This is a genomic window from Pseudomonas medicaginis, from assembly GCF_965119365.1.
Lineage (GTDB): Bacteria > Pseudomonadota > Gammaproteobacteria > Pseudomonadales > Pseudomonadaceae > Aquipseudomonas.
The window spans coordinates 3,491,179-3,605,148 of record NZ_OZ221631.1 but is presented as its reverse complement, the minus strand read 5'-3'; the positions used below and the strand labels follow the sequence as shown (position 1 = coordinate 3,605,148).

Genomic DNA, 113,970 nt, shown 5'->3' with positions numbered 1-113,970 from the left:
CACCGCTCTGGCGCGCAGCGATTTGCTGGCGTGCCTGTTGCAATGGGTTGAGGATCACTGGCAACTCGGGAAACGCCTGTTTCACCCGCTGGCTCATCTGCGCCTTGAGCCGTTGGCCCTGGGCGGCTTCGCGGGCGGCATAGAGGTTCAACCCGACCACCCACACCGCCAGCGCGGTCGCGCAGATCGCCACCGCCCGGCCCCAACCACCGCGCTCGACGGCGTTGCGTGCAAGACCGACATGCAATCCCCAGCCCGGTGCGGGGCCAGCCCAGCGTTGGCTTTCAGCCAAGGTGTCGAGGGAAGCTTGTGGCGGCGCGTCGCCGATCCAGTACAGCCCAGGCCCCGTCTCCAGCAGCCACTCGTCCAGCGCCTCCTCCTGCAACGGTTGCACCACCGCGTGCTGCAGGCCATGGCGCACCAGCAGATGGTCGTCCTCGATGCAGGCCACCGGCCCCGACAGCACCGGCAAGGCGTAGGCCGCCGGGTAGAGGCCACGCAATTTCATGCCGGCCTGGTGCACTAGCCGCCCCAGATAGGCGAGGGATTCACGGTCCAGCCAGGCGATCTGCACCTGCCCGTCCATGTCACGCGGGCTATGGGCCACCTGCATGTGTTCGCTGGCTCCGAGCATCAGGGCCTGGGCCGCGCAGGTCACCGCTGCGGTGATCTTGGCCGCCGGCAACAGCGGCAACTCCAGACGGGTCAACACACTGTCGCGGGGATGAAGAAAACATTCCACCGAAAGGTTTTTACCCCCCTGGCCCAACGCCCGAAGGCTGCTGCGACCTTGCTCGCGGACCTGGCCCTGGCGATCCAGCCAGGCAAACGCCAGCGGGCTGTCGAGGTCCAGGCTCTCCAGCGGCGCCAGGGCGATGCGCAAGCGCGTCATACCCCCACCCTCGACCAGATCACCTGGGGCAATCGGTCCTCGGTGCGTTGCAGCAAAGCCTCCAGTTCGACCCGCCGCTGACCACTGCGTGCCTGGCCCCGCAGGCGGAACCAGTCGCTGGTGATGCCGACCTTGACGCTGGCGGTCTCCAGCTCCGGCATGCGCAGGCGATTGACGAAATCCCCGCGGTTGATAAACCAGTGGCCGCCGTCGCGCTCCCTGACCAGAGCCTCGGCCCGTTGCAGCGACAGCCCTGGCACGTAGGCAGCCAGCACCGGGGCACTGGCGGTGTTGCCATTGAGCCAGGTATTGGTGGGCAGGATCGTCACGTAAGGCGCCAGTGTGTCCAGTAACCGCGTGGTGACGCCTTTCACGCTGCGCAAGTCTTGCAAGGTGCGCAGCATCGGGCGCGTCGGGGCCAGTGGCGTATCGTCGGCCTGGGGCGACGTTTCGCGGCCACTGTTGAACGTATTGGCCTTTGGCGCCTGGTCCACCCGCTGCGGATTCAACAGGCGCGGATAGGCCTCGACCACCCTATCGACGATACGCGTGCGAACCGTCGCGGCCACGCCCAACTGCTGGCACAGGCGTTCGAAGGCGCGCACTTGCTCCTCGTCCACGCGTTCATTGGCGACGAGGTTGCGCAGGTTGAACTTGCCTTGCTCATCTTCCAACTGGCCTTCGAACGGTGTGTCGACCTGGCCTGAACCCGGTAGCACGATGAGTCTCGCCCAGGGTTGGCCAAAGCGCGTCAGTGGATCGCGTTGGCGGGCCTCCCAGAGCAACTGGCGACTCAGTTCCAGGCCGCCCTGCAACCGCGCCGTGCCCTGGACCCGCAACTGCTCGGCCTCCAGGCTGCGAGTGAACAGGGTCTGGCGGGTCAGCATGCCGCCGGCGATGACCGCCACGACCGCGGCGATCAGCAAGGCACTGATCACCGCCATGCCGCGCTGCTTCGCCGCGAGGGGCGAATCCGTTCGCATCACGGCCCTTACAGCTGCCAGGAGCCAATGTCGGCATTCACGCCGTCACCGTCAGGCTGGCCGTCGGCCCCCAGGGAAAAGATATCGACTTCGCCGTTGGCACCGGGGTTGAGGTAGTTGTAGGGGCGGCCCCATGGGTCGTTGGGCAGGCGCTCGAGGTAGGAACGCCAGGTGCCGTTTTTCGCATCGGCCGGTTTTTCCACCAGCACCTTGAGGCCCTGGTTCATGCTCGGGTAACTGCCGTGGTCCAGGCGATACAGCTTCAAGGCTTGCATCAGGCCGCCAATGTCCTGTTTCGCCGCCGTTGCCCGCGCCTGGTCGGGACGGTCGAGGACCTTTGGCACCACCATCGCCGCCAGGATGCCGAGGATCACCACCACGACCATGATTTCGATCAGGGTGAAACCTCGCTGCCCGCGAGGGCCTGGGGAACGGGCGTTATAACGGGCGATCTGCATCTCGACGGTCCTTCGCTGGATTCGATTCGAGGCGCAGTGTTGCAAGAAAATATGTCAGTGATATTGAAATTGCTCAGGAGCTTGCGTCGTCAATCGGTCACGAACGCCGGCTATGCTTGAAGGCTGCCCTCGCACCCGAGCCCGCGCCATGCCACGCCCTGCTCCGCAAGCCGGCTTCACCCTGATCGAAGTGCTGGTGGCCCTGGCGATCATCGCCGTGGCCATGTCGGCCGCCGTGCGCGTGGCGGCGGTGATGACCCAGAGCAATGGCCTGTTGCGGGACAAATCCATCGCCCTGCTGGCCGCTCGCAGCCAACTGGCGCAGTTGCGCCTGGAAGGCCGTTTTGCCCAGGGCTCCAAAGTGTTCGAGTGCGACCAGGGACGCTTGCTGCTGCGCTGCGAACAGACCCTGCGCCCGGCGGAAAACGGCCGGCTGCTGCAGGTTGAACTGAGCGTGTCGGACCGCAGTCGCGAAGCCCCGCCGCTGGCTCGGCTGGAGACGTTGGTCAGCCGGGAAAAATAAAGGCAGCCCCCCCTGTGGCGAGGGAGCTTGCTCCCGTTGGGTCGCGAAGCGGCTCCAAAATCTTGCGGTTGCTGCGCAACCGAGCGGGAGCAAGCTCCCTCGCCACAGAGGTTCAGCGCTGATTTTCGGGGCGTGTCAGGAACGGCAAACTCACCGAATCCGGCAACCGGGCCAGGACCAGTCGGGTCTGTTCGTTGCCACGTTCGATAACCACCGCCTGTGCCTCGATCGCCACCAGCCGTACCCCCTGGGCCACGCGCTCACCCATCAGGAAACTGCGCGGCGGCCCGTCGTTGAGGCTGAGGATCGCCACGGCGGCGTGGGTACCGACCAGCACGCCGCTGACCTTGATGTCCACCGGTGCCGGCTGGTTGGAGAACCATTGCAACGCCGGGTTATCGGAACGCTCGGCCATGCGCTGCGGGGCGGCGTCCGGCGTGCGCGACTCGGCCGACGTGAGCAGCAGCGAAGACCAGGTCGCCACCCCGGCCAATGCTGCCAACAAGCCCACGACCTGGACGATTTGCGCCGGGGACACACGCTCGATGAACGCCATGGCCTGAATCTCCTTGTTTTTGATTCCAGCTTGCAGCGTACGCGTCAATTCTCTCTGTTTTATTTCACATCCTTATCATCTTCACCGTGCAGGATGACGCTCACGCAAAGGAGCGCACATGAACCTCGGCAAGCAACGCGGTTTTACCCTGATCGAATTGATGGTGGTGCTGGTGATCATCGGCATCGCCAGTGCCGCCGTGAGCCTGAGCATCAAGCCGGACCCATTGAAGTTGCTGCGCCAGGATGGCGAACGGCTGGTGCAGCTGTTGCAACTGGCCCAGACCGAAGCGCGCAGCGACGGGCGGCCGATTACCTGGCGCTGGGATGCCAAGGGCTTTGGCTTCAGTCGCCGCGCGGACCGAGGCACCGGATTCGATCGCTTCGAGGACGACACGCAGCTGCGTCGACGTCGCTGGCAGAGTCCGTCGATGGAGGTGCGCGTGGAACCCAGGCAGCGGGTCGTGTTGAATGCAGAATGGATTGGCGAACCCTTGCAGATCCATTTGTCGGACGGCCAGAACAGTCTCACTGTGCAACGCAGTGCCGCCGGGCGGGTGCAACTCCAATGAGCGCCCGGGAGAAAGGCTTCACTTTGCTGGAGGTGATGGTGGCGATCCTGCTGATGGCAGTGGTCAGCCTGATCGCCTGGCGCGGGCTGGACAGCGTGACCCGCGCCGACAGCCATTTGCAGGCCAGTACCGAGCAGACCGAAGCGCTGCTGCGGGTGTTGAACCAACTGGAGCGCGACGTGGCCCTGCGCGCCAGCATCGAGCTGAGTGAACCGGTCAAACCCGGCGTCGACGACCAGCCCTCGACCACCCCGCCCGCCCTCACCGTGCGCAGCACCGAAGGTCGGGGCTTTCGCCTGGATGTGATCCGCGTGGCGGCGGCCCAGGAAGGCGAGCTGCGACGGGTGCGCTGGTGGCTCAAGGGCGACACGCTTTACCGTGCCCAGGGCCAGGCCCGCAACCGCTACCCCCTGCCCGCACCCGGCCCGGGCGTGGCCGTGCTCAGTGACGTCAGCGACGCTGGCCTGCGCTACTGGGACACGGAAAAAGGCTGGCGCAAACTCAGCGGCAACCGCCAGGAAAACCCGACGGGCATCGAAGTCAGCCTGACTCGCCAGACACCTCAGGGGGCCGAAACCTATCGACAGGTGCTGGGGCCGCTGGATTAGCTCGCGATAGCGGTGGGTCTGTCAAGGATGATGTCGAATGTACCGGCCCCATCGCGAGCAAGCTCGCTCCCACAGAGTTACCGGGTGACCTCAAGTTTTGGGCACAACACAGGACCCCTTGTGGGAGCGAGCTTGCTCGCGATGGAGCCCGCCTGGCACCGCCGGCCTCAGCTCAGCACCACCACTCCACCCGGCAATTCGGTGCATTTTGCGCCGTAGGCATCGCGGATCAACAGCGCCACGCCCGCCAACTGGTCGAGGCGAAACCGTGCCTGGACCTTGCGCTGGCCCAGTTCGCGGTTGAGCAGCAGCAACATGCCGGGACGGTAGCGGTTGATTTCATCGATGACGCTGGCCAGGGTCGCGTCGTTGAACACCAGGACCTGCTCACGCCAGGCAATGGCGGCCGACACATCGGCACGCTTGGGCGCGCCCACCCGATGGGGCTCGTAAGTCAGTTGCATGCCCGGTTCCAGGCGAAACCGCTGGCCTTGCACCTCGACCTGCACCACGCCCTCCAGGCAGGTCGCACAGACGCTCTGGTCGGTGTAGCGGATGTTGAAGCGTGCCTGGGCGGCACTGATCCAGCCGGCGCCGGCCTGGACGCTGACCACTTGGGCACCGCGCCCCTGAACTTCAATTTCACCACTGAGCAATTCCAACCCTTGCCCGCCATCGGCCAGCGCACGGCGGCTGAGACGGGTCTGGGTGTTGAGCTCCAGGCTGACGCCCTCGACCCATTCCACTCGGCGCTGTTCGCCGACGTCAGTGACGTAGTCGGCCCTCAGCCCGGAAACACCGCCGGGCACCGTGGCGCGGATCAGCAGGAAGGCCGCCGATGCCGCGAGGGCGCCACCCAACAACGCCCGACGTCCGAAATGCCGAGGCGCCTGCAACGCTGCGGCGGCCGGTTGCAGCCCATGCCACAGCACCTTGGCCTGTTCAAAGGCCTGCGCATGTTCGGGACTTTGCCCGCACCACAGGCGCAAGGCCCGGGCATCGGCTACGGTGGCGCGCCCCGAGGTCAGCAGGATCAGCCAATCTCGGGCCTCGCTGGCCAATCGGGCCTGGGGCGTGGCGTCAGGGGACGCGATGCTGAAGATGTTCAAGCGCACACACACTCATGAAAGGGGCGGGTCTCTACTCTCAAGACGGTTTTCCCGCGCCGGGACCGAACCGCTGAATGACTTTTCTTTCCAGGCGCAGGGCGCAATGCCCCAGCGCCGCCTTGATTTCCTTCTCCACCATGCGGGTGGAAATACCGAAGCGCTGGGAGATTTCCAGGTGCGGCGCTTCCTCCAGGCGGGCGGCGATGAAAATCCTGCGACGGCGCGCCGGCAGTTCGTACAAGGCCTTGAGCAAGGTCTGCAACTCCTTCTGCCCACCGACCACCCGCGCCGGGTCCTGCGCCTCATCCGAGACCTGCAGCAATTCCTCGATTTCATCGCCCGTGAGCAAGCGCGCATCGGCCTGCCGACGGTCGGCGGCGATGTTCAGGGCCATGCGATACAGATAGGCATTGGGCTGGGCGATGTCCGGCGTGTCGATCATGCGATCGACCCGCAAGTAGGTTTCATGCAGCACGTCGTTGGCCAGCTCCTCGGAGCCCAGACGCCTGCGCAGGCGCACCCTGAAGTCCTCATAGGAGGTGAGGAACAACTTCACCAACGGGCTGCGACCGACGTCTTTCATCGCCCGGACACCCCTTCCCCTGTCATGCATTCCATGCTTTTTCCTGATGAGTCGGGTAACAAAAGCAGGGTCACCGGCTGTCGCAACGAACTGGGCGCCGGGCGGTCGATCCTGAGGTTTTGCAAACTGTTGACCAGGGCCTTGTCCCGCATCAGGTCGCCCGTGGAGCTGACTAGGCGGCTGTGCTGGACCACGCCGTCCCGGCCGATCCACATTTGCAGCACCGCCCGAAAACTGCCCGGACGGGTCAACGGTGAACGACATAAATTGCGCTGGATGACCGTCTGGATGGTTGCCGCGTAGTTGCTGTCACTCAAGCCCGGGGTGACACCGGCAGGCAGCGGCACCTCGCGGACCCGCACCGGCTGCAACGTGAACGCATCCGCCCGGGCATAATGCGCCGCCAGCCCGGTGCCGCTGAGCAACACCCGCAACCCTTCGGAGGGGGTGAACCGCCCCTGCACACCCAGCGTCTGGCGCTGGCTCGATAGCTGGTGATCCACCAGCACCGCCATGCCCGTCGCGCGACTGAATTGCTCCAGCGCCGTGGTCAGTTCCTGGGGCGCGATGTCCAGGTCCACCAGGCCAACCGCCCGGATCGGCCCGGCCAGCAGACACAGCAGCACCATCAGCCACCCCAAGGGCGCCCTGGTCAATCCATGTCCGCGTCCGCCCCCGGCTCTGCCCTGCTGCACGACTGACGTATCCGTTGAAAATCGTCATCCTGAGGGGTGTTTATGAATGTCGTATGACAACCAATACAAATCCTCCAGGCCGCACTAGACTGATGCCCTGACAACGCACCGTCCGCTGCGGCGGGCCAGGAGGTCGGAGATGAAACAGTGGATGAACATGATGGCAGGCCTCGGGCTGTTCATGACCGTGCCCTGGACCCAAGGTGAAGAAGCCCCGGCCTGTATCGAGGTGACCGTTGGCGGTTACAAGACCCCCGATTACAACTGCCTGAGTCGGCAGATGGGCAACGACCCCCAGGCCGCAAAGGCGGCGCAACAAGCCCAGGACGCCATGAATGTGCCGGTCAACGAACGCGCACCGAACAGCATCGGCCTGGCCACCCCGGCAGCCACGGGGGTGCGCATGGGCAATACATTCGGCACTTCGGTCAAGCCCCAGCGGCCGCCGACACCCGGCAATAATTAACCTTTGCCCAACATCAAACCGCGTTATCGTTCATCGCGAGCAAGCTCGCTCCCACAGTAATCCGGGAGAACACAAAACTCCCGCTCAGACCAATCCCATGTGGGAGCGAGCTTGCTCGCGATAGCGGCCTGCCAGTCGCTAAACGACTGAAAACTCACCCCCCCGGACTCTGGCGAAAACTCACCGCCAGCCTGTTCCAGCTGTTAATGGTGCTGATTGCCAGGGTCAGGTCCACCAGTTCTTCTTCACTGAAGCATGCCCGGGCCTGGGCATAGACGTCATCGGGCACCTGGCTTTCAGCCAACAGCGTCACCGCCTCGGCCCAGGCCAGGGCGGCGCGTTCGCGAGCCGTGAAGAAATCGCTGTCGCGCCATACCGCCACCGCGTAAAGCCGCCGCTCGGTCTCGCCCTGGCGTCGCGCCTCCACCGAATGCATGTCGGTGCAGAAGGCACAGCCATTGAGTTGCGAGGCGCGGATCTTGATCAGGTGCAGCAGCGCCGGTTCGATACTCAGGCGACTGGCCAGGGCTTCCAGGCCGATCATGGCGCGCATCGCCCCGGGGGATGCGGTGTAGTAATCCAGACGCGGGCTCATGGCGGGCTCCGTGGCATTCGAGAACGTCACGGTAGGCCTTGGGGCGGTGCAAGGACAGGTCCAATAAGCCGGATTTTCTCCACGCAACTTCTATGCAGTCGCACAATGCGGGTAACCTTGCGCCTTTGAGGCTGGTCGCCAGCAATCGCCCAGGAGCTTGCGGGTATGGAACTTCATGTTGTCATCAACGGCCGCAAGGACCTGTCGGGCCAGTTGTACCAACAATTGCGCAGCGCCATCGAAAGCGGCCGCCTGGCCGCCGGCACCCAACTGCCGCCCAGCCGCCTGCTGGCCGAGCAACTGGGGGTCTCGCGCAAGACCGTCTCCGACACCTACGCCCAACTGACCTACGAGAACTTCCTCACCGGCATCATCGGCAAAGGCACCTATGTCAATGCGCGGCCGGCCAAAGTCCTGCACAAGCAAAGCCATCGCGAGCTGGCCGGGGCCGACGTTGTCGAGGCCTGGCGCACCATGCCGGACCTGATGCGCCATCCCACCCTCGAAGGCGCGTTGCGTTACGACTTCATCGGCGGCGCCACCGGCAAGGGCCAGTTTCCGCTGGACGATTGGCGGCGCTGCACCGCCCACGCACTGCGCCAGATCGCCAGCGCCAAGGGCTTCTACAGCCAGCCCGAAGGCCTGCCGTCGCTGCGCAATGCCATTGCCCGGCACATCGCGTTTTCCCGCGGGGTCAATTGCCAGGACGAAGACGTCGTGGTGTGCAATGGCGCGCAGCAGGCCCTGGACCTGATCTCCCGGGTGTTGACCCGTCCCGGCAGCCTGGTGGCCATGGAAGATCCAGGTTATCCGCCGGCGCGCTTGCTGTTCGGCTCCCAGGGCGCCACGGTGGCCGGGGTGCCGGTGGACGAACAAGGCATGCGGGTGGACCTCATCCCCGACGGTACGCGGTTGATTTATGTGACGCCCTCCCACCAGTTCCCCCTGGGCATGCCCATGAGCCAGGCCCGCCGCGAGGCCTTGCTGGCGCGGGCCTATGAACTGGGGGCAATCATCATCGAAGACGACTACGACAGCGAGTTCCGCTACGAAGGCCGACCCACCGATTCGTTGCAGAGCATGGACGAGCGCGGGATCGTGGCTTACGTCGGCACCTTCTCCAAGACCTTGCTGCCGGAGCTGCGGCTCGGCTATGCGATCCTGCCGCCAGCGATTCTTGAAGCGGTGATCCTGGCCAAACGTCTCACCGACCAGCACACCTCCACGCTGCCCCAGTGGGCACTGGCCAAGTTCATCGCCGAAGGCTGCCTGCTCAAGCACATCCGCCGCTGCCACACTCTGTATGCCGGGCGCCGCGAGCGGATCCTGGCGCGCATGGCCGGGGACTTGTCACCCTGGTTCGAGGCCGTGCCCACCACCGCGGGCTTCCATATGGCGGTGTTGTGCAAGGTACCAATGGACCTGGCGCTGGTGATCGAGCTGGCGAAAAAAGCCGAGGTCGGGCTCTACCGCCTCGATGGCTTTTTCAATGATGTGCCCGTACGGCCGGGCCTGTTCTTCGGCTTCGGCGCTATCGAAACCCTGGATATAGACATCGCCCTCGACCGGTTGCGCGACATCCTGCAGCAGGTGGCCTGAAGATTGGACTGGGCATTTATCCGCCCATTGGCTGTTTGAGCCTTGCGCCACCAGGCCTATCCTGCACGGGTGTCATTGAGCGTGAGCAACCCCCGTCCGACATGATTCAGGAGCCTGAAACAATGTCTCGCCAAGTGATCAATACCGTACAGCTGCAGGCCACCGCCGGTCGCTCGGAAGAACTGGGCCGGCAATTGCAGCAAATCGTCGAGACCCTGCGCGCCCTCCCAGGCTGCGATGCCTACCTGGTCGACCGTTGCCCGGACAATGGCGACCGCTGGAACGTCAGCGCCCGCTGGCAGTCGGAAGCCGCCATGCAGGCCCACTTCAACTGCCCGGAAGTGCAAGGCTTCATCAGCCTGATCGACAACCGCCTGGCTCGAAGCGTGGACTTCAACAGTTTTCCGATTGTCTGAAACGCGCCGCTTTATTCCCGCCCGGCCAGATTGTGGTGAGGGGATTTATCCCCGCTGGGCTGCGAAGCAGACCCAAAAAGCTGGATGCAATTAGCCTGACACACCTGTGTGGCAAATTTTAGGGCTGCTTCGCAGCCCAACGGGGATAAATCCCCTCGCCACAAAGGTGCACGCCAGCTAATTGCACTGGCCAGCCCGCTGTAAATTCGTACTCACCCATTGGTCTACCCACCTTCCGAAAGATTGGACGTTTGCTTGCCCCACCCTAGGGCTTAGGGTGAGCCCATCGCCTCGACGGCGCGAAATCACTCGAAATCACCAAGGTCCATGCCCCATGAAAACCCTCTATCTGATCGCCGCCCTCAGCCTGCTGCCCCTTACCCAGGCCTTCGCCCATGAAGCCGCCCCTGAGAACGTCAAGGTGTTGCAAGAGCGAATGCTGAAAAATGTCCCCGGCAAGAAAGCCATGATGCTCACCGTCGACTACGCACCGGGCCAGTCGTCCATCGCCCACAAGCACGAGGGTACGGCGATGGCCTATGTACTCGAAGGCACCATTACCTCCCAGGTCAAAGGCGAGCCGGCGGTCACTTACAAGGCAGGCGAGTTCTGGTACGAAGCAGCAGGCTCCGAGCACCTGGTGTCGAAAAACGCCAGCACGAGCCAACCGGCGAAACTGCTGGTGTTCATGGTGATGGGAGAGGATGAAGCGGTATTGATACCGCTGAAAAACTGACAATCACAATACAAGCCATCCTGTGGGAGCGAGCTTGCTCGCGATGGCGGTGTATCAGTCAAGTTCAATGTCGCTGACCCACCGCTATCGCGAGCAAGCTCGCTCCCACAAGGGTCCACAGTGAATCCTGAAAGCAAAAAAAGCCCCGCATCTCTCGATGCGGGGCTTTTTCATTCAACGCCGGATCAGTTGGCCGTCACGACCGCCTGACCACTCAACGCCAGGTCCAGCAGTTCGCGGTTGGCGACCGCGTACATGGCGTAGTCGGTGCCGCTGGCGGCACGGATGTCCACCAGCATGGCGCGCCAGCGCTCGACCATTTCGCGATGCTGTTCGAGCCACAGCGCCAGGCGGGTTTCCACGTCCTGGGTCGCGTCGCCGTCCTGCAAGACCGAGATAGTGATCGCCCGTTGCTGCCAGTCGATGTCATCGCGGAACGCTTCACGGGCCAGTGCCTGCCAGTTGTTTTCCACCGGCAGGGCGCTGATCTGTTGCAGGTACCAGGTGATGTCCAGGGCGCTGCCCACGGCGAAGTAAGCCTTGGCCACATCGGCGGCGTTCTGGCCGGTAACGTCGGCCGCCTCGATGATCGGCAGCAAGGTGTACAGGTGCGTGGTGCCGGCAACCATGCGCGCCAGCAACTCCGGTACGCCGGCGGCCACGTAGGCCTGGTAACGGTTCTGCCAGCCTTCGCGGGTCGGACCTTCCAGCAACTCGTCGAGCTTGAGGCCCAACGCGGCCAGGTGCGGACCGAAGTGAGCGACGTCACGGGCAGCGTTCTGCTCGTTGCGACGGCTGCGCAGGAACCAGCGCGTGGCGCGACGCCCCAGGCGCATCAGCTCGTCCATCAACTCCAGTTGCACGTCGGCCGACACCTGGTGGTCCAGGGCTTCGATCTGACGGAACCAGTGTGGAAGGTGAAAGATGTCCCGCACGATCACATAGGCACCGGCCACGTTCGCCGGGCTCATGCCCGTAGACTCTTTCAACCGCTGGACGAAGGTGATGCCCATGTGGTTGACCAGGTCGTTGGCGATCTGGGTGCTGACGATCTCGCGTTTCAGGCGATGACGGCGCATGGCCTCGGAGAACTTGCTCACCAGCGTCGGCGGGAACGCGGTCTCCATGTCACGGGTCAGGTAGTCGTCGTCCGGTACCAGGGAGTTGAGCAGCGCTTCCTTGAGGTCGATCTTGCTGTAGGAGATCAGCACCGAGAGTTCGGCACGGGTCAGGCCGTGGCCCGCCGCGACACGTTCGGCCAGTTGCTCTTCAGTCGGCAGGAACTCGATGGCGCGGTCCAGCTTGCCCCGGGCTTCCAGGTCGTTCATCAGGCGCTTGTATTCGGCGATCCGCACGAAGGCGCGACGTGCCGCCAGGGACAGGGCCTGGGTCTGCTTGTAGTTGTTGCCCAACACCAGGCCACCGACTTCGTCGGTCATGCTCGCCAGCAACTGGTTGCGTTGCTTGTCGGTCATGTCGCCGGCCTGCACCACTTCGTTGAGCAGGATCTTGATGTTCACTTCGTGGTCGGAGCAGTCCACGCCGCCCGCGTTGTCGATGAAGTCGGTGTTGGAGCCGCCGCCGTTGAGGCCGAACTCGACGCGACCCAGTTGGGTCATGCCCAGGTTACCGCCCTCGCCCACGACCTTGCAGCGCAGTTCGTTGCCGTTCACGCGCAGCGCATCGTTGGCCTTGTCGCCGACATCGGCGTGGCTTTCGCTGCTGGCCTTGACGTAGGTGCCGATACCGCCGTTCCACAACAGGTCCACGGGGGCCTTGAGCAAGGCGTTGAGCAGTTCGGTCGGGGTCAGCTTGTCGGCCTTGATGTCGAAGCGTTCTTTCATCTGTGGCGAGATGGCGATGCTTTTCGCGCTACGCGAGAAGATACCTCCGCCTTCGGACATGAGGCTGGCGTCGTAGTCGGTCCAGGCCGAACGCGGCAGGTCGAACAGGCGTTTGCGCTCGGCAAAGCTGCTGGCCGGCTCCGGATTCGGGTCGATGAAGATGTGCAGGTGGTTGAAGGCCGCGACCAATTGCAGCTTGTCGGACATCAACAAGCCATTGCCGAACACGTCGCCGGCCATGTCGCCAACGCCCACCACGGTGATGCTGTCTTCCTGGACATTGATGCCGCGCTCGCGGAAATGGCGCTGCACGCCGACCCACGCGCCCTTGGCGGTGATGCCCATTTTCTTGTGGTCGTAGCCAGCCGAACCGCCGGAGGCGAACGCATCGCCCAGCCAGAAGCCATAGTCGATGGCGATGCCGTTGGCGATGTCGGAGAAGGTCGCAGTGCCCTTGTCCGCCGCTACCACCAGGTACGGGTCATCGTCGTCATGACGCACGACGTTGGCCGGCGGTACCAGCGCGCCGTCCTTCAGGTTGTCGGTGATGTCCAACAGGCCCGAGATGAAGATGCGGTAGCAGGCGATGCCCTCGGCCGCGATCTCGTCCCGGCTGCCGCCCAGCGGCAGGCGACGTGGCAGGAACCCGCCCTTGGCGCCCACGGGCACGATCACCGAGTTCTTCACTTGCTGGGCTTTTACCAGGCCCAGCACTTCGGTGCGGTAGTCTTCTTCACGGTCGGACCAGCGCAGGCCACCGCGGGCAACGTTGCCGAAGCGCAGGTGCACGCCTTCGACCCGTGGCGAGTAGACGAAGATCTCGAACTTGGGCACCGGTTTCGGCAGTTCCGGGATCAGGTGCGGGTTGAACTTGAAGCTGAAGTAGGACTTGTTCTGGCCGTTGGCGTCGGTCTGGTAGAAGTTGGTCCGCAGGGTGGCCTTGATCAGGTCCAGGTAGCGACGCAGGATGCGGTCTTCGTTGAGTACCTGGACGTCGTCCAGGGCCGAGAGGATCGCCTGTTCCAGGCGCAGCTGCTTGTCTTCCAGGTCATCGCCGCTGAGTTTGCGCGCCAGGTAGAAGCGGGTCTTGAACAACCGGGTCAATTCGCGAGCGATGTCGGTGTGGTTGTTCAGGGTGCTGGCGATATAACCCAGGTCGAAGCCCAGGCGGATCTGCTTCAGGTAACGGGCGTAGGCACGCAGCAGCGCCACGTCGCGCCATGGCAGGCCGGCGGTCAGCACCAGGCGGTTGAACGCATCATTCTCGGCATCGCCACGCACGATGTGGACGAAGGCGTCCTGCAAGGTGTCGTTGAGTTGCTGGATATCCAGGTCCAGGCCTTCGGCGGCGGTGAACGCGAAATCATGGATCCAGAACTCGCGGCCGTTGGTGTGGCGCAGGCGGTACGGGAATTCACCCAGCACGCGCAGACCGAGGTTTTCCAGGATCGGCAGCACGTCGGACAGCGCCAGCGGCGTGTCGGCGTGGTACAGCTTGCAGTGCAGCTCGCGCTGGCCAGAGACCTGGCCCAACGGCTGGTAGAAGCTCATGACCAGCGGGTTCTTTTCGTTCAGGCTCAGCAGGTGCTGCATGTCGACCACGGCCGAGTGCGCGGCAAAGCGCTCGCGGTAGCCGGCCGGGAAGCCCTTCGGGAAGTCCGACAGCACGTTGGTGCCCTGGGCTTCGCCGAAGCTCTCGATGACCAGGCTGGCGTAGTCGTCCTTCCAGCTGCGGCAGGCCTGCACGACTTCTTTTTCCAGCAGCAACGGGTCGATGTCGATGCGGTTCTTCGGGTCCACCCGCAGGATCAACTGCACACGGGCCAGTACGGACTCGGAGAAGAAGGTCCAGAACTCGCAGTCCGAGGCCTTCAGGCGATCCATCAGCACTTGCTGGATCTTCTGGCGCACTTCGGTGGAATAGATGTCACGTGGCACGTAGGCCAGGCAGTAGCAGAAACGGCCATACGGGTCTTTGCGCAAGAACACGCGAATCTTGTTGCGTTCCTGGATCTGCACGATGGACATGACGGTGCTGAACAGCTCGTCCACCGGGGTCTGGAACAGGTCGTCACGGGGCAGCACTTCGACCACCTGGGCCAGTTCCTTGCCCAGGTGCGCCTTGGCCTGGAAGCCCGAGCGACGCTCGATTTCCGCGACCTTGCGGCGGATGTACGGGATGACCCGCACGCTCTCGCCATACACCGAGGAGGTGTACAGGCCCATGAAGCGGCATTCCTTGATGACCTGGCCGTTGGCGTCGATTTCACGGATCGACACGTAGTCCGGGTAGGCCGGACGGTGTACGCGGCTCGGGTGCGCGGCCTTGGCGAACGACAGCGGCGTCGGTTCGCGCAGGTAATTGACGGCGTAGTCTTCGATGCGCAGGTCTTCGGCGGTCAGGCCGGCGCGCAGCAATTTGGTCAGCCCCAGGAACGAGTCCGGGTTGTACTCGATGTGGCCACCGTCGGCCTCGTCGCGCACCACGAACTCTTCGTAGCCCAGGAAAGTGAAGTGGTTACCCACCAGCCATTCCAGGAAGCTCTTGATCTCGCTCTTTTCATCAGCGTCGATGGCGTAGGCGCTGCTGTCCAGGCTGTCGAGGATTTCCTGGACCTTGGCTTTCATCGGTTCGAAGTCGGCCACGGCCACGCGCACTTCGCCCAGCACTTGCTCGAGTTCCTTGCTCAGGACGTTGAGTTCGGCGGCGTTGGCGCAGCGGTCGATCTCCAGGTACATCAACGACTCTTGCAGGATGTCGTCGCCCTGGGTGCCTTTTGGCAGGATTTCCAGCAACTCGCCCTTGCTGCCGCGACGCACGCTCAGCACGGTGGTTTGCAGGGTATGGATGCTGTAGCCGCGACGGTTCAGCTCGGTGCGGACCGAGTCCACCAGGAACGGCAGGTCGTGGTGCAACACTTCCACTGCCGTGTGGGTGGACTGCCAGCCGTGGCGTTCGTAATCGGGGTTGTAGACGCGCACCTGCGGTTGCGTGTGATCGAAGCGCTCAAGCAGGCGCCAGGCAGACAGGGTGCAGCCGGCGAGGTCGGACAACCGGCGTTGGGTGAGTTCATCGAGGGAAATGATGCCGAAGAATTGTTCAGCGAACAGCGCCACTTGTGGCAGTGCCTGTTCACTGATGTGCTGCGCCAGTGCCGCTTGCAGTTGGTGCTGGAAGTCGGCTTTGCTGGCTGCGGTGAAGAACGCCATCTGTGGTACTCCGCTTGGGCTTGTTATTGATTGAAGCGTCGCGTGCAACCCCGGAGGGGCTGTCGGCCATCCCGTTCCTGATTCTCGGGCAGAGGAAACAGGACGACAGGTGGGTGAAGCTGGACAGGACCGGCAGGTCACATCCTTTTCCATGTAATTTCATGCCATGGACACCTGCAAAAACCACCCCCGGGTGGACTTTGCAGGAGCACATCCGTTGCGCAGCTTAACGAGTGCGACAATGTGCCTGCTTGCAGCGCTGCGACATATTCGGTCATCGGCAAGCTAAACCGGCCCGAGTTCATCGAACAACCCTAGCAGCCTCAGGGCCAAACGACACCCTGAGGTGGTAATCCAGCAGAAAATCGTTCGGGCTGGCAGAATCCACTTTTTGCACCCGGCGGGTGCATCGAGCCAGGAGCTATCACCATGCAAATGACCACCGCCCTTCTGATCGCCAACCCGTGCGACGACGAAGAAGACAACATGGCCATGCTCTGCTGCCACAGTGCCCAGGGCGAAATGTTCCTGATGACCCGCTACCCCGACGAAGACGAACTGGAAATCGCCCTCGATGGCGAGCCTTCGACGCTGGACGGCGTCAAGGTCACCCTCAGCCCTACCCGCCTGCTGATCGAAATCGCCCCGGCGGACGCCGATGCGCTCAACGGCGACGATGTGCTGGAAATCATCCACGACACCGATGGGGCGGACCTGGCGGAAGTGGAACTGACGTTGCAGAACATCCTCAAGGGGACGGGCACCTATATAAGCCAGCTCTGAACCCTGTCGGGCTTGATCGTTCCCACTCGGAGTGTGAGGAACGATCAAGCCCGACCCTCTTGCAGGGCGAGGGATCCATGCACCGGCTGTTATTCGTCTTTCTGCACCAGATTGCCATCAGCGTCATAGACCAGGTACGCGTCGCTATCATTCGGGTCCCTCACGTAATAACGGGCCTCATTGCCGTTATCTGGCACCTCCAGGCTGGTGTAGGCACCCAGTTCCTTGATCAGTTTGTTGTTTTGACTGATCAGGACCAGGGAACCACCACCGGCCCGAATGGCTGCTGCGTACCGAGTCTGGAACGCGTTGAGCTGGCTGTACTCCAGCGGGACTCGTAAGGTGCCCGCCAGGTCGATGGCGCCATAGCTGCCATCGCGTCCGACCACCGCCATGCCGTTGGAAAACGGTTCCACCTCGTCATACGGTAACGTGATGGGCAGCCGCGTCCCCTGGCGATTGATAAAAGCAAACTTCCTGCTTTTAGCGTCTTGCACCAACAGCGGTTGCTGCCCGACCAACCGGCCTATCACGTTGTCACCCTGCAGGTTGATCCGTTTACCGTCCAGGTCGAAAACGTTCTGACGACTCCGGTCGGCAGAGCTGGCGTAGAGCAAACCCTCGCTGTGCTCGATGCCTGAGAACTGCGCCGGCAGGATTTCCTTGCCGTCCAGGGTATAGGCGCCGTAGAGGCCTTCCATGACATCGGTTCGTTTGCCGAGACGGGCAATGAACACGTTGCCAGTCACGGTGGGGTTGACGAATTTCATCGGCAATACGAAACGATGCTCCTTGGCATCGTAGAGCCCATAAGGTCCGTTGGTTTCCCGCTCCACCAACAGCAGGCCATTGCTCAACCTTTCGGTGATGTATTCGAACGGCAGGTCCACGAGCTTGTTGCTGCCGGCAGGAAAATAGGCGAGCTGGCTGTGCAATTCCTGCCAGCCCGATTCGGGGTCGCTGGATTTCTCCGGGGTCAACAACGTGTAGGTATCCGCCATCAGGCTGTCTTGCACCTGCACCCAACGGGGCTTGATCAACCACTGGCCGGCCTGGTCGATGAAGCCGTAACGCTCGGCGTTCCGGTCCAGAGCGATGTAACGCGCCTGCTCCGCCAGGACGTTGTCGACCTGGGTGAACTCAACGGTGTCGTCTTCCATCGGCTCGAGCACATGAATGACGATACGTTGCGGGGTGGCCTCGTATCGATAGTCGACCTCGGTGTTTGTCAACGGCCCCACTTGAGCGGCCAACGCCTCGGTCAAGCGCTCCAACTGCTGTTGCACCGCCCGGCCGGTCTTGAACTGCTGGAGATCGTCCCTGGTCTGCAGCAGCGCTTTGTAATAATCATGTAACGCCGCGATATCGCCGTCGGAGGGGAACGTCCGGGCGTTGTGACCGTGGCTGTAGAGGGCCCTGCCGGCGTCGTCCAGCCCCTGCACCACAAACGTCGACCCTTTCGGTGTACTCAAGCGCACAGAGGCGCTGGCATCGCCCAGTGCGGTGAGCAGGAAGGACTGGCCGTCGTCCAGGGTGACTTTCGGGTGATCCTTGTCCAGCACCACTTTCTTGAACGCTGGATAGCTGCGGTAGGCGACCGTCAAGCCGAGACTCGCCAGCGGTTTGTTCACCGACAGTGCGAAGGCATCATGGGACGCGATCATGTCGTCGGGCTCAACCTTGGGCGGCGCCTTGACCTCGGCAAAGGTGTTTTCGCTACCATCGCGAAAGCGCAACCGCTGCGGCAGGTACTGCTCGGCCGCCGGCTCATCCGGCGTGGCGGCGCGCTTCCAGAGCGGATCGAGACGGCTGGTATCGAGCCTCACTTCGGAACTATCGGCGTACAGCTTTTGGGCAAAACGCAGGTCCTGGACCGACGCCAGCGCACTTTTCAGTTGCGCTTTGGTGAACGGGACAAACAGCGGCTCGTATTGCAACGGCTGCTCGGCGGCGGACTCGGTCGTCGACAGGGTAAGGCTCAATTGCGCGTCACTGACCAGCGCAAGGGACCTGAGGGTTTCACCGGTGTCCTGAATCAAGTAATTGAGGCGTTTCTCCACTTCAGGCGGCGCGAGGGTGCCGATGTCTTCCATGCCCCCTTCATTCAGTTGCTCGACGGCGAAACCTTCATCAGCCGGCGCGCGGCTGTGGCGAAACAGGTAATAGGACGTACAGCCCACCACCAACAGGGTCACACTCAGTATCGACAGCAATCTCAAACGAGGCTGGGTAAAGTTCATGGTGGCTTCGGCAGTCAAGGGGCTGGGAAAGGCAGGCAGCTAACCACACGACCTTGGGCGCTGCAAATTGCCCGGCTGGCCCGGTTCTGCTGAAGACCTGCCGGATCGTCACCCCCTGTCCGAATGAAACGACCACCGCCGGTCGTCCCCCTGCCAAGTCATCCTTGACGACCCATTGTGTTCTGGTGTTTCCTGAAACCGGTTTCAGAGCCGCTAATAAATTCAATAAGCAGGTTTCAATCCGTGAATTTTTTTTCCACCGCCCAGCGCAACCGCGTGACCATGCTTGACGTCGCCGAACGTGCAGGGGTCTCCAAGGCCAGTGTCTCGCGTTTCATTGGCGAAGACCGCGCCCTGCTCTCCGAGGCCATTGCCCGGCGTATCGAGCAGGCCATCAGCGAGCTGGGCTACCGGCCAAACCAGATGGCCCGCGGCCTCAAGCGCGGGCGCACACGCCTGATCGGCATGCTGGTGGCCGATATCCGCAACCCCTATTCGATCGCTGTGATGCATGGCGTGGAAACCGCCTGTCGTCGCCATGGCTATAGCCTGGTGGTGTGCAACACCGACCGCGACGACGAGCAGGAGCGCCAGCACCTGGCGCTGCTGCGCGCCTACAACATCGAAGGGCTGATCGTGAACACGTTGGGTCACCACCGTGACGAATTGTTCGAACTACGCAGCGAAATGCCCCTGGTGCTGGTGGATCGCAAGGTCGATCGGCTCGACAGCGACCTGGTCGGGCTGGACAACCCAAAGGCCGTCGAAATGGCCCTCGATCACCTCGAACAACAGGGCTACCGCGAGGTGTTGCTGGTGACCGAACCGTTTGACGGCACCAGTTCGCGAATCGAACGGGTCGAGAGTTTCAAGGCTGGCATCACGCGACGCCCTGCCCTGACCGGCGCCGCGGTGGAAACCTGCGACCAATTGAGCGCGCGCATCAAGGCTTTCCTGGCCCAACCAGGCCCCGGCCTCAAGGCGTTGTTCTGTGCCAACGGCATTGCCGCGTTGGCCGCCACGACGGTGTTGCGCGAGCTGGGTTGTCACTTGTTCGACGACGTGGGCCTGATTGCCCTCGACGACCTCGATTGGTACCCCTTGGTAGGCAGCGGCATCACGGCCCTGGCCCAACCGACGGCGGAGATCGGCGCCAGTGCGTTCGAGTGTCTGCTCAAGCGTTTGCGCGGGGACAGTGGGCCGGTGCGGACGCTGGATTTTGCGGCGCGGTTGATTGAGCGTGGGTCGACGCTTGGGAATGGTCGGTGATGGTGAGGGCCCTATCGCGAGCAAGCTCGCTCCCACAGGGATCTTCAGTGCGCCACAGATCCAATGTGGGAGCGAGCTTGCTCGCGATGAGGCCCTGAAGCACACCCCTTTTTTTTGCACAAAACTGAAACCGGTTTCAGAGGTATAACAATGCACACCCCACCCGTTTCCATCAGTCTTTCCAGCTACGGCGCCGACCTGGTACGGCAACAAGGCCAAGGCAGTTTCATCGACCTGCTGGCCGCCGCCGGCGCTTCGCACATCGAATGGCGCGAAGAGTTGCTTACCACCGAGCAACCCATGGAACTGGCCAACGCCGCCCGGGCCCGGGGGCTGCACAGCATCTTCTCGTCGCCACTGGAACTGTGGCTCGCCGGCCAGTCCAGGCCCAACCCAGCCCTGGCCCCGGCCCTGCAACGGGCCGAGGCGTTCGGCTCGACCTGGTTGAAAGTCTCCCTCGGCCACTTCACCGACTCCAATGACCTGGCGGCACTGGCCCAGGTACTCGCCGCAAGCCCGGTGCAGTTACTGGTGGAAAACGACCAGACCTTGCAAGGCGGACGGATCGAACCGATGCAACGCTTCTTCAACGCAGCACAAGCGCACGCACTGCCCGTCGCCATGACCTTCGACATTGGCAACTGGCAATGGCAGGACCAGTCGGCCGCCGTGGCCGCCCGGCAGCTCGGACGGCATGTAGCGTATGTGCATTGCAAGGCCGTGGCCCGACGCGACGACGGCAGACTCGTCGCGATGCCTCCAGCCATGAGCGACCTGCACCTGTGGGAACAACTGCTCAAGCACATGGCCCCTGACGTGATGCGCGCCGCCGAATATCCGCTGCAGGGCGATGACCTGCTGCAATTGACCACCCGCCATGTCGCCGCCCTGTCCCGTCTCGGGCAATCGCGCCGGGAGCCTGTCCATGTCTGAATTCGATGTGTTGTCGTTCGGCGAAACCATGGCGATGCTGGTGGCAGACCAGCGCGGAGACCTGGCCAGCGTCGACCAGTTTCACAAACGCATTGCCGGGGCCGACAGCAACGTGGCCATCGGCCTGTCACGACTGGGCTTCAAGGTAGGGTGGCTGAGCCGGGTCGGCGCCGATTCCCTGGGACGCTTCGTGACGCAGACCCTGGAAAACGAAGGCTTGGATTGTCGCCACGTGGCGATCGATCCGGAGCACCCCACCGGCTTTCAGTTCAAGTCCCATACCGTCGATGGCAGCGATCCGCAAGTCGAGTATTTCCGGCGCAGCTCGGCGGCCAGCCATCTGTCGATCGACTCCATCGCGCCAGCGCTGCTGGACGCCCGTCACTTGCACGCCACCGGCATCGTCCCGGCGTTGTCGAACATGGCCCGCGACATGTCCTTTGAATTGATGAGCCGCATGCGCGAGACCGGCCGCAGCCTGTCGTTCGACCCCAACCTGAGGCCGAGCCTGTGGGGCAGCGAGTCGATGATGATCACTGAAATCAATCGTCTCGCCGCCCTCGCCCACTGGGTCTTGCCGGGGCTCGGCGAAGGCCGACTGCTGACCGGCTTCGACGACCCGGCCGACATCGCCGCGTTTTACCTGGACCAGGGCGCCGAAATCGTCGTGATCAAGCTTGGCGCGGACGGCGCCTATTACCGTACGCCGCAGGACCAAGGCGTCATCCCCGGCGTGCCCGTGGCCCGCGTGGTGGACACCGTGGGCGCCGGTGATGGCTTCGCCGTGGGCCTGATCAGCGCATTGCTCGAAGGCCATGCCATCACCGAGGCCGTGCGGCGCGCCAACTGGATTGGCAGCCGCGCGGTGCAGAGCCGTGGGGATATGGAGGGGCTGCCGACCCGCACCGAGTTATTGGCTGAATTTGAAACCGCCTATCGCGAGCAAGCTCGCTCCCACAGGGGATCGAGTTAACCCCTGTGGGAGCTTGCTCGCGATAGAACCACCACAAAACGCACCTGCTGCAACAAAAACAACAAGCTCAGGAGTCAACGACATGCAAACGCTCAACCTCGCCACCCGCCGCTGGTGGTACATCATGCCCATCGTGTTCATCACCTACAGCCTGGCCTACCTCGACCGGGCCAACTATGGATTCGCCGCCGCCTCGGGTATGGCCGAGGACCTGATGATCACCCCGGGGCTGTCGTCGCTGCTGGGGGCACTGTTTTTCCTCGGCTACTTTTTCTTCCAGGTCCCGGGGGCGATCTACGCACAAAAACACAGTGTGAAAAAGCTGATCTTCGTCAGCCTGATCCTCTGGGGTTCACTGGCCACCTTGACGGGTGTGGTCTCCAGCGCCTACTGGCTGATCGTGATCCGCTTCATGCTTGGAGTGGTCGAGGCGGCAGTGATGCCGGCGATGCTGGTGTACTTGTGTCATTGGTTCACCCGGGCCGAACGTTCGCGCGCCAATACCTTCCTGATCCTCGGCAACCCGGTGACCATGCTGTGGATGTCGGTGGTGTCGGGTTACCTGGTGCAGCAATTCGACTGGCGCTGGATGTTCATCATCGAAGGCCTGCCGGCGGTGCTCTGGGCTTTTATCTGGTGGCGCCTGGCCGATGATCGCCCGGCCCAGGCCAAGTGGCTCAGCGACCAGGAAAAACACGACCTGGAAAGCGTCTTGGCGGCCGAACAGGTCGGCATCAAGGCGGTGAAAAACTACGCCGAAGCCTTCCGTTCCCCCAAGGTGATCATCCTGGCGTTGCAGTTTTTCTGCTGGAGCATTGGCGTCTACGGATTTGTGCTCTGGTTGCCGTCGATCCTCAAGGCCGGCCTTCAGATGAACATGGTCGAGGCCGGGTGGCTGTCGTCCTTGCCGTACCTGGCGGCGGTGATCGGCATGCTGGTGGTGTCCTGGGCGTCGGACAAGGCGCAAAAGCGCAAGCGTTTTGTCTGGCCGCCGCTGCTGATCGCCTCCATCGCGTTCTACGCCTCCTACCTGCTGGGGGCCGAGCATTTCTGGTGGTCCTATGGCTTGCTGGTGGTCGCCGGCGCTTGCATGTATGCGCCGTATGGTCCGTTCTTCGCCATCGTTCCGGAAATCCTCCCGGCCAATGTCGCCGGCGGCGCCATGGCGCTGATCAACAGCATGGGCGCGCTGGGCTCGTTCGGCGGCTCGTACCTGGTGGGCTACCTCAACGGCACCACAGGCTCCCCTGGCATGTCCTTCCTGCTGATGAGCGGCGCGTTACTGCTGTCAGTCGTGCTAACCCTCGCCCTCAAGCCCGGCGCCAGCGACCGGACCGTCCCCCACAACGCGGCGCCACACCCGACGCCTGCCCGTTCCTGAATCGAGACCCTCCCCATGAAAAAACACGTGGTGTTGTACAAAGCGCTGTCACCTCAATTGATGGCTCGCCTGCAAGCCCAGGCCCACGTCACGCTCATCGAACACCTCGATGCCCAAGGCCTGGCGCAACTGCGCGACGCCCTCCCCACGGCCCACGGCCTGCTGGGCGCCAGCCTCAAACTGGATGCGGCGCTGCTGGACCTGGCGCCGAACCTGCAAGCCATCGCCAGCGTCTCGGTGGGGGTCGATAACTACGACATCGACTACCTGACCGAGCGCCGGATCCTGCTCAGCAATACGCCGGACGTGCTGACCGAAACCACCGCGGACACCGGTTTCGCCCTGATCCTGGCAACCGCCCGGCGCGTGGTGGAACTGGCAAACCTGGTCCGCGAAGGTGGTTGGCAACAGAGCATCGGCCCCCGGCATTTCGGCACCGATGTCCATGGCAAGACCCTGGGCATCATCGGTATGGGCCGCATCGGCGAAGCCTTGGCCCAGCGTGGGCACTTCGGTTTCGGCATGCCCGTGCTCTACCACAGTCATTCGCCCAAGCCCGCCGTCGAGCAGCGTTTCGGTGCGCGTTACTGCAGTCTCGAAACATTGTTGCAAGAGGCGGATTTCGTTTGCCTGACCTTGCCTTTGACGGCTGAAACCCAAGGGTTGATCGATGCGCAGGCGTTTGCCCGAATGCGTCCCGAGACCCTCTTCATCAATATTTCCCGAGGCAAGGTGGTGGACGAAGCGGCACTGATCGATGCCCTGCGCAACGGCCAGATCCGTGGCGCGGGGCTGGATGTGTTCGAGCGCGAGCCCTTGAGTGCGGATTCGCCGCTACTGCAGATGGACAACGTGGTGGCGACACCGCACATGGGCTCGGCCACCCACGAGACCCGGGAAGCGATGGCGCGCTGCGCGGTGGACAATCTGTTGGCGGCGTTGGCGGGTGAGCGGCCGGTGAATCTGGTGAATGCGGGGGTGTGGGTAGGCTGACGTATTGCCGCCTTCGAATATGCCATCGCAAGCAGGATCGCGATGGCAACCGTATCCATTCAGACCTGCACAAAAACAACCTTCCCGGACACACCCGCCTGAGAACACTTCTGCAAGCTTGTCGGATGGCCCTTTCGATCCGCTCTTAAAATAATATAAACATTCCAAACGACGAAAATAGTAGCGAGAAACGACAATTTCAACAAAGCAGCTACATTCCTACATCGCCCTCCTACTCAACGGCAAGAACGAACCTACGATAGCCTCGGAAGTCCCGCAATAGCCTTCACCCCACCTCAATGTTATTAATTAATCACTTGCGAACACACGCAAGTTGGGCGCTCGCGTCGCGACGCCCATTAACTACATTGGAGTAAATCAACATGGGCAGAAAACGCTCTGAAATAAATAACACCTTCTTCGGCCTGCCACAGGCATTAGGTTTTTCTAAAGGCCTACTCGAAACGGAAGCCGATTTTTTTGCATCACTGATCAATTAAACTGGTGACCGATTAAATATCGGCGAACAGATGCCGAAAGGATCTCCTTTCGGCATCCATTAACGGAGAGCCATATGCCTGAACGAGAACTAGCACCCACCGAAGCGCTATTCAATATCATGTCCACGCTTCATACACTGGGCCTCAGCGCAGTAACACGGTACACGACACCATCCAAGCTGGTAGCGACGGCAGAGCTGTTTGATGGCAACGATAATCTAGTTGAATCGGGGGCTGGCAAGGGACCAGACTCACTCATAGGCGCACTCGCAGAAAGTATTGAACACTTCAGCACCTTTCAGCCGCTTGCTGATTCTCCCCCACGGTACCGCTCCGACAAGATAGCTACTCAAAAAGCCGTTACAGAAGATGGGATTTTTACCAGCCTGCCTCACACCGAAAAATTAATTGAATGTTATAGGCTTACGTCGCTCAACAACAATGAAGAGTTATTCGCTCCTTGCGCCCTTCTATGCCCGAAAACGACGCGATCCGTCCACGAAGATTCGAATTCTGCATTGCATTTTCTATCTCGCTACTCATCAAACTCAGGAATTGCTTTTGGTTGCACAGAGAACGAAGCACTGTTACATGGTACCCACGAAATAATCGAGAGGCATATTCTGTCTCTTTTCTATATGGCTATCTGTGGTCTCGGCCCGGCAATGGAACTGTACACGCCTTCTACCGCCTTGCTTGAAACAGCGCTGAGGGACCACCCCTCTGCCTTGGCGTCAGCGAGTAAACTGCAAGTGATTATTATCAAGGATGTGCTGTCAGTTTATTTTGCTGTGGCATTTCCCAAAGCCGGCCCTGGATCTCACCATCTTTCACCCATTGGCTCCGGATGCTCGCTTGAAATCCATACTGCCATCCAAAGAGCAATTACTGAACAGTTCCAGTCCGAGAACTTATATGATGCAACTGAAGAATCTATAGATAGAGAAGCCTTTGATTTGCTATCCCAATCAAAGCACCTGAAACTTCTGATTGACTTCGCACCAATCACAAGAGTAGCACTTCCCATCATTGACAATCCTGCACACATCGACCCCGCAACAGTTTCCGCACAATTAGAAGTACTGCAAAAAAACCTTTCAAATGCAGGATTGAAAATATTCCGTCGAACCGTAGCCCGCTTTTCAAGCAACAGCCTTGTCACTCAAGTTTATATCCCAGGACTTGAGCGCTTCAATATCATTAGGAACGGTCGCTTGGTGGCGCCTCAGCACGTGTTGCGCGGTTGAACTATCGAAACACGAACCAACCAGGAGCGAGTACATGCACAGCATTCACACAATGATAAAAAACTCCTATAGAAAACACACAAAACTCCTAGCAGTGACCATCGTCACGATCATCGCACTCAAACTCATCATACTCGCCCCGCCCCTGTTACTTGGAACCATCATCGACACCCTGCAAGGCAACAGAAATCCAGCATCCAGCACGCTGCTCGCCCTGACGACGGGCCTGATCGTCGCGGGATGTATTCATGCCATCATCACTCCGCTGCAAGTCCATGCGCTGTCCAAGCTGGTACAGAGCATTATCATGAATGCGTCCATCGAGTGGATCACCGAACTCATGGGCAAGGAATTTTCGCTATTCAACTCCTGGAGAATCGGCCACTTCATCAAATCGGTCGAGCGCGGAATTACTGCTCACGAACAACTGCTGACGTTCATTGTGACCATTGCGCTCCCCGTACTCTTGGAGTTCATAGTTGTTGGGGTGGCTTTTATTTATATTGGGGGCAGTGAAATTTTTTTGAGCATGACGGCGCTCGGAATCATCTATCTGGCTATTACCCATAAAATCATCAGATGGCGGAGAAAGCACATCGACGCAGTCAATGAACAGGAAGATGAATTAAGTGCCCACCTCTACAACACCCTCAACGCGGGGAAAGTCATAAAACTGGAAAGCACCATACCTACGGCCCTGCGCCCGTTGAACACAGCGTTCGGAAGCTATGCCAACGCTGCGGTGACAACAGCATCATCGGGCGGCCTGCTGAGCACCGCCAAGATATTGTTCGTAAGCCTTTCCACTGGGGGATTGCTCTACTGGGGCGTCGTGGACCAACTGTCGGGGCAGCCCAGTATCAGTGTCGGGCAGTTGGTTGCCATTTTTTCAATCGCAGGGAGTTATCTGCTCAGTATTTCAACATTGACTGAAGGGTATCGTGTTCTTGATCAGTTCCTTGCAGACCAGCGTCAATTTCAGGGTCTGTTATCACTTCCGGATTTCGATCGCAGCGATCAGCTGGCGTGGGTCGATTTCCAGCGGTCCTCAGTCCTGGAACTCGGACCCTGCGAAGTAGCAGGAACGGGACCGCTTCGCCTGTCTATCAAGCGCTCCCTGGCATTTACTCAAGGGCAGTCAGTGGCCGTTACGGGCCCTAGTGGCGCAGGCAAAACCACTTTTCTGGAGGTCCTCGCCGGGCTTGATGCATCAAAGCGAGACCAGCTGAGTATCGACTCGGTACCGGTCTCACTTTTGACCGGTCAAACTCACTTGGACGCCTTGAGATACTGCCCCCAACAACCACGGTTTCTGGAAGGCCCCTTTGAACAATCGGTTCTGTTCGGAGGCAGCGCATCGCCAATTTTGTCTAGAGCCATACGGCAATTGGAGCTGGATGAAATCGTGTCAACAAGGCAGGTCAGCGAAAATGCTTCGAATATCTCCGGAGGTGAAGCCAAACGCCTATCGCTGCTGCGCCTGATCAACAAGCCCGGAAAATTCAATTTGTTCGACGAGCCAAGCGCATCCATCGAACCCAGGCTGACCACGCCCCTCTGGGACCTCTTATTCGACGTTTTTGCCAGGCAGGGGTTGATATGTGTCACCCATGACATTGACCACCTGCATCGATTTGACCGGGTTATTGTGATGCATGATGGGGCCATCGTGGACGATGGTCCGTGGCGGGAGCTGATCGACAGGCCAGCAGTCAAGCTGCTGGTGGATGAGATTCGGATGCAGAACTAGCGAAAGACGGTGGTGGATCTGCTGCCGTCATCGCGAGCGGGCTCGCTCCCACATCGGAGCTGTGACAACACTCAGATCCTGGGCCTCCCACAGGTTTTGCGACAGGCCCAGGATTTAAGGAATGCCACAAGGGCTATGTCGGCTGATGGGTTTCGATGTTGTCCAGTGCACGGTTCGCCAGCAGGCTGCCCAGTTCGATCAGTTGCTGAATGCCCAGGAGGAAATGCCGGCGTGAACCGTCCAGGTCGAAAGCCAGGTCATTGACCATGGCATTGGCCGAAGCCAGGGTTTCGCTGAGGTTGGCAAGCAGGCTTTCGGTGTCGATGTCTTTGTTGACGGTGAAGAGTTGGCCGGGGGCTGGATCGGATTCGGTTTTGTTCGGCTTGGGGTTCAGGTAATGGTCGAGGACGCGGTCGGTGGCTTCGTCGTGTTTTTGGGACTTGGTTTTTGGGCGCGGTGAGGTTGGTTCGGTGTTCGGCGGGTTTGGAGTTGCTTTGAACATTGATAAAGCTCCAGGTGAGAAATTGGAGCCATCCCTCTCGCTACCAAACGAATGGGTGATGGCCATACGGAGGTTGGTAGACCGGTCACCTGACAACCCGGCGCATCCGAAGACGCCCTACGCATGGCCACCATAAAACAGAGGGCGAAGAGCCCCTTGCATTCAATGGACTGCGCGTCAGGAGAGCCGGGCTACCAAACCCGATCGCTGATTCATCAGCGACCCGGAAACGATAGAATCTGCCTCCCAAGCGCACAAGCCGGCGGATTCTGGCGCAGTCGTAGGCAATGGCGCAAGACAACGTAGCCCGATACAGAACACTCCTACATCCGGATAAACACCCCTTCACTTTGTGAGTGCTTCGCACTGGAGCGCCAGCCCGGTCAAGCGGGAGCAAGCTCCCTCGCCACGGGGTAAGTGCGCCTGTCCGGGAGGATTCATGGCAAGCAAACCCACTCCCACAATCTTTCCAAGCCGATCACAATTCACACGGCCAATCAAAATCCCGTTAGTCGCCACCCCCCGCCATGCATTAAAGTAACGCCCCCAGCCCCGGCGTTATCCGAACGCCTGGGGCCACCCTTTCCAGGAACAGTCACCGATGGAACATCGTGAAGCGCTGCTGGCGCTGCGAACCTTTCTTTCAACGCAGATTCTCGGCCAGGAAAAACTCATCGAGCGCCTGCTCATCGCCCTGCTCGCCGACGGCCACATGCTGGTGGAAGGCGCGCCCGGGCTGGCCAAGACCAAGGCCATCAAAGAGTTGGCCGAGGGCATCGAAGCGCAGTTCCATCGCATCCAGTTCACCCCCGACCTGCTGCCCGCCGACATCACCGGCACGGAGATCTATCGCCCGGAAACCGGCAGTTTCGTGTTCCAGCAAGGGCCGATCTTCCACAACCTGGTGCTGGCGGACGAAATCAACCGTGCCCCGGCCAAGGTCCAGTCGGCCCTGCTCGAAGCCATGGCCGAGCGCCAGGTCAGTGTCGGGCGCAGCACCTATGAACTGTCACCGCTGTTCCTGGTGATGGCCACGCAGAACCCGATCGAGCAGGAAGGCACCTACCCGCTGCCCGAGGCCCAGCTCGACCGATTCCTGATGCACGTCAAGATCGGCTTCCCGGATGCAACGGTGGAACGCCGTATCCTGCAGCAGGCCCGGGGCGAAGCGCTGAACGGCGAGACCAAGCCCGAACGCCGCGTGAGCCAGCAGGCGATTTTCTCCGCGCGCAAGGAAATCCTCGGGTTGTACATGGCCGACGCCGTGGAGGAGTACTTGGTGCAACTGATCATGGCCACCCGCAACCCGGCCAAGTTCGACCCGGAGATGGCCGAGTGGATCGCCTACGGCGCCAGCCCACGGGGTTCCATCGCCCTGGATCGCTGTGCCCGCGCCCACGCCTGGCTGGCCGGCCGTGATTTCGTCAGCCCGGAGGACATCCAGGCCGTGCTGTTCGACGTGCTGCGCCATCGCATCATCCTGTCGTTCGAAGCCGAGGCCGCCGGCATCGACCAGGATCGGGTCGTGCAGCGGATTCTCGACGTCGTCGCTGTCGCTTGAGCATGAACCATGAATAATCCCTTGGCGCCCGCACCGGGCATCCGTGTCAGCCTTTCGGAGCTGATCGAGATGCGCCATCGCGTGCGCGAGGTGCAGTTGTTCTCGACACCGGGCCAGCGCAGCCCGCTGATCGGCCTGCACCACTCCAAGCTGCGCGGGCGCGGGGTGGATTTCGACCAGGTGCGGGTCTACCAGGCCGGCGACGACGTACGCACCATTGACTGGCGCGTCACCGCCCGGACCCAGGAGCCCCACACCAAGCTGTTCCACGAAGAACGGGAGCGACCGATTTTCATCATGATCGAACAAAGCCACCGACTGTTCTTCGGTTCGGGGCTGATGTTCAAGTCGGTGCTCGCCGCCCAGGCCGCGAGCCTGATCGGCTGGGCCGCGCTGGGGCACAACGACCGGGTCGGCGGCCTGGTGTTCGGCAATAACACCCACTACGAGGTCAAGCCGCGGCGCAGCAAGCAGAGCCTTCTGCAATTGCTCAATCGGTTGGTGCGGGTCAACCAGTCACTGCACACCGAAGGCGAGCCGGACCGCGACTCGTTCGGTGTCGCCCTGCGTCGGGCCCGAGAGGTGCTGCGACCCGGCAGCCTGGCGATCGTGATTTGCGACGAGCGTGCATTGTCCGACAGCGCCGAGCAGCAATTGAGCCTGCTGTCGCGCCATTGCGACCTGTTGCTGCTGCCGCTGTCCGACCCGCTGGATCACGCCTTGCCCGCCGCCGGCTTGCTGCGCTTCGCCCAGCGCGATGCCAAACTGGAACTCGACACTCTGAATTTCGAACTGCGCCAGGCCTATCGCGCCCAGGCCGACGCCCGCCAGGAACGCTGGGAACTGCTGGCGCAGAAACTGCGGATCCTGATGATGCCCCTGAGCACCCAGGGCGACATGGTCGAGCAACTGCGCGAATACCTGAACCCCAAGCGGGCCGGAAAAAGCCGATGAGCAGCCTCGATCAACTGCAGCCGTTGATGGCCCCGCCCCCCATCGGTTTCTGGCCGCCCGCGCCGGGCTGGTGGTTGCTGCTGGTGGTGCTGCCGCTGCTCGGTCTGGGGTTGTGGCAATTGCGGCGGTTCATGCCCGCCAAGCGCGCCACGGACCGCAGCGAGCAACCCCTGGACCCGTTGCGCCTGGCCGCCCTGGCCGAACTCGCCCGCCTGCCCAAGCCCTACGACGGCGCACCGGCCGGTGCCTGGTTGCAACAGCTCAACGGCCTGCTCAAACGCCTGTGTCGCAACCACTACCCCTACAGCCAGAGCCACACCCTCAATGGGCGCAAATGGCTGGCCTTCCTCGATAACCGTTGCCCGGCCGCCGGCCTGACGCGCTGGATGGTACTGGTGGAGGGCGCGTACAAGCCCGAATGCAAACTCGATGACAAAGCCATCGCCGGCCTGACCCAGGCGGTCGAAATCTGGATTCGCAAACATGTTTGAATTCGCCTGGCCGTGGGTGTTCGTCCTGTTACCGCTGCCCTGGCTGATGCGCCTGGTGCTGCCGGCGGCCGACAGCGGCGAGCCGGCGCTCAAGGTCAGTTTCCTCGCCGACCTGGAGGGTTTGGTGGGCCGTCGGGCCCGGGCCAACCTGCCGACCTGGCGGCAACAGGCGCCCTTCCTCCTGCTCTGGTTGCTGTTGCTGATCGCCGCTGCGCGACCGCAGTGGCTGGGAGAACCGTTGCCCATTGCCGCCAGCGGTCGCGACCTGCTGGTGGCGGTGGATGTCTCGGGCTCCATGGATTTTCCCGACATGCAATGGAAGGACGAAGACGTCAGCCGCCTCGCGCTGGTCCAGCATATGCTCGGGGATTTTCTCGAAGCTCGCGAAGGTGACCGGGTCGGCCTGATCCTCTTCGGCAGCCAGGCCTACCTGCAGGCGCCACTGACCTTCGACCGGCGCACCGTGCGTCGTTGGCTCGACGAGGCGCGCATCGGCATCGCCGGCAAGAACACGGCCATCGGCGACGCCATCGGCCTGGCCCTCAAGCGCCTGCGCCAGCGTCCGGCCCACAGTCGCGTGCTGATCCTGGTCACCGACGGTGCCAATAACGGCGGCGAAATCGATCCACTGACCGCTGCGCGGCTGGCCGCCGACGAAGGCGTGAAAATCTACCCGATCGGCATCGGTGCCGATCCGGAACAAAGCGGCACGGCGGGCTTTCTCGGCGTCAACCCGAGCCTGGACCTCGACGAACCAACGCTCAAGGACATTGCCCAGGTCACGGGCGGTCGCTATTTCCGCGCCCAGGATGGTAAGCAATTGCTGGCGATCAAGACCACCCTCGACCAGCTCGAACCGGTGACCCAGCAACCGACCCAGGCGCGCCCTGCCCTGGCGCTGTACCACTGGCCCCTGGCCGTTGCGCTGCTGTTGAGCATGTTGCTGGTGGCCCGGGCACGCTGGCCGGACAATCCGCTGCAACGCCTGCTCAACCAGGCGCTGTTCCAGCCGGCCCAACATACCGAGTGGCGCCAGCGGCTCAAGCGCCTGCGCTTGCGGAGGCGTCGATGATCGCCCTCTGGCCGCACTGGCTACGTCCCTGGTTCGTGTTGCTGCTGCCGTTGCTGGGCTGGTTGCTCTGGCAACTGTGGCACCGGCAGAAGCGAGTGGGCCGCTGGCAGATGATCCTGCCGCCGGCCTTCCACGCTGTACTGCTCAGTGGCGGCAGTGGCCGGGAAAGCCGACTGCCGTGGATTGCCCTGGGCCTGGGCTGGCTGTTGATCATGTTGGCGTTGCTGGGGCCGAGCTGGGCGCGGGTCGAACAGACCAGCCAGAAACCCGCCGACCCGCTGGTGGTGATCCTGGAACTGACCCCGGAGATGCTCGCCACCGATGTCCCGCCCACGCGCCTGGAACAGGCCCGGCGCAAAGTGCTGGATCTGCTGCACAATCGCAGCGATGCCCAGACCGCAATCATCGTCTATGCCGGCAGCGCCCACACGCTGGTGCCACTGTCCGACGACCTGGCCACCAGCACCAACCTGCTCGAAGCCCTCGCGCCGTCGATCATGCCCCAAGGCGGCCATCGCGCCGACCTGGCGGTTCATAAGGCCAAGGCCCTGCTGGACCAGGGTGAGCTCGGCCACGGCCGGATCCTGCTGATCGGCTCGTCGCTGAACGAACTGGAGCGCGAAGGCATCCGGCAGGTCCTGGAGGGGTCCGCCACGCAATGGCTGATGCTGGGCATCGGTACTCGCGAAGGTGCACCGGTGGCCCAGGAAGACGGCAGTTACCTCAAGGATGCCCAGGGCTCGATCCTGGTGCCACGCCTGGACAGCCCGGGCCTCAAGGCCTTCGCCAACGAGCTGGACGGCCGCTATCGCGCGGCGCGGTTGGACGACAGCGACCTGCGCGGCCTGGGCCTGCTGGACGGCCCTCGTCATCTGCTCAGCGATGGCCAGACGTTGCGCCTGGACACCTGGGCCGACCAGGGTTATTGGCTGCTCCTGCCCTTGTTGCTGCTGGCCGCCTGCGCCGGGCGTCGAGGCTGGCTGTTCTGCCTGCCGCTGCTGTTCGTGTTGCCGCAAACCGGTCATGCCTTCGAATTCCAGGACCTGTGGTTGCGCGCCGACCAACAGGGCCAGCACTTGCTCAAGCAAAAGCGTCCCGCCGAAGCCGCCGCCCACTTCGAGGACCGCCAATGGCAAGGCGTCGCCTTGTACGAAGCCGGCCAATACAGCGAAGCGGCCCGACGCTTCGCCGAAGGCAACGACGCCCGTGCGCACTACAATCGTGGCAATGCCCTGGCCAGGAGCGGCGAACTGGAAGCGGCACTGGATGCCTATGAACAAGCCCTTGAGTTGCAACCCGACCTGCGCCCGGCCCAGACCAACAAGGCCCTGGTACAGAGCCTGTTGAACGAACAGGCCTCACCGGCACCGGAACCCAAGCCCGCCGAAAGCGAGGAACCGGGCCAGGCCGAACAAGCGCCCAATAGCACTTCGACGAGTCAATCATCCGAACCGGGGCAGCCCTCCGCCGAGCCAACCGCGACGCCGGACGAATCCCAGCCCACACGCACCGCACAACCGCCCACCGCCCAGGATGTGCCGGGCAGCGAACTGCCCGACGAGCAGACCACTACGCCGCCGCTGCGCCCCGCCGCAGGCCAGCGCAATGAAGAAGAACAACGCCAGGCCATGGAGCAGTGGCTGCGCCAGATCCCGGACAATCCGGGCGAGCTGCTCAGGCGTAAATTCTGGTATGAACAGCAAAGCCATCAGGCCCAGGGAAAAACCCAATGACCCGCCTCACCGTCTACCTCCTCGTCTTGCTGCTCTGGGCCTCTGCCACCCAGGCTGCACAGCTGACGGCCAGTGTGGATCGCAGCCGCCTGAACTCCGGGGAAACGGTGGAGCTGACCCTGGAATCCAACGACGCCACGTTGTTCGGCAAACCCGACCTGGGCCCGCTCCAGGCCTTGTTCGATGTGCGCGGCACCCGCCAGGTCAACCAGTTGACGACCCTCGACGGCGAGAACCGCGCCACCACCCGCTGGATCGTCACCTTGCTGCCGCGTCGAAGCGGCACCGTGATCATTCCGCCCCTGCAACTGGGCGAAGTGAGCAGCCAGCCCATCACCTTGCAAGTGATCGAGAGCGAAACCCGCAGCGCCTCGGGGACCCTGGCCCCCGTGTTCATCGAGGCCAGCCTCGACCAGCGCGACGTGTACGTGCAGGCCCAGGCGATCCTGACCCTGCGCATCTACCATTCGGTGTCGCTGTACGACGACAGCAGCCTGACACCGCTGCACATCCCCGATGCCCGCACCGAACAACTGGGCGAATCGCGCACCTATGAAAAGGTCATCAACGATGTGCGCCACGGGGTGATTGAACTGCGTTATGGCATCTACCCGCAGCGCAGCGGCGAGCTGACGATTCCTGCCCAGACCTTCAGCGCCACCCTGGTCGAACCGGTGGCCAAGGACGCCGCTCCTTCAGGTCCCAAGCCCGGCCAATTGATGCGGGTAAGCTCTGAACAACTGCTGTTGAACGTCAAGCCCAAGCCCGCCAGCTACCCGGCCGACGTGCCCTGGTTGCCGGCACGCAGCCTGTCCTTGAGCGAAAGCTGGAGCCCGGAACCGACCCACAGCCAGGTGGGTGATTCCCTGACCCGCAGCCTGACCCTGGAAGCCGAAGGCCTGGCCAGCGCCCAACTGCCACCGTTGCCAGCCACCGAGATCAATGGCTTGCGTCGCTACCCGGACCAACCGGTACTCAGCAGCCGCAGCAGTGAACGCGGGCTGGTGGGCAGCCGCGAAGACCGCGAGGCACTGGTACCCAACCGCAGCGGCACCATCGAGCTACCGCCGGTGGAAGTGGTCTGGTGGAACACCCTGGAAGATCACCTGGACCACACCAGCCTTCCGGCGCGGACCCTGCAGGTGGCGAACAATCCAAGCCTGATGGTGGATACGCCGGCCGGTACGACGCAGATCGTGACGACGGTCGACAGCGAAACCCTGTGGTACTGGCAACTGAGCACTTTCCTCCTTGCCTGCACGACGCTGCTCGGCTTTGGCTTGTGGTGGCGCGCCCGTTGGCAGCCGGCAATCCTGCGCTCCACCCAGGCCGGGCCCAGCCCGCGCACCTTGCTGGACGACCTCAAGCGCACCTGCCTGGCCAACGACCCCCACGCCACCCGCCAGGCCCTGGATGCCTGGGCCCGCCAGCAGCCGGAGACCCTGGCCGACATGGCGGCGCGTTTCGTGCCCCTTTCCGATGCCCTGGACGGCCTCAACGGCGCACTCTACAGCGAGACCGGCCAGTATTGGCAGGGCGAAGACCTGTGGCGCGCCATCCGCACCATCCCGCCCACCGAAGGGGCGATGGATTCGGCCGCTGATTCGGGATTGCCGCCGTTGTACCCCAAGTAACTCACGTATTGATGCAGAGAAGTAAAGCCAGCCACAGTACCTGTGGCGAGGGGATTTATCCCCGCTGGGCCGCGAAGCGGCCCCTACACTGTCAACTCCACCAAACAGAAAATGGAGATGTAGGATTCCAAGGCTGCCTCGCAGCCTATCGGGGATAAATCCCCTCGTCACAGAGTTGACTCTAGACTTGACCGGTACATCCAACGAAGTTGAACAAGTCCTCCCCCCCGTTTCCCAGTAAACTCTCCTTCTTTTAGCCGCCCTTCTCTTCGCCGCGGCCATCATCTGTTTTCTGGAGTTTGCCTTGCGTCTGTTTCACACCTCCGACTGGCACCTGGGGCAAAACCTGCACGGCCAGGAGCGCGACTTCGAACACGCGTGTTTCCTTGAGTGGCTGCTGCGCCAACTGGCCCACGAAAAACCCGACGTACTGTTGATCGCCGGCGACATCTTCGACACCGTCAACCCGCCGGTCAAAGCCCAGGAGCGGCTGTACGATTTCATCGTCAGCGCCCATGAACAAAACGCCAACCTGACCATCGTGATGATCGCCGGCAACCATGACTCCGGCTCGCGTATCGAATTGCCAGCGCCGCTGATGCGACGCTTGCGCACCCATGCCCTGGGCCGGGTGTTGTGGCTGGACGACGGCCAACTGGACGTCGAGCGCCTGTTGTTGCCGCTGCCCGACGCCAAAGGCAAGGTCAAGGCGTGGTGCCTGGCGCTGCCGTTCCTGCGCCCCGCCGAGGTCACCGGCGCGCAGTTGGGCGATGACTACCTGCGGGGTATCGGGCAGGTGCATGAGTGGCTGATCGCCGCGGCCAACAGCAAGCGCAAGAAAGGCCAGGCGCTGATCGCCATCAGCCATGCCCACATGGCCGGCGGTTCGGTGTCCGAAGATTCCGAGCGCAGCCTGATCATCGGCAACGCCGAAGCCCTGCCCGCCAGCCTGTTCGGCCCCAGCATCAGCTACGTCGCCCTCGGCCATTTGCACAAGCCGCAGAAGGTCAACGGTGAAGAGCGCATCCGCTACAGCGGCTCGCCGATCCCACTGTCATTCTCGGAGATTGGCTACCAGCATCAGGTTCTCGACATCACCCTGGACGGCGAGACCCTGGTCAAGGTCGAGCCACGTCTGATTCCCCGGGCCGTCAACCTGCAACGCCTGGGCCCGGCGCCCCTGGCCGACATCCTTGGGCAACTCAAGGACCTGCCTGACATCGACCTGCTGGCCGACGTCCAGCGCCAACCCTGGCTGGAAGTGCGGGTGCGCCTCGACGAACCGCAGCCGGACCTGCGTCACCAGGTTGAAACCGCCCTGCAAGGCAAGGCCGTGCGCCTGGTGCGGATCGCCGCCGAGTACGCCGGCAACGGTGGCGCCGGCAGTGCCGATGACGGCAGCGCACTGGTGGAACTGGACCAACTCAGCCCGCAGGACCTGTTCAGCCGCGCCTGGCTGGACACCTACGGCAACGAAGTGGACGAACAGACCCTCAAGGACTTTGCCGTGCTGTTGCAAGACGTACAGATGGAGGGCGAGCAACCATGAAGATTCTCGCGATCCGCCTGAAGAACCTGGCGTCCCTGGCCGGGCCTTTTGAAATCGACTTTACCGCCGAGCCCCTGGCCAGCGCCGGCCTGTTCGCCATTACCGGCCCCACCGGCGCGGGCAAAAGCACGCTGCTCGACGCCTTGTGCCTGGCGCTGTTCGGCGCCGTGCCACGCCTCAACAACACCGGGCGTGACGCCAAGGTGCCGGACGTCGATGGCGAGATTGCCACGGGCGACCCGCGCACGCTGTTGCGCCGAGGCACCGGCGATGGCTTTGCCGAAGTGGATTTTCGCGGCATCGACGGGCGCCGCTACCGGGCCCGCTGGGAAGCCAATCGCGCCCGGGAAAAGGCCGGCGGCAAGTTGCAAGCCAGCCGCCAGAGCCTGCGGGACCTGGACAACGACCAGTTGCTGGCGAGCCAGAAAGGCGAATACAAGACTCAGCTCGAAGCCGCCCTGGGCCTGAATTTCGAGCAGTTCACCCGCGCCGTGTTGCTGGCCCAGAGCGAGTTCAGCGCGTTCCTCAAGGCCGATGACAACGACCGCAGCGAACTGCTGGAAAAACTCACCGACACGGCCCTGTATACCCGCCTCGGCCGCCGCGCCTTCGACAAGGCCAAGCAAGCCAAGGACAGCCACCGGCAGTTGCAGGACCAGGCCACCGGTGTCACGCCGCTGCCCCCCGAAACCCGGGCCGAGCTCGACCAGCGCTTCAACGAGGCCCAGCAACGACTCAAGGCCCAACAGGCGCAACTCAAGCAATTGGAGCAGCAACACACCTGGCTGCGTGACCTGGGCCTATTGCAGGACGAACACGCCAGTGCCGCCGAACAGCTGCAACAGGCCCAGGCCGAGTGGAACGCCCTGGCCGACGAACGCCTGAAACTGGTTCGCCTGGAACAGCTGGCACCCCAGCGCCATCAGTTCATCCGCCAGGCGGAACTGAGCCGACAGCTCGACCCCTTGGCCGTTCAGATCCAGCAGCTCACCCAGCAGCAGATCGACCTGCATCAACAGCAAACCGAACGGGAAGAAGGCCTGGGCGTCACGCAACTGGCGTTGGCCGAGGCCCGACAACAAAGCAACGACAGCGCGCCGCTGCTGCGCCAGGCCTTTGAAGAACACAGCACCCTCGCCCGCCTCATCAGTGACGCGAGCCAGGCCGCCGAGCGCCAGGAACAGGCCCAGCAGGCTTGCAGCGAGGGCCAGCGCGTCATCGACAGCCTGCTCGATCAGCAAAAGCAGGTGGCCGAGCGCTTGCAGCGAATCGCCATCGAGCTTGAACACAGCACACACCTGGCACCGCTGAGCGACGCCTGGAACGCCTATCGCGACCGCCTCCAACAACTGATGCTGATCGGCAATCGCCTGAACCAGGGCCAGGCCGAACTCGCCACGCTGGAACAAAGCGCCGCCCGCGCCGCCGAGGAATTGGCCGGCCGCCGGCAAGACCTCGAGGTGTTGTACAAGGAAGCCGACGCCGAGCCGGAGGCGGTGGCCGAACAGGTCCAGTTGCTCGGTAACCTGTTGCAAGACAACCGCAAGCAACTGCGTGCGTTCGAGGATCTGACGCGGCTGTGGGCCAGCCAGCAAGAGTTGGACAAACGTAGCGCCGAGCTTGAACAACGCCAGCAACGAGCGTTGCAGGAACGTGACCGACTGATGCGCGAAGGCGGGGAAGCCAAGGCCGAACTGACCATTGCCGAACAGACCCTGACCGTTACCCGCGAGCTGCTGGAGCGCCAGCGCCTGGCCCGCAGCGAAAGCGTCGAGCAACTGCGCGCACAGTTGCAGGATGAACAGCCCTGCCCCGTGTGTGGCAGTGTCGAGCATCCTTATCATCAGCCCGAAGCCCTGCTGGAAAACCTCGGGCGCTTCGATGAAACCGAAGAGGCCAACGCCCGCAAGGCCGTCGACCTGCTCAATGAAAAAGTCATCGACCTGCGGGCGCAATACAGCGGGGTCATCGCCCAGCTCAAGGAACTCAAACAGCAGCAGGAACAGCTCGCTAGCCAGCAACAGAGCCTGGCACCCAGCCTTGAAGCCCACCCGTTGTCGGCGCAACTGCTGGCTCAGGATGCGAGCAAGCGCGACGCCTGGCTGACCCAGCAGAACAGCCAATTGCACCTGCGCATCAGCCAGGACGAACAACGGCAAACCGCCCTCTTGACCCTGCAACAGGACGCCGCGCGCATGGGCCAGCGGCTGCGCGAGGCCGAAGCCGCCAGCCAACAGGCTTCACAACACCTGGGCAACCAGCAGCAAGCGCTGGCCCGCGACCGTCAGCGCCTGGACGAGGAGCTGAGCCACTTCAGCACCCTGCTGCCGGCGGACACCTTGCAGGCCTTGCGCAGCGAGCCCGCCGCGACGTTCTTGCAGCTCGACCAACAGATTGCCCAGCGCCTGGCGCAACTGGACCAGCAGCGTGACGAACTGAGCGAACAGCTCCAGCGCCAGCAGGCCCTGGAGAAAGAGCAGGACCGCCAGCAGACCCGAGTCCAACAGCTGGAAGCGGCCCGCCTGCACTTCATCGGCCTGAGCGGACAACAGCAAGCCAGCCAGGAGAAACTCGCGCAACTGCTCGGCGAACACATCAGTGCCGAACAATGGCAGCAACAACTCGATCAGCGCCTGGAACAGGCCCGGGAAGCCGAGGCGACGGCCAATCAGCAGTTGCAGCAATTACGCACCCGCCTGGTGCAACTGGCCGCCGAACTCAAGGCCCGCCAGGAACAGGCGCAATCCCTGGACCACGAACTGCAAGCGCTGGCCACGGGGATCGCGCAGTGGCGCACCGGCCATCCTGAACTGGACGATACCGCCCTTGAAGCCCTGCTCAGCCTGGACGAGCAACACATCGGCCCGTTGCGCCAGCGTTTGCTCAACAGCGAAAAAGCCATCGAACAGGCCCGCGTACTGCTCACCGAGCGCGAGCAGCGCCTGCACAACCACCAGGCGCAGCACAACGGCAACCTGGCGCCTGAGCAACTCGCCGAAGCCCTCACCGAGCTGCAGACTCAATTCGCCGCCAGCGAACAGCATTGCGCCGAACTGCGCGCCGAACAGGCCGAGGACCAGCGCCGGCAGAACGCCAACCAGGCCCTGGCCCAGCAAATCGAACAGGCCTATGCCGAGTATCAGCGCTGGGCACGTCTCGACGCCCTCATCGGCTCGGCCACCGGCGACCGCTTCCGCAAGCTGGCCCAGGCCTACAACCTCGACTTGCTGGTGCATCACGCCAATGCCCAACTGCGGCAACTGGTTCGCCGCTACCGACTCAAGCGCGGCGGCAGCATGCTCGGGCTGCTGGTGATGGACACGGAAATGGGCGACGAACTGCGCTCGGTGCATTCGCTGTCCGGCGGCGAAACCTTCCTGGTCTCCCTCGCCCTGGCCTTGGGCCTGGCCTCGATGGCCTCCAGCACATTGAAGATCGAATCGCTGTTCATCGACGAAGGCTTCGGCAGCCTCGACCCCGAGTCGCTACAACTGGCGATGGACGCCCTCGACGGCTTGCAAGCCCAGGGTCGCAAGGTCGCGGTGATCTCTCACGTGCAGGAAATGCACGAGCGGATCCCGGTGCAGATCCAGGTCCGTCGCCAGGGCAACGGGTTAAGTACGGTGGAAGTGAAATGAGCCGCGCCACGCTCTATTCCTTCCGCCGCTGCCCCTATGCGATGCGGGCGCGCATGGCCTTGCGCTACAGCGCTGTTGAATTGGAGATTGTCGAAGTCAGCCTGAAGGCCAAGCCCGCCGAGATGCTTGCGCTGTCCAGCAAAGGCACAGTGCCGGTGTTGCAGGTTGAGGGCCAGGTGATCGATGAAAGCCTGGAGATCATGGCCTGGGCGTTGGCCCGGCACGACCCGCAAGACTGGCGGCTGAAGGATGATCCTGAAGGCCAGGCGTTGACGGCCGCGCTGATCGAAGAAAACGACCACCGGTTCAAGCTTCATCTGAACCGCTACAAGTACCCCGAACGCTACCCTGAACAGCCAATGGAGCATTATCGGGCCCAGGGCGAGGTGTTCCTGGGCCGGCTGGAAACGCTACTTGAGATGCGATCATTCCTGGCGGCGGACCACCTGAGCCTCGCCGATGTGGCACTGATGCCATTCGTGCGGCAGTTCGCCCACGTCGACCGCGAGTGGTTTGCCCAGGCGCCCTATCGCCGGCTACAGGATTGGTTGCAGAGGTTCCTGGAGTCCGAGTTGTTTGTGGCGATCATGGCCAAGTAACGCCCTGCACAAAACCCTTGTGGCGAGGGGATTTATCCCCGCTGGGCTGCGCAGCAGCCCCAAAGCTACCCACTCGCTGCGTCAGGTTGATCCGGTTGTCCTTTGAGGGGGCTGCTGCGCAGCCCAACGGGGATAAATCCCCTCACCACAAAAGCAACCAGCCCCTGCCCCTGCCCCTGCCCCTATCAATCTTGCAGAAAACTCAGCAATCGCTCACGCGCCACTTCCAACTCGCCGGAATCCGGCTGGGCCGCGGAGACAATCGGGGTGGAATAGAGAAACAACAGCATCACTGCCAGACGCATCGCCATGGTGTCGATCCTTTTCTGCGAAGGAGTCAATTTATCAGCGTCAAATTTAAACACATGGCCAAGTGATATTACAGCAGGATTTCAGCGAACCCTGAAAACAACGAAGCCTGCGATCTTTTCTCTTGTTGAAAGACGAAAAGATCGCAGGCTTCAGTCGCAGGGTATGACTCACCCACATGGGTTACAAATCAGTTCACGCACATAGGTAACAGTTTTTAACTGGCATGGTCGATTTCGCGAGGATCTGACCATGTCCTGGAGAGAGCTGAAACCTATGGACCTCAAAGTGATGTTCATCGCTGAGTATCTATCCGAAAAGCACAGCTTTAGCAGGCTGTGCCAGGACTATCAGATCAGCCGAAAGACCGGCTACAAATGGGTCGAGCGCTATGAACTGGAGGGACCCAGTGGGCTTGACGAACGTAGCCGCCGACGGCACAACCAAACCTATGTAGTGCCGCTGGTTGTGAGGCAGGCCATTATTGAGCTTCGCTCTACTGGCGAAACGGTTCCGGGTCCTAAAAAGATCCAGAACGATTTGATGAAACGTTTCCCGGGGCAAGATCCGCCGTCGAAAACGACGATTTACAACATCCTCAAGGCCGTTGATTTGATCACGCCTCGGCCGTCGCGCCAGCGTGTCGCTGTCTATCCCAAGCCTTTGCGTAAGGCAGAAACGCCTAATCAGCTTTTCAGCGCAGATTACAAGGGCCAATTTCTGACTGGGGCGGGCGTTTGGTGTTATCCGCTGACGATCATGGATCATGCCAGTCGCTTCCTGCTTGCCTGCGAGAGCATGGCCAATACCAATCTCAAGGAGACCCAGCAAACTTTCGAGCGCGTTTTTCGTGAGTATGGGATGCCTGAGCGCATCCGCACCGATAACGGCGTGCCGTTTGCCAGTACGGGGCGTGCTGGGCTGTCGCAATTGTCGATCTGGTGGCTACGCCTTGGGATTATTCCTGAGCGAATTGAGCCTGGTCGGCCAGATCAAAATGGACGTCATGAGCGCATGCACCGGACGTTGAAAAGTACCTTTCCCCAACCGCCGGCAATTGCTTGGGAGGCTCAGCAAAAACATTTTAATCGATTTATGCAGCACTACAATTACGAGCGGGGACACGAGGCGCTCGGTCAGAAAACTCCGGCCTCCTGCTACACACCCTCAACTCGGGCTTACCCGGAGAAGTTACCGGAAATGGGGTATGCGAGCCATATTGAGTGTTACCTGGCAGATGGTAGCGGAATCATTAATCGAGCCGGTCTGCGGATATACGTAGGGAATCTGCTTAGGCATCAGAACATTGGAATGGAGATGATCAAGGACGGCGTATGGAATGTGATCTTCGGTCCGGTGATCCTAGGTCACGTCAATGCCAGGGACGCAAAGAACGGCTACGTTTCAATCAAAGTGTCACCTATGTGAATGCACTTTTTTGTAACCCATGTGGTTGTCCCGTACATTGCCCCACCACTCGGTGCCTCGCTCAGGCTCGGCATGCCCTCACTCCGGCATTGCTCCGTGGGCCGCCGCGAAGGGCCATCCATGGCCCAGCGCGGCTAACCCGGCATCCATGCCGGGTTGCCCACTGCGCAATGCCTGCGTTCGGCCAGCGTGGTTTAACGGGGCGTCGAGATCAAGATCAAGATCAAGATCAAGATCCAAAGCAAGAGCAAGAGCAAGAGCAAGAGCAAGAGCAAGAGCAAGAGCAAGAGCAAGAGCAAGAGCAAGAGCAAGAGCAGCGCATATCCAGCATCCAGGTGGCTGAACCATCACTTTCGCGAGCAAGCCCGCTCCCACAGGATAACCACGCCCCATCCAATCAGGTCGGCTATAAGGCCGCCTCGCGCAGGCTTTTGATCTGGGGGCCCCGTTAACCACGATGGCCGAAGGCAGGTGTTGCGCAGTGGGCACCTCGGCATGGATGCCGAGGTAGCCGCGCTGGGCCATGGATGGCCCTTCGCGGCGGCCCACGGAGCAATGCCTGCCTTCGGGCACACCGAGCCTAGGCGAGGTGCCGAGTGGTGGGGCAAGACCTTTTGGTTACTTTTGGGGCGTTTGCCAAAAGTGACCCGCCGTAAGGGCGGAACCCTAAGCCTCCGTTACCGCAGCAACGGATATACACACAACCGAAAAAAACAACGCGCGCCTCAAAAAGAACCACCACCATCCCAAGCAACCAAGGTGAACCGTTATTTGAGCCCCAACCGCCGCGCCAGCTTATGCAAGTTACTCGGATCCACCTCCAACAACCGCGCCGCCCCCGCCCAGTTCTGCCCACAGTGTTCCAAGGCCCTGAGGATTGCCTGTCGCTGGCAACCATCGACAACCTCGCTCAAAGGCAGCACGGGCGCCTCCAACGCTTGCAAGGCCTGTTCCGTCAGCGCTTGCGCCGAAGCTGCGCTGGCGTTGACGTCAAGGTCCAGCACCTGCGGTTCCAGGGTCATGATCAGGCTGCGACTGGCGCCGCGGCTCAGTTGTTTCAACGCCGCGCGACTGATCACGTGTTCCAGCTCCCGCACATTGCCAGGCCAACTGTACGCCAGCAGCGCCTGTTCAGCCGCCGGTGACAGGCGCAACCCACGCAAACCCAGTCGTGTGCGGTTCAGTTCGAGAAAGTGCCCGGCTAACATCAACACATCGTGGCCGCGCTCGCGCAGCGGCGGGATCGGCACCGGGTAGACCGAAAGCCGGTGGTACAGGTCGGCGCGAAACAGCCCGTCGCGAATGCTGTCGGGCAGGTGCCGGTTGGTGGCGGCGATGATCCGCACATCGACATGCAGCGGCTTGTCCGCCCCCAGGCGCTGGATCTCGCCGTTCTGCAAGGTGCGCAGCAACTTGGCCTGCACGCTCAACGGCAATTCACCCACCTCATCGAGAAACAGCGTGCCACCATTGGCCGCATCGAAGCGCCCGGCGCGGTCAGTGGTCGCCCCGGAGAACGCGCCTTTGACATGACCGAACAACTCGCTTTCGGCCAGGGACTCCGGCAGCGCCGCGCAGTTGACCTGGACCAGCGGCTTGTGGCCACGTCGGGACAGCCGATGCAGCCGCCGGGCGAACAACTCCTTGCCGACACCGGTCTCCCCCAGCAACAGCACCGGCAGTTCGGAATCGGCCAATACATCCAGCTCGTTGAGCAGCTGTTGCAACCCCTCGCTGCGCCCGAGAATCTCACCCTCTTCTGCTGGTAGGCGCAGGTCCGCCGGATCGCTGCGTGACGCCCGCAAGCTACGGTTCTCCTGCTCGAGCCGGGTGACCCGCACGGCGGCTTCGATCTGCAACGTACAGCGCTTGAGTTCCTCCCGGGCGCGGCTGTCGAAGGTACCGGCGTGCAACGCATCCAGGGTAATCGCGCCCCAGAGCCGGCCCTCCACGTACAGGCTCACGCCCATGCAGTCATGCACCGGCAGCGGTTCACCGACGTGGTTGTCGAGCAAGCCGTCATAAGGGTCCGGCAAACGACTGTCCGGCTCGAACCAGGTGGGTTCGCGGGAGGCCATGATCGCCGCCAGGCGCGGGTGCTGGGCAATCACGAAGCGCCGTCCCAGTGCCTCGTGGACCAGGCCCACGGTGGCCACGGGCCTGAGACTGTCATCGTCCAGGCGCAGCAGCCCCACGGCGCCACTGTTGAAGTATTCGCGCAGGGTCTGCACCAGGCGCTGCAATCGCACCGCATTGGGCAGCTCGACGATCAGGTCGGCGGCCAGGCTTTCACGCAGCATGGTAGTGATGACCCTCCAGGGTTCGTTTGACCCTTCACAGTCAGGGTGACAATCACCCTGTAAAAAATTCAAGGCTTTGTTTTCAATCAGTTGAGTCTGGCACGCGGGCTGCAAAGTCCGCTCATCTGTCCCTCCCGGGATTCAACCCAAGGAAACATGATGAGCCTCGATCTGCTGGAACAAAGCCTCGGCCAACTGGCCTGCGACATTCCTGGTGCGACCCGTACCTTCCATCATTACAACCTCGACTTCTGCTGCGGCGGGCAAAAGTCCTTGCGTGAAGCGGCGCTGGTCAAAGGCCTGAACCCGCTGCTGATCGCCGACGCCCTGCGTACCCTGCAAGCCGCCGGGGAGCTGGGCCATGACTGGCGCGACGAGCCCCAGGCGACCTTGATTGCCCACATCCTGGAGCGCTACCACGCACGCCATCGCGAACAACTGCCGGAACTGATCCGCCTGGCCCGGCGCGTCGAGCAGGTCCACGGTGCGCGACCCAGTTGCCCGAACGGTCTGGCCGATCACCTGCAGGACATGTACCAGGAACTCGAAGGCCACATGCTCAAGGAAGAACAGGTGCTGTTCCCGATGCTGCAACAAGGCCTGGGCGAACGGGCCTCGGCGCCGATCCAGGTGCTGCGCTACGAACACGACCAGCACGGTGAAGCCCTGGAAACCATGCTCGCCCTGACCGACCAGATCACCCCGCCCGCCGACGCCTGCAACACCTGGCGCGCCCTGTATCGCGGGTTGGTGGAGTTTCGTGATGACCTGATGCAGCACATCCACCTGGAAAACAATGTGTTGTTCGTCAATGCGATGAAACCTGCTCGCTAACCTCACACAGCACACCACCCCACACCCTGTGGGAGCGAGCTTGCTCGCGATGGCGCTGGGTCAGGCAACTCAATATTGACTGATCCGACGCCATCGCGAGCAAGCTCGCTTGTATGGTAGGACTTGAAGGGAGGAGGAGGGACAAGGCTCGATTCTGACTGTTTGGCGCAGTACAGACCGTGGGAGATTTCGCCCCTCCTCCTTTCACCCAAGCGCCGATAAAGAATGCATCTGGCCTAAACCGACGATAGGAACAAGCCTGCGCCTCTGGGTGAACCCTTCAAGTGTTCAAACCTTAGCCCGGAGAATTTTCAATGGCAATGCCGGTTTCTGTCACAAAGCCGATTGTGGGCGTGGATGTCGCCAAGAACGAACTGGTGATCTATCACGCCGAACTTGACGTACTGGAGGCGACTCCCAACAACAAAGCGGCCATCAAAAAGTGGTTGAAAGCATTGCCGGGCCCCGTCGCTGTAGCCATTGAGTCGACCAATATCTATCACCTGGAATTCGCTGATCTGGCCTATGAGGCCGGCTGCGAGATCTACATGGTGGGCGGTTATGAACTGCATCACTACCGCGAAGGCGTAAAAATCCGCGCCAAAACTGACGCGCTGGATGCCAAGCTGCTGGCCCGTTACCTGAAAAACGAAGGGCATGAGCTTAACCCCTGGACCCCGCCATCTCCGCTGTATCGCCAGCTCCTGAGCCTTTTCCGCCGTCGCGCAGCCCTGGTTCAGGCTCGAGTGGCCCTGGTACAAAGCTGGGCTAACGAGCCGCTGCTGAAGACCGCTTTCGCCGAACAAATTGCAGCCATGCAGAGGCTTGAGACATTGATCGAGAAGACGATCAAGGATCATCTGAGGGATGCCGGTTTGCAGGGTCAGTTGAACCGTTGCTTGAAGGTTGAGGGCATTGGATTTCTGACCGGAGCCCGCTTGCTTACGGCATTTCAACGAGGGGATTTCAGAAACTCAGACGCCTTCATTGCCTTTTTGGGAATGGACTTGCGAGTGTCGAAATCAGGACAAAAAGATGGGCGCCGTAGCTTGAGTAAACGAGGCGACCCGGAAGTCCGTCGGCTGTTACACAATGCCGCCATGTCGGCTAGCCGCACGTCCGCCTGGAGAGGCTTCTATGAAAAGCAAAGAGCTCGCGGTTTCACTACCACTCAGGCGTTGGTAATGCTGGCTCGCAAGCTTGCTCGGATCGTATTCGCTCTGCTGAAAGGGCAAAGCGAATACCAACCTAACGCGGCTTGAGGGCTTTCCCTCAACCATAGAATCTCCCACAAGGAATTGATGGTGTTCAGCCTATTTGCACACTCCTTGAATCAAGTGCCGGCTTTCACTTTCCCGCTCAAAACTGCCAATAGAACATCGCCTTGGCCAACACCACGATCAGCACCATGTGCCCCAGGATACTGCGGCGCAACCAACAGGCTCGGTTCGGCGTCAGGCGACCGCTCTTGAGCCAGTACGCCAGCCACAAATAGTGACCGATGATGCTCAGCGCCAGCAGGATCTTCAGGCTCAGCAGCAGGCCAAAGCTGTTGCTCAATGGCTGGTTCAATGCGCCGCGATGCTGCCAGGCCAGGGCCATGCCGGCGCCGTACAGCACCAGCACCACGCCGTGCAGCACGTGCCGCGAGCGCTGGGCGATGGCCTGGTCGGCAGCATCCTTGACGCCTTGGACCAACGGCCGACGGGCGTCATGCCAGATGAAGACCTCGAAAAACAGCGTGCCAATAAACGCGATGGCCGCCAACAGGTGGGTAACCAGCAAGACCCCGTACATTATCGATTCCCTCTGCCCAGTCGGCTCATCCCGGATGCCCATCCACCCGAGCCTTGAGCAGCATCGGCCCATAGCGCCAGGCGTAAAGACCGAACGCCAGTGTCCAGCACAGCGCCGCCAGCCACAGCCCGGCCAACGGCAACAGCAGCACCAACAGCACGCGGCTCAGGCACGCCAGGTTCAGCAGGATGAACGCCAGGGTCATGCCCGCCGGCGGCTCGAGGGCGCGCCCGGTATGGCCCAGGCTGACACGGGCAACCATCGCCAGGATCAACCCGGCCATGGCACCGATGGTCAGGCCGTGCACCGCCAGGCTCGGGTTCACTGGCACGCCGAAGTGCCACAGCGCCATACCCAGGCAAGCCACCGCCAGCCAGGCGTAGGCCAGGTGCAACGACCACAGCAGAGGCACCCGCCACAAATCCCGATCATGCCAACGCACCAGTCGAATCCCGTGGCCCACCGCCAACGCGGCGAACAACAGGCCGACCCAGACACTGGCCACCAGAGCCGGACCGAAGGCATACAACAACGCCACCAGCGCCGACCCTGCCAGCAACAGGCGATCGAGCCACGGCCAAGGGGCAACGCCCTCGACCCGACCGAGGCCGCGCTGGGTAAAGAATGGAATCACGCGCCCGCCGATCAACCCCATCATCGCCGCCACCAGCCACAGGCCGGTGAGCACGCTCTGGCGTTGCAAGCCCTCGTTGTGCTGCACCAGGCCGTATACGGATAACGCATCGGCGGCGGCCAACAGCAGCAATACCAGCACAATTGGGTAATTGCGCTTCTGCCGCACACGCCACAACATCACGCCCATCAGCGCGGCGACCGCCAGGGCAAAACCCAGCTCCAGCAGCGTCAGCAATGGCCAGGGCGCATCCACCAACCAGGCCAGCCGCGCGCCCAGCCACAACAACGCCAGCGTTGCCAGGCGCTTGCCACTGAGGCCGGGGATTGCAGTCCAGGTCTGCACCGCCGTCAGTAGGAACCCGGCAATGATCGCCAGGCCGAAACCGAACAACAGTTCATGCCGATGCCAGGCCAACCAGCCGCCGGCCGGCTGCCAGGTCGAAAAGCGCCCGGTGAACGCCGCGAGCCAAAGTGGAACGACCAACAGCGCCAATACACACCCGGCCAAAAAGAACGGCCGGAACGCCAGGCGCCACAACGGCAAAATGGCCATGGCCTTGCGACGGTCAAGCACTTGCATACACCACTCCTTTGCCTCGCTGAACCGCCAGCGAGGTACGACAAATCAGGGTTCGAATGATCGGCTATCGACGCCGGCCGGCCTTGTCTCAGATCAAGCCAGCTCATCGGCAACCTCCCGCCTCGGACAGGTACTTGCAAGGGGCTTGCCGTTGTGGGAGTAGAACTTGCTCGCGATGAACGATAACGAGGGCCTGCTGTGGATCGCGGCGCTTTCATCGCGAGCTAGCTCGGCTCCCACAGAAGCTCGCCTCCACACAACTGTAGCTGGACAGGGTATTTATTACCCTCTCATGGTTGTTTTAACCCTATCCGGCCAGGGTCATTTCTACCATCCCATCCGTGAAACCCCATGAATCAACGCCCGCAGGCATGGCCCGTCTCTTGCTCAGGCACGGCATCACCTTTCTTGTCGGGGTCATCCATGAAATCCGTCGTTCTGCCGTTTACCTGGTTCGTCTTGCTCTCCTGCGTCGTGGCGCTGGCCAGCGGCCTGTCCCTGAGCCTGGTCTGACCCCGACCACCTCTTTCGCCCTTACAAGGATTCCATGCCATGGTGCTCCACCGCGTCCATCACCAGATTCTGCGCAGCCATCATCTGTTCGAGCCTTTGAACGAAGAAGAGCTCAACGAATTGATGAGCAACAGCCAACTGCTGAACATCGACAGGGGCGATCCGCTGTTCCGCCAGGGAGAATCGGCGCAGGCGTTTTACTTCGTGATTTCCGGTGCCGTGAAAATCTACCGGCTGACCCCGGATGGCCAGGAAAAGGTCTTCGAGGTGATCGGCGAGCGCCAGACCTTCGCCGAAGCCATGATGCTGATGGACACACCCAACTACGTCGCGTCCGCTGAAGCCGTCGGCCCGACCCAGGTCTACCGGCTGTCCAATGCTACCTACATGCGCCTGCTGCAAAGCAACAGCCGGCTGACCTTCGCCCTGCTCGGCAAGCTCTGTGTACGCCTGCACCAACGGGTCAACGAGATTGAAACCCTGTCGCTGAAGAACGCCACTCACCGCGTGGTGCGCTACCTGCTGACGCAACTGGTGCGCCTGCAAACCGTGGACAGCCAGTTCGAATTGCCGATGGCCAAGCAGTTGATCGCCGGGCACTTGTCGATCCAGCCGGAAACTTTCTCGCGGATCATCCGGCGCCTGATCGATGAAAAAATCATCACCCAGGACGGTCGCCAGATCGCCATTCTCGATCGCCTGCGCCTGGAGCAATTCGAATGAGCGCGCAGCCCACTTGCCTGTATTGCCAACAAGCCAACCCGATACACGAAACCGAATGTCGCCAGTGCGGCATGCCCCTCCCAGTCGCGGCCGCAAAGGCCAGCGAGCGTCGGTTGCGGCGCTTCACCTGGTTCTGTGTCGGCTTGACGATCTTCTGCATCATCATGTTCTTCTGGCTGCCTCGCAGCATCGCCTGAGCCCTCAATCCTGAGTCAATTGCCGGTACAACTGCGGTAAACGCAGCGGCAGTTGCTCGGGCTGGCGAATCAAGGTGTAGCCGTTGGCCCCGAACATGTACGGCAGGTAATCCCCCGCTTCGCGATCGATGGTGATGCAGAACGGCGTCAGCCCTTGGCGCCGGGCTTCCAGCACTGCCTGGCGGGTGTCTTCCACACCGTAGCGTCCTTCGTAGAGGTCCAGGTCATTGGGCTTGCCGTCACTGAGCAGCAACAACAATTTGCGCCGCCGCTTGCAGCCCGCCAACCGTTGCGTGGCCTGGCGAATCGCCGCGCCCATGCGCGTGTAGTAACCGGGCTTGAGCCCCTGGATCCGCCCCCGGGTGTGGTCGTCATAACGCTGGTTGAAGGCCTTGAGTTCATGCATGCGCACCTGCTGGCGGCGCAAGGAAGAGAACCCGTACAAGGCAAAATCGTCCCCCAGCACCGACAGGGTTTCGCCGAACAGCAACAGGCTGTCGCGAATCACGTCGATCACCCGGTGTTCGTCGTTGAGGTGGGCGTCGGTAGACATCGACAGGTCGGCCAGCAGCAGGCAGGCCAGGTCGCGACGAGTCTGACGCTGGTCCATGAACAGCCCGCGTTCGCTGCACTGCCCGTGCTGGCGCTCGACATGAAAGTCCAGCCAGGCTTGCAGGTCCAGTTCCGAGCCTTGGATTTGCTGGCGCAACCATTGGCGATCGTTGCGCAAGTGTTCGAACTGGCGACGCAAGCGCTGGGCCGAGCTTCGCAGGCGTGCGGGCAACGGCTGGGGCTGGCAATCGCGAGGGGTGAAGGTTTGCAGGCTGACGAAGTCGTCCTGCAGCCGTTGCTTGCGATAATCCCATTCCGGCAACAGGATGCCTGCGCCCAACGGGATGTCATCCACATCGGCCGGCGGCAGGTCCAGGTGCAGTTTCAAACCACCGCCCTTGCGCAAGCGGGTGCGGGAAAGCGTCAACCGATCCAAGTCTTCGGCGACGCGGGCAGCGTCCGGGTCTTCGCTGTCATCCGCCCAGCGATCCAGGTCCACGTGCTCGGTCCAACTGAACAGGTTTTCCAGACGCACGATCAGCAGCCCACCGTCACGGGTGGTGTCGTCGATTCGCTCGGCGCGCTTGCGCCCGCCCTGCTGTTCACCGGGCGGCGTCGCCAGGTATTGCTCGGACTCCTCAAGGTTGGCGGCCTGGGGATTGGCCAGGTGTTGGGGCGGGTATAGCCACAGCGGCAACGGCCAGGCCGCCCGCTCGCTGCGTGGGAAATGCTCGACACTGCCCGGTTCGCGCAACGCTTGGCACAACGCCTGCTCCAAGGCGGCTTCGGCCGGGCTGAGCGTGGCCGGATCGGGGCGCAGGGACAGATGCGCGTCCACCAGTCGCCGGTAGCGAGGGCGCAGCGCCGGGTAGCGCTTCAACACCGCCAGGGTCCAGCGCTGATTGTCCCGCCCCCAGTGCTTCATCGGCCCCGACTGCGCGGCCAGCAACGCAAGCCAGCGATACAGCTCTTCGTTGAGCCCGACATCGGGGAACGTCGCCAGGCTCGCCGGCAGACGCAGGTTATCGCTATCACAGCAGGCCAGAGGCACTTGCTTGCATGTGCCGGCGATCTGCTGCAACAGGTTGCGACGCAACAACAGGTCGCGGTCGCTGACCGCTTCCACCCCCAGGTGAGGCGCACCGCCAGTGGCGCGAAACAGCACCTGCAAGGAGCGTTGCCGGGGGACCAGCTCGACCCGGGCCTCAGGAAAATCAGCACTGGCCCGGCGAGTGATGAAACGGTGCCAGACGCTGCCGACCCATTCTTCGAGTTCAAGGGGGAATGCCATGGTTATTCTCCTATCAACCCGAATCCATTGTGGCGAGGGGATTTATCCCCGCTGGGGCGCGAAGCGGCCCCCCGACATCCTGTCGGGTACACCGTAGTAGCAGAAAGATTTGGGTCTGCTTCGCAGCCCAGCGGGGATAAATCCCCTCACCACAGATGGGTCCGGATTAATAACGGTGATGACTTACGAAGGCACCACCGCCGCCGGTGCACGCAGGGCCGCACGGCCACGTTGACGGAAGCTGAACAGGTAGCAGAGCAACCCGGCCAGGAACCCGATACCGCTGACCAGTCGTGCCCAGAACAGCGGCTTCAAATGATCCATCGTCGCCATGAACGGCAAGGCACTGCCATCCTCCATCCACCGCTGCAGCCAGACCTGGACGACACCGGCTGCGGTGAGGAACAAGGTGATCATCACCATCGACAGGGTCATCAACCAGAAGCCCCAGATCTCCAGGCGCTGCGAACGTTCGTCCGCCGCTTCACCCAGGCCCCGCAAGCGTGGCATGGCGTAGCTGATCAGCGTCATCACGATCATCGCGTAAGCACCGTAGAAGGCCAGGTGGCCGTGGGCCGCGGTCAGTTGCGAGCCGTGGGTGTAGTAGTTGACCGGCGCCAGGGTGTGCAGGAACCCCCAGACACCGGCGCCGAAGAACGCGGTGACCGTGGTGCCCTTGGCCCACAACGTGGCGGCGCGGTTCGGGTGTTGCCGACGACGGTTTTTCACCATGCTGAAGGCGAAGACCACCATGGCCAGGAACGGTAGCGGTTCCATCGCCGAGAAGATCGAGCCCACCCACAGCCAGACCTCGGGTGCGCCGATCCAGAAGAAGTGGTGACCGGTGCCGATGATCCCGGTGATCAGCGCCATGGCGATAATCACGTAGAGCCACTTCTCGACCACTTCGCGGTCCACACCGGTGATCTTGATCAGGACGAAGGCAAGCATCGAACCCATGATCAGTTCCCAGACGCCTTCCACCCAGAGATGCACCACCCACCACCAGTAGAACTTGTCGCGAGCGAGGTTTTCCGGGTTGTAGAAGGAGAACAGGAAGAACACCGCCAGGCCGATCAGCCCAGTCATCATCACCATACTGACCGTGGTCTTGCGACCTTTGAGCAGGGTCATGCCGATGTTGTAGAGGAACCCCAGGCACACCACCACGATGCCCATCTTGGTGATGGTCGGCTGCTCCAGGAACTCGCGCCCCATAGTCGGCAACAAGTCGTTGCCGGTGAACTTCGCCAGCGTTGCATAGGGCACCGAGAGGTAACCCAGGATCGTCGCCACGCCAGCGGCGGCGAACACCCAGAACAGCAACAGCGCCAGTTTCGGGCTATGCAGTTCCCGGTCGGCCTCCTCCGGTATCAGGTAATACGCCGCGCCCATGAAGCCGAACAGCAGCCAGACGATCAGCAGGTTGGTGTGGACCATGCGGGCCACGTTGAAAGGGATCAGCGGGAACAGGAAGTCGCCGACCACGTATTGCAGCCCCATGATCAAACCGAACAATACCTGCCCCAGGAACAGCATCAGGGCAAACACGAAGTAGGGTTTGGCGACGGCCTGCGAGGCGAATTTCAGATGCGGATTAGCCATGCTCATCTCTCAGCCCTCCTTGTTTGGCGGCCAGCCATTGGTATTGATTTTCGAGCTCCATTTGAGGAACTCGGCGATATCGTCGACCTCCTGCTCGCTCAGGTTGAACTGCGGCATGGCCCGACGACCCGGAACGTTCAGCGGCTGCATTTTCATCCAGGCCTGCAGGAACGGCTTGAAGGCTTCATCGCCACCACGACGGTTGACCACGTTGCCCAGCTCCGGCGCAAAGTACGCGCCCTCGCCCAGCAGGGTATGGCAGCCGATGCAGTTGTTTCGCTCCCAGACGCCTTTGCCGCGTATCACCGACTCCGTCAATTGCGCCTGGTTGCTGCGTTCGGGAAAGGTCTGTTCCGTGTGGTAGGTCAGGGCCAGGAATATCAGGAAAAAAAAGATGCTTCCCCCGAAATAAATATTCCTGGCCATGCCTTTGGTGAAAGTATCTGACATGGTCACTTCCTCATTGCTTGGCGTGTTCATTCTAGGAAGCGAGGGGGCGGAAACCGCTTGATGGCGATCAAGAATCTCCGATGGTTTTGGTGGGTTGTTCCAACACAGTCCGAAAGTCAGATGAGCTTTTGTGGCAGGGGATCATTTTGTGGCGAGGGGATTTATCCCCGCTGGGGCGCGAAGCGGCCCCGACATCCTGTTTGATGCACCGCAGTAGTCGATACATTTGGGGCTGCTTCGCAGGCCAGCGGGGATAAATCCCCTCGCCACAGGGGTTCTGTGTTCACAGGTTCAGGCAGGTGTGATGACGATCCCTATTACACTCGCCAACAGCACCGCCCAGCTCAATATCAACCCGCGCCACAATCGCGGCGCATGGCGCAGCTCCATGAAGCCGTCGGCGATCAGCCAGGCCTTGGTCACCGCGACCACCAGGATGGCGATGGACACCAGCCCGGTAGCCGCGATCTGGCCCAGGGCAACGGTGCCGGTGCTCAGCACGGCCAGCGTCATCCAGCAAGCAATCAAGACACGGGAAGCCGACATGAGCACCTCCGCTCAATCAAGGATGTAGACCACCGGGAACAGCAGTACCCAGACCAGATCGACCATGTGCCAATACAGCACGCCGGATTCCAGCCCACTGTTGCGCTGCGCGCCATGGCGACGTCGCCGACAACCCTCGGCCAGCCAGGCGAGGATCACCATGCCCAGTAACACATGAAGAAAATGGAACGCGGTGAGGATCCAGTACAAAGTGAAAAATGTGTTGTGCTCCATCCCCAGGCCGTTCGCCAACAGATGGGCGTACTCCGTGAGCTTGATCCCCACATAGCCGCAGGCGAGCAGCAACGCCACACACAACAGCAGTGCGCCTCGACGCGGCCGGTCCTGCCTGACTTGCTCCTGGGCCAGGGCCGCGAACAGGCCAGCGGTCAGCAGGCTGAGGGTCATCGCCAGGCCCGTGGAGCGGTCCAGCAATTGCCGGCCTTCGCTGAATGTCTGCGGGTACAACGCCTGGGCGACGGTGAACGTCAGGATCAACAAGGCGAACACCGACAACTCGGCGAGGATGAAAAACCACATCGCCAAGTCCCCGGGCAAATGTCGGGGCACGGCAACGGTTTCAGCCAAAGTGGACATCGACCACATCCATCAGCGCAGCGACGGTCTGCGGGTCGTCACTCAATGGCTCGGCCAGGCAGGCCAGGCAGGCTTGGCGCGGGTCCATGCCGGAGCCGATCATGCGCGCGGCGAAAATCAGCAAGCGCGTCGAGGCGACTTCCTCCAGGTCATGCTGATCGAGCCGGCGCAACGCCTGCCCCAATCGCACCACCTGGGCCGCCAGGACCAGATCGACCCCCGCCTCGCGAGCGACGATGCGCTCTTCATCGGCCACCGCCGGATAGCCAAAGCGCATCGCCACGAAACGCTGGCGAGTGCTGGGCTTCATGCCCTTGAGCAGGTTCTGGTAACCGGGGTTGTACGACACCACCAGCATGAAGGACGGCGGCGCCTGCAGCACTTCGCCGGTGCGTTCCAGGTACAACTGCCGGCGATCATCGGCCAGGGGGTGCAACACCACGGCTGTGTCCTGGCGCGCTTCGACCACCTCATCCAGATAACAGATACCGCCCTCGCGCACCGCCCGGGTCAAGGGGCCGTCCTGCCACCAGGTGCCCTGGGCGCCGATCAGGTGACGCCCCACCAGGTCGGCCGCGCTCAAGTCATCGTGACAGGCGACGGTGTACAGCGGCAGTTTCAGACGATGGGCCATGTGCTGGACGAAACGGGTCTTGCCGCAGCCGGTCGGGCCTTTGATCAGCACCGGCATGCCGTGATGCCAGGCCTGTTCGAACATCGCCTGCTCGTTGTCTTGGGGTTGATAAAAGGGTTCGTCGGGGTGCTGCAAAGTGTGGATAGCGTTCATGGCAAGGCCTGATCAGACAACACGATTGCAGGCCACGCTACGGTGCCCTGCGACATCCTGGCAAGGGCTGCGGCCGGCAAACTTGATCGCCGTCAAGCGGCTAACCACCGGCCTGGGCATAGCCTTGCACCGCACCAAGAACCTGCGCGCCGAACGTCAATTACAGCGCAGCGCGGGTCACGCCTGAGGAGAAATGGAATGCTGATCAGCCACAAAAAATCGTGGGCCCTGCGGGTCACGGCGCTGTGTACAGCGCTGGCCGCCCCCCACGCCTTCGCCGACCAAACCGCTGCGCCGGAGCAACCTCGCGTGGTCAAGACCGAAGGCGCGCCCGACCTGAGCCAGGCCGACTTCGACTCGGCCAAGGAAATCTACTTCCAGCGCTGCGCCGGTTGCCACGGTGTGCTTCGCAAAGGCGCCACCGGCAAGCCGCTGACACCCGATATCACCCAGTCACGCGGCCAGGCCTACCTGGAGGCGCTGATCACTTACGGCTCGGCCGCTGGCATGCCGAACTGGGGCACGTCCAACGCCCTGACCAAAGACCAGATCACGACGATGGCCAAGTTCATCCAGCACACCCCGCCGACACCACCGGAATGGGGCATGGCCGAAACCCTCAAGACCTGGAAAGTGCTGGTCAAGCCTGAGGACCGGCCGACCAAGCAACTCAATTCCCTCAACCTGCAGAACCTGTTCTCGGTGACCTTGCGTGACGACGGCAAGATCGCCCTGGTCGACGGCGACAGCAAGAAGATCGTCAAGCTGATCGACACCGGTTACGCCGTGCACATTTCGCGCATCTCGGCGTCGGGACGCTACCTGCTGGTGATCGGCCGGGATGCCAAGATCGACATGATCGACCTGTGGCCGAAAGAGCCGACCAAGGTCGCGGAAATCAAGGTGGGCATCGAAGCCCGCTCGGTGGAAACCTCCAAGTTCAAGGGCTACGAAGACAAGTACACCATTGCCGGTTCCTATTGGCCGCCGCAGTTCACCATCATGGACGGCGAGACTCTGGAGCCCAAGCAGATCGTCTCGACCCGCGGCATGACCGTCGACACCCAGCAGTACCATCCCGAGCCTCGGGTCGCAGCCATCATCGCCTCCCACGAGTGGCCGGAGTTCATCGTCAACGTCAAGGAAACCGGCAAGGTGATGCTGGTCAATTACCAGGACATCAAGAACCTCACCATCACCAGCATCGACGCCGCGCCGTTCCTGCATGACGGCGGTTGGGACAGCAGCCATCGCTACTTCATGACGGCCGCCAACAACTCCAACAAGGTCGCGGTGATCGACTCCAAGGAACGCAAGCTCACCGCCCTGGTGGACGTTGGCAAGACCCCGCATCCAGGACGCGGCGCCAACTTCAACCATCCCCTCTACGGACCGGTCTGGGCCACCAGCCACTTGGGCGATGCCGGCGTTTCGCTGATCGGCACCGACCCGACCAATCACCCGCAATACGCCTGGAAACAGGTCGGTTCGCTCCAGGGTCAGGGTGGCGGTTCGCTGTTCATCAAGACCCACCCGCAATCTCGTCACCTGTATGTCGACACCACCCTCAGCCCCGACGCCAAGCTCAGCCAGTCGGTGGCGGTGTTCAACATCGACAAGCTCGATGCCGGCTACACCGTGCTGCCGATTGCCGAGTACGCCGGTATCAAGAAAGGCGCGCTGCGTGTGGTGCAACCGGAATACAACAAGGCCGGCGACGAGGTCTGGTTCTCGGTCTGGAGTGGCCAGGAAGACGAGTCGGCGCTGGTGGTCATCGATGACAAGACCCTCAAGGTCAAGAACGTGATCAAGGACAAACGCCTGATCACCCCGACCGGGAAATTCAACGTCTACAACACCCAACACGACATCTATTGAGCCCCATCAATAAGAGGAAAAACCATGAAGCCTATTCTGATTGCCTTGGCCTTGACTGCCGCCTACAGCCTGCCGGCGTTGGCGCAAGACGGCCCGACGCTGTTCAAGAGCAAGCCCTGCGCGGCCTGCCACTCCATCGACACCAAGGTGGTTGGCCCGGCACTCAAGGACGTCGCGGCGAAAAACGCCGGCGTCGCCGGAGCACAGGATTTACTCGCCAAGCACATCAAGGAAGGTACGCAAGGCAACTGGGGACCGATGCCAATGCCGGCCAACCCCGTGACGGAAGAGGAAGCCAAGATTCTCGCGGCATGGGTACTGAGCCTTAAATAACCCTCAGTGAGAGAAACCTCTGTGGCGAGGGGATTTATCCCCGCTGGGCTGCGAAGCAGCCCCCCAGAAAGCAACCCCATCAGCCTGACACACCGCAGTATCAGGTTTTTGGGCTGCTGTGCAGCCAGCGGGGATAAATCCCCTCGCCACAGGGATCACTTAGCATTTGACCAGGAGGACGTCATGGAACGACACAGCGCTGCAACCCTGATGACGGCCATCCTCCTCATCTTTTCGTCCTGCGTGCTGGCCGCTCCCGACAGCCAGCGCCAGGCTCAACTGCAACACCTGCTGGACCAGGATTGTGGCGCCTGCCACGGCCTGTACATGACCGGCGGCCTCGGCCCGCCCCTGACCCACGAAGCCCTGGCCGGAAAATCCCGCGACAGCCTCATCGCCACCGTCACCTTCGGACGGCCCGGCAGCGCCATGCCCGGGTGGGCACCGTTGCTTGCGCCCGACGACATTCGCTGGCTGGTGGACCGGCTCCTTCAAGGAAAACCCGCCTCATGATCCGTTCTTTCCTCTCCTCCACCGCCATCGCCCTGCTGCTCTGCGGTTGCGCCCAGACACCGTTGCGCGGCACCGGGGATTTGGGCGTGGTGGTGGAGCGCGCCACCGGCAGCCTGCAAATCATTGAAAGCGATACCCGCACCACACTGGGCCGCGTCGAAGGCCTGGGCGACTTGTCCCACGCCTCGGTGGTGTTCTCCCGCGACCAACGCTACGCCTACGTGTTCGGCCGCGATGGGGGCCTGAGCAAAGTCGACCTGCTGAGCGCGCGCATCGAGCGGCGCATCATCCAGGGCGGCAACAGCATCGGCGGTGCGATCAGCCAGGATGGCAAGCTGATCGCCGTCTCCAACTACGAGCCCGGCGGCGTCAAGGTCTTCGATGCCCAGACCCTGGAACAGGTCGCCGACCTCCCGGCCACGCCATTGCCCGGCGGACAAAAGCGCTCACGGGTGGTCGGCTTGGTGGACGCGCCGGGGCAACGCTTCGTGTTCAGCCTGTTCGACACTGGTGAGATCTGGACCGCCGACTTCAGCCAAGGCCTCACCCCGCGCATCGAACGTTTCACCGCTATCGGCCAGCAACCCTACGATGCCCTGATCACCCCGGACGGGCGTTATTACATGGCCGGGCTGTTCGGTGAAGACGGCATGGCCCAACTCGATCTCTGGCACCCGGAGCTCGGGGTGAAACGGGTACTGGGACATTACGGTCGCGGCCAGGAGCGGCTCCCGGTGTACAAGATGCCGCATCTGGAAGGCTGGGCCATGGCCGACCAGCAAGCCTTCGTGCCTGCCGTCGGGCATCACCAGGTATTGGTGATGAACGCCCAGGATTGGCAACAGACCGACGCCATCGCCGTGGCCGGCCAACCGGTGTTCGTCACGGCGCGTCCGGACGGTCGGCAGCTGTGGGTCAACTTCGCCTACCCGGACAACGACCGCGTCCAGGTCATCGACACCCAGACCCACGCCATCGTCGCGGATCTGCGGCCAGGCCCGGCGGTGCTGCACATGGAGTTCACCGCGCGGGGTGACCAGTTGTGGTTGTCCGCCCGAGACGGTGGCGAGGTACAGGTCTGGAACCCGTATCGGTTCGAACGCCTGAGCAGCCTGCCGGCCCTCAGCCCCAGCGGCATTTTCTTCAGCAGCCGCGCCCACAAGCCGGGGTACTGACCATGATCTCCAGCTCACTGGCCCGGCGCCTGATCGATCGATTCCAGCACGGCCTGCCGTTATGCGCCGAGCCTTATCAAGCCATGGCCCAGTCCCTGGGCTGCAGCGAAGCCCAGGTCATCGACTGCCTGCAACACCTGCAAGTGGCCGGGACCTTGTCGCGGGTCGGTCCGGTGTTCGAACACACCCGGGCCGGGGCCAGCACCCTGGCCGCCCTGGCCGTACCCGAAGAGCGCTTGCACCAGGTGGCGGCACGCATCAGCCAATACCCGGAAGTCAATCACAACTATGCCCGCGAACATCGCTACAACCTCTGGTTCGTGCTGACCGGCCCCAACCGCGCCCACCTGGAAAACATCCTCCAGGAACTGGAGAACGACACTGGTCTCACGCCACTGGACCTGCCCATGCTGACCGCCTATCGCATCGACCTGGGCTTTGCCCTGGAGGCCACCCCATGAAAAACACCCTGAGCGAACAACAGTCACTGGCACTGCGCCGTTTGCTGGAAACCGGCCTGCCCCTGACATCGCGTCCCTTCCAGGCCCTGGCCGAGCAGATCGAGGCCAGCGAGCAACAGGTGCTCGAGCAGGTGCAACATTGGCATGAACAGGGGCTGTTCCGCCGTGTCGGCCTGGTGGTCAACCATCGCGCCCTGGGGTTTGCCGCCAACGCCATGCTGGTGCTGGACGTGCCGGACGCCTTGGTCGATGAAGTCGGGCGTCGCCTCGGGCAAACTCCCGGCATCAGCCTTTGCTACCAACGCCCCAGGCGCCTGCCTCAGTGGCAATACAACCTGTTCTGCATGATCCACGGTCGCCAGCGTGACCGCGTCGAGGCCCAGGTCCAGGCGCTGCTTGAAGAACACCTGCTGGACGACCTGCCCCACCAGTTGCTGTTCAGCACGCACCTGTTCAAGCAATGCGGCGGACGTTTCGCCGCCCCGGTCGGGGCCCGTATCGATGGATGACCTGGACCGCCGCCTGATCAATCGCCTGCAACTGGGCCTGCCGCTGGTGCGCCACCCTTGGCAGGCCCTGGCCCAAGAGCTGGACAGCAGCAGTAGCGAATTGCTCGATCGCCTGCATGAGTTGCTCAACGACGGTGTACTCACTCGCTTCGGCCCGATGTTCGATATCGATCGCCTGGGCGGTGCGTTCACCCTGGCGGCGCTGGCGGTGCCCGAGCCGCGCTTCGAGGCTATCGCCGAGCTGCTCGCGGACATGCCCGAGGTCGCCCACAACTACCGCCGCGAGCACACCTGGAACATGTGGTTCGTGCTCGCCTGCCCCAGCGAACAGGCGATCGACGACACCCTGCAGCGCATCGAACACCTGACCGGCCTGGTGCCGCTGAACCTGCCCAAAGAGGAGACCTACCATGTCGGCCTTTATTTCCCCGTCTGAGTCTTTGTGGCAAGCGCCGCCACGGCTGGATGAAACGCCCTTGGCGCTGCGCCTGGTGGAACTGACCCAGGCCGGCCTGCCCTTGCTCGAAGACCCCTGGGCCTGGCTGGCCGAACAACTGGAACTGAGCGTGGAATCCACCCTCGACCTGCTCAAGCGCCTGCAGGCCGAAGGTGCGATCCGCCGCATTGCCGCCGTGCCCAATCACTACCGCCTGGGCTATCGCCACAACGGCATGACGGTCTGGGACGTGGCCGATGCCGACATCTCGCGTCTCGGCGCCCTGCTGGGGACGCAGCCCTTCGTCAGCCACTGCTACCGGCGCCCGCGCCAGCCCGGCTGGCGCTACAACCTGTTCGCCATGGTCCATGGCCGCAGCCGCGAAGAAATCGACAGCTACCGTGAACACCTGCGCTACCTGCTGGGGGACGCCTGCTCCGCCGACGACATGCTGGTGAGCAGCCGCATCCTGAAAAAAACCGGCCTGCGCCTGTCGCCTGTGGGAGCAAAGCTTGCTCGCGAAACAGGTGCGTCGATTTTATGAGGGACCGCATCGGCTTCATCGCGGGCAAGCCTTGCTCCCACCAAGCCTTGCTCCCACAAAGCGGGAATAAGCCGCGCTGAACTCGGACATCGATCGAAATCGAAGGAGCGCCTTATGTTGAGGATCAGCCATTACCTGCGAGCCCTGGCCGGGCATTGCCCCGCCCCACGTGTCGCGCCACCGGGCAGCAGCCGCCCGCCGGTGGTGATCTGGAACCTACTCAGGCGCTGCAACCTGACCTGCAAGCACTGCTACGCAACGTCGGCCGACAGCGTGTTTCGCGATGAACTGGACACCCCGGCGGCGCTCCAGGTCATCGACGACCTGCACGATGCCGGCGTGCGCGTGTTGATCCTGTCCGGCGGCGAACCACTGCTGCGCGAGGACCTGTTCCAACTCAGCACTTATGCTCGCGACAAAGGTTTTTTCCTCGCCTTGTCCACCAACGGCACGCTGATCGACGCTTCCAATATCGAACAGATTACGGCGGCGAACTTCGATTACGTGGGCATCAGCATCGACGGACTGGAAGCGACCCACGATGAGTTCCGCCAGCTCAAGGGCAGTTTCGCCAGCTCCATGGCGGCCATCCGGCTTTGCCGCGAGCAAGGCATCCGGGTCGGGTTGCGCACCACCCTCACCCAGCAAAACCACGCCCAGTTGCCGCGCTTGCTGGACTTGATGAATGAGTACGACGTACAGAAATTCTACCTGTCGCACCTCAACTACAGCGGCCGGGGCAAGCGCAGTCGCAAGCTCGATGCCCATCAACAGATGAGCCGCGAGGCCATGACCTTGATCTTCGAGCGGGCCTGGCGCGACATCGAACAAGGCCGCGACAGTGACTTCGTCAGCGGCAACAACGACGCCGACGCAATCCTGCTGCTGCAATGGGTCGCCCGGCGCCTGCCCCAACACTACGCCGCACTGGAGCAGATGCTGCGAGCCTGGGGCGGCAACGCGTCGGGTAGCGGCATCGCCAACATCGACAATACCGGCGAGGTTCACCCCGACACGTACTGGTGGCAGCACTCGGTGGGCAATGTCCGCCAGACGCCATTCAAGACACTCTGGCTCGATCGCCCCGACGCCCTGCTGCTGAAGCTACGCGAACACCCACGGGCCGTTGGCGGTCGCTGCGGACAATGCCGCTGGCTGGCGACCTGCAACGGCAATACACGCACCCGGGCCTGGGCCGACGGCGACCTGTGGGGCCAGGACCCCGGCTGCCACCTCAGCGACGAAGAAATCGGCTTGCACGCGATCCCCAGCGTTGCGATGCCCTGCGCCTGATCAACCGACGGCGAACCTGATACCGAACCAAGGAAGTCCCATGCCTGCCTCCATCGTTTTGCCCGCTGCCCTGCAATCGCCTTTCAGACCGGGTGAAGTCGCCCTGGTCGGCGCCGGCCCCGGTGACCCGGGCCTGCTGACATTGCGCGCCTGGAGCCTGTTGATGCAGGCCGACGCGGTGGTCTACGACCGCTTGATCAGCTCGCAATTGCTCAGCCTGATCCCGCTGACCTGCGCCCGGCACTACGTCGGCAAGGCCGCCGGTTGCCACAGCCTTCCCCAACCACAGATCAACGAACTGCTGGCCGACCTGGCCGACCAGGGACAGCGGGTGGTGCGACTCAAGGGAGGTGATCCGTTCATCTTCGGTCGCGGCGCCGAGGAACTGGAGTATCTGCTGGCCCGCCGCATCGATTGCCAAGTCGTGCCCGGCATCACCGCTGCGGCCGGTTGCAGCACCTATGCCGGCATTCCCCTGACCCATCGCGACCTGGTCAATTCCTGTCGCTTCATCACCGGTCACTTGCAACGCGAAGGTGACTTGAACCTGCCTTGGCAAAGCCTGGCGGATGACAGCCAGACCCTGGTGTTCTACATGGGTCTGTCAAACCTCGGCACCATCGCCGCACAACTGATCGCAGCGGGCCTGCCGGCTGATACGCCGGCGGCGCTGATCAGCAACGGCACGCGCCCCGACCAGCAGGTCCTGCGCGGCACCCTCCAGCAATTGCCGGAAATGGCGCTGGCATGCGCCGAAGGCCTGCCGACCTTGACGGTGATCGGCAAGGTGGTTGGCTTGTTTGCCCATCAGGTATTGGAGCATCCGGCCCGCCTGCACCCGGCCCTACCGCTCCAGCCAAGTATCGCGAGGGTAGCCTCATGAGGATCGGCTGGCTTGCCTCATTCCTGTGGATCGGTGCCGTCCACGGCTTCACGGCGCCTGAACCGGACCTGGCGTTGGCCGAACAGACCTACCAGCAACACTGCCAGCAATGCCACGGGGTGAATCGCATCGGCGGCGCCGGGCCGGCGCTGTTGCCCCAGAGCCTGAGTCGGATCAAGCCCGACGAAATCCGCCAGGTGATCGAAAATGGCCGCCCGGCCAGCCAGATGGCGGCGTTCGGTGCGGTGCTGGAGCCTGCGCAGATCGATGGCTTGACCCACTATCTCCAGCGTCCACCCGCGATCGAACCGACCTGGAGCGAGGACGACACTCGCCGTAGCCATCGCCTGCTGGCGAATGTCGCCCGCCTGCCCGATAAACCCCAGCACAACGCCGACCCGCTGAACCTGTTCGTGGTGGTGGAGGCTGGCGATCATCACGTCGATATCGTCGACGGGGATCGCTTCGACGTCCTGGCGCGCTTCGCTTCACACTTCGCGCTGCACGGCGGACCGAAATTTTCGCCGGACGGGCGCTTCGTCTATTTCGCCTCCCGGGACGGCTGGGTCAGCCTGTATGACCTGCATAACCTCACGCTCATCGCCGAGGTGCGAGCCGGGCTCAATACCCGCAACCTGGCGGTGAGCAAGGACGGGCGCTGGGTGCTGGTGGGCAACACCCTGCCCGGCAACCTGGTGGTGCTGGATGCCCGCGACCTGTCACTGGTCAAGACGATTGCAACGGTGGGGTTGGACGGTCGGACGTCGCGGGTCAGTGCGGTCTATACCGCGCCGCCGCGCAACAGCTTCATCGTGGCCATGAAAGATGTGAAAGAGGTCTGGGAACTGTCCACCGGCCCGAATCCGGACTTTTTGCCCAGGCGTATCGAGGCCGAGGATTACCTTGATGATTTTTCCTTCTCGCCCGATTACCGGCAATTGCTCGCCACCTCGCGCAAGGCCCAGGGCGGCCAGGTGATCGACCTCGACACGGGGCGGATTGTCACCGATATCGCGCTGCCGGGCATGCCGCACCTGGGCTCGGGGACCTATTGGAAACACGATGGGCATTGGGTGTTCGCCACACCCAACATCAGCAAGGGGCTGATTTCGGTGATCGACTTCGACACCTGGAAAGTCATCAAGCAGATCCCTACCCTGGGGCCGGGTTTCTTCCTGCGCAGCCACGCCAATTCCCGCTATGCCTGGACCGACGTGTTCTTCGGCCCGGACAACGATGCCATCCACCTGATCGACAAACAGACCCTGGAAATCGCCCACACCCTGCGGCCCATGCCCGGCAAGACCGCCGCCCACGTCGAGTTCACTCGCGACGGCCGCTACCTGCTGCTGAGCATTTGGGATACCGATGGCGCGCTGATCGTCTACGACAGCAACACCCTCAAGGAAATCAAGCGCCTGCCCATGAACAAGCCTTCGGGCAAGTACAACGTCGGCAACAAGATTGAGTTCGCCGAGGGAACGTCACACTGAAAAAAAGGGGCTGATGCGCAGCCCCCTGGAGCAAACTTTCCCGCCATAAAAGACTGCGACGGCGTTCAGTTGGAATGACTTGTGGCGAGGGGATTTATTTGTGGGAACAAAGGCCTTGCTCCCACAGACGGCGTCGGGCCCAAAGGATCCAACCCTTACCAGGTGAGCACCGCCCCCACCGCAAAGGTATCGGTGTCTTCGTTCTGGGCGCTGGTGTCGTGGCCGTTGATTTCGAACTGGTTGTACTCAGCCACCAGCTTGAGGTTGTCGTTGATGTCATGGAACAGCGCGATGCCACGGGTTTCGTAATCGGCACCACTGCCCACCACACCGTTGCCGTCGTCATCGGTCTTGCCGTAGGACAACGCCAGGCGGTTCTTGCCCAGCTTGTAAGAGCCCTGCAACAGGTAACCCTTGCTGTCGACATTGCGCAGGGTGGCTTCCCCGGCGTTGTTGGTGAAGAACGGGTTGATGCCCTTGGCCTGGAACCCCGAGCCGGTCAGCGACAACCCGCCCATCTTGGCCTGCACGCCATACCCCAGGCCCTTGGAAGTGACCGATTCGACGGTGGAGTCGGTGTTGTCCGAGGTCTGGTAGCTGCCGTTGAGCCAGCTGTAGATCTTCGCCCCGCCCAGGTCGAACTGATAGGTGATCTCGCTCTCGGTGCGCGGGTTTTCCTGATAGGCCTTGCCGGTGGCGCTGTTGTCGTTGGTGTCCACCGGGTCCATGATCCCCACCGCCACCCGCAGCCCGTCCATCACCGGCGTGCGGTAGGTGATCTGCGAGGTCGGGAACGGGTATGGATAGCCGCTGCCGATGTTGCCGAACGAAACGCCACCGCCGTCCACCAGCCCCAGGGTGTCGCTGACCTGGCCATAACCGGCCAGCAGTTCGTCCAGCAGGATGTTGGAGCGGGCAAACAGGCCGAAGTCCTTGCCGATCAGCACCTCGCCCCACTCCGGGTTCGCCACGGTGCCGTAGAACTGGCGCACGTCGATGGCGGTGTCGGTGCCATTGGTTTCACTGTCGTTGATGGTCACCCAGAACGAGGCCCGGGCACCGAGCTTGAGGTCATCGACCTGCTTGCCCATGTTGAAGCCCAGGTAGTTGGGCAAGAAGCCCATCTTGACTCGCGCCTGCCGACGGTCGTACTGCTCACCCGCGCGGTCCACGTCGCTGTTGACGTAAAAGGCGTTGATGTAGCCATCGGTGGAAAAGGTCGTCTGGTCCTTGTCGTACAGCATGATTTCGGCGTTGGCCCAAGGCATCAGGCCCAGGCTCGAAACACCTACGATGACCGCAGGCAAAAAACGTTGGCGGGTATTTTTATTGTTGTGCATGGCGCGCTCCGCAACAGGGGACGGGATGTCGGAGGCGATTATCGAAAGGCGCCAGGGCGCGTCATACGCTGCCTTGGAGGCAATTGGCGGATGCTTTGGAAGCGCCGGCCCGGCGCGGCAGTTTGGGTGTAAGACTGCGATGCCGACGGGCGCGCTACTTTGGGTGTGGGCCGCTGGGCGGCCTGGAGGATGTAGAGTTGAGCTTGAATACACCGACCTGTGGCGAGGGGATTTATCCCCGCTGGGCTGCGAAGCAGCCCCCTGGATCTTTCCGGGCGTACCGATATCAGGTTTTAGGGCCGCTTCGCGCCCCAGCGGGGATAAATCCCCTCGCCACAACGGCCCTTCACCTTTAGTTCAAAACCGCGGTTTGACGGTCTTCCAGTCCGGCCGGTAACGCTGCATCTGCCGCACATCGTCGCGCTGGCGGATGCCGCAGCTGAGGAACTGGTCATGCAGCTTGCCCAGTTGATCCCGGTCCAATTCCAAGCCAAGGCCAGGGGCCCGGGTGATCTTCACGCAGCCGTCGACAATCGGCAGCTTGCCGCCCTTGATCACTTCTTCATCCGGCTCCTGCCACGGGTAATGGGTGTCGCAGGCATAGTCCAGGTTCGGCACCGCGGCCGCCACATGAGCCATGGCCATGAGGCTGATGCCCAGGTGCGAGTTGGAGTGCATCGATACGCCGAGGCCGAAGGTGCTGCACATTTTCGCCAGTGTCTGGGTGTCCCGCAGGCCGCCCCAGTAATGGTGGTCGGCCAACACGATCTGCACGCTGTCCAGCGCCACGCTACGGCGCAACTCATCGAAATCGGTGACCACCATGTTGGTCGCCAGCGGCAGCCCTGTGCGTTTGTGCAGCTCGGCCATACCCGCAAGCCCCGGTGTCGGGTCTTCGTAATACTGCAGGTCATCCCCCAGCAATTCAGCCATGCGAATCGAGGTTTCCAGGGACCAGTTGCCATTGGGATCGATGCGCAACGGGTAGCCGGGGAACGCCTGTTTCAGCGCCTTGATGCAGGCGACTTCATGCTCGGGATCGAGAGCGCCGGCCTTGAGCTTGATGCTCCTGAAGCCATAGTCTTGGATCATCCGCCGGGCCTGGGCGACGATCTGCTGTTCGTTGAGCGCCTCGCCCCAACTGTCGGGCGGGTACGGCGAATCGATGTGCTCGGCGTACTTGAAAAACAGGTAGGCGCTGAACGGGATCTCGTCGCGGATCGCGCCGCCCAGCAGGTCCACCAACGGCACGTTCAGGTAATGGGCCTGCAAATCCAGGCAAGCCACTTCGAACGCCGAATAGGCATTGCTCACCGCCTTGCTCGCATGGGAGCCCGGTGCCAGTTCGGCACCGGCGACACTGGCAGGTTTCTGCGCGGCGACGGTGGCCTGGACGATGGCCCGCAACTGGTTGAGGTTGAACGGATCCAGACCGATCAACTGGCTCTGCAATTGCTGCTGGATCGCCAGGGCCGGCGCATCGCCGTAGCTTTCGCCCAGGCCGATGTAACCGTTGTCGCTCTCGATCTCGATGATCGAGCGCAACGCGAACGGCTCATGGATACCACTGGCGTTGAGCAAGGGTGGATCGCGAAAAGCGATGGGCGTGACGGTGACGCGTTTGATCTTCATACAATGGCTCCCGATAGGCCAGCGTCCAGCGCCAGGGGACTGCCAGGCGTAGCGTCCGATAGAGTGTTCAAAGGTGCCTCCCGTTTATTGTCTTGTGGGGAACGGGACGATGATGGACGCGACGGATTGTTCCCGTCTAATCTAACTTGGCACTTGATTGATACCTGGATTGAATCAATGTTTGAACTGGCCCAACTGCGTTGCTTCACCACCGTGGCGACCGAACTCAACTTCCGTCGCGCCGCCGAACGCCTGAACATGACCCAGCCACCGCTGAGCCGGCAGATCCAATTGCTGGAACACCACCTGAGCGTCGAACTGTTCACCCGCAGTACCCGCAGCGTGGCGCTTACCGCCGCCGGCCGGGCGTTTTTCATCGAGGCGCAGAACCTGTTGGAACAGGCGCAACAAGCCGCCGTGGCGGCGCGGCGTTTCGCCCAGGGCGACATCGGCTCGGTGACCATCAGCTTCGTCGGTAGCGCGGTGTACGAGTTCTTGCCCAAGGTGATTGCCGAGGCCCGGATGAAACAGCCCCAGGTCAAGATCGTCCTGGCGGAGATGAACACCTATCAGCAGCACGAGGCCCTGCGGGCCCGGCGCATCGACGTTGGCATCGTCCGCTCGCCCCTGCTGGAAACCGGCTACGCCACCGAATGCCTGGTGCGCGAGCCCTTCGTGCTGGCGGTGCCCGCCGGGCATCCCCTGGCCAGCGCCGAGACCGTGAGCGTTCAGGACCTGGACGGCCAACCGTTCCTCATGTACTCCCACGCCGCCTACCCGCCCTTCAATGAACTGCTCACCGGCATGCTGCGTTCGGCCCGGGTCGCACCGCAATTCGTGCAATGGCTGGGGTCGTCGCTGACGATCCTGGCACTGGTCAACGCCGGCATGGGGCTGGCGCTGGTCCCGCGTTGCGCCACCAGCGTGGTGTTCAAGCAGGTGGAGTTTCGCGAAATCGACCTGGGCGAAGGGGTGCAGAGCGAATTGCACCTGGTGTGGCGCGAGGACAACGACAACCCGGCGTTCACCATGTTGCTGGAAGGGATTCGGGGGGCGGTTCGGCAGGGACTCTGAGGGCAGCACCGCCAAAGCGATGGCGCATGACACCTGGGGCCTATTCCAGTTCTCTCCGAGTAGTTGTACGATGACCGACGAGATAATAATCGCTCGCGCTCCCGATACTTACAAAAATAAGGAAATCCCCATGAAAAAAGCGACATTGGTCATCAGCTTCTTGTGCCTGTTCAGCGGCTACTCAGCGGCATCCGCCCCATCGGCCGAGCAGGAGGTGGCCCAAGCGGTCGACCATTTGACCCAGGCCATGCTGCACAAAGACATCCCCCAGCTCCAGGCACTGGCCGCCGAGAACCTGACCTACGGGCACTCCAGCGGCAACATCCAAGACAAGAAAGCCTTCATCGCCGACATCGAAACGGGCAAGAGTGCGTTCAAGACCCTGGAAATGAAGAACCAGAAAATCACCTTGTCAGGTGACGTGGCACTGGTGCGCAATCACTTCTCGGCACAGGCCCTCAAGGGCACGGAAGTGGTGCCGACGGAAATCGAGAACTTCCAGATCTGGCAGAAGCAGAAAGATGGCAAGTGGCTGCTGATCGGCCGTCAGGCATTTCGGTTCTGATAACGGATTGACCGGAAATACCTCTGTGGCAGGTGCGATCTTGTTCACTTGAGGTTCCTGTGATTCCTTGTGGCGAGCAAGCAAACGCCCTCGCCACAGGTCCTCTCGCCGGTTGTTTTCCTCCTTAAATCGCGGCCCACCGCTCCCGGTACTGCAGCAGGAAATCCACAAAGGCGCGCACCCGTTGCGGCACATGCCGACCGTGGGGATACAGCAAGGTAAACGGACGAGAGCGTCCCGCAAAAGGCGCTAGCACCTCCACCAATTGCCCATTGGCGAGCTCCTGCTCCACGATGAATTTGTAGGTCTGGAACAAGCCGGCGCCATGCTTGGCCAGCGTCACGCCGCCCAGCACATCGTCCGAACAACAATACCCCCCTTCGCCGAACACCTCCTTTTCCTTGCCCTCGACATTGAACAACCAGGAAATCCGTCGCCCGCTACTGGGCAATTCGAACTGGATACACTCGTGGTCGTCCAGGTCTCCAAGGACCTGCGGCGTACCGGCCTTGCGCAGGTAATCCGGTGACGCGACCACCACCAGTTTCGCGTCTTCCAGCAGCCGGGCGATCATCGATGAGTCTGGCTGGGCCCGAACCCGGATGGCGAGGTCATAGCCCTCGGCAACGAAATCGATGTTTCGATTGCTCAGGTGCAGGTCCACAGTCACTTGCGGGTACAGCGCTCGAAAGGCCGGCAGCAATGGCAGGATGCGGTGATGGCCATAGGTGGTGGGCAAGCTGATGCGCAATTGGCCGGACGGCACCGATTGCGCGCCCATCATTTGCTGCTGCGCCTCGACCAGTTGCGTCAGCGCTTGCCGGCATTGCTCGAAATAAGTCTTGCCGGCTTCGGTCAGGCGGATGCTGCGAGTCGTGCGCACGAAAAGCCGCGAGCCGAGGCGCTCTTCCAGGCGAAAGATCGAGCGGCTCACCGCCGCCGGGGTCACCCCCGCCAACTGCGCCGCCGCCGTGAAGCTGCCCGCCTCCGCCGCCAGGCAAAACAGTTCTATGCTGCCCAACTGCAGGTCTTCGAAATGACGCTTCATGATTCATTACACCGCGTATCAACTGAAGTTTCCAAAGGCCTGTTTATCAGTCTGCGGCGTATAAATACAGTGGCCTTCCACCGCGCAGGGTTGTCCTGCGCTCATTTCCATCAGTTGGAGTGCAACATGCCTTTCGTCAATGTGCGAATTACCCGAGACGGCGTCACCCGTGAACAGAAAGCCCAGGTGATTTCCGAAATCACCGACACCCTCCAGCGCGTGCTGGGCAAGGACCCTCACTTGACTCATATCGTGATCGAGGAAGTCGACACGGATAACTGGGGATACGCGGGAATGACGACGACGGAGTATCGAAGTCTTCCCAAGGAATAACACGCCGCCCTTGCGAGCCCGGTCCGACTGACCGGGCTTTTTTCTGCCTGGTGATTCCCCCTGTGGGAGCGGGCTTGCTCGCGAAGGCGGTGTGTCAGTCGACATTTGAATCGGCTGATATACCACCTTCGCGAGCAAGCCCGCTCCCACAGGAATTTATGGGCGTTCCAGATTGATTACATGACGTATCAACTCAAGTACCAGAAGCCTTATTTATCAAACCCTGGCGCATCAATACCCTGAGCTCAACCACCGCCAACACCGGCGCACCGGTTCAACTCAATGTGATCAGGAGTCAATCATGAGCCTCAACAAAACCGTCATCATCACCGGCGCTTCCAGCGGTATCGGCCTGGGTCTGGTCAAGGCATTCCTGGCCCGGGGGTATAACGTGGTGGGCAATGCCCGCTCCCTGTCCGGCCTGGAGGCGACCGCCGCCCAGCTCGGCCACCCCGATGGCTTCCTCGGCGTGGCCGGCGACATCGCGGCCCCGGCCACTTCAACCACCCTCGTCACCCGAGCCGTCGAGGCGTTCGGTGCCGTTGACGGCCTGGTGAACAACGCCGGTTTCTTCCTGCCAAAACCCTTCGTCGAATACAGCCCCCAGGACCTGGACGCGCTGTTGGACACCAACCTCAAGGGTCTGGTCTACGCCAGCCAGGCCGCTGCCGCGCACATGATCGGGCGCCAGCAAGGCTTCATCATCAACATTTCAGCCGCCGTGGCCCTGCAACCGAACATCCAGGTGCCGGCAGCACTGCCGGTGTTGATCAAGGGCGGCGTCAATCAGATGACCCGCGCCCTGGCCCTGGAGCTGTCGCCCCACAACATCAAGGTCAACGCGGTCGCACCCGGCATCATCGACACGCCCATGCACGACCCGGCTCACCGCGCATTCCTCGACAACCTGGCCCCGGCCGGTCGCGTGGGCACCATCGAGGAAATTACCGAGGCCGTGTTGTACCTGGCGAGCGCCGATTTCACGACTGGCGCGATACTGCCGGTGGACGGCGGGATGAGCACGGGTAAGTGGTAGGAAAACTGTGGGAGCGAGCTTGTTCGCGACGAGGTCCAGTCAGTCAGCATCTTATTGACTGACCCGACGCTATCGCGAGCAAGCTCGCTCCCACCTGGACTGCGCGCGACTTCAAAGGGTGTAGGAAATCCCGGCCTGCACGGTTCGCGGTGCGCCTGGGTAGGCATAGACGCCCCCGAATGCCCCCTCTTCGTAGTCGGCGTCAAACAGGTTCTTCAGGTCCAGGTTGAGGCGGATCCGCTCGTTGACCTTGTAGTAACCGAGCAGGTCGACGACGGTGTAGCTGTCCATGGTGAAGGTGCTGGCCGCGGTATTGCCGGCCCGCTCATCGACGTACTTGGCACCGACGCCAAGGCCGAGGCCCTTGAGGCCACCGTCCTGGAACTCGTAGACGTTCAACAGGCTGAAAGAGTTCTTGGGCACGTTGAGCAGGCGAGTGCCGGACGGGATGCTGATGTCCTTGGTCACTTCGGCATCTACATAGGCGTAACCACCGATCACGCGCCATTGCGGCGTCAAATTGCCCGCCACGTTCAAGTCAAATCCGCGACTGCGCACTTCGCCGGCGGCCACGTTGAATGTGGAGTCCAGCGGGTCGGGCGTGAGTACATTGCGCTTTTCAATCTGGTAGATCGCCGCGTCGACGCTCAACTGGCGATCCAGTGCTTCCCACTTGACACCCATTTCGTAGGACTTGCCCTCTTCCGGCTTGAACCCACCGCCCTGGAGTCTGGCACCGGTGTTGGGTTTGAATGAGCGCGCTGTATTGGCGTAGACAGCGACGGTGTCAGTCAGGTCGTAGATCATACCCAGGCGCGGCGTAACGGCGCTGTCAGTGACATCCCAGTTTCTACTGTCGGGCCGAGGCTGTGGAACGAACGTCTCGTACTCATGTTCGAACCGCTCGAAACGCGCCCCAGCCAACAACTTCAAGCGTTCAGTCAGCGCCACCTGATCCTGGACGAACACACCAAACGTCTTGAGGTTTTCCTGGTCATCGGTGGGCTTGCGCGTCAATGCCGGGCGGGGCTGACCATAGACCGGATCGAAGATATCGATCGGGTAGGCACCGGCGCCCACTGCAGAACGCCGAATGATGGACTGGTAGTCGTAATCCTCATACTCGATGCCCGTCAACAACGTGTGCTCGAACCCGCCCATGGAAAAATGCCCGGTGAGGTTGAGTTGGGTGTCGCGGTCGGTCCACTCCAGCTTGCGGTAATTGAAGTTGCGACCCAGGGTGCGCCCATCGGCGGCGATGCCGTTGCCTTCCACGGCATTGCCCTGCAAGGTACCGTCGAGCCACTGGGTACCGCCGGCCAGGGTCCAGTCGTCGTTGAGCATGTGCTCGAAACGCACCTGCAGCATGTTGTTATCGTTATGCAGCTTGCCGACGTCTTTTTCGCCGAAGAACGTATCGCGCGAGGCGGTGCCGCGCTGGCCGGGGTAATGGGTCAGGCCACGGTCCAGCGGCGCATTGTTGCGCATGAAGTCGCCTTCGAAGGTCAGGCGCGTGGTGTCGTTGACCTGCCAGGTCACCACTGGTGCAACGCCGTAACGCTCGGTTTCGACGTGGTCGCGGAACGTGTCGCCGCCCTCGCCGATCACGTTCAGGCGATAAGCCAGGCGCCCCTCTTCATCCAATGGACCGGACGCGTCCAGCGTACCGCGACGCATCCCCTGGTCGCTGACCTGGCTACCCAGGGTCACCGTGCGTTCGGCCAACGGTTGTTTGGACACCACGTTGAAGGTCCCGCCCGGATCGCCACGGCCATAGAGCATGGTGGCCGGGCCGCGCAGGATTTCCAGCCGTTCGATGGTGTTGGCGTCCGGCATGTTCGGGTAGCCACGGTTGATCGGGAAACCGTTGCGGTAGAACTCTCCGGTGGTGAAACCGCGTACGGTGAAAGTCGTCAGGCCCTGGCCACCGAAGTTGTTGCCCCGGCCTACCCCGCCTGCGTAATCGAGGGCGTCCTGCAGACGCGTGGCGCTGAGGTCTTCGACAACGTCGCGAGACACCACGGAGATGGATTGTGGGGTTTCATGGATCGCCGTGTCGGTACGGGTGGCGCTGGCAGAACGGGTGGCGTGATAGCCCTTCACCGGTCCCTGGGCTGATTCATACTCGGCGTTACCCACGATATCCGTGGCTTGCAACTCAAGGGAGGCCGGCTTGGCGGGGGTGGGTTCTTCAGCCCAGGTGGGAACGGAATAAGCCTGGAGCACACACAGTGAAACGAGAATCCGACGCATCGATGCACGATCCTAATGGAAAAAAGCCCCCACGCTGGGAGGCTGACAAGAATGTGTCGTGAAAGATACAGCAACTCATTAACGCTTGATACTAATTCCTATTAGCGCTGGTTTTTTTTGAGTCTTGGATTGGCATTTGCTCGTTTTGGTGGGGTGTATATCCCTTGCTGCGGTAACGGCTACTTAGGGTTCCGCCCTTACGGCGGGTCACTTTTGGCAAACGCCCCAAAAGTAACCAAAAGGTCTTGCCCGGTATGACTCACCCACATGGGTTACAAATCAGTTCACGCACATAGGTAACAGTTTTTAACTGGCATGGTCGATTTCGCGAGGATCTGACCATGTCCTGGAGAGAGCTGAAACCTATGGACCTCAAAGTGATGTTCATCGCTGAGTATCTATCCGAAAAGCACAGCTTTAGCAGGCTGTGCCAGGACTATCAGATCAGCCGAAAGACCGGCTACAAATGGGTCGAGCGCTATGAACTGGAGGGACCCAGTGGGCTTGACGAACGTAGCCGCCGACGGCACAACCAAACCTATGTAGTGCCGCTGGTTGTGAGGCAGGCCATTATTGAGCTTCGCTCTACTGGCGAAACGGTTCCGGGTCCTAAAAAGATCCAGAACGATTTGATGAAACGTTTCCCGGGGCAAGATCCGCCGTCGAAAACGACGATTTACAACATCCTCAAGGCCGCTGATTTGATCACGCCTCGGCCGTCGCGCCAGCGTGTCGCTGTCTATCCCAAGCCTTTGCGTAAGGCAGAAACGCCTAATCAGCTTTTCAGCGCAGATTACAAGGGCCAATTTCTGACTGGGGCGGGCGTTTGGTGTTATCCGCTGACGATCATGGATCATGCCAGTCGCTTCCTGCTTGCCTGCGAGAGCATGGCCAATACCAATCTCAAGGAGACCCAGCAAACTTTCGAGCGTGTTTTTCGTGAGTATGGGATGCCTGAGCGCATCCGCACCGATAACGGCGTGCCGTTTGCCAGTACGGGGCGTGCTGGGCTGTCGCAATTGTCGATCTGGTGGCTACGCCTTGGGATTATTCCTGAGCGAATTGAGCCTGGTCGGCCAGATCAAAATGGACGTCATGAGCGCATGCACCGGACGTTGAAAAGTACCTTTCCCCAACCGCCGGCAATTGCTTGGGAGGCTCAGCAAAAACATTTTAATCGATTTATGCAGCACTACAATTACGAGCGGGGACACGAGGCGCTCGGTCAGAAAACTCCGGCCTCCTGCTACACACCCTCAACTCGGGCTTACCCGGAGAAGTTACCGGAAATGGGGTATGCGAGCCATATTGAGTGTTACCTGGCAGATGGTAGCGGAATCATTAATCGAGCCGGTCTGCGGATATACGTAGGGAATCTGCTTAGGCATCAGAACATTGGAATGGAGATGATCAAGGACGGCGTATGGAATGTGATCTTCGGTCCGGTGATCCTAGGTCACGTCAATGCCAGGGACGCAAAGAACGGCTACGTTTCAATCAAAGTGTCACCTATGTGAATGCACTTTTTTGTAACCCATGTGGTTGTCCCGTACACGCAGCGGGGTCGCTCAGTGTTGGGCCTTGTGGTCCAGCGCCGCGTAGAAATTGGCGCTTTGTTGCAGGTATTTCTGGGTGTAGCTCTGAGTGTGGTTTCTTTTCTCGCTGATTTCGACACTGGCACTGGCAGGCAGTGCGACGGTGGCCGAGATGGCGGAAGCGGCGATGACGGAGAAGAGATTAAAGTTCATGGCGGTAGTCCTCGGATTCGGTTGGCTTGTCTGCCCGGTGGGGCCGTGAAGCAAACTTACGCGCCGAGGCGTCCCGCTTTGAAATGCTTTGCACTGCTAGCGAATATCAGTCTCGTTGATACAACGGCGCAGGCCCCTGAAAACGGAGCCTGCGGTCTATTGACGGACCATGAACTTCAAATCGCTGGGCGCATCCATCGGCATTTTCTGCACGGTTTTACCCAGCAGGCCGGTCTTCGGATCGCGCTCGATCACCACGATCTGGTTGCTCTTCTGGTTGGCAATCAGTAGGAATCTCCCACTCGGGTCGAGGCTGAATTCCCGTGGATGATCGCCTTCGACCGAGCGCCGCTGCAGCTCTTTGAGCGTGCCAGTGGCCGGGTCGATGGCGAACACCAGCACTTCGTTGGTGGTGCCACGGTTGCTGACATAGAGGAACTTGCCATCCCTGGACGCATGCAGCGCAGCCGCCGCCCTGCCCGGCTGGGGTTTGCCGGCGGCCAGGTCGACCAGTTGACGCTGGGTCAATCGGCCGTCCTGATAGTCGAACACCGCCACTTGCGCGCTCATTTCCATGGTCAGCCAGGCGTGCTTGCCGTCAGCGCTGAACAGCAAGTGACGCGGGCCGCTGCCGGGTGGCAACTGCACGAAGGCTGGATCGGCAGCGGTCAACGGCAGCTCTGGATTGGCTTTGGGGTCGTAACGGTAGATGAATACCTTGTCCGCCCCCAGGTCGTTGGCGAACACGTACTTGCCATCGGGCGAGGACACTGCGGCGTGCACATGGGCCGACATCTGCCGCTCGGGGTTAACCCTGCTCGGCTGATGACTGCTCAACTGCACCACCGGCGCCAGCTTGCCATCGGCGCCCACCGGCAATACCGCCAGGGTGCCGCCCGGGTCTTCCACCACCGAGTAGTTACTGACCAGCAAATGCCGGCCATCACCGCTGAGGCTGGAATGGGTCGGCTCGTTGCCCAGGGACTGCACCTGATTGATCAGGCTCAGTTCATGGGTCTTCGGGTCGATGGCGTAGCTGCTGACCTTGCCCACCGGGTCTTTCTGGCCCGGCCCGTTTTCGTTGACCACGAACAGCCGGGTCATGTCCTTGGAAAGGGTCAACCACGACGGGTTGTCTGTCTTGATCACTTGCAACGGGTTGGCATCGAGCTGGCCGGTGCGGCTGTCGAACCGCAACCGGTAGAGACCTTGGCTCTGGCCGGCAGTGTAGGAGCCCACCAGCAGTTGATGACGTTCCTCGGTGTCCGCCTGAACGCCCATGGCGCCCAGGCTGCCGGCCATCAGCAGCGGCCAGAGACTACGCATTTGCATCTTCGTCGTCCTCATCGTGGCCGCTGGTAGCTTCCACGCACTCCAAGTGGTGGTCGCCCGAATCGCTGGTGATGACCCAGTGGTTCAGGGTTTTGTCGAATATCGCGGCCTGCATCTGCGCGGGCGTGAAACGCCAGTGCTCGAGGGTGCGGCCGTTCATGCACTCGACGTGCAACTGGTCCTGCTCGTCGAGGGAAAAGTCGAACGCGTGCAGCCCATCGATAATCAGCATGTCGCAGGATTCGAGGGCGTGCAGCAGGGTGTCGGTTACGGCAGTCATGGCGATCAGTCGTTCATTGGGAAAGTGGCCATGATAACCCAATGTGGGCATGGGCCTTGGGCCATAAGGCTCGAAAGCGCTTTCGACTGGAAGATCGCCATCGCGAGCAAGCTCGCTCCCACAGTGGATTCTCTTGTGAATACAACACTTGTGTTCGCTGAAAATCCAACTGTGGGAGCGGGCTTGCCCGCGAAGAGGCCGGCACATTCAACATCAATGCCACGGCCTCACCGCGATCCTCAGAGCGCCTCGCGCCCCGGCACCCCATCCACCAACCGCAGGATCCCCAGCGGGTTGGCGTTCTTCAGCGGCTCCGGCAGCAGATTGTCGGGGTAGTTCTGGAAACACACCGGCCGCAGGAAGCGATCGATCGCCAAGGTGCCCACGGAGGTACCACGGGCATCGGACGTCGCCGGGTAAGGCCCGCCGTGCACCATCGAATCACACACCTCCACCCCGGTCGGATAACCGTTGAGCAGGATGCGGCCGACTTTCTGCTCCAGCAGCGGCGTCAATTCGCTGAACCGTTCGAAATCCGCCGGCTCGCCGATCATCGTGGCGGTCAGTTGGCCGTGCAGGCCATTCAGCGCGGCGGTCAGTTGTGCCTGATCGGCAACTTCGACAAACACCGTGGTGGGGCCGAACACTTCTTCTTGCAGCGCCTCGTCACCGTTGATCAACAGACTGGCGTCGGCCTTGAACAACTGTGGTTGGGCCTGGTTACCCTGCTGCTCGCGCCCGGCCAGGCGTTCGATGCCCGGGTGCGCCAGCAGTTTTTGCAGGCCCTTGCCGTAGCTTTGCAGCGTGCCAGCATTGAGCATGGTCTGGGGCGCCTGGTCGCCGATCAGCGCAGCCACTTGCTGGGTGAAGGCGGTGAATTGCGGCGAACGAATGCCGATCACCAGGCCCGGGTTGGTGCAGAACTGACCGCAGCCTTGCACCACCGAGGCGGTCAGGTCACGCGCGATGCTCTCGGCGCGAGTTTCCAGCGCCTGTGGCAACACGATCACCGGGTTGATGCTCGACATTTCGGCGAACACCGGAATCGGCTGGGGCCGTGCAGCCGCCATGTCGCACAGGGCACGCCCGCCCTTGAGGGAGCCGGTGAAGCCCACGGCCTGGATCGCCGGATGCTTGACCAGCCATTCGCCAACGCCACCGCCGTAGATCATGTTGAACACACCCGCCGGCATCGCGGTCTTTTCAGCCGCGCGGATGATCGCATCGGCCACGTGCTCGGCGGTCGCCATGTGGCCGCTGTGGGCCTTGAACACCACGGGGCAACCGGCCGCCAGGGCCGACGCCGTGTCGCCACCGGCGGTGGAAAATGCCAGAGGGAAGTTACTGGCGCCGAACACCGCCACCGGCCCGAGACCAATGCGGTATTGACGCAGGTCCGGACGGGGCAACGGCGTACGCTCAGGCAACGCCCGGTCGATGCGCGCACCGTAGAAATCGCCACGACGCAGGACCTTGGCGAACAGGCGCATCTGGCCGCTGGTGCGACCGCGCTCGCCCTGGATCCGCGCTGCCGGCAATGCGGTTTCACGGCAGACCACGGCCACGAAGTCATCGCCCAAGGCATCCAGCTCATCGGCAATGGCGTCGAGGAACTCGGCCCGGCGCACCGCGCTCAGCCCGCGATAGGCTGGATAAGCGGCGGCTGCAGCCTTGGCGGCGGCGTCGACTTCTTCTGCCGTGGCCTGGACGAAATCATGGGGCAAGGCCTCGCCAGTGCTGGCGTCGACGCTCTGCAGGCGAGTCTGACCGGCCGCGCTGCGTGCGCCGCCGATATAGTTGTGGCCAAGGATCTGGTTCATCGCAAGTCTCCTTTAAAGTGTGCCGATAGTACCCGGGTTGAACACCGCGTCCACCGGGGCAATGCCGTTGACCAGCGGCGCGCCGAATTCAGCCTGGCTGATTTCGAACACGTCCCCCGGCTGCGTGCGGATGCCGTCGGCGAACGACAGGGTCGCGGTGCCGAAGAAGTGAACGTGGACGTCCCCCGGACGCAGGAACTGACTGTACTTGAAGTGGTGGAATTCCAGGTTTTCGAGGCTGTGGCACATGTTCGCCTCGCCACTGAGGAACTCGTTCTGCCACAGCACTTCGCCGTTGCGCAGGATACGACTGGTCCCGGACAGATGTTGAGGCAGTTCACCCACGCGAAGTTCCGGGCCAAAACTGCAACTGCGCAGTTTCGAGTGGGCCAGGTACAGGTAATTCTTGCGCTCCATCACGTGGTCGGAAAACTCGTTGCCCACCGCGAAGCCCAGGCGATAGGGCTTGCCATCGTGGCCGATGACATACAGGCCGCTGATTTCCGGCTCTTCGCCGGCGTCTTCGGCAAAGGGCGGCAGTGGGAACGGATGGCCGGGACGGACCACGATGCTGCCGTCGCCCTTGTAGAACCATTCCGGTTGCACGCCAGCCTGGCCGGACTGGGGCTTACCGCCCTCCACGCCCCACTTGAAGATGCGCATGGTGTCGGTCATGGTCGCTTCGTCGCCAGCCTGCTGGTGCATCTTGTCCCGGGCCGAGGCGCTGCCCAGGTGGGTCAGGCCGGTGCCGCTGACCAACAGGTGCGCGGGGTCCGGGTGGTCCAGCGGCGGCAGGATGCGCAGCTCAGCGAGTAGCTGTGCATAGTCATGACTGGTGCCCAGGCCCAGGCTGTCGACCTGCCGCTCAAGCTTCACGCCCGCCTCGATGGCCGCCAACGCCAGGTCGCGCACGCTAGCGGCGCCCTGCACTTCCCGCACCTGGTCGCCGTCGACCACACCGACGCGGCGTTCGCCGTTACTCAATTCGAACTGAACTAAACGCATATCTTTCTCCTTGTAAGCAAAACTTGAATTCGGTGCAGTCCCTTGTGGGAGCGAGCTTGCTCGCGATAGCGGTCGCACATTCACCCATGATGTCGTCTGTCAGACCGCCATCGCGAGCAAGCTCGCTCCCACAGTTGAGTGCAGTGGCCTCAGGTACGCGTCGCCCCCCGGGCGCTGGCCGCGAACTGATCCGCCGGCAGCACATGCTTGCGCTCCAGCAGCCGATACACCACGCCGGTCAATACCAGGCCGAACACCATCACACAGGACAGGAAATACAGCCCCGAGGCGAGGTTGCCGGTGTACTCCTTCAGCGCACCGATCACGAACGGGCCGATGTAGCCGCCCAGGTTGCCCACCGAGTTGATCAAGGCAATGCCCGCCGCCGCACTGGCGCCGGCAAAGAAACGCCCTGGCAACGTCCAGAACACCGCCGTGCAGGAAAACAGTGCGAACGCCACCAGGCACAGCGCCGCCAGTTGCAACACCGGTACCGACAGCCAGGCGCTGAGGAACAGGCCGATGGCGCCCAGGATGTACAACACGGCCAGGTGACCGTAGCGGTCGTTCAAGCGATCGGAACTGCGGGGAATGATCAGCAGGCCGACGATGCCGAAGATATACGGCACCGACGACACGAAACCGGTCACCAGGTCGCTGCCGCCGAACTGCTTGATCAGCGTCGGCAGCCACAGGCCCAGGCCGTAGATGCTCAACGTCACCGGCAGGTAGAACAGTGCCAGCAGCAAGACACGCTTGTCCTTCAAGGCATGCAGCGGATTGCCGTGGCGGGTCTGGCCGTATTCCTCCAGGTCTTTTTTCAGCTCACCGGTCAGCCAGTCCTTCTCGGCCTGGTCCATCCATTTCACCTGTTGCGGACCATCCGGCAGGTAGCGCAGCACCGGCCAGGTCAACAGCACCGCCGGCAGGCCGATGACAATGAACAGCCACTGCCAGCCATGCAGGCCGAGGATCCCGTCCATGCCCAGCAAGCCACCGGACACCGGGCCGGTGATCATCATCGCGATGGGCTGGGACAGAATGAACAGGCCGAGGATCTTGCCGCGATGGCGCACCGGGAACCACTGGGTGATGTAGTACAGCACGCCCGGGAAGAACCCGGCTTCGGCCGCGCCCAGCAAAAAGCGCATGACATAGAAGCTATGGGGACCCTGCACGAAGGCCATGCCGATGGTGATGGCGCCCCAGGTGATCATGATCCGGGCAAACCATCGCCGGGCACCGAAGCGCTCCAGCATCAGGTTGCTGGGGATCTCCAGCAGGAAGTAGCCAATGAAAAACAGCCCTGCACCCAGGCCGTAGGCAGCGTCGCCGATACCGATGTCGGCGCCCATGTGCAGCTTGGCAAAGCCTACCGCGGAGCGGTCCACGTAGGCGATCAGGTACAGCAGGATCAGGAAGGGAATCAGTTTCAGCGTAATGCGGCGAATAAGCCGCAATTCCTGGCTCATGGGACCGGTCTCCGATTGTTGTTGTTATGGAACCTCGGGGGATTTCTCTCGCGAATGACCGCCAGGACAATCCCTCCATTGAGCTGGACTATATAGTAATACTATTTAACCAACAACACTTCCAAACCGCACAAATTGCGCTTATGTTACGCTTCAGCTAGAACAATATAGTCATACAATAAGAGAATCGATCATGTCTGATAAGAAACCCTCCCTGCGCTCGGCCCAATGGTTTGGCACCGCCGACAAAAACGGCTTCATGTACCGCAGCTGGATGAAAAATCAGGGCATCGCCGACCATCAGTTCCACGGCAAACCGATCATCGGCATCTGCAACACCTGGTCGGAGTTGACGCCGTGCAACGCGCACTTCCGGCAGATCGCCGAGCACGTCAAGCGAGGCGTGATCGAGGCCGGGGGCTTCCCCGTGGAATTCCCGGTGTTCTCCAACGGCGAGTCGAACCTGCGCCCCACCGCCATGCTGACCCGCAACCTGGCGAGCATGGACGTGGAAGAAGCGATTCGCGGCAACCCCATCGACGGCGTGGTGCTGCTCACCGGTTGCGACAAGACCACCCCGGCCTTGCTGATGGGCGCCGCCAGTTGTGACGTACCGGCCATCGTCGTCACCGGCGGACCGATGCTCAACGGCAAGCACAAAGGCCAGGACATCGGCTCGGGCACGGTGGTCTGGCAATTGAGCGAGCAGGTCAAGGCCGGCACCATCACCCTCGACGATTTCCTCGCGGCCGAGGGCGGCATGTCCCGCTCGGCCGGTACCTGCAACACCATGGGCACCGCCTCGACCATGGCCTGCATGGCCGAAGCCCTCGGCACCTCCCTGCCCCACAACGCGGCGATTCCGGCGGTGGATGCACGGCGTTATGTGCTGGCCCATATGTCTGGCATGCGTGCGGTGGAAATGGTCCGTGAAGACCTGAAACTGTCGAAGATCCTGACCAAGGAAGCCTTCGAAAACGCCATCCGCGTCAACGCGGCCATCGGAGGCTCGACCAACGCGGTGATCCACCTCAAGGCCATTGCCGGACGCATCGGCGTGCAACTGGACCTGGACGACTGGACCCGCATCGGTCGCGGCATGCCGACCATCGTCGACCTGCAGCCGTCCGGGCGCTTCTTGATGGAAGAGTTCTACTACGCCGGCGGCCTGCCCGCCGTACTGCGGCGTCTCGGCGAGGCCAACCTGATCCCCAACCCGAACGCCTTGACCGTCAACGGCAAGAGCCTGGGCGAAAACACCAAGGACGCGCCGATCTACGGCCAGGACGAAGTCATTCGCACCCTGGACAACCCGATCCGCGCCGACGGCGGTATCTGCGTATTGCGCGGCAACCTGGCGCCACTGGGCGCCGTGCTCAAGCCATCCGCCGCCACCGCCGAACTGATGCAGCATCGCGGTCGCGCGGTGGTGTTCGAGAACTTCGACGAGTACAAGGCCCGGATCAACGACCCGGAACTGGACGTCGACGCCAACTCGATCCTGGTGATGAAAAACTGTGGGCCCAAGGGTTATCCGGGCATGGCCGAAGTGGGCAACATGGGCTTGCCGGCCAAGCTGCTGGCCCAGGGCGTGACCGACATGGTGCGCATTTCCGACGCCCGCATGAGCGGCACCGCCTACGGCACCGTGGTGCTGCACGTGGCGCCTGAAGCCGCCGCCGGTGGACCGCTGGCGGCGGTGAAGGAAGGTGATTTCATTGAGCTGGATTGCGCCAGCGGCCGCCTGCACCTGGACATCCCGGATGCCGAACTCGCCGCGCGCCTGGCCGACCTCGCCCCGCCGCAACAATTGCTCGTAGGTGGCTATCGCCAGTTGTACATCGACCACGTGTTGCAAGCGGACCAGGGTTGTGACTTCGACTTCCTGGTCGGTTGCCGCGGCGCCGAGGTGCCGCGACACTCCCACTGACCCCATCCATCCCCTGTGGGAGCGAGCTTGCTCGCGATGGCGGTGTGACAGACAACTTGGATGTTGAATGTTCAACCGCTATCGCGAGCAAGCTCGCTCCCACAGTAGGTCGGCGTCAGCATTGAATCGCACTAGCGACCCGTCATCACCTCGCCTGCTATCATGCGCAACATTCCCCTCCCACAGGATCGCGCCGCGCCCCATGGACTACCGTAAACCCTCCGACCGCAAAAGCATGCATGCGCGCATCGTCCAGGAACTGGGCATGCAGATCGTCTCCGGGCGCTTCAAGCCGGACGACAAGCTGCCCGCCGAAGCCTTGTTGTGCGAAGAGTATGCCGTCAGCCGCCCGGTGCTGCGCGAAGCCACACGGGTACTGGTCGCCAAGGGCCTGGTGTATTCGCGCCCGCGCGTGGGCACGGTGGTCAAGGCCAGGCGGGAATGGCACATGCTCGATCCGGACGTGTTGCACTGGTTGATGCAAAGCAGTCCGCAGAATGAATTCTTCGGTTTGCTGACCAGCGTGCGCAGCATCATCGAACCCGCTGCCGCCGCCCTGGCCGCCCAGTTCGCCACCGACGCCGACATCGCCGCCATTCGCGAAGCCTACGAGCGCATGGACGCCGCCCCGACGCCCGAGGCCTTGCTGCAACCGGACCTGGACTTCCACAGCCGCATCGCCGAGGCCACCCACAACGACCTGCTCGCCAACCTGTGCAACATGCTGTCGGTGGCCATCGCCGAAGCGCTCAAGCATTCCAACCAGCGGCCCAACCTGCACGAGTTGGCCATGCCACGGCACAAGGCGATCCTCACTGCCATCGAGAACCGGGATGCCCTGGGTGCCCGCCATGCCACGCTGGTGCAACTAGACGACGCCCGCAGCGCATTGAACGTTGTGCTGGGGGCCGATCCCGCCTGATCAGGTCAGACCGCGCAACGCTTGGCTAACCGACATTGTTCTCAACAGGCGGTATTTATGTACCGCCTGCTCATGCCATGGAAGTCGATACTTTTCTCGCCGTCATCCCGACGGCCATGTTTCGTGAAAAGGACTTCTCATGAGCACCCCTTCCACCGCTGATTCGATCCCTGCGCTGGCCCAATGTGTGAGCCTGCAATTCGCCAGTCGCCCGACCCTCGAACAGGCTGCCCGGCGCCTGCTCGAACAGGCCCTCAAGAAAACCGATCCGTGGCTGGACATCGACCTCTTAAAGACTCAACTGGCGACGCCGGACGTCACCACACGCGGCTGGCACTTCCAGCCCTTGATGGGCGTAGTCCTCGATTACCTGGCCAGCGGCACACTCCCGGACTTCACCTCGAAGGGAGCGCTTGACTGCTTTCTTTCCGACGACCCGCCACGGCGCCTCTGGTCAGGCGATCGACGCCTGGACATGCAGGTCATCCGGCGAGCGATCCTTGAACTGCCCTGGAGCGTACCGATCGACCTGGAAGATGCGCTGGTCCGTTACTGGAGCGCTGACATCAGCGGCGACGACCAAGCCGACGCGAGCCGCCACACCAGCCGCTGGTGCTGGCTCAGCGATGTGCTGCGCAACACCCTGAGCCTTCGTGGCCTGCAACAACCCGGGCTCACGGAGTCGGCGCGCGATACCCTCGACCAGATCGTCCGGTGGCCGGACCACGAGCAACGTTTGTGCCTCAATCGACAAGCGCCGGTGTATGCCTACCACCTGGAAACCCGGCTCACCCAGGGTGGCAACCAGACGACACTGGTCGGCAGCGAGATTCTCCTGACCCGCGCCCATCAGAGCATCCGCGAATGGCTTTTGTGCAGCCCCGGCAGCCCCGGCAGCGCCGTGCAGTCCTTTGCCTCCCTGGAGGCCTTCGAGCACCATTGGGGCAAACAGATCGCCAGCCAGTACACCGTCGACACCATCACCTGCCAGCGCCACGAGATCAGTGGCAACGTCTTCGAGCACCAGGCGGCCATGCTGCTGGAGCAGCAACTGGCCGACCTGCAAGCGGTGCAGTTGCCCGCCGGGATCGACACGCAGGCGCTCACGCATCTCTACAGCGACTTGAGCGACCCGGCCCGCTCGCTGCTGGACGCCCCGCGGCTGTCACCCGACATGAAGGCTCGCCTTGGGCCCCTGTTGCCCGCCTGGTTGAAAAACGCCCCTATCGTCGACCAGACGACACTCCAGCACTACAGCCTGGCGCTGGCCAGCGCCAAGCGACGCCACCAGGGCCAGACTTTCCTCAACGGCATCGACGACATCAAGGCCTTTACTGCCGACGCCTTGCTCGACCGCCTGGGAAAAGCCAACGACAGCAGCCCGGCTCCGCTGCCATCGAATCAGCTCCGGCCTGACGACGTGGTGTTGACGTTCAGCGTTTCGGCGGGTTATCCCGGCACCATCGGCGTCAGCGAGAAACGGCAGATGAGCCTGACTGAACTGGCCATCCGCAATCTCGTCGGCCGTCCCAGCGGCACCTTCAGCCTCAGCCATCGCCTGGACCACGCGTTGCCGACCTGGCTGACACCGGCCTTCATCAACCAACTGATCGAACAGGTCGACATTGGCGCGACCTATCCTCGCTATCTGCGCCAGCATCTGCTCGACGACTCTCCCCGAACGCAGGACCGGCAACGGATCTTCGCCGAACAGCTTCCGGCGCAACTGATGCTTGAAGCATTGAAACAGAAGCTGGCCCAGGAGAACGGCATGACCGCCCCGGGCCTGCGCCTGCTGGAAGCCGTGCTCCAACCCAACGCGGCAAGCCAGCAGGTCAACGGCCGCCCAGTGGTCGTTCGCCACCTGGGAATACTGCGCAAGCCCCAGACCCAGGCCGACACCGTGGCCAACATGTTCATCATCGAGGCGCAGGACATCGCCAGCGGCCCGCACCTGTTGTATCGGCCGCTCTACGCGCCCTCGCTACAGCAATTCGCGACCCGCGAGGCACTGATGCAGGCCATTGCCGCCACCGGGGACCTGCAGGACAGCATCCTCACTTGGCTGCCCGACGCCGCGCGCCCGATCTATGCCAACGGTGGCTTCCTGGAGCCACACATCGTGCGGTTTTTCAGCGGTGACGAGTTCAGTGTCCCGGACAAGCCTGCTCCCGCCACGCTCGCCCTCGACGACGCCCACGGCGAACTGCTGCAATCGCTGCACAACGGCGAGTTGATGCACTACCTCTACGGCTGCAACGCCCAGGCCCTGATCACCCAGGCCGACCGGGATTCGGTGTCCAACCGCGAGAGTCGCTGGGCAGTGTTGCTCGAAGGCGGTGGCCTGTTATTCAACACCTTGCTGTTCCCGTTGCTGCGCGGCCCGGCGATGACCACCGTCTGGCTCTGGAACCTGATGGCCAGCGCCCAACAGGACATCCCGGCGCTGACCGGCGAGGACCCAGTGGCCCGGGAGCTGGCGGCCGTCGACCTGCTCGTCAACCTGGCCTTGCTGGTGAGCCAGTTGCCCGCCGGTCATGCACCTGTGGCTCGTGCAGCCGTGCCCGAATCGATACAGGAACAGGCCATGCGCCCGCCCGCGCCGCGCGTCGTCGCCGAGCAATGGCCCGAACCGGCGGCACCCACCCTCGTGGAGGGCACCGTGGCCGTGCCTGACGCCCATGCCGATAACCGGCGCTTGAATGTCGACTTTGCCAGGGCCAGCGGCCAGCCGACTCCCCAACAGCAGGCGCGCTTGCAGCGTTTGCAGGTGCCGCCCCCGGCTACCCCACCCGTGCCGATTGAAAACGGCCCGTTCCAGGGCCTGTACGTGATCGACAACAAATGGCACGCCCAGGTCAAAGGCGCCTTCTATAGAGTCACACCCGAATACGATGGCAGTGCAACCATCGTCGACCCACTCGCTCCGCTCGACGCTGACAAGAACGGCCCACCATTGCGAGTCGATGCCCAGGGCCATTGGCACCTGGATCTGCGCCTGCGCCTGCTCGGCGGTTCACCGCCCAAGCGATTGGAAGCACAGCGGCGTGCCAACCTGGAGCGGGCCAAGCAGTTGACTGATGAGTCCAACCGGTTGGAAGCGCAAGATGCCGATCGACAAAAAGCCCTGGAAGTGGCCCAGCAAGTCATGACCCGGACCGAGGAAGGCAGCCAGTACACCGAAGCCCAGCGGGCGGCCAAACGCAAGATATTCTATGACCTGCTCAAGGAGCAGACCGAGATGTACCTGACCCTGGCAAACAGCGCGGCCGAACGCGCCAGCCTGGGCATCGGTTTCCCGTCCGGCTACATGCACGTGCTCATGGAGAACGTGATCAACAATGCCCGCAAAGCATTCCTGATCACAGAAACGGAATTGCAGGCCCTCCAGCAAGCACATCCTCAGTTCGGAGAGCATGCCAACATCAGGGAAGTTGTCATCCGTGACGTCGAGTCCTATATGAAGTACCTCGACACCAAAAGCAACATCCATGACCAGGCGATCCATTGGCTGGAACTCAAGGACGATTACCTCGAGCGGCTATTGAACCTCGATGCGTCGGGCGCACGGGCATTCGAACGGCTGACCCGCAACCGTCCCGCCAATGAGAGTAACGCCTTCGGCAGTAAAATCCGGCAACTCACCACGCTCCCCATGCTGTCGGTGAAAAACCGGCAATCCGCCCTGCCTGACCGCCTGCTTCGCATTCTCATACCACTGATGGAGCACATCCGTTCCCACGATGACCTGCAAACCTACGACATCTCCCCGTCGGACAGAATCGAAGTGCTGGAAAGCCTGACCGAGCATTACGGCAAGACCCTGGATACGTTGAAGGGAACAAAGGCCCTTTACCTGGACGACATCAACGAATCCTATTTCGACAGGGTGGTCAAACTGATCGAGGGCCTTTACCAAGAGGTCTCCAGCAAACTCGCCGCTGAAATCAAACCCGAGCCAAAACCGCGCAAGCGTATACCGAAACGCCCCAGGACCGGCGTTGGGCTGCCGCAGAAAAAACTGATCAGGACCCGCCACAATGGCGTCTTGATCGGCGACCTGAAACCCGCCGGCACGAGCCTGCCCATCGAAGTCGTCGAAATGCACTCCAAGGGCAGCAACCAAATACTCGCCACCTATTCGCGCCACGAGGATGTCTGGGATGTGGTCGATGTACGCCGCCCGACCCCGGCGCCCCAGACGCGATCGATCAAGGCCATCCGGACCCATGCGCAAGAACTGCTCGGCGAGCTGGACAAGCGCATGAGCCGGGCTGAAAGCTACAAGACACACTGCCGCCACCCTCAGGAAATCGAGGAAATCCTGAACAACGAGGCGAGTCACTTCCGCACGCTCTCCGAGGAACTCGACCGGGCCCTCATGGCATCGCCAACCTCACGCACCCCGGCAAACGAGGCCCTGGGCCAGCTGTTGTCGGACGCTGCCACCAACCTGACCACCAAAGGCAGCGACCTGCGCACCGAACTGAGCCTGAAACTGCCGCCCACCGACGGCAACCTGCGGTTTTTGTTCGAGAAAAACCTGGTACAGGTGGCCCGCCTCGGCGACCGCACGGCCCTGCAAGGGGCGCGCAAGGACTTCCTCCAGGAATACGCCATCAACGACCGTGACGGCTTTGCGATCTGGTACGCGCATTTTCATTACGAAGCGGCCGACACACCGAAAGACAACTTCAGCGTCGCGCACCTCAAGACTAAGGAACAACGCAAGGAGCACTACCACTCGCTGCTGGCCAAGGCCACCAGCCCCTACGCGGTGGTGAATGTGCATCGAGGGCAGATCAGCAAGTCACTGGCCCAGAGCCGGTTCTTGCCGTTGGCGCCTTAATCGCTGGAGCGATAGCGTCCGCTTTTGTGGCGAGGGGATTTATCCCCGCTGGGCCGCGAAGCGACCCCAACTCTGCCACCTCAATCAACCTGACACACTGGCGTGTCAGGTTTTTGGGACTGCTGGCGCAGTCCAGCGGGGCGGTGCGACGTTTCGCTAAAGCCCCTCGCCACAGGAGGCTGCGCCGGCCTTGATCCATCAATGGGCAAACAGCGAATTGCCCTTCTGCCCCGCCAGTTTTTCCGGCTTGATCAGGAACCGCGCCAGCGCCGGCAGCAGCCACAGCGCACCGAACATGTTCCACAGCAGCATGAACGTCAGCATCAAGCCCATGTCGGCCTGGAACTTGATGGCCGAGAAGATCCAGGTGCACACGCCGATGGCCAGGCACAGGCCGGTGAACAGCACGGCCTTACCGGTGGATTTGAGCGTCTGGTAGTACGCCTCTTGCAGCGGAAGTCCAGCCCGCAGGAAGCTTTCCAGGCGACTGTAGATATAGATGCCGTAGTCGACGCCAATCCCCACGCCCAGGGCCACCACGGGCAAGGTCGCGACCTTCACGCCAATGCCCATGAAGGCCATCAGCGCGTTGCCCAGCACCGAGGTCAGGACCAGTGGCAGCACGATGCACAAGGTCGCCGCCCAGGAACGGAAGGTGATCATGCACATGGTCGCCACGCAGATGTACACCAGGATCAGGATTGTCAGCTCCGACTCCTTGATCACCTCGTTGGTGGCCGCTTCGATGCCGGCGTTACCGGCGGCGAGGATGAATTCCAGGCCATCGCGGTTGTTTTCCTTGGCAAAGTCCTGCACCGCCTTCACCGCGCGGTCCAGGGTCTCGGCCTTGTGGTCATTGAGGAACACCAGCACCGGCGCCAGGGAGCAACTGTTGTTGTACAGGCCATCGGCCCGGGCGATGGAGTTGTTCAACACGTCAGGGTTGCGCGACAGGGTTTCCCATTTCAGGTTGCCCTCGTTCATGCCCTTGATCATTTGCTTGGACACGGTCACCAGGGAAATCGCCGACTGCACGCCCTCGGTGTTCTGCATCTTCCACATCAATTCGTCGATGGGGGCCATGGCTTCATAGCGCGAGCAGCCTTCGGCCTTGGTCTTGACCATCACCACCAGCACATCGGAGCTGGTGGAGTAATTGCTGATGATGAAATTGTTGTCCTGGTTGTAGCGCGAGTCCGGACGCAGTTCAGGCGCGCCCTGGTCGAGGTCGCCGATCTTCAGGTTCTGGCTGTACCAGAGGCCGCCGCCGAAGGCGATCACCGCCAGGGCAATGGACACCGGCGCGACCTTGGGGCTGGCGAAACTCGACAGCGAGCGCCAGAACGGATGTTCGCGAGTCGCGTCTTTCTTGCTGCGCTCGATGGCACGCTTGCTGATACCGACGTAGGAAATCGCCACGGGCAGCAGGATCAGGTTGGTGAAGACGATCACCGCCACACCGATGGACGCGCCGATGGCCAGCTCGCGGATCACGCCGATGTCGATGATCAACAGGGTAATGAAGCCCACGGCGTCCGCCAGGATGGCGATCATCCCCGGCAGGAACAACTGGCGGAACGTGCGCCGCGCCGCCGTCAGGGCGTTGTCCGCTTCGCTGGACTGCAAGGCGATGCCGTTGATTTTCTGTACGCCATGGGAAATGCCGATGGCGAAGATCAGGAACGGCACCAGCATCGAGTACGGATCGAGGCCGAAACCCGCCGCGTGCATCAAGCCCAATTGCCAGACCACCGCCACCAGCGTGGTGCTCAATACGGCGATGGTGCTGCGCATGCAGTTCGTAAACCAGTACAGCAGAATCAGCGTGATGACGAAGGCCACGCCAAAAAACAGCACCACCATGACCAGCCCGTCGATCAGGTCACCGACTTTCTTGGCGAAGCCGACGATGTGGATCTGCACATTCGGATTCTGGGCTTCGAACTTGTTGCGAATCTTGTCTTCAAGCTCGTGGGAAAACTTGCGATAGTCGAGGGCGAGCAATTTGCCCTGGTCCTGCGGGTCGGGATAGGACTCCAAAAGCGGAATGTCGATGATGCTCGACTTGAAATCGTTGGCCACCAGGCGCCCGACCTGGCCGGACTTGAGCACGTTGTTGCGCAACAGGTCGAGGCTGTCGGCCGAGCCGTTATAGCTCTGGGGAATCACCTCGCCGCCGGCGAAGCCCTCCTCCGTCACTTCGGTCCAGCGCACGCTGGGGCTCCACAACGACTTGAGCCCGGAACGGTCGACGCCGGAGATGTAGAAGACCTCGTCGTGGATCTGGCGCAAGGTCTCCATATAGTCCTTGGAGAAAATGTCGCCATTGGTGGCTTCCACAGAAATGCGCACCGTATTGCCCAGGTTCGCCAGGTCGTTGCGGTGCTCGAGCATCTTCTGGATGAAGGGGTGCTCGAGGGGAATCATTTTTTCGAAACTGGTGGAGGGACGGATCAGCGTGGCCTGCCAGAACAGGAAGATGCTGACCAGCAGGCAAATGACGATCACTGCCGGGCGGTTATTGAAAATCAGGCGCTCGAGAAACGTCGCCTTGTCTTGGTGATGACTGCTCATGGGGTCCGCCTTCTTGTTTTTATGCCCGTCTCGCAGGCCTGACTCATTTGCTCAGTTCGGCGCCGCTGGGCGTGGCGGCGCGCACGCCGCCTTGCCCCGCCAGGATCAGGTTGCCGTTGCCCGCCGCCGTGACGGCCGCCACGGAAATTCGATCCGGACGGTTGAACACGCTGAAGGTCTCGCCGTCGTCGGTACTGCGCACCACGCTGCCGCCGTTGCCGACAATCACGATGGAACCGTCCGCCAGCAACGTGGCGCCTGACAGGCCGAATTCCAGGGTGCCGCGGGCGGCCTTGAGTTCGACCTGCTCCCAGGAGCTGCCAAAATCGCTGGAACGATACAGGTTGCCGCGCAAGCCGTAGGCCAACAGCGTCGAAGGTTGACCGGTGCCGATGACCCCGAACAGCGAGCCTTCATAAGGGCCTTCGACCTTCTCCCAGGTCTGGCCCCAGTCGGCTGAGCGGAACATGCTGCCCGCCTCGCCGACAATGAACAGCCCGGCGTCTTTCACGGCGGCTATGGCATTGAGGTGGAACTGGTCTTCGTTATCGAGGCGGTCGCTGGCGTCTTCCCAGTGCTTGCCGCCGTCGGTAGTCTCGTACAGCGCACCGTACGCACCCACGGCAAAACCATTGCTGGCGTCCTTGAACCAGACATCCAGCAGCGGCGCTTCACGCGTGAGGTCTTCGAACTGCTTGGTCCAGGTACTGCCACCGTCTTCGCTGGCGAGGATCTGTGCGTCATGCCCCACCGCCCAGCCGTGTTTTTCGTCAACGAAAAATACCGCGGTGAGCAGTTGGCGGGTCGGCACCTTGGCCTGGGTCCAGGATGTGCCCTGGTCGTCGGAATAGACAATGTGCCCACGATCACCGACGGCCACCAGGCGCTGGCCGGCATGGACTACATCGAGCATCAGGGTTTTGCTGGCCTTGGCCGATTCGACGGAATAGATGACATCGGACGTCGACGCCGCAACGGCCATCACCGGCGCCGACAACACCGCTGAGCCCAGCAGCGAGAGCGCCGAAGCCAGCAGCGCGACTCTGCGCAGCAGCGGCGGCCGGCAGCGGCCCACAGCCATGACAGGCTCATTCATAGACCTTTCCCCCATTATTATTGTTAGGTCATTCAACCTTTCAGGGCGCCGTAAGCAGGCTCTGGAAGGTTGCCAGTCCTGGAGCATAGTCCTGAAACCTGCAATCTAGAGCCACTTCGGAAGCTGACCTATCCTATCGGGCTTTCGAAAGGTCTGACAATCGACGCCGCGTTATCTTTTGTTAACCAGGAGGGTTGGCGCGGGGAGTGAATGGTGGGGTATTCGGTGGGGTGATGGCACGGCCATTACAACGACAGTCTAGGTTTTCTATTCAAAATCAATATAAAACCCTGCTATTTCTGACAGTAGCCCGCTTCCCTTTTCTAATCGACACTCACCACATCGAACAGTGACGAACAAAATATTACATTAGCAATTGCAAGAGGAGCGAGTGTCATGATCCCCCCTGAAAATGTTAATGATGAAAAAGGATTTGATGTAGAGCCCTATAATAGCTACGCCATGGACGTCCCTACTGTAATCAGGCTACTGGAAGGTACAGGATATTCCTGGGACATGAATCTACCAGCATTCAATTTCACCAATAAATACAGGGGTGCTACTTTTATAAATTACAAAGTAATGGGTAGCATTGGTCATAGCAATAAATATTCTGCCAGTGTTACTTTCCATGATGACCTTAGATTTTCAAGCACTGAATTCATTAAAGAAACAGATGAGCCCGCGCCAGGAAATGAAGAAGCCTTAGTCAATGCTCTCAGCCTGAACATTCTACTTGCCAGGCACTATACGGCGGGTATCGGCCTAGGGGCACTGGCCATTCATGGCTCTGGAAAAGAACTTAACTTTTCAAAAAGAAGCTTTTAGCCCGTATTGCTCATGAGCCTCGTCGATCAAGTCGATAGAGCCTCACAGGACAGGTGTTCGCTGCAAATCTACTGTGGGAGCGGGCTTGCCCGCGAAGACGGCAGCACATTCAACCTCTTCCTGGCAGACACGCCGCTTTCGCGGGCAAGCCCGCTCCCACAAGGGATTTGGGGTGTGCGTCGCCTTTGCATGCACCAGCAAGACCTGTGGGAGCGAGCTTGCTCGCGATGGGCGTGCACCGCGGTCCGCCAGGCAGACCGCGGTATCAAGGTCACGCCAAGCTCTTGCTCACGACTTCAAACACATCGGCCGATAGCCCGCCGGACGCCAGGATGCGCTCCAGTTCGGTCTTCATCAGCGCTTGGCGAGCGCTGTCGTATTTGCGCCAGCGGGTCAGCGGCGCCAACTGGCGCGAGGCAATCTGCGGGTTGAAGCCATTGAGCTGGATGACCAGGTCGGCCAGGAAGCGATAACCCGAGCCGTCGGCGGCGTGGAAGTTGATCAGGTTCTGCCCGGCAAACGCCCCCACAAGCGCCCGCACCTTGTTCGGGTTCTTGATATTGAACGCCGGGTGTTCCATCAACGCCTTGACCCGCGCCAGGCCACCGGGCAGCGGGCTGCCTGCCTGGACGCTGAACCACTGGTCCATGACCAGCGGGTTGCCCTTGAAGTTTTCCGCGAACACTTCCAAGGCGCGGGCCTTCTCGGCTTCGAACGGCGAATTGACCAGCACCGCCAATGCCGTAAGACGCTCGGTCATGTTATCGGAGGTGTCGAACTGCTCCAGGGTCGCGCTCAGCACCTCTGGCTTGTCGGTGAGCATCAGGTACGACAGCGCAATGTTCTGCAAGGCACGCCGGGCGAAATGCTCGGCCTCGGCCACGTACGGTGTGCGCTTCGAGAGATCGCGGTTGGCTTCATAACGCAGCCACAAGGCCTCGAACAGGTTCTCGGCCAACTGCTGGCGGGCGAACTCGCGGGCAGCGTGGATCGCCTCGACGTCCGCCACCTCGCTGATTTCCGTCAGGTAGGCTTCGCTCGGCAACGAAAGCATTTCCGCAACCATGGCCTGGTCCAGGGATTCATCCGACAGCACGCTGCGCAGCGCACTGACCAGGCGCGGGTCCAGCGACAGGCTGGCGCCCTGCTGATGCTGGCCGATCAGTTCCTGCAAGACCTGCACCGAGAGCTGCTGGCCGGCGTCCCAACGGTTGAAGCCGTCGCTGTCGTGCTGCATCAGGAACATCAGTTGGTCGCGGTTGTACGGGAAGCTCAGTTTCACCGGTGCCGAGAAGCCACGCAGCAGCGATGGCAGGGGGCGTTCGGCGATGTCGACAAACGTGAACGTCTGCTCGGCCTCGGTCACCGAAATCACCCGGGAGGTGCCGCTTGCCGCGGTTTCACCGGCCAGGCGCAACGGGATCTCGGCGCCCTGGCTGTCCAGCAGGCCCAGTTCCACCGGGATCACGAACGGCAGCTTTTCCATCTTGTCCGGGGTCGGCGGGCAACTCTGGCGGAACGTCAGGCTGTAGGTCCTGGCCGTGGCGTCGTAGGACTCGCTCACCGCCAGCCGTGGCGTACCGGCCTGGCTGTACCAGCGCTTGAACTGGGCGAGGTCGACGCCGTTGGCATCTTCCATGGCCTTGATGAAGTCGTCACAGGTCACGGCCTGGCCGTCGTGGCGTTCGAAGTACAGGTCGCTGCCCTTGCGGAACCCTTCCGGCCCCAGCAGGGTGTGGATCATGCCGACCACTTCCGAGCCCTTTTCGTACACGGTCAGGGTGTAGAAGTTGGAGATCTCGATAAAACTGTCCGGACGCACCGGGTGGGCCATGGGGCCGGCGTCTTCGGCGAACTGGTGGGTGCGCAGGTACGCCACGTCCTGGATCCGCTTGACGGTGGCTGAGTTCATGTCGGCCGAGAACCCGGCGTCGCGGAACACCGTGAAGCCTTCCTTGAGCGACAGCTGGAACCAGTCGCGGCAGGTCACGCGGTTGCCCGACCAGTTATGGAAGTATTCGTGGGCCACGATCGCCTCGACCCGCTGGTGCGCGGCGTCGGTGGCGGTTTCGGCACGGGCCAGCACGGCGCTGGAGTTGAAGATGTTGAGGCCCTTGTTCTCCATGGCACCCATGTTGAAGTCGTTGACCGCGACAATCATGAAGATGTCCAGGTCGTATTCACGCCCATACACCTCTTCGTCCCAGCGCATCGACTTCTTCAGGCTGGTCATGGCGTGCTGGCATTTGTCGATGTTTTCCGGCTCGACGTAGATGCGCAGCGCCACGGTGCGCTCGCTCAGGGTGGTGAAGGTGTCTTCGACGCACCACAGGTCCCCGGCCACCAGGGCAAACAGGTAGGCAGGCTTCTTGAACGGGTCTTCCCAGGTTGCCCAGTGCCGGCCATCTTCACCGGGGCCACTGGCAATCGGATTGCCATTGGACAGCAGCACCGGGTAGCTGTGCTGTTCGGCCACCACGGTGGTGGTGAACTTGCTCATCACATCCGGGCGGTCGAGGTAATAGGTGATCTTGCGGAACCCTTCTGCCTCGCACTGGGTGCAGAACATGCTGCCGGACTTGTACAGGCCTTCCAGGGCAGTGTTGGTTTCCGGGTGGATCCTGACGGTGGTGTCGACCGTGAAAGCCTGGGTCTTGGGCTGAAGGGTCAGGTGGCTGTCGTCCAGTTGGTAGTCACCCTGCCCCAGGTCGGCATCGTCAAGCTTGAGCGAGACCAACTCCAGGTGCTGGCCGTCGAGCACCAGCGGCGGCAGCCCGGCGCCGCGCTCGGGGTTGCGGCGCATCACCAGTTGCGCATGGACCAGGCTGTGGTCCTCGAACAACTCGAAGGTCAGGTGTGTTTCGTCGATCAGGTACTCGGGGGCCTGATAGTCCTTGAGGTAAATCATCTTCGGTTGTTCGGTGCGCATGGGTCGAATCCTTCTACTGATGCACGGCGAGCTGGTAGGCCGTGTATTTACGAATGTTGATCACGCCGGTATCGAAAATCAGGTATTGGCCCTTGATCCCCAGCAGCGTGCCTTCGGCGATCGGGTTCTTGTCCAGGTTGAAGCTGACGATCTTGGTCGGGTACTGCTCCACCGGATAACGGATCTCGAGGGGCTCGACGTCCGCTATGGTCTGGATCGCCTGTAGGCCGAATCGTTCCTGCAAGCCCTGCAATCCCGGGGCGCAGCTTTCGAACAGCGCATCGCGGATCGCCGGCAGGTCCACCGCGGCGGCGTCACCCTTGAGCAAGGCGCGCCAGTTGGTCTTGTCCGCCACCTGGCTGCGGAACAGGTCTTCGACAAACCCCGACTGCTGACGCGTGGCGACCCGCAGGATCGGCAGCGCCTGGCTGGCGCCCTGGTCCAGCCAGCGCGTTGGCAGTTGCGTGGCGCGGGTGATGCCGACCTTCACGCCCGAAGAGTTGGCCAGGTAGACCACGTGATCGGTCATGCAGAACTGCTCGCCCCAGGCCGGGTCACGGCATGTGCCCGCGTCGAAATGGCAACGCTCGGGGCTCATGATGCACAGGTCGCACTGGGCCAGCTTGGTCATGCAAGGGTAGCAATAACCCTGGCTGAAGCTGGTCTTGGTCCGTCGGCCACAATGGGTGCAGTGGATCGCACCGAGGTATTCCAGGCGGACCGTACTGCCGATCAACGGGTTGACCGGCACCTCGACCTCGTCCAGGCGAAAGGCGTATTGAACGGTCGACCCGTCAAGGCGCGCCGACATCTTGCTGATTGCACCGCGGCCAATCTCGATCAATGGATGGCGTCCGATTTGAACAGGATATTCGGCACCTCGATCGACTTCGACTGGCACTCCTGCGGGCCCATGTAACCGGTGCGCTCCTCTTCGGGCAGGTTCTGGATTTCCCAGGCGATCATGGCCTGGAGCGACAATTCGCGCTGCTCGGCGGTGAGCTTGTTGCCATCGGCCCATTTACCGATTTCCACCGCCAGTTTCAGGCTCCGGTAGATGTCGGGGGTGATGTTCTGGATCATTTCATTGAAGGAAGACATGGGTTCTCCGCGCAAATCGCGCATTCTCAAAAGGCACAAGCGCCGGTCAAAGGGCCATTTTACGGCGAGCGAACAGCCCGCCCAACAAACCCGTGAAGCACCCGACGAGCAGCCCGCCGACGTGGGCCGCATTGGCGATTTCACCGAAGCCGATCAGCGAAACCAACCCGGACAGGCACAGCAGCAACCACACCAGCATCATCACCAGCACACCACGGGGCAAGTGATAGGCCGGGTTCGGTGCGAGCAGTTGGTAGATCCAGCAATGGCCCAGCAAACCGTACAACACCCCCGACAACCCGCCGAACAGCGTCGGGCCGCTGAAAAAGTACTGGGCAAAATTGGAGACGAGGCTGAACAGCAGCGTCAGCCCCAACAAGTTGATGCCGCCCTGGCGCGCTTCGATCCGCCGCCCCAGCTCCCAATACCACATGCCATTCATGGCGATGTGCAGGAAGCCGAAGTGAATCAGCATCGGCGTCACCAGGCGCCACCACTGCCCCGCCGCCAGGCTATCGGCCAACGGCGTGAACTGGATGTAGTCGCCAACGACGCGAAACTGGAGGAAGGTCAGCCAGCGTAGGGTCTCAAGATTTTCCCCCAGCAAGGTGACCGCGCTGACGATCAGGCTCAGCAACAGCACCAAGGCCGTCACTGGGCTGCGGGTCAGTTGCTGGACGAACCCCGCTCGCCGGGAAGCGCCACCGGTGTCCGGCAGCTCCAACTGTTGATCGGGATCCCCGGAGGGGAAACGGGCGTACAGCGAACGCACGTCCTCGCTGATTTCGTCCGGCACCCAGAGCACCTGCTCGCCCGCCTCTTCGCTGACGCGATGGGGCACCTGCATGCGTTGCAGCAGCTTGACGAAACCGCTCAGGTCCACTGCCAGGGGCAGGCGCAGAACCGCGACAGCACTCACTGCACCACCTCCGGCCGCTCGACATCGACCCAGACGAATTTATGCGGATCCAGGCGCGTCTCCTGGTCGAGGCGATAGGCGACCAGCTTGCCGTAGAGCACCGCGCTGTAATCCAGGCAGGCCAGGTTCGGCCGGATCGGCGCGGGTTTGCCACTGCGCCAATAGTGGCCGACGAACAACAGCGGTTCGTGGACGCCATAGCGCAGCAGGTTGTTCTTTTCATCCGGCGACAGCGGCGTGCGGGCCACCGGCTCCGGCAAGGCGTCGGGCTGGAACACGATGTCGCCGTAGGTCTTCGGATCGTCTTCCCAGAACTTGGTGCGAAAGAACGACCGGGTCAGGCCATCGCCACCGGTCAGTGTCATGCCGTGGGGCAGGCGCATGTCCGTGCCACGCAGCAAGCGATCGAACACCGTGCAGGCAAAACTACCCGGTTGCGCCGAGGCCTGGAGGAAATGCTCGTCCACGCAACCGTCCGGGAACAGGCCACGCAGCGGTTCGATCAGGCCTGCATCCCAACAGGCATGCACTACGCGGAAACGGCTGGCGTCGACAAACAGCGGCAGTTCATAGAACCATTTGAGGAAGTCATGCCAGTCACCGGGGTGCTGCTCGAACTGGGTCAGTGTCTCGTTGAGCAGGCGGGCATGACGCGGCGTGTGCTCGCGCACATAGCGCTGGCCGCTGCCCGGCAATGCCGGTGTGCTCCAGCCCAAGGCGTTGAACTCGTGGTTGCCCATGATGCACAGCGCCTGGCCGGCCACGACCATGTCGTGGACGATGTGCAGCGCCTCGCGAATCCGCGGGCCACGGTCGATGATGTCCCCCAGGAACACGGCCATGCGCGACGGATGCCGCCAGACCCCGCCCTGCTTGTGGTAACCGAGTCGGTCCAGCAGGTGTTCCAGGGTCAGGGCGCATCCATGCACGTCACCGATCAAATCGTAACTGCGCGCAGGATCGAGCATCAGTCGCCTCCACCCCCCAACCGACTGCCCCAGCCAAGCTTGGTCCGGCAGACTTCGTAGTAATTGTGATCCAGCGGATGGATCAGGCGCAGCTTCTGCGCTTTTTTGCTGACGGTGATGGTGTCACCCGGCGCGCAGGTGAAATGGTTCTGGCCGTCACAGGACACTTGCGGGTAGATCTGCATATCCTTAGACACGACGATTTTCAGCTCACTGTTGCCATCGACCACAATCGGTCGCCCAGACAAGGTATGGGGGTACATGGGCACAATCACAATAGCGTCGAGCTTGGGATGCATGATCGGTCCGCCGGCCGACAGCGCGTAGGCCGTGGAACCGGTCGGGGTCGCGACGATCAGGCCGTCGGCCTTCTGGCTGCAGACGAACTGGCCGTCGATGTACAGCTCGAATTCGATCATGCGCGTGGATTTGCCGGGGTGCAGCACCACGTCATTGAGGGCATCGCCCTGGCCAATGGCCTCGGCGTGACGACGAACCTCGGCTTGCAGCAGGAAACGGTTTTCCACCAGATAGTGGCCGTCCAACACCTCGGCGACCTTGGTTTCCAGCTCGTCAGGGCGGATATCGGTGAGGAACCCCAGGCTGCCCCGGTTGATCCCCAGCACCGGGATGTTGTGCCGCGCCAGGGCCCGGGCGGCCCCCAGCAGGCTGCCGTCGCCGCCGACCACGATGACCATGTCGCAGACTTCGCCCAGCATCTTGCGCGACGACGTCTGCAGGCCATGGCCCGGCAGCACTTCGGCGATGGTGTCTTCGAGGATCACATGCAGGTGTCGCTCCAGGAGGAAACGTTTGAGACGGCGAACGGTGTCCAACACCTGCGAACTGCCCAGGCGACCGATGATGCCGATATTGCGAAATTGCTCCATGAGGCTCCTGCGAGGGTCTGCGGCGGGCGAAAACCACGATTATGGGCGAAAGCGCTCCATAGACAAAATCCTTTAAGCCTTCGTCGCAGCAGCTATGCTCGCAAAATGATCCTGTTCCCTGAGTTGCTGGACTTGCCACGCCGCCTTCGCCATCCCGAAGTGCGCGACCTCGCGTGGGCGATCATTGCCCCGCCGATGCTCATCGACACGCCCTGGCCCCAGCGCCATCCCCTGGCCGGCAGTGACTGGGTGCAGGAGCCGGGACGACTGGAACACTGGTTGCGGCAACTGGACCGCGACAGCTACCCATTGCTGCACTGCCTGTCCCAAGGGCGCACCCGACGCCTGGGCCTGTATTACGAAAGGCTGTGGCAGTTTGCCGTGCAGCACGCCCCGGGTATCGAATTGATTGCCGCAAACCTGCCGATCCGGCGCGAAGGCCATACGTTGGGCGAGTTGGACCTGCTGTTGCGCGATCGCGACGGCATTCATCACCTGGAACTGGCCATCAAGTTGTACCTCGGGCCTCAGCAGGGAAACGGGTTGGACGCTGCGCAATGGCTGGGCCCGGGTTGCCACGACCGGCTCGACCGCAAGCTGGCCCATCTGCGCGAACACCAACTGCCAATCTCGGCCCGGCCGGAAAGCCGCGAGGCCCTGGCGGTCCTGGGGATCGAGCCCTCGGGCCTGGAACTGTTTCGCTCTGAACTCTGGCTGGGCGGCTATTTGCTATACCCCTGGCCGGGCCAGGCCGAACCTCCAGCCGGCGCCCACCCCAGGCATCTGCGCGGTCGCTGGCTGCACCAACGGGATTGGGTTGCGTTCGTCGCCCAGCGCCCGCCGGGTCGCTGGCAACCCCTGCCCCGCGCCGCCTGGCTGGCCCCGGCCCATTATCCGGCGGAGCAGACCTGGAGCACCGCGCAACTGGACGCCTGGCGAATGGCCCTGGATCCCATGGCGCCGGCGCAGTTGATGGTGCGCCTGAGCGAAAACACCGAGGGTGAGTGGGAGGAGGCCGAACGGGTGTTCCTGGTGGCTGATCGTTGGCCGGATGTGCCGGGTAACAGCTGAGTTGGGCGGTGTCTGGACGTCCGTCTTCGCGAGCAAGCCCGCTCCCACATGAGAATGCATTTCAATGCGGGAGCGGGCTTGCTCGCGAAGGGGCCACTACGGTCTAGAGTGACAACCGCACCGCCAGCGCCGCCAACGTCACCAGCAACACCGGCACCGTCAGCACGATCCCGACCTTGAAGTAATACCCCCAGCCGATCTGGATGTTCTTGCGCGCCAGCACATGCAACCACAGCAAGGTCGCCAGGCTGCCAATCGGCGTGATTTTCGGGCCCAGGTCGCTGCCGATGACGTTGGCGTAGATCATCGCCTCCTTCACCACCCCGGTGGCCTGGCTGGCATCGATGGACAAGGCGCCGACCAACACCGTTGGCAAATTGTTCATGACCGACGAGAGCAGCGCCGTCAGCACGCCAGTGCCCATGGCCGCCCCCCACACGCCATAACCGGCGAAAGCGTCGAGCCAGCGGGCCAGGGAGTCGGTCAGCCCGGCATTGCGCAGACCATAGACCACCAGGTACATGCCGAGGGAAAAGATCACGATCTGCCACGGTGCTTCCTTCATGGCCTTGCGAGTGGATATCTTGTGGCCACGCGCAGCAACCGCCAGCAGCAATGCGGCACAGACGGCTGAAATGGCACTGATGGGAATGCCCAGGGGCTCCAGGGCAAAGCACCCCAGCAGCAGGATCACCAACACGGCCCAGCCGGCATAGAACGTGGCCGTGTCATGGATGGCGCTCGCCGGATCGTCCAGTTGATGCGGGTCGTAATCACGCGGGATATCGCCACGAAAAAACCACATCAGGATCGCCAGGCTGGCCGCCACGCTGACCAGGTTAACCGGCACCATGACCGCCGCGTAACGGTTGAAACCAATGCCGAAGAAGTCCGCCGAGACGATGTTCACCAGGTTCGACACCACCAGCGGCAGGCTTGCGGTGTCGGCAATGAAACCGGCCCCCATCACGAATGCGAGCGTCGCCGCCGGGGAAAACCGTAACGCCAGCAGCATCGAAATCACGATGGGGGTCAGGATCAACGCCGCCCCATCATTGGCAAACAATGCCGACACCAGCGCCCCCAGTAGCACCATGAACGCAAACAGCTTGCGCCCACTGCCCTTTCCCCAACGGGCGACATGCAGGGCCGCCCAGGCGAAGAATCCCGCCTCGTCCAACAGCAGGCTGATGATGATCAATGCGACAAACGTACCGGTGGCGTTCCAGATGATCTGCCAGACCAGCGCAATGTCCCCGACCTGCACCACCCCGCTCAGCAAGGCCAGCAGCGCGCCCAGCGTCGCGCTCCACCCCACCCCCAACCCCTTGGGTTGCCAGATCACCAGCGTAATGGTCAGGAGGAAAATCAACGACGCGATCAGCATGCGCAACAGCCTTGCAAAGGAGACAGCCTGGGGGATGAGGGGCGAATATATGGAAAACCGGATATTCGGTAAAGCGGCACTCGAATCTGCACACGCAGCCTGTGGGAGCAAAGCTTGCCGCGATAAAGGCGGCGCGGTCGTTCGGAATCCAGGCGCCTGTATCGCGAGCAAGCTTTGCTTCCACGGCTTCCTCGCCACAATTCATTGTGTTTGAGGGGTTTGGGAACCTCAGATCTTCTTGTGCTGCTCGACCCACTGGCCATAGGTATCGATAAACTTCTGCAGGAAGGGCCGCACCGACTCCGACAGGTTGCCCGCCTCGTCAAACGCGGTCCCGGCGCCGCTCAGGTAGGCTTCCGGCTGCTGCATGCAAGGCACGTCGAGGAAAACCAGCGACTGGCGCAAATGATGATTGGCACCGAACCCACCCATGGCGCCCGGCGAAGCACTGATCACCGCGCCCGGCTTGCCGCTCAGGCAACTCTGGCCGTAGGGACGCGACCCCACGTCAATGGCATTTTTCAGCGGTGCCGGCACCGAGCGGTTGTATTCCGGCGTGACGAACAACAAGGCGTCGGCCGCGCCCACCTGCTGGCGGAACGTGGTGTAGGCGGCCGGCGGCGTGACGTCGATGTCTTCGTTATAAAGTGGCAACTCGCCGATCTCGATGATGGTCAGCTTGAGGTTGGCAGGCGCCAGGTCAGCCAGTGCCAGCGCGACCTTGCGGTTGATCGATGCCTTGCGCAGGCTGCCCACCAAAACGGCCACTGTGTAAACATTGCTCATGAGAGGCTTCTCGACTGTCGGCTCAAAGGAGCCCGTAGTTATAGATGATCGGAGTGACAATTGGACCAGTGGAGCGACAAAAACCGGCCGGCTGGACTATTTTTTTCATGTAGGAAAACTTACCGAGCTTGACCAAGGTCTACAGAACCGCAAAGCGAGTGATCTATTTCCAGAGGTTCTAAGCAATGGCAGCAGTACAAGTCGGGCAATTTCATGCGCGGGACGCCGAAGGTCGCGTCTATTCGGTGTATGAATTCCGGGAATCGGAACCCTCCCCGGACGGTAGTGGCGATATTGTCACTTACAAGCTGGCCATTGGTGATCGTGTCAGCAGACTCGATGAGGACAGATTTGTGCTGGTTCAATCAGGCATCGAGTTGAAACGCGAACCGGAAACACAAGTAGCGCTATAAACCTTTTGGTTATGAGCAGAAGTCGCACCCGGACTTGGGTTAGGATTCAGCCACTCAATGGCTCACCCGCCGAACATGGACTTCCTGCATGCGTTTACGCCACATCGAAGTGATCCAGGCGCTGCTGCAGACCGGCCACCTCGGCACGGCCGCCGAATGGTTGCAACTGCCGGTGGCGGAGGTCGAGGCGATCCTGCGCGATGCCGAGGCCCAGCTGGGCTTCATGCTGTTTGCCAGCGTGCGCGGGCGTTTGCAGGCCACCCGGGAAACCCTTGAATTGCGCGACGGCATCACGCGGGTGTACGACACCCTCGAACCGGTACAGCGCCTGGCCAGCAGCCTGAAACACCATCAGTCATCGCCCTTGCGCATTATCTGCACCCCGCCGCTGGCCCAGCAGTTATTGCCCCAGAGCATTGCCGCCTTGCGCCGCCGTCATCCGGATGCACCCTGCACCCTGCTCAGCCAGCCGACCCGCGACATCGTCCACAGCCTCCTGTTGCGGGAAAGTGACCTGGGCCTGAGCTTGCACGACCCTGAACACCCCGACATCCACTGCCAGATGATCGCCCAGGGCAAACTGCAATTGCTCGCGCCTCACGGGTGGTTGCAACCACGGCAAAAATACATTTCGCTCCAGGACCTGGCGGGCCAGCCACTGGTGGGGCTGGATGGCCATGACCCGCTGAGCCCTGCATTCGAGCATAAGTTGGCGGCGCTGCGTCCGGCGCCCATGATCCAGATCCGCGTCCAGACCCATCAGATGATGCGCGCCATGGTCGAGGCCGGCGAAGGCCTTGCCATCGTCGACCCGTTCACGGCTTCGGGTGCCAAGGGTGGGGGTCTCGATGTCTGTCCGGTATCGCCCGCCGTCGCGATTGGTCTTTATGCCTTGAGCCTCAACGGTACGCCCTCCTCACCCGCCCTCCAGTCGCTGCTGGAACGGGTTACGGAACAAGCCGAGGCGTTGCTGGGCCACTGATCGACATCCCCAACGGATCGTCGAACAGCCGGTACCAGAACAGCGCCACTTCGGCGGTATGCCGGTCAATGCCGCGATAGCGCAGATGGTCCATACCGCCGAGCACATAACCGCAACGCTCATAGAGCCGACAGGCCCCCAGATTGTTGTTCTGGGTCTCGAGCATGATGCCCGGCAGTTTTTTCTTGCGACTCCAGAAGACGGCGACATCGAGCAACGCCTTGGCCACCCCGTGGCGACGGGCCGGAGCGTGCACCGCCAGCTCATCGATGTGGGCATAGCCATTCCAATTGGTACTGATCACCAGATGCCCTACGGGCTGGTCGTCGAGGTAGGCCATGAAGATCTCGCTGTCCGGAGCATCGCGAAAGCTGCTGAATTCCTCCGGATCGATGCCATAGCACTTGCGATAGGGAACGATGGGCGTCACCGGCCACTGGTTGACGGGACGGCCGATCTGCGCCGTCGCGTAGTCGCTGACTTCGAAGCTGAAATCACTGCCCCAGATATAGGTGGCAAAACCGTCATCGACGATGCGCACCGACAGGCCAGGGTGTTTGGGATTCATGACCGGTTGCATACTGGGGAAAGTCCTCATTCCTTGAGATAACCAACGGCGCATCGCCACCCATTGCCCTTGCCTTGCAAATCATCACTCATCAAGCGGGATCCATAGCCTGCCCGTTCCCTCAGGTTAGAAGGTCGTGGCGATTGTGGCGAGAAATGAAAGATGAATACTGACGCCATCCCTGCAGGAGCGGGCTTGCTCGCGAAGGCCGTGGGTCAATCAACATCGGTGTTTTAATGTACCGTCGCTTTCGCGAGCAAGCCCGCTCCCACAAGGGACGTCCTCAGCTCACCGAAGCCTGGGGTTCAGCCAGCTGTGTCCACAATGCCGGAGCACCCGCGGACTTGGCGATGGCTTCCAGACGCGCGGCATGCTCGGCCAGGTCGCTTTCGCTGGCGCGGATGATCCGCGATGGCTGGCGGTCGGCGGGCAAACGGCGGATTTCCGTAGCCTGGTTGCCGGAGCCTTCGCCGGTACCGTTGCCGTCCGAGGCGTTACCGGCCAGGGACAGGCTGGTCTGGCCGCCGGTCATGGTCAGGTAGACGTCGGCCAGGATCTCGGAGTCGAGCAAGGCGCCGTGCAGTTCACGGCCGGAGTTGTCGACGCCGTAGCGCTTGCACAGGGCGTCGAGGCTGTTGCGCTGTCCGGGGTGGCGCTCCCGGGCCATCATCAGGGTATCGAGGATGGTGCAATGCTGGGTAATGTCGGCCCGGTCGTGCTGCCCCATCAGGGCGAATTCGTTGTTGATGAACCCCACGTCGAACGCTGCGTTGTGGATGATCAACTGCGCGCCCTGGATGAACTCGAAGAACTCGTCGGCCACTTCGGCGAAACGCGGCTTGCCCACCAGGAATTCGTTGGTAATGCCGTGGACACCGATGGCGCCCTCGTCACTTTCGCGGTCCGGCTGCAGGTAAACGTGGAAATGGCGACCGGTCAGGCGCCGGCCAATCAGCTCGACGCAACCGATTTCAATAATCCGGTGACCATCGGTCACCGGCATGCCGGTGGTTTCGGTATCCAGTACTACAGATCTGTTGGCCATCAGTGTTCAGCTCTCAACGGGCAGTCTTGCAAAAGCGCGGATGTTAACACGCTCCGAGGGAATGACTGACCACAGCTTTTGTGGCGAGGGGATTCATCCTCGCTGGGCTGCGAAGCAGCCCTAAAGCCAGGCACCAGAGTGCGCCAGGAAGATTGAAGGGGCGCGCTTCGCGCCCCAGCGAGGATGAATCCCCTCGCCACAAGTGCGCATGCTTCAGTGGACATGGTTGCATCAGGCCTGCTTGTAGCCCCGCACCTCATCCACTCCTCGGTTGGCCAACTGGTCGGCCCGTTCGTTGCCGTGGTGGCCGATATGGCCGCGCACCCATTTCCAGGTGACGTTGTGGCGATTGACTTGCTCATCCAGCAGCTTCCAGAGGTCGGCGTTTTTCACCGGTTCCTTCGCCGCCGTCTTCCAGCCGCGCTTCTTCCAGTTGGCCATCCACTCGTTGATGCCTTTCATCACGTACTGCGAGTCGGTTACCAGCAGCACATCGCACGGCCGCTTGAGTTCTTCCAGGCCGCGAATGGCGCCCATCAGCTCCATGCGATTGTTGGTGGTATTGGCTTCGCCGCCCCAGAGTTCCTTCTCCACGCCCTTGCACACCAGCAACGCGCCCCAGCCACCCGGACCGGGGTTGCCCTTGCAGGCGCCATCAGTGAAGAGTTCCACGCTATCGCTCATGCCAATCTATCCAGAAAAAATGCAAAGGCCCGCCCATCGGGCCCGACAACACCCGCAGCCCAATGCCGGCAGACCCTCAAAAAAGTTACGGCTCGATGTGACGACGATTGACCTTGGCCATGGGCAAGGGAATCAGCTTGCCCATCGGCTCGCGTCGCACCTGACGCACCGGGCGTAGCCCGACCGCGATCTTGCGCGCCACCAGCAGATAGAAACCGCCGCCGGACAGCTGCCAGTCGCCGGCCTTGCGTTCCCAACCGGCCAGGCGTGCCTGCCACTTGGGTGACGCAAGCGGCGGACGATAGCACCCGAAGCGGCGTTTCTCCAGCGCAAAGCCCAGCAGGTTGAGCCAGTCGCCGACCCTCGACGCCGAGATGCAGCGGGCCTGGCGCAAGCCGTCGTGGGCAAATACGTGGCGCAAGCCCCAGGTGCTCCAGGGATTGATGCCGATGATCAACAGATGCCCGCCGGGGCGCACGCTGCTGGCGGCTTCGCGCAGCAAGCCGTGGGGCGACAGGCAGAAGTCCAGCCCGTGCTGCATGACCACCACGTCGGCGGCATGTTCGCTCAACGGCCAGGCCTGCTCCTCGCAGACGATGTCCACCCCGGGCAACGGCGCCCCCAGGCGCACGTTGCGCTGGACCTGTGGCGCCGACGGCGGGGTTTGCGCCGAAGGCCCGTAGTGCACCAGGTAGCCGCCAAAGAACCGGCCCAACTCGTCTTCGAGCATGCGCCGTTCTTCTTCCAGCAAAAATTGCCCGACAGGGCCGGACAGCCATTCACGGGCGGCGCTGATCAACGCCAGCCAGTCAGGATCAGCCTGAGCGAACGCTTCATCGGTCATTGCATTCTCCAACGCGTCAGGAAGTTCTAAGATGCGCCTTTGTTTTCCGCTTGGCGAATTCCGCGATGATACAGATCAGTGCCCTGCCCGCGTTCACCGATAACTACATCTGGTTGTTACAAGATCACTCCACCCAACGCTGCGCCGTGGTCGACCCGGGTGATGCCGCGCCCGTACAGGTCTGGCTCGATGCCCACCCGGACTGGATCCTGAGCGACATCCTGATCACTCACCATCACCACGATCATGTCGGTGGCGTCCAGGCACTGAAGAATGCGACGAACGCCACCGTCTACGGCCCGGCCAGCGAAAACATCCCGGCGCGGGACCAGGCCCTGCACGACAACGACCGGGTCAGCGTGCTCGGCTGGGACTTCGATGTCTACGCCGTGCCCGGCCATACGCTGGGACACATCGCCTACTACCACCATGGCCTGCTGTTCTGTGGCGATACCCTGTTCGCCGCCGGTTGCGGCCGACTCTTCGAAGGCACGCCTGCGCAAATGCACCATTCCCTGAGTCGTCTCGCCGCCTTGCCTGAAGATACCCTGGTCTATTGCACCCATGAATATACCCTCGGCAACCTGAAATTCGCTGCCGCCGTGGAGCCAGGCAATCCAGACATCGCCGCCCGCCTGGAAAAAGTCAACCGCCAACGCAGCGAAGGCATCATGACGCTACCCTCGACCCTGGCCCTGGAAAAACTCACCAATCCGTTCCTGCGTACGACTGAAACATCCGTTAAACAAAAAGCAGACGAACGGAACGGCCAGCGAAACCAGACGCCGAGTGAGGTTTTTGCGGCCTTGAGAGCTTGGAAAGATACGTTCTAAGGCCGCTATCAATTGATACAAAAATTCTGAAAGGTTGACCTGTTGGGGTGCGCTTCCTAGAATCGGCCGACATTTTTGCCCGGAACTTACTTCCAGCCAATGTCGTCATCTATATGCAGGTCCGTCCAGTCAGACACATTGACCCGCTTGGCTCAAGCCATCGCGGTGGCTGTGTCCGCCACACTGGCGGGCTGCCAGAGCACGAGCCAGCTGCCGCAAACTGACGCGGCGCGCACCCCGAATGTCGCCGCCCGCGCCAAGCAGAAGCCGGTATGGCTCACCGAGAAACCCAGCCCGCAGGTACCCCAGGATGTCTGGGAGCGGATGCGCCAGGGTTTCCAACTGCAGGAAACCGCCGGCGTCAACCCACGTATCGAGCAACAGCGCCTGTGGTTCGCCAGTAACCCTTCCTTCCTGGAAAACGCTGGCGAGCGCGGCAGCCTGTACATCCATTACATCGTCGAACGCCTCGAAGAGCGCAACATGCCGCTGGAGCTGGCGTTGCTGCCGGTGATCGAGAGCGCCTACAACCCCATGGCCTATTCCCGGGCCAACGCGGTGGGGCTATGGCAATTCATCCCGTCCACGGGGCGTTACTTCAACCTGCGCCAGACCCGCTTCTATGACGGGCGTCGCGACATCACCGCTTCCACCACGGCCGCCATGGACTACCTGACGCGCCTGCACGACATGTTCAACGGCGACTGGTTGCTGGCGCTGGCGGCCTACAACGCCGGTGAAGGCACGGTCAGCCGCGCCATCGAACGCAACGAGAAGCTGGGCCTGCCCACCGACTACTGGAACCTGCCACTGCCCAGCGAGACCCAGGCCTATGTGCCGAAGCTGCTGGCCCTTTCCCAGGTGGTGCTCGCCCCCGAGGCCTATGGCGTGAACCTCAACCCGATCGCCAACGAGCCCTATTTCCAGGTCGTCGAGATCAACCAGCGCATGGACCTGTCCAAGGTCGCGGCGGTGGCCAACATCGACGAAGACGAGCTGTTCCAGCTCAACCCGGCCTTCAAGCAGCGCACCACCATCGACGGCCCCCAGCATCTGCTGGTGCCAACGTCCAAGGCCCAGTTGCTGACTGCCAGCCTGTCGACCATGCGCCCGGAAGAATTGATCAGCCAGCGCTCGCTCAAACCGGTTTTCGAATCCGCTGACGACAGCGAAGTGGAAGGTGCCAGGCGCACGTACCGCGTCAAGCGCGGCGACAACCTGGCCCAGATCGCCAAGGCCAACAAGGTCCAGACCAAGGACCTGCAGCGCTGGAACAAACTCAGCGGCCACAAGCTCAAGATCGGCCAGACCCTGGTGATGCAGGACACCAAGGCCACAAAAAGCACCGGCAAGCGCATCAGCACCGTGGTGGCCGCCAATAGCAAGAACCAGAAGAAGCAGACCCAGTACAAGGTCAAGCAGGGCGATTCGCTGTACGTCGTCGCCAAGCGCTTCAACGTGGAAATGCAGCACCTCAAGCGTTGGAATCCGCGGATGGGCAAGGCACTCAAGCCTGGGCAGATGCTGACGGTCTATTCCCCTCATTAAGTACCACTGTGACCGGGGGGCTTTTTGTGGCGAGGGGATTTATCCCCGCTGGGCTGCGAAGCAGCCCCAAAACCCGGCACCGCGGTGTCTCAGGCAGTCTATCGAGGGGGGCGCTTCGCACCCAGCGGGGATAAATCCCCTCGCCACAGGTCTCGTGGTCATCAAGGACCCGCTCGATTAACCAACATCCCCAAAGCCCCGCCTTTTTCCTGCCGATACAAGCTGTTACTGTACAGGCCATAAAAGCCCAAGCCGCCTGGATCGGATCTCAGACTTGATACGTCCCCTCCTCTTGCTCCTGATCAGCCTGGCCTTGAGCTCTCCCGCCAGTGCAACCATCAGCGAAAGCCATGGCTATGCGCAGTTCGGCACGCTCAAGTACCCGGCCAGGTTCACCCACTTCGACTGGGTCAACCCGCAAGCGCCCAAGGGCGGAGTCTTGCGGGTCATGGCATTCGGCACCTTCGATACGCTCAATCCCTACACGTTCAAGGGCAGCAGCCCTGTTTCCACGCCCAACTTCCTTCAATACGGCATCAATGAGCTGAACGAGCCGCTGATGGTCGGCACCGGCCAGTACGCGCCGTCCGGCGATGAGCCGACATCGAGCTATGGCCTGATCGCCCAGTCGGTGGAATACAGCGAAGACCGCAGTTGGGTGGTGTTCAACCTGCGCCCCGAAGCGCGGTTCCACGATGGCGTGCCCATCACCGCTTATGACGTGGCGTTTTCCTACCGGACGCTGCTCAAGGACGGCCACCCGCAATACCGCACCAACCTGCAGGAAGTGCTGCGGGTCGACATTCTCAACCCGTTGAAAATCCGCTTTGTCTTCAAGCGCGCAGGCAATCCCTTGCTGATCCTGCGCCTGGGTGAGCTGCCGGTGTTGCCCCAACATTACTGGAAAGGCCGCGACTTCAAGGCGACCACCTTCGAACCGCCCCTGGGCAGCGGGCCGTATCGCATCACCAAAGTGCAGCCTGGCCGTCAACTGGTGTTCGAACGGGTCAAGGATTATTGGGGCAAGGACCTGCCGGTCAATCGCGGCAAGTACAACTACGACCGCATGGAGGTAGAGTTCTACCGTGACAGCGAAGTCGCTTTCGAAGCCTTCAAGGCCGGCGAGTTCGACATCTACATCGAACACCAGGCCAAGAACTGGGCCAATGGCTATCAATTCCCGGCGGTCAACCGTGGCGATGTGATCAAGGCGCAGATCCCCCACCAGATCCCGACCCAGACCCAGGGCCTGTTCATGAACACCCGGCGTGGCACGTTTGCCGAGGTCAAGGTGCGCGAAGCCCTGGGGTTGATGTTCGATTTCGAGTGGACCAACCGCACCCTGTTCAGCGGCGCCTACAAGCGCACCCTCAGCTACTACCCCAACAGCGAATTCTCCGCCACTGGCCTGCCGGTGGGCCATGAATGGCTGTTGCTCAAGCCGTATCGGGAACAATTGCCACCCAAATTGCTCACCGAACCCTTCAGCTTGCCCAAGACCGACGGTCGCGGTATTCCCCGGGAAACCCTGCGCAAAGCCTTGGGGTTATTGAAGG

Annotated in this window: 100 protein-coding genes (2 of these 100 cut by a window edge); 55 read left to right on the top strand and 45 right to left on the bottom strand. The window is 61.9% G+C overall.

What is annotated here, in order from left to right:
- The 3 genes in view from gspL to gspG are tightly spaced (at most 8 nt apart) and all read right to left on the bottom strand, a layout consistent with a single transcriptional unit that may run on beyond the window.
- Nucleotides 1–892: the 5' portion of a type II secretion system protein GspL gene (gene gspL / locus ACMTA2_RS15860; protein ID WP_413790734.1), read on the bottom strand. It extends 287 nt beyond the left edge of the window; only the first 892 of its 1,179 coding nucleotides appear in the window; its start codon is at nt 890–892; its stop codon lies beyond the left edge, outside the window.
- On the bottom strand, nt 889–1,875 hold the full coding sequence (gene gspK / locus ACMTA2_RS15855) for a type II secretion system minor pseudopilin GspK (RefSeq protein ID WP_413790733.1): 987 nt from the start codon (nt 1,873–1,875) through the stop codon (nt 889–891). The genes gspL and gspK overlap by 4 nt, the downstream gene beginning before the upstream one ends.
- Nucleotides 1,876–1,883: 8 nt before the next feature.
- Nucleotides 1,884–2,333, bottom strand: a complete 450-nt coding sequence (gene gspG, locus ACMTA2_RS15850) for a type II secretion system major pseudopilin GspG (RefSeq protein WP_413790732.1) — start codon at nt 2,331–2,333, stop codon at nt 1,884–1,886.
- Nucleotides 2,334–2,481: 148 nt separating this feature from the next.
- Here gspG and gspI point away from each other — a divergent pair, with 148 nt between their 5' ends.
- Nucleotides 2,482–2,856, top strand: coding sequence for a type II secretion system minor pseudopilin GspI (gspI, locus tag ACMTA2_RS15845; RefSeq protein ID WP_413790731.1), 375 nt, complete (start codon nt 2,482–2,484; stop codon nt 2,854–2,856).
- A gap of 112 nt (nt 2,857–2,968) precedes the next feature.
- Here the strand turns inward: gspI and ACMTA2_RS15840 are convergent, their stop codons facing one another.
- Entirely contained in the window at nt 2,969–3,412 is a 444-nt protein-coding gene (locus ACMTA2_RS15840; protein ID WP_413790730.1) for a type II secretion system protein N, read from the bottom strand.
- Between the two features lie 118 nt (nt 3,413–3,530).
- On the opposite strand from ACMTA2_RS15840, the gene gspH reads away from it, so the two are divergent.
- Together gspH and ACMTA2_RS15830 are read left to right on the top strand one after the other, a co-directional pair.
- Nucleotides 3,531–3,983 (top strand): type II secretion system minor pseudopilin GspH, encoded by a 453-nt coding sequence (gene gspH / locus ACMTA2_RS15835; protein ID WP_413790729.1) that lies wholly within the window; start codon nt 3,531–3,533, stop codon nt 3,981–3,983.
- Nucleotides 3,980–4,591: a PulJ/GspJ family protein gene (locus ACMTA2_RS15830; RefSeq protein ID WP_413790728.1), complete on the top strand. Its 612-nt coding sequence runs from the start codon at nt 3,980–3,982 to the stop codon at nt 4,589–4,591. Before gspH ends, ACMTA2_RS15830 begins: the two co-directional genes overlap by 4 nt.
- A gap of 167 nt (nt 4,592–4,758) precedes the next feature.
- On the opposite strand, the gene ACMTA2_RS15825 is transcribed toward ACMTA2_RS15830, so the two are convergent.
- The 3 genes from ACMTA2_RS15825 to ACMTA2_RS15815 are packed head-to-tail and all read right to left on the bottom strand — an operon-like array spanning nt 4,759 to nt 6,912.
- Complete coding sequence (locus ACMTA2_RS15825) at nt 4,759–5,700, bottom strand: FecR family protein (RefSeq protein ID WP_413795664.1); 942 nt, start codon at nt 5,698–5,700, stop codon at nt 4,759–4,761.
- Nucleotides 5,701–5,737: 37 nt separating this feature from the next.
- Nucleotides 5,738–6,283 carry a sigma-70 family RNA polymerase sigma factor gene (locus tag ACMTA2_RS15820; protein ID WP_413790727.1) on the bottom strand — a complete coding sequence of 182 codons (546 nt, stop codon included), beginning with the start codon at nt 6,281–6,283 and terminating at the stop codon, nt 5,738–5,740.
- Nucleotides 6,280–6,912, bottom strand: a complete 633-nt coding sequence (locus tag ACMTA2_RS15815; RefSeq protein ID WP_413790726.1) for a secretin and TonB N-terminal domain-containing protein — start codon at nt 6,910–6,912, stop codon at nt 6,280–6,282. The genes ACMTA2_RS15820 and ACMTA2_RS15815 overlap by 4 nt, the downstream gene beginning before the upstream one ends.
- A 226-nt stretch (nt 6,913–7,138) precedes the next feature.
- Between ACMTA2_RS15815 and ACMTA2_RS15810 the strand changes: the two genes are divergently transcribed.
- Entirely contained in the window at nt 7,139–7,444 is a 306-nt protein-coding gene (locus ACMTA2_RS15810) for a hypothetical protein (RefSeq protein ID WP_413795663.1), read from the top strand.
- 154 nt (nt 7,445–7,598) lie between these two features.
- Here ACMTA2_RS15810 and ACMTA2_RS15805 read toward each other — a convergent pair whose 3' ends face one another.
- Entirely contained in the window at nt 7,599–8,039 is a 441-nt protein-coding gene (locus ACMTA2_RS15805; RefSeq protein WP_413790725.1) for a carboxymuconolactone decarboxylase family protein, read from the bottom strand.
- A gap of 165 nt (nt 8,040–8,204) precedes the next feature.
- Here ACMTA2_RS15805 and pdxR point away from each other — a divergent pair, with 165 nt between their 5' ends.
- The 3 genes from pdxR (at nt 8,205) to ACMTA2_RS15790 (ending at nt 10,790) form a co-directional block, all read left to right on the top strand.
- Nucleotides 8,205–9,638: a MocR-like pyridoxine biosynthesis transcription factor PdxR gene (gene pdxR / locus ACMTA2_RS15800; protein ID WP_413790724.1), complete on the top strand. Its 1,434-nt coding sequence runs from the start codon at nt 8,205–8,207 to the stop codon at nt 9,636–9,638.
- A gap of 122 nt (nt 9,639–9,760) precedes the next feature.
- Nucleotides 9,761–10,054 carry an antibiotic biosynthesis monooxygenase family protein gene (locus ACMTA2_RS15795; RefSeq protein ID WP_413790723.1) on the top strand — a complete coding sequence of 98 codons (294 nt, stop codon included), beginning with the start codon at nt 9,761–9,763 and terminating at the stop codon, nt 10,052–10,054.
- 334 nt (nt 10,055–10,388) lie between these two features.
- The gene (locus ACMTA2_RS15790; protein WP_413790722.1) at nt 10,389–10,790 is read left to right on the top strand and encodes a cupin domain-containing protein; all 402 of its coding nucleotides are present in this window, start codon (nt 10,389–10,391) and stop codon (nt 10,788–10,790) included.
- Nucleotides 10,791–10,975: 185 nt separating this feature from the next.
- On the opposite strand, the gene ACMTA2_RS15785 is transcribed toward ACMTA2_RS15790, so the two are convergent.
- Nucleotides 10,976–15,844, bottom strand: coding sequence for an NAD-glutamate dehydrogenase (locus ACMTA2_RS15785; protein WP_413790721.1), 4,869 nt, complete (start codon nt 15,842–15,844; stop codon nt 10,976–10,978).
- A gap of 429 nt (nt 15,845–16,273) precedes the next feature.
- On the opposite strand from ACMTA2_RS15785, the gene ACMTA2_RS15780 reads away from it, so the two are divergent.
- Nucleotides 16,274–16,627, top strand: coding sequence for a hypothetical protein (locus ACMTA2_RS15780; RefSeq protein WP_413790720.1), 354 nt, complete (start codon nt 16,274–16,276; stop codon nt 16,625–16,627).
- Nucleotides 16,628–16,716: 89 nt separating this feature from the next.
- Here ACMTA2_RS15780 and ACMTA2_RS15775 read toward each other — a convergent pair whose 3' ends face one another.
- Nucleotides 16,717–18,867, bottom strand: coding sequence for a WG repeat-containing protein (locus ACMTA2_RS15775; RefSeq protein WP_413790719.1), 2,151 nt, complete (start codon nt 18,865–18,867; stop codon nt 16,717–16,719).
- A 243-nt stretch (nt 18,868–19,110) separates the two neighbouring features.
- On the opposite strand from ACMTA2_RS15775, the gene ACMTA2_RS15770 reads away from it, so the two are divergent.
- The 7 genes from ACMTA2_RS15770 (at nt 19,111) to ACMTA2_RS15740 (ending at nt 27,913) form a co-directional block, all read left to right on the top strand.
- Nucleotides 19,111–20,136 (top strand): LacI family DNA-binding transcriptional regulator, encoded by a 1,026-nt coding sequence (locus tag ACMTA2_RS15770; RefSeq protein ID WP_413790718.1) that lies wholly within the window; start codon nt 19,111–19,113, stop codon nt 20,134–20,136.
- A gap of 150 nt (nt 20,137–20,286) precedes the next feature.
- The gene (locus tag ACMTA2_RS15765; protein ID WP_413790717.1) at nt 20,287–21,069 is read left to right on the top strand and encodes a sugar phosphate isomerase/epimerase family protein; all 783 of its coding nucleotides are present in this window, start codon (nt 20,287–20,289) and stop codon (nt 21,067–21,069) included.
- Complete coding sequence (locus ACMTA2_RS15760; RefSeq protein WP_413790716.1) at nt 21,062–22,042, top strand: sugar kinase; 981 nt, start codon at nt 21,062–21,064, stop codon at nt 22,040–22,042. The genes ACMTA2_RS15765 and ACMTA2_RS15760 overlap by 8 nt, the downstream gene beginning before the upstream one ends.
- An 82-nt stretch (nt 22,043–22,124) precedes the next feature.
- Complete coding sequence (locus ACMTA2_RS15755) at nt 22,125–23,423, top strand: MFS transporter (protein ID WP_413790715.1); 1,299 nt, start codon at nt 22,125–22,127, stop codon at nt 23,421–23,423.
- A gap of 15 nt (nt 23,424–23,438) precedes the next feature.
- On the top strand, nt 23,439–24,416 hold the full coding sequence (locus ACMTA2_RS15750) for a 2-hydroxyacid dehydrogenase (protein WP_413790714.1): 978 nt from the start codon (nt 23,439–23,441) through the stop codon (nt 24,414–24,416).
- Nucleotides 24,417–24,990: 574 nt separating this feature from the next.
- Complete coding sequence (locus ACMTA2_RS15745) at nt 24,991–26,163, top strand: YcaO-like family protein (RefSeq protein WP_413790713.1); 1,173 nt, start codon at nt 24,991–24,993, stop codon at nt 26,161–26,163.
- Between the two features lie 34 nt (nt 26,164–26,197).
- Nucleotides 26,198–27,913: an ATP-binding cassette domain-containing protein gene (locus ACMTA2_RS15740; RefSeq protein ID WP_413790712.1), complete on the top strand. Its 1,716-nt coding sequence runs from the start codon at nt 26,198–26,200 to the stop codon at nt 27,911–27,913.
- 133 nt (nt 27,914–28,046) lie between these two features.
- Here ACMTA2_RS15740 and ACMTA2_RS15735 read toward each other — a convergent pair whose 3' ends face one another.
- A complete protein-coding gene (locus ACMTA2_RS15735) occupies nt 28,047–28,415 on the bottom strand; it encodes a DUF6124 family protein (protein WP_413790711.1) in 369 nt (122 codons plus the stop codon).
- A gap of 601 nt (nt 28,416–29,016) precedes the next feature.
- Between ACMTA2_RS15735 and ACMTA2_RS15730 the strand changes: the two genes are divergently transcribed.
- The 9 genes from ACMTA2_RS15730 to ACMTA2_RS15690 all read left to right on the top strand — a co-directional run bounded on the left by ACMTA2_RS15730 (nt 29,017) and on the right by ACMTA2_RS15690 (nt 41,646).
- Nucleotides 29,017–29,976 carry an AAA family ATPase gene (locus tag ACMTA2_RS15730; protein WP_109756072.1) on the top strand — a complete coding sequence of 320 codons (960 nt, stop codon included), beginning with the start codon at nt 29,017–29,019 and terminating at the stop codon, nt 29,974–29,976.
- Between the two features lie 9 nt (nt 29,977–29,985).
- Complete coding sequence (locus ACMTA2_RS15725) at nt 29,986–30,930, top strand: DUF58 domain-containing protein (RefSeq protein WP_413790710.1); 945 nt, start codon at nt 29,986–29,988, stop codon at nt 30,928–30,930.
- A complete protein-coding gene (locus tag ACMTA2_RS15720; RefSeq protein WP_413790709.1) occupies nt 30,927–31,421 on the top strand; it encodes a DUF4381 domain-containing protein in 495 nt (164 codons plus the stop codon). Before ACMTA2_RS15725 ends, ACMTA2_RS15720 begins: the two co-directional genes overlap by 4 nt.
- Nucleotides 31,414–32,493, top strand: a complete 1,080-nt coding sequence (locus ACMTA2_RS15715) for a vWA domain-containing protein (RefSeq protein ID WP_413790708.1) — start codon at nt 31,414–31,416, stop codon at nt 32,491–32,493. The genes ACMTA2_RS15720 and ACMTA2_RS15715 overlap by 8 nt, the downstream gene beginning before the upstream one ends.
- Complete coding sequence (locus tag ACMTA2_RS15710; RefSeq protein WP_413790707.1) at nt 32,490–34,226, top strand: tetratricopeptide repeat protein; 1,737 nt, start codon at nt 32,490–32,492, stop codon at nt 34,224–34,226. The genes ACMTA2_RS15715 and ACMTA2_RS15710 overlap by 4 nt, the downstream gene beginning before the upstream one ends.
- Entirely contained in the window at nt 34,223–35,860 is a 1,638-nt protein-coding gene (locus tag ACMTA2_RS15705) for a BatD family protein (RefSeq protein ID WP_413790706.1), read from the top strand. Before ACMTA2_RS15710 ends, ACMTA2_RS15705 begins: the two co-directional genes overlap by 4 nt.
- 304 nt (nt 35,861–36,164) lie before the next feature.
- A complete protein-coding gene (locus ACMTA2_RS15700; protein ID WP_413790705.1) occupies nt 36,165–37,409 on the top strand; it encodes an exonuclease SbcCD subunit D C-terminal domain-containing protein in 1,245 nt (414 codons plus the stop codon).
- Nucleotides 37,406–41,047 (top strand): AAA family ATPase, encoded by a 3,642-nt coding sequence (locus tag ACMTA2_RS15695; protein WP_413790704.1) that lies wholly within the window; start codon nt 37,406–37,408, stop codon nt 41,045–41,047. The genes ACMTA2_RS15700 and ACMTA2_RS15695 overlap by 4 nt, the downstream gene beginning before the upstream one ends.
- Nucleotides 41,044–41,646: a glutathione S-transferase gene (locus ACMTA2_RS15690; RefSeq protein WP_413790703.1), complete on the top strand. Its 603-nt coding sequence runs from the start codon at nt 41,044–41,046 to the stop codon at nt 41,644–41,646. The genes ACMTA2_RS15695 and ACMTA2_RS15690 overlap by 4 nt, the downstream gene beginning before the upstream one ends.
- A 185-nt stretch (nt 41,647–41,831) precedes the next feature.
- Here ACMTA2_RS15690 and ACMTA2_RS15685 read toward each other — a convergent pair whose 3' ends face one another.
- Nucleotides 41,832–41,957, bottom strand: coding sequence for a hypothetical protein (locus ACMTA2_RS15685; RefSeq protein WP_413790702.1), 126 nt, complete (start codon nt 41,955–41,957; stop codon nt 41,832–41,834).
- Nucleotides 41,958–42,207: 250 nt separating this feature from the next.
- On the opposite strand from ACMTA2_RS15685, the gene ACMTA2_RS15680 reads away from it, so the two are divergent.
- Entirely contained in the window at nt 42,208–43,383 is a 1,176-nt protein-coding gene (locus ACMTA2_RS15680) for an integrase core domain-containing protein (RefSeq protein ID WP_413790701.1), read from the top strand.
- Between the two features lie 767 nt (nt 43,384–44,150).
- Here ACMTA2_RS15680 and norR read toward each other — a convergent pair.
- Nucleotides 44,151–45,683 (bottom strand): nitric oxide reductase transcriptional regulator NorR, encoded by a 1,533-nt coding sequence (gene norR / locus ACMTA2_RS15675; RefSeq protein ID WP_413790700.1) that lies wholly within the window; start codon nt 45,681–45,683, stop codon nt 44,151–44,153.
- A 159-nt stretch (nt 45,684–45,842) separates the two neighbouring features.
- Between norR and ytfE the strand changes: the two genes are divergently transcribed.
- Together ytfE and ACMTA2_RS15665 are read left to right on the top strand one after the other, a co-directional pair.
- Nucleotides 45,843–46,517: an iron-sulfur cluster repair protein YtfE gene (gene ytfE, locus ACMTA2_RS15670; RefSeq protein WP_413795576.1), complete on the top strand. Its 675-nt coding sequence runs from the start codon at nt 45,843–45,845 to the stop codon at nt 46,515–46,517.
- A gap of 314 nt (nt 46,518–46,831) precedes the next feature.
- Nucleotides 46,832–47,779, top strand: coding sequence for an IS110 family transposase (locus ACMTA2_RS15665; protein ID WP_413791447.1), 948 nt, complete (start codon nt 46,832–46,834; stop codon nt 47,777–47,779).
- A 97-nt stretch (nt 47,780–47,876) separates the two neighbouring features.
- Here the strand turns inward: ACMTA2_RS15665 and ACMTA2_RS15660 are convergent, their stop codons facing one another.
- Together ACMTA2_RS15660 and ACMTA2_RS15655 are read right to left on the bottom strand one after the other, a co-directional pair.
- Nucleotides 47,877–48,314 carry a hypothetical protein gene (locus ACMTA2_RS15660; protein WP_413795575.1) on the bottom strand — a complete coding sequence of 146 codons (438 nt, stop codon included), beginning with the start codon at nt 48,312–48,314 and terminating at the stop codon, nt 47,877–47,879.
- Nucleotides 48,315–48,339: 25 nt separating this feature from the next.
- The gene (locus ACMTA2_RS15655) at nt 48,340–49,530 is read right to left on the bottom strand and encodes an NnrS family protein (RefSeq protein WP_413795574.1); all 1,191 of its coding nucleotides are present in this window, start codon (nt 49,528–49,530) and stop codon (nt 48,340–48,342) included.
- A gap of 552 nt (nt 49,531–50,082) precedes the next feature.
- On the opposite strand from ACMTA2_RS15655, the gene ACMTA2_RS15650 reads away from it, so the two are divergent.
- Both ACMTA2_RS15650 and ACMTA2_RS15645 read left to right on the top strand, forming a co-directional pair.
- A complete protein-coding gene (locus tag ACMTA2_RS15650) occupies nt 50,083–50,766 on the top strand; it encodes a Crp/Fnr family transcriptional regulator (protein WP_413795573.1) in 684 nt (227 codons plus the stop codon).
- On the top strand, nt 50,763–50,963 hold the full coding sequence (locus tag ACMTA2_RS15645) for a protein DnrP (RefSeq protein WP_413795572.1): 201 nt from the start codon (nt 50,763–50,765) through the stop codon (nt 50,961–50,963). Before ACMTA2_RS15650 ends, ACMTA2_RS15645 begins: the two co-directional genes overlap by 4 nt.
- A 4-nt stretch (nt 50,964–50,967) precedes the next feature.
- Here the strand turns inward: ACMTA2_RS15645 and ACMTA2_RS15640 are convergent, their stop codons facing one another.
- The 6 genes from ACMTA2_RS15640 to ACMTA2_RS15615 form a co-directional block, all read right to left on the bottom strand.
- Nucleotides 50,968–52,806, bottom strand: a complete 1,839-nt coding sequence (locus ACMTA2_RS15640) for a nitric oxide reductase activation protein NorD (RefSeq protein WP_413795571.1) — start codon at nt 52,804–52,806, stop codon at nt 50,968–50,970.
- 183 nt (nt 52,807–52,989) lie between these two features.
- Nucleotides 52,990–54,417: a cbb3-type cytochrome c oxidase subunit I gene (locus ACMTA2_RS15635; RefSeq protein ID WP_413795570.1), complete on the bottom strand. Its 1,428-nt coding sequence runs from the start codon at nt 54,415–54,417 to the stop codon at nt 52,990–52,992.
- Between the two features lie 3 nt (nt 54,418–54,420).
- The gene (locus ACMTA2_RS15630) at nt 54,421–54,861 is read right to left on the bottom strand and encodes a c-type cytochrome (protein ID WP_003202495.1); all 441 of its coding nucleotides are present in this window, start codon (nt 54,859–54,861) and stop codon (nt 54,421–54,423) included.
- A 291-nt stretch (nt 54,862–55,152) separates the two neighbouring features.
- Nucleotides 55,153–55,407 (bottom strand): cytochrome C oxidase subunit IV family protein, encoded by a 255-nt coding sequence (locus tag ACMTA2_RS15625; protein ID WP_413795569.1) that lies wholly within the window; start codon nt 55,405–55,407, stop codon nt 55,153–55,155.
- A gap of 12 nt (nt 55,408–55,419) precedes the next feature.
- Nucleotides 55,420–56,004 carry a cytochrome c oxidase subunit 3 family protein gene (locus ACMTA2_RS15620; protein WP_413795568.1) on the bottom strand — a complete coding sequence of 195 codons (585 nt, stop codon included), beginning with the start codon at nt 56,002–56,004 and terminating at the stop codon, nt 55,420–55,422.
- Nucleotides 55,988–56,722: a CbbQ/NirQ/NorQ/GpvN family protein gene (locus tag ACMTA2_RS15615; RefSeq protein WP_413795662.1), complete on the bottom strand. Its 735-nt coding sequence runs from the start codon at nt 56,720–56,722 to the stop codon at nt 55,988–55,990. Before ACMTA2_RS15615 ends, ACMTA2_RS15620 begins: the two co-directional genes overlap by 17 nt.
- A gap of 267 nt (nt 56,723–56,989) precedes the next feature.
- Here ACMTA2_RS15615 and ACMTA2_RS15610 point away from each other — a divergent pair, with 267 nt between their 5' ends.
- The 11 genes from ACMTA2_RS15610 to ACMTA2_RS15560 all read left to right on the top strand — a co-directional run bounded on the left by ACMTA2_RS15610 (nt 56,990) and on the right by ACMTA2_RS15560 (nt 66,309).
- Nucleotides 56,990–58,669 (top strand): cytochrome D1 domain-containing protein, encoded by a 1,680-nt coding sequence (locus tag ACMTA2_RS15610; RefSeq protein WP_413795567.1) that lies wholly within the window; start codon nt 56,990–56,992, stop codon nt 58,667–58,669.
- A 24-nt stretch (nt 58,670–58,693) separates the two neighbouring features.
- Nucleotides 58,694–59,002 carry a c-type cytochrome gene (locus ACMTA2_RS15605; RefSeq protein WP_413795566.1) on the top strand — a complete coding sequence of 103 codons (309 nt, stop codon included), beginning with the start codon at nt 58,694–58,696 and terminating at the stop codon, nt 59,000–59,002.
- 183 nt (nt 59,003–59,185) lie between these two features.
- Nucleotides 59,186–59,515 (top strand): c-type cytochrome, encoded by a 330-nt coding sequence (locus ACMTA2_RS15600; RefSeq protein ID WP_413795565.1) that lies wholly within the window; start codon nt 59,186–59,188, stop codon nt 59,513–59,515.
- Nucleotides 59,512–60,690, top strand: a complete 1,179-nt coding sequence (locus tag ACMTA2_RS15595; RefSeq protein ID WP_413795564.1) for a cytochrome D1 domain-containing protein — start codon at nt 59,512–59,514, stop codon at nt 60,688–60,690. The genes ACMTA2_RS15600 and ACMTA2_RS15595 overlap by 4 nt, the downstream gene beginning before the upstream one ends.
- A gap of 2 nt (nt 60,691–60,692) precedes the next feature.
- Entirely contained in the window at nt 60,693–61,151 is a 459-nt protein-coding gene (locus ACMTA2_RS15590) for an Lrp/AsnC family transcriptional regulator (RefSeq protein ID WP_413795563.1), read from the top strand.
- Nucleotides 61,148–61,660, top strand: coding sequence for a siroheme decarboxylase subunit beta (gene ahbB, locus ACMTA2_RS15585; RefSeq protein ID WP_413795562.1), 513 nt, complete (start codon nt 61,148–61,150; stop codon nt 61,658–61,660). The genes ACMTA2_RS15590 and ahbB (ACMTA2_RS15585) overlap by 4 nt, the downstream gene beginning before the upstream one ends.
- Nucleotides 61,653–62,096 carry an Lrp/AsnC family transcriptional regulator gene (locus ACMTA2_RS15580; RefSeq protein ID WP_413795561.1) on the top strand — a complete coding sequence of 148 codons (444 nt, stop codon included), beginning with the start codon at nt 61,653–61,655 and terminating at the stop codon, nt 62,094–62,096. The genes ahbB (ACMTA2_RS15585) and ACMTA2_RS15580 overlap by 8 nt, the downstream gene beginning before the upstream one ends.
- On the top strand, nt 62,071–62,640 hold the full coding sequence (gene ahbB / locus ACMTA2_RS15575) for a siroheme decarboxylase subunit beta (RefSeq protein WP_413795560.1): 570 nt from the start codon (nt 62,071–62,073) through the stop codon (nt 62,638–62,640). The genes ACMTA2_RS15580 and ahbB (ACMTA2_RS15575) overlap by 26 nt, the downstream gene beginning before the upstream one ends.
- A 114-nt stretch (nt 62,641–62,754) precedes the next feature.
- Nucleotides 62,755–63,933: a heme d1 biosynthesis radical SAM protein NirJ gene (gene nirJ / locus ACMTA2_RS15570; RefSeq protein WP_413795559.1), complete on the top strand. Its 1,179-nt coding sequence runs from the start codon at nt 62,755–62,757 to the stop codon at nt 63,931–63,933.
- A gap of 40 nt (nt 63,934–63,973) precedes the next feature.
- Nucleotides 63,974–64,816 carry a uroporphyrinogen-III C-methyltransferase gene (gene cobA, locus ACMTA2_RS15565; protein ID WP_413795558.1) on the top strand — a complete coding sequence of 281 codons (843 nt, stop codon included), beginning with the start codon at nt 63,974–63,976 and terminating at the stop codon, nt 64,814–64,816.
- The gene (locus ACMTA2_RS15560; protein ID WP_413795557.1) at nt 64,813–66,309 is read left to right on the top strand and encodes a cytochrome D1 domain-containing protein; all 1,497 of its coding nucleotides are present in this window, start codon (nt 64,813–64,815) and stop codon (nt 66,307–66,309) included. Before cobA ends, ACMTA2_RS15560 begins: the two co-directional genes overlap by 4 nt.
- Before the next feature lie 155 nt (nt 66,310–66,464).
- On the opposite strand, the gene ACMTA2_RS15555 is transcribed toward ACMTA2_RS15560, so the two are convergent.
- Nucleotides 66,465–67,649, bottom strand: coding sequence for a porin (locus tag ACMTA2_RS15555; protein ID WP_413795556.1), 1,185 nt, complete (start codon nt 67,647–67,649; stop codon nt 66,465–66,467).
- Nucleotides 67,650–68,006: 357 nt separating this feature from the next.
- Nucleotides 68,007–69,281, bottom strand: a complete 1,275-nt coding sequence (locus ACMTA2_RS15550) for a glucarate dehydratase family protein (protein ID WP_413795555.1) — start codon at nt 69,279–69,281, stop codon at nt 68,007–68,009.
- A gap of 177 nt (nt 69,282–69,458) precedes the next feature.
- Here ACMTA2_RS15550 and ACMTA2_RS15545 point away from each other — a divergent pair, with 177 nt between their 5' ends.
- Nucleotides 69,459–70,355, top strand: coding sequence for a LysR family transcriptional regulator (locus ACMTA2_RS15545; RefSeq protein ID WP_413795554.1), 897 nt, complete (start codon nt 69,459–69,461; stop codon nt 70,353–70,355).
- A 130-nt stretch (nt 70,356–70,485) separates the two neighbouring features.
- Nucleotides 70,486–70,920, top strand: coding sequence for a nuclear transport factor 2 family protein (locus tag ACMTA2_RS15540; RefSeq protein ID WP_413795553.1), 435 nt, complete (start codon nt 70,486–70,488; stop codon nt 70,918–70,920).
- Nucleotides 70,921–71,044: 124 nt separating this feature from the next.
- On the opposite strand, the gene ACMTA2_RS15535 is transcribed toward ACMTA2_RS15540, so the two are convergent.
- Nucleotides 71,045–71,968: a LysR family transcriptional regulator gene (locus tag ACMTA2_RS15535; RefSeq protein ID WP_413795552.1), complete on the bottom strand. Its 924-nt coding sequence runs from the start codon at nt 71,966–71,968 to the stop codon at nt 71,045–71,047.
- A gap of 126 nt (nt 71,969–72,094) precedes the next feature.
- Between ACMTA2_RS15535 and ACMTA2_RS15530 the strand changes: the two genes are divergently transcribed.
- Nucleotides 72,095–72,301 carry a tautomerase family protein gene (locus ACMTA2_RS15530; protein ID WP_413795551.1) on the top strand — a complete coding sequence of 69 codons (207 nt, stop codon included), beginning with the start codon at nt 72,095–72,097 and terminating at the stop codon, nt 72,299–72,301.
- 301 nt (nt 72,302–72,602) lie between these two features.
- Nucleotides 72,603–73,337, top strand: a complete 735-nt coding sequence (locus ACMTA2_RS15525; RefSeq protein ID WP_413795550.1) for an SDR family NAD(P)-dependent oxidoreductase — start codon at nt 72,603–72,605, stop codon at nt 73,335–73,337.
- A 111-nt stretch (nt 73,338–73,448) separates the two neighbouring features.
- Here the strand turns inward: ACMTA2_RS15525 and ACMTA2_RS15520 are convergent, their stop codons facing one another.
- Nucleotides 73,449–75,590, bottom strand: coding sequence for a TonB-dependent siderophore receptor (locus ACMTA2_RS15520; protein WP_413795549.1), 2,142 nt, complete (start codon nt 75,588–75,590; stop codon nt 73,449–73,451).
- A 341-nt stretch (nt 75,591–75,931) separates the two neighbouring features.
- On the opposite strand from ACMTA2_RS15520, the gene ACMTA2_RS15515 reads away from it, so the two are divergent.
- Entirely contained in the window at nt 75,932–77,107 is a 1,176-nt protein-coding gene (locus ACMTA2_RS15515) for an integrase core domain-containing protein (RefSeq protein ID WP_413794522.1), read from the top strand.
- Nucleotides 77,108–77,158: 51 nt separating this feature from the next.
- Here the strand turns inward: ACMTA2_RS15515 and ACMTA2_RS15510 are convergent, their stop codons facing one another.
- The 6 genes from ACMTA2_RS15510 to ACMTA2_RS15485 all read right to left on the bottom strand — a co-directional run bounded on the left by ACMTA2_RS15510 (nt 77,159) and on the right by ACMTA2_RS15485 (nt 83,247).
- Nucleotides 77,159–77,338, bottom strand: a complete 180-nt coding sequence (locus tag ACMTA2_RS15510; protein WP_042732538.1) for a hypothetical protein — start codon at nt 77,336–77,338, stop codon at nt 77,159–77,161.
- A 156-nt stretch (nt 77,339–77,494) separates the two neighbouring features.
- Complete coding sequence (locus ACMTA2_RS15505; protein ID WP_413795548.1) at nt 77,495–78,670, bottom strand: lactonase family protein; 1,176 nt, start codon at nt 78,668–78,670, stop codon at nt 77,495–77,497.
- A complete protein-coding gene (locus ACMTA2_RS15500) occupies nt 78,657–78,992 on the bottom strand; it encodes a DUF5629 family protein (RefSeq protein WP_413795661.1) in 336 nt (111 codons plus the stop codon). Before ACMTA2_RS15500 ends, ACMTA2_RS15505 begins: the two co-directional genes overlap by 14 nt.
- Before the next feature lie 197 nt (nt 78,993–79,189).
- Nucleotides 79,190–80,770, bottom strand: coding sequence for an aldehyde dehydrogenase (NADP(+)) (locus ACMTA2_RS15495; RefSeq protein ID WP_413795547.1), 1,581 nt, complete (start codon nt 80,768–80,770; stop codon nt 79,190–79,192).
- Nucleotides 80,771–80,782: 12 nt separating this feature from the next.
- Entirely contained in the window at nt 80,783–81,775 is a 993-nt protein-coding gene (gene araD1, locus ACMTA2_RS15490; protein ID WP_413795546.1) for an AraD1 family protein, read from the bottom strand.
- A gap of 149 nt (nt 81,776–81,924) precedes the next feature.
- Nucleotides 81,925–83,247, bottom strand: coding sequence for an MFS transporter (locus ACMTA2_RS15485; RefSeq protein ID WP_413795545.1), 1,323 nt, complete (start codon nt 83,245–83,247; stop codon nt 81,925–81,927).
- A gap of 193 nt (nt 83,248–83,440) precedes the next feature.
- Here ACMTA2_RS15485 and ACMTA2_RS15480 point away from each other — a divergent pair, with 193 nt between their 5' ends.
- The 3 genes from ACMTA2_RS15480 to ACMTA2_RS15470 all read left to right on the top strand — a co-directional run bounded on the left by ACMTA2_RS15480 (nt 83,441) and on the right by ACMTA2_RS15470 (nt 90,948).
- Nucleotides 83,441–85,177 carry an IlvD/Edd family dehydratase gene (locus ACMTA2_RS15480; protein WP_413795544.1) on the top strand — a complete coding sequence of 579 codons (1,737 nt, stop codon included), beginning with the start codon at nt 83,441–83,443 and terminating at the stop codon, nt 85,175–85,177.
- A gap of 202 nt (nt 85,178–85,379) precedes the next feature.
- Entirely contained in the window at nt 85,380–86,099 is a 720-nt protein-coding gene (locus ACMTA2_RS15475; protein WP_413795543.1) for a FadR/GntR family transcriptional regulator, read from the top strand.
- 139 nt (nt 86,100–86,238) lie between these two features.
- Nucleotides 86,239–90,948 (top strand): dermonecrotic toxin domain-containing protein, encoded by a 4,710-nt coding sequence (locus tag ACMTA2_RS15470; protein WP_413795542.1) that lies wholly within the window; start codon nt 86,239–86,241, stop codon nt 90,946–90,948.
- 198 nt (nt 90,949–91,146) lie between these two features.
- On the opposite strand, the gene ACMTA2_RS15465 is transcribed toward ACMTA2_RS15470, so the two are convergent.
- On the bottom strand, nt 91,147–93,522 hold the full coding sequence (locus tag ACMTA2_RS15465) for an efflux RND transporter permease subunit (RefSeq protein WP_413795541.1): 2,376 nt from the start codon (nt 93,520–93,522) through the stop codon (nt 91,147–91,149).
- A gap of 43 nt (nt 93,523–93,565) precedes the next feature.
- Complete coding sequence (locus ACMTA2_RS15460) at nt 93,566–94,618, bottom strand: WD40/YVTN/BNR-like repeat-containing protein (protein ID WP_413795540.1); 1,053 nt, start codon at nt 94,616–94,618, stop codon at nt 93,566–93,568.
- A gap of 396 nt (nt 94,619–95,014) precedes the next feature.
- Here ACMTA2_RS15460 and ACMTA2_RS15455 point away from each other — a divergent pair, with 396 nt between their 5' ends.
- A complete protein-coding gene (locus ACMTA2_RS15455; protein WP_413795539.1) occupies nt 95,015–95,446 on the top strand; it encodes a hypothetical protein in 432 nt (143 codons plus the stop codon).
- A gap of 271 nt (nt 95,447–95,717) precedes the next feature.
- On the opposite strand, the gene pepN is transcribed toward ACMTA2_RS15455, so the two are convergent.
- Genes pepN through ACMTA2_RS15425 form a run of 6 tightly spaced genes read right to left on the bottom strand, consistent with a single transcriptional unit; the run spans nt 95,718 to nt 102,253 of the window.
- Nucleotides 95,718–98,375, bottom strand: coding sequence for an aminopeptidase N (gene pepN / locus ACMTA2_RS15450; RefSeq protein ID WP_413795538.1), 2,658 nt, complete (start codon nt 98,373–98,375; stop codon nt 95,718–95,720).
- A 13-nt stretch (nt 98,376–98,388) separates the two neighbouring features.
- Nucleotides 98,389–99,219 (bottom strand): DUF2797 domain-containing protein, encoded by an 831-nt coding sequence (locus ACMTA2_RS15445; protein ID WP_413795537.1) that lies wholly within the window; start codon nt 99,217–99,219, stop codon nt 98,389–98,391.
- Nucleotides 99,216–99,476: a YeaC family protein gene (locus ACMTA2_RS15440; RefSeq protein ID WP_144929890.1), complete on the bottom strand. Its 261-nt coding sequence runs from the start codon at nt 99,474–99,476 to the stop codon at nt 99,216–99,218. Before ACMTA2_RS15440 ends, ACMTA2_RS15445 begins: the two co-directional genes overlap by 4 nt.
- A 46-nt stretch (nt 99,477–99,522) precedes the next feature.
- Nucleotides 99,523–100,395, bottom strand: a complete 873-nt coding sequence (locus tag ACMTA2_RS15435; RefSeq protein WP_413795536.1) for a rhomboid family intramembrane serine protease — start codon at nt 100,393–100,395, stop codon at nt 99,523–99,525.
- The gene (locus ACMTA2_RS15430; protein ID WP_413795660.1) at nt 100,392–101,366 is read right to left on the bottom strand and encodes a metallophosphoesterase; all 975 of its coding nucleotides are present in this window, start codon (nt 101,364–101,366) and stop codon (nt 100,392–100,394) included. The genes ACMTA2_RS15435 and ACMTA2_RS15430 overlap by 4 nt, the downstream gene beginning before the upstream one ends.
- Nucleotides 101,363–102,253 (bottom strand): NAD(+) kinase, encoded by an 891-nt coding sequence (locus ACMTA2_RS15425; protein WP_003202709.1) that lies wholly within the window; start codon nt 102,251–102,253, stop codon nt 101,363–101,365. Before ACMTA2_RS15425 ends, ACMTA2_RS15430 begins: the two co-directional genes overlap by 4 nt.
- A 105-nt stretch (nt 102,254–102,358) precedes the next feature.
- On the opposite strand from ACMTA2_RS15425, the gene ACMTA2_RS15420 reads away from it, so the two are divergent.
- Complete coding sequence (locus ACMTA2_RS15420; protein WP_413795535.1) at nt 102,359–103,324, top strand: DUF1853 family protein; 966 nt, start codon at nt 102,359–102,361, stop codon at nt 103,322–103,324.
- A 103-nt stretch (nt 103,325–103,427) separates the two neighbouring features.
- On the opposite strand, the gene ACMTA2_RS15415 is transcribed toward ACMTA2_RS15420, so the two are convergent.
- Together ACMTA2_RS15415 and ACMTA2_RS15410 are read right to left on the bottom strand one after the other, a co-directional pair.
- Nucleotides 103,428–104,711 carry an arsenic transporter gene (locus tag ACMTA2_RS15415; protein ID WP_413795534.1) on the bottom strand — a complete coding sequence of 428 codons (1,284 nt, stop codon included), beginning with the start codon at nt 104,709–104,711 and terminating at the stop codon, nt 103,428–103,430.
- A 228-nt stretch (nt 104,712–104,939) separates the two neighbouring features.
- On the bottom strand, nt 104,940–105,497 hold the full coding sequence (locus ACMTA2_RS15410; RefSeq protein WP_413795533.1) for an NADPH-dependent FMN reductase: 558 nt from the start codon (nt 105,495–105,497) through the stop codon (nt 104,940–104,942).
- Between the two features lie 185 nt (nt 105,498–105,682).
- On the opposite strand from ACMTA2_RS15410, the gene ACMTA2_RS15405 reads away from it, so the two are divergent.
- A complete protein-coding gene (locus ACMTA2_RS15405) occupies nt 105,683–105,910 on the top strand; it encodes a hypothetical protein (protein WP_413795532.1) in 228 nt (75 codons plus the stop codon).
- Between the two features lie 88 nt (nt 105,911–105,998).
- A complete protein-coding gene (locus ACMTA2_RS15400; RefSeq protein WP_413795531.1) occupies nt 105,999–106,892 on the top strand; it encodes a LysR family transcriptional regulator in 894 nt (297 codons plus the stop codon).
- On the opposite strand, the gene ACMTA2_RS15395 is transcribed toward ACMTA2_RS15400, so the two are convergent.
- The 4 genes from ACMTA2_RS15395 to ACMTA2_RS15380 form a co-directional block, all read right to left on the bottom strand.
- Entirely contained in the window at nt 106,858–107,472 is a 615-nt protein-coding gene (locus ACMTA2_RS15395) for a GNAT family N-acetyltransferase (RefSeq protein WP_413795530.1), read from the bottom strand. The two genes, ACMTA2_RS15400 and ACMTA2_RS15395, sit on opposite strands and share 35 nt — an antisense overlap.
- A 271-nt stretch (nt 107,473–107,743) precedes the next feature.
- Nucleotides 107,744–108,505 carry a DNA polymerase III subunit epsilon gene (dnaQ, locus tag ACMTA2_RS15390; protein WP_413795529.1) on the bottom strand — a complete coding sequence of 254 codons (762 nt, stop codon included), beginning with the start codon at nt 108,503–108,505 and terminating at the stop codon, nt 107,744–107,746.
- Between the two features lie 231 nt (nt 108,506–108,736).
- A complete protein-coding gene (rnhA, locus tag ACMTA2_RS15385) occupies nt 108,737–109,189 on the bottom strand; it encodes a ribonuclease HI (RefSeq protein ID WP_030142629.1) in 453 nt (150 codons plus the stop codon).
- Between the two features lie 85 nt (nt 109,190–109,274).
- The gene (locus ACMTA2_RS15380) at nt 109,275–110,033 is read right to left on the bottom strand and encodes a class I SAM-dependent methyltransferase (RefSeq protein WP_413795528.1); all 759 of its coding nucleotides are present in this window, start codon (nt 110,031–110,033) and stop codon (nt 109,275–109,277) included.
- 65 nt (nt 110,034–110,098) lie between these two features.
- On the opposite strand from ACMTA2_RS15380, the gene gloB reads away from it, so the two are divergent.
- The 3 genes from gloB to ACMTA2_RS15365 form a co-directional block, all read left to right on the top strand.
- A complete protein-coding gene (gene gloB / locus ACMTA2_RS15375; RefSeq protein ID WP_413795527.1) occupies nt 110,099–110,866 on the top strand; it encodes a hydroxyacylglutathione hydrolase in 768 nt (255 codons plus the stop codon).
- Nucleotides 110,867–110,965: 99 nt separating this feature from the next.
- The gene (locus ACMTA2_RS15370) at nt 110,966–112,414 is read left to right on the top strand and encodes a transglycosylase SLT domain-containing protein (protein WP_413795526.1); all 1,449 of its coding nucleotides are present in this window, start codon (nt 110,966–110,968) and stop codon (nt 112,412–112,414) included.
- A gap of 274 nt (nt 112,415–112,688) precedes the next feature.
- A protein-coding gene (locus ACMTA2_RS15365; RefSeq protein ID WP_413795525.1) for an extracellular solute-binding protein crosses the window boundary here: on the top strand, nt 112,689–113,970 show its 5' portion. Its footprint extends 551 nt past the window's final position; only the first 1,282 of its 1,833 coding nucleotides appear in the window; its start codon is at nt 112,689–112,691; its stop codon lies off the right edge, out of view.

Bases quoted from the DNA above. Each gene is read 5' to 3' on its own strand.
- ACMTA2_RS15705 (WP_413790706.1), top strand. From the start codon at position 34,223: ATGACCCGCCTCACCGTCTACCTCCTCGTCTTGCTGCTCTGGGCCTCT.
- gloB (WP_413795527.1), top strand. From the start codon at position 110,099: ATGATACAGATCAGTGCCCTGCCCGCGTTCACCGATAACTACATCTGG.
- ACMTA2_RS15685 (WP_413790702.1), bottom strand. From the start codon at position 41,957: ATGGCGATGCGTCTGGCAGTGATGCTGTTGTTTCTCTATTCCACCCCG.
- ACMTA2_RS15515 (WP_413794522.1), top strand. From the start codon at position 75,932: ATGTCCTGGAGAGAGCTGAAACCTATGGACCTCAAAGTGATGTTCATC.
- rnhA (WP_030142629.1), bottom strand. From the start codon at position 109,189: ATGAGCGATAGCGTGGAACTCTTCACTGATGGCGCCTGCAAGGGCAAC.
- pepN (WP_413795538.1), bottom strand. From the start codon at position 98,375: ATGCGCACCGAACAACCGAAGATGATTTACCTCAAGGACTATCAGGCC.
- ACMTA2_RS15810 (WP_413795663.1), top strand. From the start codon at position 7,139: ATGGCAGGCCTCGGGCTGTTCATGACCGTGCCCTGGACCCAAGGTGAA.
- ACMTA2_RS15420 (WP_413795535.1), top strand. From the start codon at position 102,359: ATGATCCTGTTCCCTGAGTTGCTGGACTTGCCACGCCGCCTTCGCCAT.
- ACMTA2_RS15715 (WP_413790708.1), top strand. From the start codon at position 31,414: ATGTTTGAATTCGCCTGGCCGTGGGTGTTCGTCCTGTTACCGCTGCCC.
- ACMTA2_RS15615 (WP_413795662.1), bottom strand. From the start codon at position 56,722: ATGTTCGAACAGGCCTGGCATCACGGCATGCCGGTGCTGATCAAAGGC.
- ACMTA2_RS15765 (WP_413790717.1), top strand. From the start codon at position 20,287: ATGCACACCCCACCCGTTTCCATCAGTCTTTCCAGCTACGGCGCCGAC.
- ACMTA2_RS15695 (WP_413790704.1), top strand. From the start codon at position 37,406: ATGAAGATTCTCGCGATCCGCCTGAAGAACCTGGCGTCCCTGGCCGGG.
- ACMTA2_RS15505 (WP_413795548.1), bottom strand. From the start codon at position 78,670: ATGCAAATGCGTAGTCTCTGGCCGCTGCTGATGGCCGGCAGCCTGGGC.
- ACMTA2_RS15425 (WP_003202709.1), bottom strand. From the start codon at position 102,253: ATGGAGCAATTTCGCAATATCGGCATCATCGGTCGCCTGGGCAGTTCG.
- ACMTA2_RS15535 (WP_413795552.1), bottom strand. From the start codon at position 71,968: ATGAAGCGTCATTTCGAAGACCTGCAGTTGGGCAGCATAGAACTGTTT.
- ACMTA2_RS15480 (WP_413795544.1), top strand. From the start codon at position 83,441: ATGTCTGATAAGAAACCCTCCCTGCGCTCGGCCCAATGGTTTGGCACC.
- ACMTA2_RS15660 (WP_413795575.1), bottom strand. From the start codon at position 48,314: ATGTACGGGGTCTTGCTGGTTACCCACCTGTTGGCGGCCATCGCGTTT.
- ACMTA2_RS15635 (WP_413795570.1), bottom strand. From the start codon at position 54,417: ATGAGCATGGCTAATCCGCATCTGAAATTCGCCTCGCAGGCCGTCGCC.
- ACMTA2_RS15410 (WP_413795533.1), bottom strand. From the start codon at position 105,497: ATGAGCAATGTTTACACAGTGGCCGTTTTGGTGGGCAGCCTGCGCAAG.
- ACMTA2_RS15370 (WP_413795526.1), top strand. From the start codon at position 110,966: ATGTCGTCATCTATATGCAGGTCCGTCCAGTCAGACACATTGACCCGC.
- nirJ (WP_413795559.1), top strand. From the start codon at position 62,755: ATGTTGAGGATCAGCCATTACCTGCGAGCCCTGGCCGGGCATTGCCCC.
- ACMTA2_RS15630 (WP_003202495.1), bottom strand. From the start codon at position 54,861: ATGTCAGATACTTTCACCAAAGGCATGGCCAGGAATATTTATTTCGGG.
- ahbB (WP_413795560.1), top strand. From the start codon at position 62,071: ATGTCGGCCTTTATTTCCCCGTCTGAGTCTTTGTGGCAAGCGCCGCCA.
- ACMTA2_RS15680 (WP_413790701.1), top strand. From the start codon at position 42,208: ATGTCCTGGAGAGAGCTGAAACCTATGGACCTCAAAGTGATGTTCATC.
- ACMTA2_RS15795 (WP_413790723.1), top strand. From the start codon at position 9,761: ATGTCTCGCCAAGTGATCAATACCGTACAGCTGCAGGCCACCGCCGGT.
- ACMTA2_RS15750 (WP_413790714.1), top strand. From the start codon at position 23,439: ATGAAAAAACACGTGGTGTTGTACAAAGCGCTGTCACCTCAATTGATG.
- gspH (WP_413790729.1), top strand. From the start codon at position 3,531: ATGAACCTCGGCAAGCAACGCGGTTTTACCCTGATCGAATTGATGGTG.
- ACMTA2_RS15595 (WP_413795564.1), top strand. From the start codon at position 59,512: ATGATCCGTTCTTTCCTCTCCTCCACCGCCATCGCCCTGCTGCTCTGC.
- ACMTA2_RS15620 (WP_413795568.1), bottom strand. From the start codon at position 56,004: ATGTCCACTTTGGCTGAAACCGTTGCCGTGCCCCGACATTTGCCCGGG.
- ACMTA2_RS15605 (WP_413795566.1), top strand. From the start codon at position 58,694: ATGAAGCCTATTCTGATTGCCTTGGCCTTGACTGCCGCCTACAGCCTG.
- ACMTA2_RS15550 (WP_413795555.1), bottom strand. From the start codon at position 69,281: ATGAAGATCAAACGCGTCACCGTCACGCCCATCGCTTTTCGCGATCCA.
- ACMTA2_RS15520 (WP_413795549.1), bottom strand. From the start codon at position 75,590: ATGCGTCGGATTCTCGTTTCACTGTGTGTGCTCCAGGCTTATTCCGTT.
- ACMTA2_RS15610 (WP_413795567.1), top strand. From the start codon at position 56,990: ATGCTGATCAGCCACAAAAAATCGTGGGCCCTGCGGGTCACGGCGCTG.
- ACMTA2_RS15710 (WP_413790707.1), top strand. From the start codon at position 32,490: ATGATCGCCCTCTGGCCGCACTGGCTACGTCCCTGGTTCGTGTTGCTG.
- ACMTA2_RS15780 (WP_413790720.1), top strand. From the start codon at position 16,274: ATGCAAATGACCACCGCCCTTCTGATCGCCAACCCGTGCGACGACGAA.
- ACMTA2_RS15665 (WP_413791447.1), top strand. From the start codon at position 46,832: ATGGCAATGCCGGTTTCTGTCACAAAGCCGATTGTGGGCGTGGATGTC.
- ACMTA2_RS15640 (WP_413795571.1), bottom strand. From the start codon at position 52,806: ATGGCATTCCCCCTTGAACTCGAAGAATGGGTCGGCAGCGTCTGGCAC.
- ACMTA2_RS15540 (WP_413795553.1), top strand. From the start codon at position 70,486: ATGAAAAAAGCGACATTGGTCATCAGCTTCTTGTGCCTGTTCAGCGGC.
- ACMTA2_RS15440 (WP_144929890.1), bottom strand. From the start codon at position 99,476: ATGTCTTCCTTCAATGAAATGATCCAGAACATCACCCCCGACATCTAC.
- gspK (WP_413790733.1), bottom strand. From the start codon at position 1,875: ATGCGAACGGATTCGCCCCTCGCGGCGAAGCAGCGCGGCATGGCGGTG.
- araD1 (WP_413795546.1), bottom strand. From the start codon at position 81,775: ATGCGTTTAGTTCAGTTCGAATTGAGTAACGGCGAACGCCGCGTCGGT.
- gspG (WP_413790732.1), bottom strand. From the start codon at position 2,333: ATGCAGATCGCCCGTTATAACGCCCGTTCCCCAGGCCCTCGCGGGCAG.
- ACMTA2_RS15760 (WP_413790716.1), top strand. From the start codon at position 21,062: ATGTCTGAATTCGATGTGTTGTCGTTCGGCGAAACCATGGCGATGCTG.
- ACMTA2_RS15545 (WP_413795554.1), top strand. From the start codon at position 69,459: ATGTTTGAACTGGCCCAACTGCGTTGCTTCACCACCGTGGCGACCGAA.
- ACMTA2_RS15690 (WP_413790703.1), top strand. From the start codon at position 41,044: ATGAGCCGCGCCACGCTCTATTCCTTCCGCCGCTGCCCCTATGCGATG.
- ACMTA2_RS15555 (WP_413795556.1), bottom strand. From the start codon at position 67,649: ATGCACAACAATAAAAATACCCGCCAACGTTTTTTGCCTGCGGTCATC.
- ACMTA2_RS15650 (WP_413795573.1), top strand. From the start codon at position 50,083: ATGGTGCTCCACCGCGTCCATCACCAGATTCTGCGCAGCCATCATCTG.
- ACMTA2_RS15815 (WP_413790726.1), bottom strand. From the start codon at position 6,912: ATGGTGCTGCTGTGTCTGCTGGCCGGGCCGATCCGGGCGGTTGGCCTG.
- ACMTA2_RS15485 (WP_413795545.1), bottom strand. From the start codon at position 83,247: ATGAGCCAGGAATTGCGGCTTATTCGCCGCATTACGCTGAAACTGATT.
- ACMTA2_RS15400 (WP_413795531.1), top strand. From the start codon at position 105,999: ATGCGTTTACGCCACATCGAAGTGATCCAGGCGCTGCTGCAGACCGGC.
- ACMTA2_RS15805 (WP_413790725.1), bottom strand. From the start codon at position 8,039: ATGAGCCCGCGTCTGGATTACTACACCGCATCCCCCGGGGCGATGCGC.
- ACMTA2_RS15560 (WP_413795557.1), top strand. From the start codon at position 64,813: ATGAGGATCGGCTGGCTTGCCTCATTCCTGTGGATCGGTGCCGTCCAC.
- ACMTA2_RS15720 (WP_413790709.1), top strand. From the start codon at position 30,927: ATGAGCAGCCTCGATCAACTGCAGCCGTTGATGGCCCCGCCCCCCATC.
- ACMTA2_RS15580 (WP_413795561.1), top strand. From the start codon at position 61,653: ATGGATGACCTGGACCGCCGCCTGATCAATCGCCTGCAACTGGGCCTG.
- ACMTA2_RS15625 (WP_413795569.1), bottom strand. From the start codon at position 55,407: ATGTCGGCTTCCCGTGTCTTGATTGCTTGCTGGATGACGCTGGCCGTG.
- ACMTA2_RS15840 (WP_413790730.1), bottom strand. From the start codon at position 3,412: ATGGCGTTCATCGAGCGTGTGTCCCCGGCGCAAATCGTCCAGGTCGTG.
- ACMTA2_RS15460 (WP_413795540.1), bottom strand. From the start codon at position 94,618: ATGAATGAGCCTGTCATGGCTGTGGGCCGCTGCCGGCCGCCGCTGCTG.
- pdxR (WP_413790724.1), top strand. From the start codon at position 8,205: ATGGAACTTCATGTTGTCATCAACGGCCGCAAGGACCTGTCGGGCCAG.
- ACMTA2_RS15785 (WP_413790721.1), bottom strand. From the start codon at position 15,844: ATGGCGTTCTTCACCGCAGCCAGCAAAGCCGACTTCCAGCACCAACTG.
- ACMTA2_RS15655 (WP_413795574.1), bottom strand. From the start codon at position 49,530: ATGCAAGTGCTTGACCGTCGCAAGGCCATGGCCATTTTGCCGTTGTGG.
- ACMTA2_RS15395 (WP_413795530.1), bottom strand. From the start codon at position 107,472: ATGCAACCGGTCATGAATCCCAAACACCCTGGCCTGTCGGTGCGCATC.
- ACMTA2_RS15510 (WP_042732538.1), bottom strand. From the start codon at position 77,338: ATGAACTTTAATCTCTTCTCCGTCATCGCCGCTTCCGCCATCTCGGCC.
- ACMTA2_RS15525 (WP_413795550.1), top strand. From the start codon at position 72,603: ATGAGCCTCAACAAAACCGTCATCATCACCGGCGCTTCCAGCGGTATC.
- ACMTA2_RS15735 (WP_413790711.1), bottom strand. From the start codon at position 28,415: ATGTTCAAAGCAACTCCAAACCCGCCGAACACCGAACCAACCTCACCG.
- cobA (WP_413795558.1), top strand. From the start codon at position 63,974: ATGCCTGCCTCCATCGTTTTGCCCGCTGCCCTGCAATCGCCTTTCAGA.
- ytfE (WP_413795576.1), top strand. From the start codon at position 45,843: ATGAGCCTCGATCTGCTGGAACAAAGCCTCGGCCAACTGGCCTGCGAC.
- ACMTA2_RS15495 (WP_413795547.1), bottom strand. From the start codon at position 80,770: ATGAACCAGATCCTTGGCCACAACTATATCGGCGGCGCACGCAGCGCG.
- ACMTA2_RS15775 (WP_413790719.1), bottom strand. From the start codon at position 18,867: ATGAACTTTACCCAGCCTCGTTTGAGATTGCTGTCGATACTGAGTGTG.
- ahbB (WP_413795562.1), top strand. From the start codon at position 61,148: ATGAAAAACACCCTGAGCGAACAACAGTCACTGGCACTGCGCCGTTTG.
- ACMTA2_RS15405 (WP_413795532.1), top strand. From the start codon at position 105,683: ATGGCAGCAGTACAAGTCGGGCAATTTCATGCGCGGGACGCCGAAGGT.
- ACMTA2_RS15755 (WP_413790715.1), top strand. From the start codon at position 22,125: ATGCAAACGCTCAACCTCGCCACCCGCCGCTGGTGGTACATCATGCCC.
- ACMTA2_RS15830 (WP_413790728.1), top strand. From the start codon at position 3,980: ATGAGCGCCCGGGAGAAAGGCTTCACTTTGCTGGAGGTGATGGTGGCG.
- norR (WP_413790700.1), bottom strand. From the start codon at position 45,683: ATGCTGCGTGAAAGCCTGGCCGCCGACCTGATCGTCGAGCTGCCCAAT.
- gspI (WP_413790731.1), top strand. From the start codon at position 2,482: ATGCCACGCCCTGCTCCGCAAGCCGGCTTCACCCTGATCGAAGTGCTG.
- ACMTA2_RS15475 (WP_413795543.1), top strand. From the start codon at position 85,380: ATGGACTACCGTAAACCCTCCGACCGCAAAAGCATGCATGCGCGCATC.
- ACMTA2_RS15415 (WP_413795534.1), bottom strand. From the start codon at position 104,711: ATGCTGATCGCGTCGTTGATTTTCCTCCTGACCATTACGCTGGTGATC.
- ACMTA2_RS15745 (WP_413790713.1), top strand. From the start codon at position 24,991: ATGCCTGAACGAGAACTAGCACCCACCGAAGCGCTATTCAATATCATG.
- ACMTA2_RS15725 (WP_413790710.1), top strand. From the start codon at position 29,986: ATGAATAATCCCTTGGCGCCCGCACCGGGCATCCGTGTCAGCCTTTCG.
- dnaQ (WP_413795529.1), bottom strand. From the start codon at position 108,505: ATGGCCAACAGATCTGTAGTACTGGATACCGAAACCACCGGCATGCCG.
- ACMTA2_RS15730 (WP_109756072.1), top strand. From the start codon at position 29,017: ATGGAACATCGTGAAGCGCTGCTGGCGCTGCGAACCTTTCTTTCAACG.
- ACMTA2_RS15820 (WP_413790727.1), bottom strand. From the start codon at position 6,283: ATGAAAGACGTCGGTCGCAGCCCGTTGGTGAAGTTGTTCCTCACCTCC.
- ACMTA2_RS15470 (WP_413795542.1), top strand. From the start codon at position 86,239: ATGAGCACCCCTTCCACCGCTGATTCGATCCCTGCGCTGGCCCAATGT.
- ACMTA2_RS15790 (WP_413790722.1), top strand. From the start codon at position 10,389: ATGAAAACCCTCTATCTGATCGCCGCCCTCAGCCTGCTGCCCCTTACC.
- ACMTA2_RS15590 (WP_413795563.1), top strand. From the start codon at position 60,693: ATGATCTCCAGCTCACTGGCCCGGCGCCTGATCGATCGATTCCAGCAC.
- ACMTA2_RS15645 (WP_413795572.1), top strand. From the start codon at position 50,763: ATGAGCGCGCAGCCCACTTGCCTGTATTGCCAACAAGCCAACCCGATA.
- ACMTA2_RS15530 (WP_413795551.1), top strand. From the start codon at position 72,095: ATGCCTTTCGTCAATGTGCGAATTACCCGAGACGGCGTCACCCGTGAA.
- ACMTA2_RS15465 (WP_413795541.1), bottom strand. From the start codon at position 93,522: ATGAGCAGTCATCACCAAGACAAGGCGACGTTTCTCGAGCGCCTGATT.
- ACMTA2_RS15380 (WP_413795528.1), bottom strand. From the start codon at position 110,033: ATGACCGATGAAGCGTTCGCTCAGGCTGATCCTGACTGGCTGGCGTTG.
- ACMTA2_RS15740 (WP_413790712.1), top strand. From the start codon at position 26,198: ATGCACAGCATTCACACAATGATAAAAAACTCCTATAGAAAACACACA.
- ACMTA2_RS15455 (WP_413795539.1), top strand. From the start codon at position 95,015: ATGATCCCCCCTGAAAATGTTAATGATGAAAAAGGATTTGATGTAGAG.
- ACMTA2_RS15600 (WP_413795565.1), top strand. From the start codon at position 59,186: ATGGAACGACACAGCGCTGCAACCCTGATGACGGCCATCCTCCTCATC.